This is a genomic window from Pedobacter sp. KBW01, from assembly GCF_003852395.1.
GTDB lineage: Bacteria > Bacteroidota > Bacteroidia > Sphingobacteriales > Sphingobacteriaceae > Pedobacter.
Genome location: NZ_QAJQ01000008.1, coordinates 1 through 115,343, shown reverse-complemented (window position 1 = coordinate 115,343; position 115,343 = coordinate 1). Strand labels below are relative to the sequence as shown.

97 protein-coding genes (1 of these 97 running past the window's edge) are annotated in these 115,343 nt (G+C 39.1%); 57 read left to right on the top strand and 40 right to left on the bottom strand.

All coding sequences use genetic code 11. From position 1 onward, the window contains the following. Together DBR40_RS09675 and DBR40_RS09670 are read left to right on the top strand one after the other, a co-directional pair. Positions 1–1,038, top strand: partial view of a DUF6850 family outer membrane beta-barrel protein gene (locus tag DBR40_RS09675; protein ID WP_124559548.1) — the 3' portion only. It extends 519 nt beyond the left edge of the window; only the last 1,038 of its 1,557 coding nucleotides appear in the window; its start codon lies off the left edge, out of view; its stop codon occupies positions 1,036–1,038. 4 nt (positions 1,039–1,042) lie between these two features. Continuing rightward, positions 1,043–2,182 carry a cytochrome-c peroxidase gene (locus DBR40_RS09670; RefSeq protein WP_124559547.1) on the top strand — a complete coding sequence of 380 codons (1,140 nt, stop codon included), beginning with the start codon at positions 1,043–1,045 and terminating at the stop codon, positions 2,180–2,182. Positions 2,183–2,341: 159 nt separating this feature from the next. Here DBR40_RS09670 and murI read toward each other — a convergent pair whose 3' ends face one another. From murI to ubiE, 13 genes are all read right to left on the bottom strand, one after another. Next, the gene (gene murI, locus DBR40_RS09665) at positions 2,342–3,160 is read right to left on the bottom strand and encodes a glutamate racemase (protein ID WP_124559546.1); all 819 of its coding nucleotides are present in this window, start codon (positions 3,158–3,160) and stop codon (positions 2,342–2,344) included. A gap of 379 nt (positions 3,161–3,539) precedes the next feature. After that, positions 3,540–4,118, bottom strand: a complete 579-nt coding sequence (locus DBR40_RS09660; RefSeq protein WP_124559545.1) for an OmpH family outer membrane protein — start codon at positions 4,116–4,118, stop codon at positions 3,540–3,542. 65 nt (positions 4,119–4,183) lie between these two features. Continuing rightward, a complete protein-coding gene (locus DBR40_RS09655) occupies positions 4,184–4,714 on the bottom strand; it encodes an OmpH family outer membrane protein (protein ID WP_124559544.1) in 531 nt (176 codons plus the stop codon). A 101-nt stretch (positions 4,715–4,815) separates the two neighbouring features. After that, positions 4,816–7,356, bottom strand: coding sequence for an outer membrane protein assembly factor BamA (gene bamA / locus DBR40_RS09650; protein ID WP_124559543.1), 2,541 nt, complete (start codon positions 7,354–7,356; stop codon positions 4,816–4,818). Positions 7,357–7,506: 150 nt separating this feature from the next. Next, the gene (locus DBR40_RS09645) at positions 7,507–8,247 is read right to left on the bottom strand and encodes an isoprenyl transferase (RefSeq protein WP_124559542.1); all 741 of its coding nucleotides are present in this window, start codon (positions 8,245–8,247) and stop codon (positions 7,507–7,509) included. A 19-nt stretch (positions 8,248–8,266) separates the two neighbouring features. Beyond that, positions 8,267–9,070 (bottom strand): DUF6089 family protein, encoded by an 804-nt coding sequence (locus DBR40_RS09640; protein ID WP_124559541.1) that lies wholly within the window; start codon positions 9,068–9,070, stop codon positions 8,267–8,269. A 2-nt stretch (positions 9,071–9,072) separates the two neighbouring features. Then, entirely contained in the window at positions 9,073–9,954 is an 882-nt protein-coding gene (locus tag DBR40_RS09635; RefSeq protein WP_124559540.1) for an NAD kinase, read from the bottom strand. Between the two features lie 9 nt (positions 9,955–9,963). Next, complete coding sequence (locus DBR40_RS09630; RefSeq protein ID WP_124559539.1) at positions 9,964–10,626, bottom strand: CBS domain-containing protein; 663 nt, start codon at positions 10,624–10,626, stop codon at positions 9,964–9,966. Next, on the bottom strand, positions 10,626–11,390 hold the full coding sequence (locus tag DBR40_RS09625; protein ID WP_124559538.1) for an alpha/beta fold hydrolase: 765 nt from the start codon (positions 11,388–11,390) through the stop codon (positions 10,626–10,628). The genes DBR40_RS09630 and DBR40_RS09625 overlap by 1 nt, the downstream gene beginning before the upstream one ends. 219 nt (positions 11,391–11,609) lie before the next feature. After that, positions 11,610–12,056 carry a GatB/YqeY domain-containing protein gene (locus DBR40_RS09620; RefSeq protein ID WP_124559537.1) on the bottom strand — a complete coding sequence of 149 codons (447 nt, stop codon included), beginning with the start codon at positions 12,054–12,056 and terminating at the stop codon, positions 11,610–11,612. Between the two features lie 129 nt (positions 12,057–12,185). Then, positions 12,186–12,944 (bottom strand): SDR family NAD(P)-dependent oxidoreductase, encoded by a 759-nt coding sequence (locus DBR40_RS09615; RefSeq protein WP_124559536.1) that lies wholly within the window; start codon positions 12,942–12,944, stop codon positions 12,186–12,188. A gap of 92 nt (positions 12,945–13,036) precedes the next feature. After that, a complete protein-coding gene (locus DBR40_RS09610; protein WP_124559535.1) occupies positions 13,037–13,834 on the bottom strand; it encodes an outer membrane beta-barrel protein in 798 nt (265 codons plus the stop codon). Then, entirely contained in the window at positions 13,831–14,562 is a 732-nt protein-coding gene (gene ubiE, locus DBR40_RS09605; protein ID WP_199748311.1) for a bifunctional demethylmenaquinone methyltransferase/2-methoxy-6-polyprenyl-1,4-benzoquinol methylase UbiE, read from the bottom strand. Before ubiE ends, DBR40_RS09610 begins: the two co-directional genes overlap by 4 nt. A gap of 153 nt (positions 14,563–14,715) precedes the next feature. Between ubiE and yihA the strand changes: the two genes are divergently transcribed. The 3 genes from yihA (at position 14,716) to DBR40_RS09590 (ending at position 18,104) form a co-directional block, all read left to right on the top strand. Then, positions 14,716–15,339, top strand: a complete 624-nt coding sequence (gene yihA, locus DBR40_RS09600; protein ID WP_124559534.1) for a ribosome biogenesis GTP-binding protein YihA/YsxC — start codon at positions 14,716–14,718, stop codon at positions 15,337–15,339. Between the two features lie 98 nt (positions 15,340–15,437). Further along, complete coding sequence (locus DBR40_RS09595) at positions 15,438–16,295, top strand: UbiA-like polyprenyltransferase (RefSeq protein ID WP_124559533.1); 858 nt, start codon at positions 15,438–15,440, stop codon at positions 16,293–16,295. 102 nt (positions 16,296–16,397) lie between these two features. Then, entirely contained in the window at positions 16,398–18,104 is a 1,707-nt protein-coding gene (locus tag DBR40_RS09590) for a M3 family oligoendopeptidase (protein ID WP_124559532.1), read from the top strand. A 117-nt stretch (positions 18,105–18,221) separates the two neighbouring features. On the opposite strand, the gene DBR40_RS09585 is transcribed toward DBR40_RS09590, so the two are convergent. Next, entirely contained in the window at positions 18,222–19,442 is a 1,221-nt protein-coding gene (locus DBR40_RS09585; RefSeq protein WP_124559531.1) for an MFS transporter, read from the bottom strand. A 290-nt stretch (positions 19,443–19,732) separates the two neighbouring features. On the opposite strand from DBR40_RS09585, the gene DBR40_RS09580 reads away from it, so the two are divergent. Further along, positions 19,733–21,682: an amino acid permease gene (locus tag DBR40_RS09580; RefSeq protein WP_124559530.1), complete on the top strand. Its 1,950-nt coding sequence runs from the start codon at positions 19,733–19,735 to the stop codon at positions 21,680–21,682. A gap of 696 nt (positions 21,683–22,378) precedes the next feature. On the opposite strand, the gene DBR40_RS09570 is transcribed toward DBR40_RS09580, so the two are convergent. After that, positions 22,379–24,337, bottom strand: a complete 1,959-nt coding sequence (locus DBR40_RS09570) for a KUP/HAK/KT family potassium transporter (protein WP_124559529.1) — start codon at positions 24,335–24,337, stop codon at positions 22,379–22,381. Positions 24,338–24,517: 180 nt separating this feature from the next. Between DBR40_RS09570 and DBR40_RS09565 the strand changes: the two genes are divergently transcribed. The 12 genes from DBR40_RS09565 to DBR40_RS09510 all read left to right on the top strand — a co-directional run bounded on the left by DBR40_RS09565 (position 24,518) and on the right by DBR40_RS09510 (position 35,481). Beyond that, on the top strand, positions 24,518–25,048 hold the full coding sequence (locus DBR40_RS09565) for a T9SS type A sorting domain-containing protein (RefSeq protein WP_233603842.1): 531 nt from the start codon (positions 24,518–24,520) through the stop codon (positions 25,046–25,048). A 79-nt stretch (positions 25,049–25,127) separates the two neighbouring features. After that, positions 25,128–25,739, top strand: coding sequence for a fumarylacetoacetate hydrolase family protein (locus DBR40_RS09560; RefSeq protein ID WP_124559528.1), 612 nt, complete (start codon positions 25,128–25,130; stop codon positions 25,737–25,739). A 3-nt stretch (positions 25,740–25,742) separates the two neighbouring features. Next, positions 25,743–27,470 carry a M23 family metallopeptidase gene (locus DBR40_RS09555; RefSeq protein ID WP_124559527.1) on the top strand — a complete coding sequence of 576 codons (1,728 nt, stop codon included), beginning with the start codon at positions 25,743–25,745 and terminating at the stop codon, positions 27,468–27,470. Between the two features lie 236 nt (positions 27,471–27,706). Further along, positions 27,707–28,171: a thioredoxin-dependent thiol peroxidase gene (bcp, locus tag DBR40_RS09550; RefSeq protein ID WP_124559526.1), complete on the top strand. Its 465-nt coding sequence runs from the start codon at positions 27,707–27,709 to the stop codon at positions 28,169–28,171. A 57-nt stretch (positions 28,172–28,228) separates the two neighbouring features. Then, complete coding sequence (locus DBR40_RS09545) at positions 28,229–29,074, top strand: transketolase (protein WP_124559525.1); 846 nt, start codon at positions 28,229–28,231, stop codon at positions 29,072–29,074. Positions 29,075–29,246: 172 nt separating this feature from the next. After that, positions 29,247–30,206 carry a transketolase family protein gene (locus DBR40_RS09540; RefSeq protein ID WP_056851843.1) on the top strand — a complete coding sequence of 320 codons (960 nt, stop codon included), beginning with the start codon at positions 29,247–29,249 and terminating at the stop codon, positions 30,204–30,206. An 87-nt stretch (positions 30,207–30,293) separates the two neighbouring features. Continuing rightward, entirely contained in the window at positions 30,294–30,854 is a 561-nt protein-coding gene (locus DBR40_RS09535; protein ID WP_124559524.1) for an RNA polymerase sigma factor, read from the top strand. Positions 30,855–30,887: 33 nt separating this feature from the next. Beyond that, the gene (locus DBR40_RS09530; RefSeq protein ID WP_124559523.1) at positions 30,888–31,535 is read left to right on the top strand and encodes a hypothetical protein; all 648 of its coding nucleotides are present in this window, start codon (positions 30,888–30,890) and stop codon (positions 31,533–31,535) included. A 6-nt stretch (positions 31,536–31,541) separates the two neighbouring features. Then, positions 31,542–31,982 (top strand): hypothetical protein, encoded by a 441-nt coding sequence (locus tag DBR40_RS09525; protein ID WP_124559522.1) that lies wholly within the window; start codon positions 31,542–31,544, stop codon positions 31,980–31,982. Positions 31,983–32,111: 129 nt separating this feature from the next. After that, on the top strand, positions 32,112–33,302 hold the full coding sequence (locus tag DBR40_RS09520; RefSeq protein ID WP_166207063.1) for an aspartate aminotransferase family protein: 1,191 nt from the start codon (positions 32,112–32,114) through the stop codon (positions 33,300–33,302). 110 nt (positions 33,303–33,412) lie between these two features. Further along, positions 33,413–34,090: a response regulator transcription factor gene (locus tag DBR40_RS09515; protein ID WP_124559521.1), complete on the top strand. Its 678-nt coding sequence runs from the start codon at positions 33,413–33,415 to the stop codon at positions 34,088–34,090. Between the two features lie 71 nt (positions 34,091–34,161). Then, positions 34,162–35,481: a sensor histidine kinase gene (locus DBR40_RS09510; protein WP_124559520.1), complete on the top strand. Its 1,320-nt coding sequence runs from the start codon at positions 34,162–34,164 to the stop codon at positions 35,479–35,481. Positions 35,482–35,575: 94 nt separating this feature from the next. On the opposite strand, the gene DBR40_RS09505 is transcribed toward DBR40_RS09510, so the two are convergent. The 3 genes from DBR40_RS09505 to panB form a co-directional block, all read right to left on the bottom strand. Then, on the bottom strand, positions 35,576–36,001 hold the full coding sequence (locus tag DBR40_RS09505; RefSeq protein WP_124559519.1) for a hypothetical protein: 426 nt from the start codon (positions 35,999–36,001) through the stop codon (positions 35,576–35,578). An 87-nt stretch (positions 36,002–36,088) separates the two neighbouring features. Then, a complete protein-coding gene (locus tag DBR40_RS09500; RefSeq protein ID WP_124559518.1) occupies positions 36,089–36,775 on the bottom strand; it encodes an RluA family pseudouridine synthase in 687 nt (228 codons plus the stop codon). 139 nt (positions 36,776–36,914) lie between these two features. Beyond that, complete coding sequence (gene panB, locus DBR40_RS09495; RefSeq protein WP_124559517.1) at positions 36,915–37,730, bottom strand: 3-methyl-2-oxobutanoate hydroxymethyltransferase; 816 nt, start codon at positions 37,728–37,730, stop codon at positions 36,915–36,917. 321 nt (positions 37,731–38,051) lie between these two features. Here panB and carA point away from each other — a divergent pair, with 321 nt between their 5' ends. From carA to DBR40_RS09475, 4 genes are all read left to right on the top strand, one after another. Next, entirely contained in the window at positions 38,052–39,164 is a 1,113-nt protein-coding gene (gene carA / locus DBR40_RS09490) for a glutamine-hydrolyzing carbamoyl-phosphate synthase small subunit (protein WP_124559516.1), read from the top strand. Positions 39,165–39,355: 191 nt separating this feature from the next. Next, entirely contained in the window at positions 39,356–40,120 is a 765-nt protein-coding gene (locus DBR40_RS09485) for an ABC transporter ATP-binding protein (protein WP_124559515.1), read from the top strand. 63 nt (positions 40,121–40,183) lie between these two features. Beyond that, positions 40,184–41,305, top strand: coding sequence for an ABC transporter permease (locus DBR40_RS09480; protein WP_124559514.1), 1,122 nt, complete (start codon positions 40,184–40,186; stop codon positions 41,303–41,305). A 112-nt stretch (positions 41,306–41,417) separates the two neighbouring features. Next, positions 41,418–42,098 carry an XAC2610-related protein gene (locus DBR40_RS09475; RefSeq protein ID WP_124559513.1) on the top strand — a complete coding sequence of 227 codons (681 nt, stop codon included), beginning with the start codon at positions 41,418–41,420 and terminating at the stop codon, positions 42,096–42,098. A 27-nt stretch (positions 42,099–42,125) separates the two neighbouring features. Here DBR40_RS09475 and DBR40_RS09470 read toward each other — a convergent pair whose 3' ends face one another. From DBR40_RS09470 to kbl, 4 genes are all read right to left on the bottom strand, one after another. Further along, on the bottom strand, positions 42,126–42,701 hold the full coding sequence (locus DBR40_RS09470) for a TetR/AcrR family transcriptional regulator (RefSeq protein WP_090501759.1): 576 nt from the start codon (positions 42,699–42,701) through the stop codon (positions 42,126–42,128). Position 42,702: 1 nt separating this feature from the next. Beyond that, a complete protein-coding gene (locus DBR40_RS09465) occupies positions 42,703–43,110 on the bottom strand; it encodes a hypothetical protein (RefSeq protein WP_124559512.1) in 408 nt (135 codons plus the stop codon). Between the two features lie 3 nt (positions 43,111–43,113). Further along, positions 43,114–44,154, bottom strand: a complete 1,041-nt coding sequence (gene pheS, locus DBR40_RS09460; RefSeq protein WP_124559511.1) for a phenylalanine--tRNA ligase subunit alpha — start codon at positions 44,152–44,154, stop codon at positions 43,114–43,116. Between the two features lie 146 nt (positions 44,155–44,300). After that, positions 44,301–45,488 (bottom strand): glycine C-acetyltransferase, encoded by a 1,188-nt coding sequence (kbl, locus tag DBR40_RS09455; protein ID WP_124559510.1) that lies wholly within the window; start codon positions 45,486–45,488, stop codon positions 44,301–44,303. 249 nt (positions 45,489–45,737) lie between these two features. Here kbl and DBR40_RS09450 point away from each other — a divergent pair, with 249 nt between their 5' ends. The 11 genes from DBR40_RS09450 (at position 45,738) to DBR40_RS09400 (ending at position 66,365) form a co-directional block, all read left to right on the top strand. Then, complete coding sequence (locus DBR40_RS09450) at positions 45,738–48,185, top strand: DUF5686 and carboxypeptidase regulatory-like domain-containing protein (RefSeq protein ID WP_124559509.1); 2,448 nt, start codon at positions 45,738–45,740, stop codon at positions 48,183–48,185. Positions 48,186–48,317: 132 nt separating this feature from the next. After that, on the top strand, positions 48,318–49,259 hold the full coding sequence (locus tag DBR40_RS09445; protein ID WP_124559508.1) for a rhodanese-related sulfurtransferase: 942 nt from the start codon (positions 48,318–48,320) through the stop codon (positions 49,257–49,259). Between the two features lie 147 nt (positions 49,260–49,406). Then, a complete protein-coding gene (locus DBR40_RS09440) occupies positions 49,407–52,289 on the top strand; it encodes a triple tyrosine motif-containing protein (protein ID WP_124559507.1) in 2,883 nt (960 codons plus the stop codon). A 372-nt stretch (positions 52,290–52,661) separates the two neighbouring features. Beyond that, positions 52,662–55,691, top strand: a complete 3,030-nt coding sequence (locus DBR40_RS09435; protein ID WP_124559506.1) for a SusC/RagA family TonB-linked outer membrane protein — start codon at positions 52,662–52,664, stop codon at positions 55,689–55,691. A gap of 11 nt (positions 55,692–55,702) precedes the next feature. Next, the gene (locus DBR40_RS09430; RefSeq protein WP_124559505.1) at positions 55,703–57,187 is read left to right on the top strand and encodes a RagB/SusD family nutrient uptake outer membrane protein; all 1,485 of its coding nucleotides are present in this window, start codon (positions 55,703–55,705) and stop codon (positions 57,185–57,187) included. 21 nt (positions 57,188–57,208) lie between these two features. Beyond that, positions 57,209–58,036 carry a LamG domain-containing protein gene (locus DBR40_RS09425; protein WP_124559504.1) on the top strand — a complete coding sequence of 276 codons (828 nt, stop codon included), beginning with the start codon at positions 57,209–57,211 and terminating at the stop codon, positions 58,034–58,036. Between the two features lie 69 nt (positions 58,037–58,105). Then, positions 58,106–59,773, top strand: a complete 1,668-nt coding sequence (locus DBR40_RS09420) for a glucoamylase family protein (RefSeq protein WP_124559503.1) — start codon at positions 58,106–58,108, stop codon at positions 59,771–59,773. A 12-nt stretch (positions 59,774–59,785) separates the two neighbouring features. After that, positions 59,786–61,150, top strand: coding sequence for a glucoamylase family protein (locus tag DBR40_RS09415; RefSeq protein WP_124559502.1), 1,365 nt, complete (start codon positions 59,786–59,788; stop codon positions 61,148–61,150). A 28-nt stretch (positions 61,151–61,178) separates the two neighbouring features. After that, on the top strand, positions 61,179–62,918 hold the full coding sequence (locus DBR40_RS09410) for a family 43 glycosylhydrolase (RefSeq protein WP_124559501.1): 1,740 nt from the start codon (positions 61,179–61,181) through the stop codon (positions 62,916–62,918). 201 nt (positions 62,919–63,119) lie between these two features. Further along, entirely contained in the window at positions 63,120–65,417 is a 2,298-nt protein-coding gene (bglX, locus tag DBR40_RS09405; protein WP_124559500.1) for a beta-glucosidase BglX, read from the top strand. A gap of 168 nt (positions 65,418–65,585) precedes the next feature. Then, the gene (locus tag DBR40_RS09400; protein ID WP_124559499.1) at positions 65,586–66,365 is read left to right on the top strand and encodes a prolyl oligopeptidase family serine peptidase; all 780 of its coding nucleotides are present in this window, start codon (positions 65,586–65,588) and stop codon (positions 66,363–66,365) included. A gap of 97 nt (positions 66,366–66,462) precedes the next feature. Here the strand turns inward: DBR40_RS09400 and DBR40_RS09395 are convergent, their stop codons facing one another. Both DBR40_RS09395 and DBR40_RS09390 read right to left on the bottom strand, forming a co-directional pair. Beyond that, complete coding sequence (locus DBR40_RS09395) at positions 66,463–67,191, bottom strand: YebC/PmpR family DNA-binding transcriptional regulator (protein WP_124559498.1); 729 nt, start codon at positions 67,189–67,191, stop codon at positions 66,463–66,465. A gap of 74 nt (positions 67,192–67,265) precedes the next feature. Next, positions 67,266–68,210 (bottom strand): NAD-dependent epimerase/dehydratase family protein, encoded by a 945-nt coding sequence (locus DBR40_RS09390; protein ID WP_124559497.1) that lies wholly within the window; start codon positions 68,208–68,210, stop codon positions 67,266–67,268. Positions 68,211–68,560: 350 nt separating this feature from the next. Between DBR40_RS09390 and DBR40_RS09385 the strand changes: the two genes are divergently transcribed. The 18 genes from DBR40_RS09385 to dacB all read left to right on the top strand — a co-directional run bounded on the left by DBR40_RS09385 (position 68,561) and on the right by dacB (position 89,341). Then, on the top strand, positions 68,561–69,121 hold the full coding sequence (locus DBR40_RS09385) for a sigma-70 family RNA polymerase sigma factor (RefSeq protein ID WP_124559496.1): 561 nt from the start codon (positions 68,561–68,563) through the stop codon (positions 69,119–69,121). 106 nt (positions 69,122–69,227) lie between these two features. Next, positions 69,228–70,250: a FecR family protein gene (locus DBR40_RS09380; protein ID WP_124559495.1), complete on the top strand. Its 1,023-nt coding sequence runs from the start codon at positions 69,228–69,230 to the stop codon at positions 70,248–70,250. Between the two features lie 193 nt (positions 70,251–70,443). After that, complete coding sequence (locus DBR40_RS09375; protein ID WP_124559494.1) at positions 70,444–73,374, top strand: TonB-dependent receptor; 2,931 nt, start codon at positions 70,444–70,446, stop codon at positions 73,372–73,374. A gap of 48 nt (positions 73,375–73,422) precedes the next feature. Further along, positions 73,423–74,328 (top strand): TIM barrel protein, encoded by a 906-nt coding sequence (locus DBR40_RS09370; protein WP_124559493.1) that lies wholly within the window; start codon positions 73,423–73,425, stop codon positions 74,326–74,328. Between the two features lie 281 nt (positions 74,329–74,609). Beyond that, positions 74,610–75,194, top strand: coding sequence for a gluconate 2-dehydrogenase subunit 3 family protein (locus tag DBR40_RS09365; protein WP_124559492.1), 585 nt, complete (start codon positions 74,610–74,612; stop codon positions 75,192–75,194). Positions 75,195–75,218: 24 nt separating this feature from the next. Then, entirely contained in the window at positions 75,219–76,919 is a 1,701-nt protein-coding gene (locus DBR40_RS09360) for a GMC oxidoreductase (protein ID WP_199748310.1), read from the top strand. Between the two features lie 82 nt (positions 76,920–77,001). Beyond that, positions 77,002–78,159, top strand: a complete 1,158-nt coding sequence (locus DBR40_RS09355; RefSeq protein ID WP_124559490.1) for a Gfo/Idh/MocA family protein — start codon at positions 77,002–77,004, stop codon at positions 78,157–78,159. 9 nt (positions 78,160–78,168) lie between these two features. Then, a complete protein-coding gene (locus tag DBR40_RS09350) occupies positions 78,169–79,221 on the top strand; it encodes a sugar phosphate isomerase/epimerase family protein (RefSeq protein WP_124559489.1) in 1,053 nt (350 codons plus the stop codon). Between the two features lie 91 nt (positions 79,222–79,312). Further along, positions 79,313–79,693 (top strand): c-type cytochrome, encoded by a 381-nt coding sequence (locus tag DBR40_RS09345; protein ID WP_124559488.1) that lies wholly within the window; start codon positions 79,313–79,315, stop codon positions 79,691–79,693. Positions 79,694–79,725: 32 nt separating this feature from the next. Then, positions 79,726–81,183, top strand: coding sequence for a Gfo/Idh/MocA family protein (locus DBR40_RS09340; protein WP_124559487.1), 1,458 nt, complete (start codon positions 79,726–79,728; stop codon positions 81,181–81,183). A 52-nt stretch (positions 81,184–81,235) separates the two neighbouring features. Next, positions 81,236–81,916, top strand: a complete 681-nt coding sequence (locus DBR40_RS09335; RefSeq protein WP_124559486.1) for a DUF1080 domain-containing protein — start codon at positions 81,236–81,238, stop codon at positions 81,914–81,916. Between the two features lie 153 nt (positions 81,917–82,069). Beyond that, the gene (locus DBR40_RS09330) at positions 82,070–83,311 is read left to right on the top strand and encodes a nucleoside permease (protein WP_124559485.1); all 1,242 of its coding nucleotides are present in this window, start codon (positions 82,070–82,072) and stop codon (positions 83,309–83,311) included. A gap of 1 nt (position 83,312) precedes the next feature. Further along, a complete protein-coding gene (locus DBR40_RS09325; protein WP_124559484.1) occupies positions 83,313–84,203 on the top strand; it encodes a hydroxypyruvate isomerase family protein in 891 nt (296 codons plus the stop codon). A 9-nt stretch (positions 84,204–84,212) separates the two neighbouring features. Then, positions 84,213–85,088: a sugar phosphate isomerase/epimerase family protein gene (locus tag DBR40_RS09320; protein ID WP_124559483.1), complete on the top strand. Its 876-nt coding sequence runs from the start codon at positions 84,213–84,215 to the stop codon at positions 85,086–85,088. A gap of 11 nt (positions 85,089–85,099) precedes the next feature. Beyond that, positions 85,100–85,969, top strand: a complete 870-nt coding sequence (locus DBR40_RS09315; RefSeq protein WP_124559482.1) for a sugar phosphate isomerase/epimerase family protein — start codon at positions 85,100–85,102, stop codon at positions 85,967–85,969. A 235-nt stretch (positions 85,970–86,204) separates the two neighbouring features. Further along, a complete protein-coding gene (locus tag DBR40_RS09310) occupies positions 86,205–87,194 on the top strand; it encodes an aspartate-semialdehyde dehydrogenase (protein ID WP_124559481.1) in 990 nt (329 codons plus the stop codon). A 39-nt stretch (positions 87,195–87,233) separates the two neighbouring features. After that, positions 87,234–87,851, top strand: a complete 618-nt coding sequence (locus DBR40_RS09305; protein ID WP_233603841.1) for a CDP-alcohol phosphatidyltransferase family protein — start codon at positions 87,234–87,236, stop codon at positions 87,849–87,851. 80 nt (positions 87,852–87,931) lie between these two features. Then, a complete protein-coding gene (gene dacB / locus DBR40_RS09300; RefSeq protein WP_124559480.1) occupies positions 87,932–89,341 on the top strand; it encodes a D-alanyl-D-alanine carboxypeptidase/D-alanyl-D-alanine-endopeptidase in 1,410 nt (469 codons plus the stop codon). A 117-nt stretch (positions 89,342–89,458) separates the two neighbouring features. Here dacB and DBR40_RS09295 read toward each other — a convergent pair whose 3' ends face one another. Both DBR40_RS09295 and DBR40_RS09290 read right to left on the bottom strand, forming a co-directional pair. Continuing rightward, entirely contained in the window at positions 89,459–90,589 is a 1,131-nt protein-coding gene (locus tag DBR40_RS09295; protein ID WP_124559479.1) for a hypothetical protein, read from the bottom strand. Beyond that, entirely contained in the window at positions 90,589–91,221 is a 633-nt protein-coding gene (locus DBR40_RS09290; RefSeq protein ID WP_124559478.1) for an ATP-binding cassette domain-containing protein, read from the bottom strand. Before DBR40_RS09290 ends, DBR40_RS09295 begins: the two co-directional genes overlap by 1 nt. Before the next feature lie 75 nt (positions 91,222–91,296). Between DBR40_RS09290 and DBR40_RS09285 the strand changes: the two genes are divergently transcribed. The 4 genes from DBR40_RS09285 (at position 91,297) to DBR40_RS09270 (ending at position 94,798) form a co-directional block, all read left to right on the top strand. After that, the gene (locus DBR40_RS09285) at positions 91,297–91,818 is read left to right on the top strand and encodes a GNAT family N-acetyltransferase (protein WP_124559477.1); all 522 of its coding nucleotides are present in this window, start codon (positions 91,297–91,299) and stop codon (positions 91,816–91,818) included. 62 nt (positions 91,819–91,880) lie between these two features. Next, a complete protein-coding gene (locus tag DBR40_RS09280; RefSeq protein WP_124559476.1) occupies positions 91,881–92,729 on the top strand; it encodes a DUF2911 domain-containing protein in 849 nt (282 codons plus the stop codon). A 282-nt stretch (positions 92,730–93,011) separates the two neighbouring features. Then, positions 93,012–94,307, top strand: coding sequence for a phosphopyruvate hydratase (gene eno / locus DBR40_RS09275; RefSeq protein ID WP_124559475.1), 1,296 nt, complete (start codon positions 93,012–93,014; stop codon positions 94,305–94,307). 191 nt (positions 94,308–94,498) lie between these two features. After that, positions 94,499–94,798, top strand: a complete 300-nt coding sequence (locus DBR40_RS09270; protein ID WP_025145767.1) for an FtsB family cell division protein — start codon at positions 94,499–94,501, stop codon at positions 94,796–94,798. A 138-nt stretch (positions 94,799–94,936) separates the two neighbouring features. Here DBR40_RS09270 and DBR40_RS09265 read toward each other — a convergent pair whose 3' ends face one another. Together DBR40_RS09265 and DBR40_RS09260 are read right to left on the bottom strand one after the other, a co-directional pair. Next, positions 94,937–95,557 (bottom strand): trimeric intracellular cation channel family protein, encoded by a 621-nt coding sequence (locus tag DBR40_RS09265; RefSeq protein WP_124559474.1) that lies wholly within the window; start codon positions 95,555–95,557, stop codon positions 94,937–94,939. Continuing rightward, positions 95,544–97,628, bottom strand: coding sequence for a hypothetical protein (locus DBR40_RS09260; protein WP_124559473.1), 2,085 nt, complete (start codon positions 97,626–97,628; stop codon positions 95,544–95,546). The genes DBR40_RS09265 and DBR40_RS09260 overlap by 14 nt, the downstream gene beginning before the upstream one ends. A 239-nt stretch (positions 97,629–97,867) precedes the next feature. On the opposite strand from DBR40_RS09260, the gene DBR40_RS09255 reads away from it, so the two are divergent. Next, complete coding sequence (locus DBR40_RS09255) at positions 97,868–98,617, top strand: murein L,D-transpeptidase family protein (RefSeq protein ID WP_124559472.1); 750 nt, start codon at positions 97,868–97,870, stop codon at positions 98,615–98,617. Between the two features lie 68 nt (positions 98,618–98,685). Here DBR40_RS09255 and fabG read toward each other — a convergent pair whose 3' ends face one another. The 12 genes from fabG to sucD form a co-directional block, all read right to left on the bottom strand. Further along, positions 98,686–99,429 (bottom strand): 3-oxoacyl-[acyl-carrier-protein] reductase, encoded by a 744-nt coding sequence (gene fabG, locus DBR40_RS09250; RefSeq protein WP_124559471.1) that lies wholly within the window; start codon positions 99,427–99,429, stop codon positions 98,686–98,688. Positions 99,430–99,517: 88 nt separating this feature from the next. After that, positions 99,518–100,594 carry an agmatine/peptidylarginine deiminase gene (locus tag DBR40_RS09245; protein WP_124559470.1) on the bottom strand — a complete coding sequence of 359 codons (1,077 nt, stop codon included), beginning with the start codon at positions 100,592–100,594 and terminating at the stop codon, positions 99,518–99,520. 159 nt (positions 100,595–100,753) lie between these two features. Then, a complete protein-coding gene (locus DBR40_RS09240; RefSeq protein ID WP_124559469.1) occupies positions 100,754–101,629 on the bottom strand; it encodes a carbon-nitrogen hydrolase in 876 nt (291 codons plus the stop codon). Positions 101,630–102,017: 388 nt separating this feature from the next. Beyond that, a complete protein-coding gene (locus tag DBR40_RS09235) occupies positions 102,018–103,982 on the bottom strand; it encodes an SPFH domain-containing protein (protein ID WP_124559468.1) in 1,965 nt (654 codons plus the stop codon). Between the two features lie 388 nt (positions 103,983–104,370). Continuing rightward, a complete protein-coding gene (locus tag DBR40_RS09230) occupies positions 104,371–104,592 on the bottom strand; it encodes a cysteine-rich CWC family protein (RefSeq protein WP_124559467.1) in 222 nt (73 codons plus the stop codon). Positions 104,593–104,764: 172 nt separating this feature from the next. Beyond that, the gene (locus DBR40_RS09225) at positions 104,765–106,144 is read right to left on the bottom strand and encodes a TlpA family protein disulfide reductase (protein ID WP_124559466.1); all 1,380 of its coding nucleotides are present in this window, start codon (positions 106,142–106,144) and stop codon (positions 104,765–104,767) included. Positions 106,145–106,383: 239 nt separating this feature from the next. Further along, positions 106,384–108,768, bottom strand: coding sequence for a ribonucleoside-diphosphate reductase subunit alpha (locus DBR40_RS09220; RefSeq protein ID WP_124559465.1), 2,385 nt, complete (start codon positions 108,766–108,768; stop codon positions 106,384–106,386). 162 nt (positions 108,769–108,930) lie between these two features. Next, entirely contained in the window at positions 108,931–109,902 is a 972-nt protein-coding gene (locus DBR40_RS09215) for a ribonucleoside-diphosphate reductase small subunit (RefSeq protein WP_124559464.1), read from the bottom strand. Positions 109,903–110,355: 453 nt separating this feature from the next. After that, a complete protein-coding gene (locus DBR40_RS09210) occupies positions 110,356–110,739 on the bottom strand; it encodes a septal ring lytic transglycosylase RlpA family protein (protein ID WP_124559463.1) in 384 nt (127 codons plus the stop codon). A 194-nt stretch (positions 110,740–110,933) separates the two neighbouring features. Next, complete coding sequence (locus tag DBR40_RS09205; RefSeq protein ID WP_124559462.1) at positions 110,934–112,490, bottom strand: arylsulfatase; 1,557 nt, start codon at positions 112,488–112,490, stop codon at positions 110,934–110,936. Positions 112,491–112,666: 176 nt separating this feature from the next. Continuing rightward, entirely contained in the window at positions 112,667–113,170 is a 504-nt protein-coding gene (locus DBR40_RS09200; RefSeq protein WP_124559461.1) for a methionine-R-sulfoxide reductase, read from the bottom strand. A gap of 312 nt (positions 113,171–113,482) precedes the next feature. Continuing rightward, the gene (sucD, locus tag DBR40_RS09195) at positions 113,483–114,355 is read right to left on the bottom strand and encodes a succinate--CoA ligase subunit alpha (RefSeq protein WP_039479954.1); all 873 of its coding nucleotides are present in this window, start codon (positions 114,353–114,355) and stop codon (positions 113,483–113,485) included. 525 nt (positions 114,356–114,880) lie between these two features. On the opposite strand from sucD, the gene DBR40_RS09190 reads away from it, so the two are divergent. Then, positions 114,881–115,303: a cupin domain-containing protein gene (locus DBR40_RS09190; RefSeq protein WP_124559460.1), complete on the top strand. Its 423-nt coding sequence runs from the start codon at positions 114,881–114,883 to the stop codon at positions 115,301–115,303. The last annotated feature ends 40 nt before the right edge of the window (positions 115,304–115,343 follow it).

The window sequence follows — 115,343 nt, the reverse complement described above, 5'->3', positions numbered from 1 at the left end:
GATCACTATTCTACTAACGATCCAAGAGGTGAAATAAATGATTATCAATTGAATTTAGTTAGTACACTTGGATATAATATCACCAAAAAATTAACAATTGGTACGGCTTATCGAATTGGATATGGTACCGAAAAAACTAATGTTGCTTATAAAAACAACAGTCTCAATCAAGGAAGGGTAAGTCCTGAATTCACTAATTATCTCATAAACGGATATGGAGAACCGGAAGAATCCAATACCAATAGAACGATTCAAAGCAATCAGACCAGAAGTGGTATAGATGCATACTTAACCTATGATTCAGAGAATATCGGTGATTTTAACTTTAGCTACCAAACCTCGAAAGAAAAGCAAAAATTTGATTACAGATCCAATAGCGGAATAACTAAATTCATAGATTTCAACTTAGTTAGTGAGAACTACCATCTTTTTTGGTTAAAACATTTGGCTTTAAATTCTCTAAGCGCGGATTTTAATTATCAAACTAATAAGGGGGATAACTACCTTAATAACTACCTGGCTAACAGCTACCTTTTTAGCAACAACATTATCTCTATAAAAGGTCGCTATACGCTAAAGAAAAATCAGTACACCCACAATTTCGGTTTAGGCCTAAGTAAATATGAAGAACGTAAACAAGATGGTGTTGCTGGTAACGATATCAGGTTTAACCAACTCAACTATTCATTAAGCTACGGCATAAACCACCAGAATAAAAACAACCACAACTGGGGAATTAGTGTAACCGGATTGTATAATCAATATCTTGACTCTGACTTTAATGTACTTTTGGCGAATGAAGGTGTATTCACCAGAAATGTAATTTATTACGATTACGCCTACAATACAAGCTCAAAGTTTGGGGCTAACCTTACAGGAGATTATAGCATACCCATGTTTAAGCAAATCCAGGCTGGAATTAAGGTTGGACTTAACTATTGGAGAAGAGATGACCTAAAGGATTTTGGGAGAGTATTAACAAGTGCGCCCGGCAAAGACCGTTTTTCTTCCAATATCAGCTTAAATCTTTATTTTTGATCCCATGAATAGAGTTTTTGCTGCGCTTACCATCGTTCTCACCGGATTAATCTTATTTTCTTTTCAATCGGCTAATTTTAATGACGATGATGAACTGAGTATTGATAGCCTGCGCAAAGTATATTCAAAACCAACCAGCCAGTGGCCAAAACCTACAGTTGATCAGGGTGCTATTTTTCAGGAGCTGGGCGAACTCCCTACCTCTCCTGTCGATTTAAAAAACGACTCGGTTAAAAGTGTGGTAGAGCTGGGTAAAATTTTATTTTTCGATCCACGTTTATCAGGTTCCAACCAGATTTCTTGCTCGAGCTGCCATGCGCCAGATTTACACTGGACAGATGGTCGCCAGGTATCAATTGGTCACGATCATTTAAGCAATATCCGCAATGCACCTTCTTTAGAGAATGTTTGGTTTTACAAACGCTTGTTCTGGGATGGCCGGGCCAACAGCCTCGAAGAGCAAGCCGGTAGTCCAGTGGCGGCACATAATGAGATGCACCAGGACATGAAAGCTTTACCCAAAAAACTAAGCAAGATTAAGGGATACCAACCTTACTTTACCGCTGCATTTGGCTCGAAAGAAATTACGAATAAACGCATTTTTGAAAGCCTAGCTACCTTTCAGCGCAGCATAGTAAGCAGAAGAACTCCTTTTGATCGTTTTCTGTCTAAGGATAAAAAAGCCTTAACCGATCAGCAATTGGTGGGTTTACACTTGTTCCGCACCAAGGCGCGCTGTATTAATTGCCACAACGGGCCATTCTTTACCGATAACGAATTCCACAATGATGGTTTAACTTATTATGGCCGTAAATATGAAGATTTGGGCTTGTATAACGTTACGAAAAAAGCCGAAGATGTAGGTAAATTTAAAACACCTGGTTTAAGGAATGTAATGAAAACCGCGCCATGGTTCCACAATGGTTTGTTTCCGGATATGGACGGAGTAATGAATATGTATAATGTAGGTATGCCAAACCAGCGCGTTAAACCCGAACAGGTTAATGATCCTTTATTACCAAAGAACGATAAGTTATTAAAAGGTTTAAAGTTAAGTATTGCCGAAAAAGATGCTGTAGTAGCCTTTTTAGAAGCCTTATCGTCGCCAACAGTATTGGTGAGGGTTGAAAATTTACCGCAGTAAGGTAGTTTCGAGTTGACAGTTTGGAGTCAGTTAAGTGGTTGAAAAAGACAGCCAATGTAAAGGACTGGTATTCAGTTGGCAATTGGCAGTTCTCAGTTAACCAATTCAAACAGTTAACCGATTAACCTTTGAAATTTCGTCCCCTGCTGATCCAATAAACTACATTTTATTCGATTTCAGTGCTTCGCCAAAAAATATAGAGGCATGTTCATCAAACGCTGCAGGATCGCCACTGGTATAAAAATGCCTTTCGCCTTGTCTACCTAGTTTTTCTTCGATTTCAGGGTGTCTTTTTAAATAATCTACCAAACTGGCAGCCACAATATCGCCCTGCGCCAAAACGTTCATATGAGCCGGAAGTACCGTTTTTAGTTTAGGCATTAATAAAGGATAGTGTGTACAGGCCAGCAGCACACAATCGATACCGGCCGATTGGCTAAGCAATTGATTACAATATTCCTGAATAAAAAAATCGGCCCCAGACTGCAGGTGTTCGTTGTTTTCGATGAGCGGCACCCACATTGGGCAGCTTTGCTGGTATACTTGTATATCGGGGAAAAATTTATTGATCTCTAGCAGATACGATTGCGAATTAACGGTTCCCCTGGTGCCCATTACACCTACCTGCTTGGTTGTTGTATACTGGTCGATTACCTCGGCTGTAGGCCTGATTACGCCTAGCACCCTCCTATCAGGATATTTGGCAGGCAAATCGCGTTGTTGAATGGTTCTAAGCGCTTTAGCTGAAGCCGTATTGCAGGCCAGGATTACCAAACGGCAACCTTTTGCAAAAAGCCACTCTACACACTCTAAAGTATATTTATAAATGGTATCAAAAGCATGGTCGCCATAGGGTGAACGGGCATTATCGCCTAAATAGATGTAGTTGTAATCGGGTAACTGATCGGCAATTGAACGGAATACCGTTAAACCTCCGTAACCTGAATCGAAAATACCTATTGGGGCGTTACCTTGCATACTTATTAAGGGTTAATTGTTTAAATCGGTTAATTGTGGTTTTTGTTGTAAAGGTAGTTTTAATTTGGAAGGGTGGACGTTTAAATGTTGGAAAGTTAAAATGTTGGAACGTTTTAATGTTCAGCTTTCCAGTCCTAAAACCTTCCTCAGTAATGTAATAGTAGTTAAGAAAGTCCTTCGCAGGCTCAGGATGATACGCTATTTAGTATGCATCCCCTCAAGAGTATTACCATCAAAATAATGAAGATAGTTGAGATGCTAGCATGACGGATACAGAAGTTTGGGAAATGAACTAAAACAAAAAAGCGAAACTAAGTTAAACTTAATTCCGCTTTATATTTTTGAACAGGAAAGGAGACTTTAGACTCCCGACTCTGGACTACTTTTTAGGTGCAGCTGGTTTTGCAGCAGTTGCTGTAATACCTAATTTAGTTTTAACTGCAGCTGTGATATCATCACCACCTTCCCAGAAAACTAAGTTATTACCACCTTGTCCGTTTGCGATGTCGAAAACATATGCTAAACCTTTTTCTTTAGCTACAGCTGAAATTGCAGTTGCAACTTTAGCCTGGATTGGCTGGAATAACTCACCTTGTTTAGTACCGATATCTTGTGAAGCTTTTGTACGTGCATCAGTGATACGTTTCTCTAAATCCTGCAATTCCTGACCAGCAACCTGTAATTCTTTACCTACAGCTTCTTTGTTAGCCTCGCTTAAAGTTTTTTCTTTGTCTTGTGCGTTTTTCAATTTTGTCTGATATTCTTTGATCATTGCATCAATATCAGCTTGCTTTTGTTTACCCAAGGTTTCTAAAGTTGTTTGAGCTGCTTTAGCATCAGGTAAATTTGCAAATACCTCTTCAGAATTAATGTGCCCTAATTTTTGTTGAGCATTTGCCATATTCGCTGTAAACAATAAACCTGCTGTTACAAAGAATACGTTAATTAACTTTCTCATCGTTCTATTTTACTTTTTTTATTTTTTCTAATTGTTTGTTCCTTAAAATCAAAGGGGCGAATATACTAATTATTTACAGTCCCCGGTTTGTAACCTAATTTTACAATTACATCATTACTTACGTCGTAACTGCTGCTTGCATAAATCATCATGGTTGCTTCACTGCTCTTATCAAAAATGAAATCCAGATACTTAGATTTTGCAATTTGTTTAATGGCATCTGCAACTTTATCCTGTATAGGCTTAATCAGTTTACTTCTGCTCTGAAAAAGATCTCCATCAGGGCCAAATTTAGAACGTTGAAATTCTTTAGCCTGTTTTTCTTTTTCAATAATTTCGTTCTCGCGGCGCTTACGCATATCGTCGGTTAATAAAACCTGATCTGCCTGGTAAGCTTTGTACATCCTGTCAATTTCTGAGAAGTTCTGATCTACCTGTTGTTGCCATTGTTTAGAAGCAACTTCTAACTGGCTTAAAGCGGATTTATATTCTGGTAAATGTTTTAAAATATACTCCGTGTCTACGTAAGCAAACTTCTGTGCAAAAGCACCGAAAGAAGTGCAAATTAAGAATGCGATAAAAAGATATTTCTTCATTTGTGTGTGTGTTTAATGATATCGTTAATAACCTAAGCTTTGTTTAAACTCAACTTGCAATGATTTATTGCATAATTAGTTAATTTTTTACTCTTTATCAATTAAAATCCACCTAATTGTTGTGCGATACTGAAGTGGAACTGTCCTTTGTTCGCATCAGGCAAGCCTGGGATAGCATCAAAACCATAACCATAATCAATACCCAGTAAACCAAATATTGGTAAAAAGATACGCGCACCTACACCTACTGATCTTCTGATGTTGAACGGATTAAAATCGCTAAACCTGTTCCAGGTATTACCACCCTCGGCAAAAGCTAAAACAAATGCTGTTGCCTGCTGACTTGCAATAACCGGGTAACGTGCCTCTAATACATATTTGGTATAAATCGGGCTACCTGATTGTTGTGCAATGCTCGGGTCAGATCCTACCGGAATAACGGTGTTGTTTGAATAACCACGCATCGCAATTAGCTCAGATCCCTGTAAGAAATCGAAACCTTGCATACCATCACCACCCAATTTAAAACGCTCGAATGCTGATTGACCAACGGCTTTGTTATACTGACCTAAGAAACCAAACTGCGCCTGTGCTTTGATAACCAAATTGCCTACTACGCGTTGGTACCATTGCGAATCGAATTTCCATTTGTGGTATTCGGTAAAGCGGTATTTTTCTTTATCAGATGCCGTAGCATAGTTGGTTTTGTTAAACAACGAATATGGTGGCGTAGCCTGAATAGTGAAACGCAGGAACGAACCTGATTTCGGGAAAATAGGCGAATCTCTTGAATCGCGGCTAATCTCTTGTGATAAGTTTAAGTTGTAAGAAGTACCGGTGCTGAACAAATAACCTGCATAGTTATTCAAAATGTATTGCTGCAAGTTAATGGCATGGCTTAACTGGAAATAGTTATCTGGCCAGTTTAATCTTCTACCCAAACTTACGGTTACACCATTTAAACGGATTTTCTGGAATGAAGCATTATCAGAACTTAAACCGTTTGATTGTAGTGAAGTAAATGCACTTACACCAAAACTTACTGGTTTCTCGCCACCAAACCAAGGTTGAGAGAAAGAGAAACTGTACGATTGGTAATATTTACCGTTGGTTTGTCCACGTAAGCTTAATTTTTGTCCATCCCCTTTTGGAAGTGGTTTATAAGCTTTTAGGTTAAACAGGTTACGTAAAGAGAAGTTATTAAAGGTTAAACCCAGGGTACCGATAATACGGCCACCACCAAAACCACCTGAAAGCTCAATCTGATCTGAAGGTTTTTCCTCAACTGCATATTCAATATCCACAGTACCATCGGCCGGATTAGGGCGCGGGGTTGGAACAGTTTTAGATTCATCGAAATTACCCAATTGACCAATCTCGCGGATGGTACGAATTAAATCGCTTTTGTTAAATTTTTGTCCCGGTTTGGTACGGATCTCGCGCAATACCACTTTATCGTTGGTAATGGTGTTACCTTTTAAAGTAATGCGGTTGTTGGTGTACTGCGGTCCTTCGTACATGCGAAGTTCTACATCTACCGTATCGCCACGAATGGTTTTAACCGGATCGATGTTGAAAGTTAAGTAACCGTTATCGGTATACAAACTATTGATATCGCCACCATTTTCGCCACCACCGTTTAATTTTTTGTTTAAACGCTCTTCGCTAAATACATCACCTCTTTCGATGGTTAATACTTTATTTAAAATACTATCGGGATAAATGGCATTACCTGCCCAGCTTACACTACCCACATAATATTTCTTTCCTTCGTAAAGATCCATGCGGATGTTAACCCTTTTTTTGTTGTACTGGTAAATGGTATCTTTTAACAACGTAGCGTCCAGATAGCCTTTTTCCTGCATTTTGCCAATCATTTTCACCTTGTTCTCTTCGTATTTCTCTTTTGAGAATTTTCCAGAGCCCCAGAAACGCCACCAGGCAAATTGCTTAGGGTTTTTAAGGTACTTTCTAAGCTTGGCAGATTTAAATTCTGTATTTCCGGTAAAATCGATATGCTGTACTTTTACGCGGTTACCTTTATCAATATAAGCCTCTAAAACTACACTGTTCTCTGCATTTGGATCTTTTCGGGTTTTATAATCAATGGTGGTAAAGAAAAAGCCTTTATCCAGCATGTATTTTTTTACAATGGCCGATGTGGTATTGTATAAGTTATCGTTTACAATTTTACCGGTTTTATCGTTAAGCTTTTCCTGAATGGCAGTTCTTTGCGATTTACTGATTCCTTTTAAATCGATAGAGCTTAAACGCGGGCGCTCTACCACTTCAATTTCAAAGTAAACTGAATCCTGAACAAACTTTTCGATGTTAAGTTTTACATCATCAAACAATCCCTGCGCCCAAAGCGTTTTAATCGCGTCAGACGTAGCCTCACCCGGAAGCACAATTTTATCCCCTTTGGTTAATTTAGAAAGAGTAATTAAAACTTCTTTATCTAAATATTGGGTTCCGGTCACAGTGGTACCACCAATGATATATTCTTTTGGACTAAAATAATCGAGATCTAAGCCACCAACCTTTAAAGAGGGGGTTGCCGGCGCCTGACCTTGTGGACGTATTTGAGCAAAGGCCGGAGCGGCTAAAACTAGTAGGATTAAAACTTGAAATATTCTTTTCATTAAAATAATTTGTTCAGTAATGGCCACGAAGGTAACAATGTTTTGTAAGCAAATATTTCTTTAAACCGTTACCCTGTTATGGTTTCATTTATCGTATAAAAGTGGTGCTAAGTTAGTTTAAACGCTTGTTAAAAAGTGTTAAAAGAAAAATTAGTTTAATTGCTCGCTAATTTTACCAAAACGGCGTTCGCGTTTTTGATAGTCTACAATGGCCTCGAAAAGATCCTCGCGCCTGAAATCCGGCCACAAAACATCAGTAAAATAAAACTCGGTGTAAGCCATCTGCCAAAGCAGATAATTGCTGATCCGGTGCTCGCCACTTGTTCTGATCATTAACTCCGGATCGGGTATATTTACTGTTGTTAATTTAGACGAAAACAGGTTTTCATCTATATCGGCTAAAGAAATGGTATCGTTTTTAACTTCAGCAGCAATTTTTTTGGCTGCTTCTAAAATCTCCCACTTGGCACTGTAGCTTAACGCCAATGTTAAGGTACATTTTTCGTTGTGGGCAGTTTTGTCCATGGCTTCTTTTAAATCGTTGATACAGGCTTGCGGTAACGATTCGATATTGCCAATGGCATTAAGCTTAATATTATTTTTATTAAGTGTTTCGGTTTCGTTGTTGATGGTCGAAATCAGAATCTGCATTAAAGCATCTACTTCTTCTTTGGGTCTGTTCCAGTTTTCGGTTGAAAAAGCATATAGTGTAAGGTATTCAATCCCCACCTCAACACAACCTTCTACAATATCTTTTACAGAAAGTACACCTTGCTCATGTCCGAAAACCCGCACTTTTCCCTGGCCTTTTGCCCATCTTCCATTGCCATCCATAATTACGGCAATGTGCTTTGGCAGGCGGCTATAGTCTATTTGTTCTTTAAATCCCATTAATTATGTCAAAATCAGCTTAAAAGGAATAGCATTTTGAGGATACAAAGGTAAAAGATATGCCAACACTAACAAATAGATAAGTGTCCCTTTTTCTAAAATCGCCTCTTTGGGTACCGGGATATCCGATTTGGTTGACAGAAGGATCAGATAAATTAACCTGGTTTTGGCCATTTCCTCTGATTACAGGGCTATCGGGATAGCGGCCGCTTACATCATCAATATAATCGGTAAATGGTGTACGATAGCCTATTTCGGTAAAAACACTCCAGGTATCTTTATAGTTGTACCTTAATCCCAATCCATACGGAATGGTTAAAGCTACATTGCTATAGCCATTTTCCTGACCTTCGGTAGCCAGCCTATCCAAGCGGTATTTTTCTCCATCAACTTTTACTGTTGGTTTAAACACCACAAAACCTGCACCTGTAAACAAATAAGGAGTAAACTGCCGCGTTCCGCCACCAATATTAAAATTAAAGAAGTTAAAGTCTACTATTCCGCTAAATTCATTTAAAGATGTTTTAAACTGCAGGTTTCTTTCCCTGAACTGGGCATTATTTGATTTGGAATCTTTAGCCTGAATCTGTCCGTAGGTGTAATTTAAACGAACCCCAAGATATTGGTTGAAATTTCGTTTAACGTAGGCCCCACCTGAAAAACCACTAATTTGTAAGGGATTGTTTTGATTGAGATCGCCCATGTAACCTGCACCACCTGCCATTAAACCCAACTCCCATGAAGGCTCTCCCTCTTGTGCACGAACAAGCTGCCCGCCCAAAAGAAATAAGAGGATGAGAAAGAGTGGTTTATTTGGCGTCATATCTAGTAGTTACGGGTATCGATTCCCCATAATAATTTATTCCTTAACGTGTTTAAATACGTTTCATTGTTAAGGCGGATAAGATTTACACAAAAATCGGCTTTTTTGATGGTAATTTTTACTGACCGCTCTACCGTTACGGTACGGCTATCGCAGGAAACCAGAAATTTCGATTCCCTGGCTTCGACCTCAAAAGAAAGCTTATTATCGTCTGGCACCACTACTGGCCTTACATTTAAATTGTGCGGCGCAATAGGTGTAACCACAAAATTTTCAGAATCGGGATAAATAATCGGGCCACCGCAGCTTAAAGAATATGCTGTAGAGCCTGTAGGCGTGGCAATAATTAATCCATCGGCCCAATACGAATTGATAAATTCATCATTCATAGAGGCATGAATAATCATCATGGCCGAATTATCACGGCGGTGAATGGTAATATCATTCAGGGCAAAGTTTTCTTCGCCAAACAAACCGTTTTCTGATTCTAAAGTAAGCAGTGATCGGGTATCTAAAGTATATTCTTTATTAATCAGGGCCTCCAGGGCATCACCTATCTCATTTTTATTGATACTGGCCAGAAACCCCAGACGACCAAAATTAATCCCGATTACAGGAATGCCCGAATTGCGGATCAGCGATAAAGTATCTAACAATGTACCATCGCCCCCAAGGCTCAGCAACACATCGGCCAGCTCTTTTAACTCGCTATGGTTATGAAAAACAACGGTATTAACAGGCAGTTTAATTTTGCCTTGAAGTGAAGTTTTGAATTTTGAATATAAAACGGGCTGGATATGGTGTTCGGCCAGATGATTAAAGACCTCCTGAACGTACGGCAAAACCGTATCGTTAAAATCTCTCCCGTAAATTGCAATCCTCATAAAGTAGGTTTATACATTTAAATAATTCATGAACGAATCGTAACGCTCCTGCGACCCATCATCAATCTGTGTGTTGTTGTACACTTCTTTTACCTGATAATCATATCTTTCGAAAGAAGCTACCAATGAAGTAATTTCAGTTTTATTTACTTTTAATGTTACTTCTAAACGTGTAGAATCTGCAAAAGAATTCACGTAAGAAGAAAGAATCTGTGCATTATCGGCTTCTACAATCTGCGAAATGTGCGCCAGCGAGTTATCACGGTTACTGATTTCGAGTACAATAATGCCACCAGGCTCGTTTACTGCATATTGTTGGGCTACCGCATCAACCATGTTGCTGATGGGAATTATGCCTGCGTAACTTTTCTGCCGGTCTAAAACCGGAACAGCCGTAAGTTTTAACTGGCTCAACAGCCTAATTACATCGTAAATATGCGCATCGCTAAGTACAAAAGCATTAAGCAGGTTTACAGACGAATCGTTTAAAAGGGTATCGTGATTATCGATGCTCAACAAATTATCTTCTGCTACCAGCCCCATAAAAGCAACTTCATTAACAACAGGCAAATGTTTTAGCTTAAAATCGTTCATCCGATCTAAAGCCTTTTGCACCGTGTCATCGCTTCTCAGTGTAGGTATAACATTCGATATGATTTCTTGAGCAAACATTATTTTAACAATATCCTGTCTAAAAATTTCTCTAAAAAAGCATTAAATATTCCGGGATGCTCCATCATAGGTGCATGACCGCATTTATCTACCCAGTTCAATTCAGAATTAGGCAGTAGTTCGTGAAATTCTTCGGCCACTTCTGGTGGCGTAACTTTATCGTTTTTTCCCCAGATTAACGAAACCGGGATGGTAATTTTCGACAATTCTTTGGCCATGTTATGGCGTATAGCCGATTTTGCCATGGTTAAGATACGGATTACTCTCGATCTATCGTTAACTGTTTTAAATACGTCATCAACCAGCTCTTTGGTTGCCGTAGCCGGATCGTAAAAAGTAAATTCTACTTTCTCTTTAATATAATCGTAGCTCTCTCTGCGTGGGAAAGAACCACCAAAAGCGTTTTCGTACAAACCAGAACTACCTGTTAAAACCAGGGCCTTAACAAACTCCTGATGGGCAACGGTAAATACCAAACCAACATGGCCACCAAGTGAGTTACCCACCAGCACCACCTGGTTTAAATTCTTAAATTTTAAAAACCGGTGCAGGTACCTCGACAATGCCTTTACACCAAGTGTTAAAATGGGTAAATCGTATATGGGCAAAATAGGGATCACTACATGATAGCGGTCTTTAAAATAATCCATAACCGGCCCCCAATTGCTCAATTCGCCCATTAGGCCATGCAGCAATACCAGCGTTTCGCCTTCTCCAGCTTCGATGTATTTAAATCCGTCTTCTTCTATTACCTGGTATGTCATATATATAAATAGGATGCTACTGTGCTACTAAGTTAGTAGAGTAAAATTAAATTTTTGCATTTCTTTGCCATTTTTCTGAAATAAAATCGAAAACGGTCTAAAAACTCGCCATAGTGCATTAAGAAGCGGGAATTAAACATCTTGGAACAGGTATCAAGTATTAAATACAAGATATACTTTTAACAAGCTTTCCGCTTTGGTCTTTCAGCTTCAATCTCCCTATGCTAGTTTCTCTTTAACAATTTCGGCAATTAATTTACCATCGGCTTTACCGGCCAGTTCTTTGTTCGCCATACCCATTACCTTGCCCATATCCTTAACCGATGTAGCGCCAGATTGTTTGATTACCGTTTCAATAATTGCCGCAACCTCTGCCCTATCCAATTGTTTTGGCAAGAACTGGTTAATTACTTCAATTTCTTCTTCCTCTACCTTATACAAGTCCTCACGGTTTTGCTGTTTATAAATATCAGCCGATTCGCGACGCTGTTTAATTAGTTTCTGAAGGATTTTAAGCTCAGTTTCTTCGGTAATTTCTTCTGCAGAACCTTTTTCGGTTTTTGCCAAAAGTAAAGCAGCCTTTATAGCCCTTAAACCTCTTAACTGCGCATTGTTTTTAGCCAACATGGCTTTTTTTATTTCCTGATCTATTGTTGTTGATACCATTATTGTTTAATTGTTTGAATTGGTTAACCGGTTAATTGTAAATACCGGTCGCCAATTATTATTTTCATTTTTTATTAATCGTTTAATCTTTCAATTAACCAATTTAAACAGTTTATACAGTTAACCTAACTAACCTCTATTTATAATCGTAGCTGTTGCCTGTACAGTTGGCATAATCAGCATATCGTTAATGTTTACGTGCTTAGGCCTGCTCACTACATACCATATCGCGTCTGCAATATCATCGGCAATTAACGGCTCCAGGTTTTCGTAAACCTTTTTTGCACGGTCTTCGTCACCTTTGAAACGTACCACCGAAAATTCGGTTTCTACCATACCCGGATTAATTTCGGTAACCTTAATGCCATGTGGCAATAGATCGATACGCATTCCTTTGCTCAGGGCATCAACCGCATGTTTGCTGGCACAATATACATTTCCATTTGGATAAACTTCTTTACCCGCAATAGAACCTATGTTAATAATGTGTCCTGATTGGTTCGGGATCATCCAGTTGGAAACAATTTTGGTTACATAAAGCAATCCCTTCACATTTGTATCGATCATCGTATCCCAATCGTCGGTATTGCCTCTATCAATCGGGTCTAATCCCTGGCTTAAACCTGCATTATTTACCAGCACATCTACCTTTTTCCATTCGGCTGGTAAAACCTCCAATGCAGTGGTTAAACATTCTTTGCTACGCACATCGGCAATCACCTGTTTAATTTCAATCGCATATTTATCTGCCAAATGATGGGCTATTTTGGCCAGTCTTTCTTCTCTGCGGGCCAAAAGTATTAAGTGGTATCCTTGTTGGGCAAATGTATGTGCGCAAGCTTCGCCAATACCAGAAGTTGCACCTGTAATTAATGCGATTTTAGACATATTTATGAATTTAAGTCACGGTAAACTTTACGGTTAAAAACCAGTTTAATCTACCTACGTAGACAAAGATAAGTTTTTTTGAATGTTAAAGACTACTGAAAAATCAAACTGAACGTGAATTGACGCAATTTCAACTTATCAATCGGATTAGCATAAGCTGTATCGTCATGCTTCAGTATATCGCTGGTAGAATACGACAGTTTAATTTCGGGCGACATTTTGAAATACTCAAAATAAAGGTCAAAACCGATTCCTGTTTCATATGAAAGATAATTCCGTTCGTTTTTGAGCAATTTGTTTACGGCAGTTTCACCTTCATCAAAAGTTTTCTTTTTGGAGGCAATATCAATCGAATACTTTGCTCCACCCAGCCAGTAAGCTCTGAAGTTATTTAAGCGGTTCGATTTGATTTTAATGCCTAGTGGAAATTCGAACATGGTGGCCTGCACTTTCTTATCAACCAGGGTTTGAAAATGTTTGGTTTGCCCGTTGCCCACATTAACCGGATCGGTAGGTACGTATTCGTAACTCACTACCCTATCGCTAAAAATCAGTGAAGGTGTAGAACGGATATCGAAATTTTCGGAAATATTCCTGTTCATTACAAAACCCAAACCAAAGCCTTGCGAGGGTTTACTCGAAATCGAATTTAACGAATTGGTTACCATGGTACCTGAAGCGGGATCGAAAGAAACGCCGTTGCTGTTGGGCATCTCGTAAAATGGCGCCCTCCAGTTCTGTTTTTTGAGGATTTTATATTCTGCCGAAATGTATTGAAAATTAAAACCAAAACTCCAGTCCTCATCATCTATACCACCACCCCAGTTTTGAGCAAGAGCGGCTGTAGAAATGCTAAAGAGTGAAAGAATGAGGCTTAATTTTTTTATCATTTAGTTCCGGTATATATCGAACTTATTCCAAACGTTAAACTTTTATGTTTGGTACTTTTAAAACCAATTTTTTGCATCAGCGCAATAAAATCTTCTCCATCGGGGAAAGCCGCTACCGATTCGGGCAAATATGTATAGGCCCTGTGATCTTTAGAAAATAGCTTACCGAAAAAAGGTGTTACCTGCTTAAAATAAAAACTGTAAAGCTGCTTAACCGGAAAAACCCTGGGTTTCGAAAATTCGAGTATCACCATTTTTCCGTTTGGTTTAAGCACCCGGTACATATCTGCCAAACCTTTTTCGAGGTTTTCGAAATTACGCACCCCATAAGCACAGGTAATGGCATCGAAGGTGTGATCTTCAAAATGCAAGCCTTCTGAATCGCCAACCTGAACCGAAAAAACTTCGTTCAAACTGCGTTCATTGATTTTCTTTTTGGCTACTTCGAGCATGCCTTCAGAAATATCTACACCGATTACCTTTTCGGGATGAAGCTTTTTAATGGCTTCAAAAGCAAAATCGCCGGTTCCGGTAGCTACATCAAGCATTGTTCTCGGGTGGATCGAAACGAGTTCTTTAATGGCCTTTTTGCGCCAAAGCACATCAATTCCCAGTGAAAGAAAATGGTTTAAAAAATCGTAAGTGCCCGAAATATTATTGAACATGGTTGCAACCTGTTCTTTTTTGGTTGCATCTGCTACCTGATATGGAGTGATATTCTGATTCATGATATGTGGCAAAGATAGATAAAAGAGTTTGCAGTTGGGAGTTTAGAGTTTGCAGTTTAGTGATTCCAATAAACTTTACGAAGCGTTGACCTCGGTAAATTCAAGCTCTCAACTCCAACCCCCCAACTCAAAACTAATTATTACCTTTGCACTATGGTTATCAAAACAGCAGCATTTATATGCAGCAACACCCAGGTTTCGGCTTTGCCGCCACCAACAATGCCCGAGTACGCTTTTATTGGCCGCTCTAATGTGGGTAAATCTTCTTTAATCAACATGTTGGTTAATCAACACGGATTGGCAAAAACCTCGCAACGTCCGGGAAAAACACAACTCATCAATCACTTTCTGATTAATGATGCCTGGTACATTGTCGATTTGCCGGGCTATGGCTATGCTAAAGTTTCGAAAACGAGTCGCGAAAAATGGGAAAAATTTATCCGCGCATACATTACCAAAAGAGAGAGCTTACAATGCGTTTTTGTTTTAATCGATAGCCGACTGGAGCCACAACAAATTGATATTGAATTTTGTTATTGGCTGGGCGAAAAACAAATTCCTTTTTCTTTAATATTTACCAAAGCAGATAAGCAGGGAATGACAACCACGCAAAAAAACGTGGCAGCCTTTAAGAAAAAGCTGGGTGAATTTTTTGAAGAGATTCCGGCAACATTTGTTACCTCGGCCGAAAAAGCCACAGGTAAAGATGAAGTGCTGAATTTCATCCATGAAGTAAATAAAGATTTTGTAGTACCTACAGATTATAAGCGGTTTTAAGGTTCAATAGCCCATTGGTCATTGGTTCATTAGTAATTGACAATCTGCCATTAACCATCGACTATTAACCAACAAGAACAGTAAACCATTACCAATAAATGAAAAAATACTTTTCACTCGTATTATTTGCACACTCGGTTTTTGCATTGCCCTTTGCCATGATCGGATTCTTTTTGGGGGTAACTACTACCGATAATCCATTTTCGTGGTACAAATTAATATTGGTTTTGCTGTGTATGGTTTTCGCACGCAACTCGGCCATGGCTTTTAACCGCTACCTTGACCGGAATATTGATGCCAAAAACCCACGTACTAAAATGCGTGATATACCTGCAGGGAAAGTTTCGGCGAATGAAGCGCTTACTTTTGTGATCATCAATTGTGTATTATTTGCCATTGCCACCTATTTTATTAATCCGCTTTGTTTTTATTTATCGCCGGTAGCACTATTTGTAGTATTATTTTATAGTTACACCAAAAGGTTTACAGCACTATGTCACCTGGTATTGGGACTTGGCCTATCGCTGGCGCCGATTGGGGCATATATTGCTGTAACCGGTCAGTTTGCTTTGGTACCAGTTTTATATTCATTAACGGTATTGTTCTGGGTAAGCGGTTTCGATATCATTTACGCCTTGCAGGACGAAGATTTCGACCGCGAAGAAAAATTACATTCCATTCCATCGGCTCTTGGCATAAAAAATGCGCTGAACGTTTCGGTTTTACTGCATGTATTTTCGGCAGCCTGTGTAATCTTGCCGGTATTCTTTACCGAATTTAGCTGGGTTTATTATGTAGGAATTATATTTTTCTGCTCTATGTTGATTTATCAGCACCTGCTTGTAAAACCAAACGATATCAGCAAAGTAAACCGCGCATTTCAAACCTTAAACGGCTATGCTTCGGTGGTATTTGCCATTTGTTTTTTAATAGACGCATATTTGAGACATAAATAGAAATGAGTGAAGGAGTGAATTTTGAATGATTGAATGCATTGTGTAACTAATCAAATTCATTCTGTCATTCAATAATTCTCCAATTCAATAATTAAACTAACCATGATCATCACCAAAAAACCAAGAACATATATTCCACAGGATTTAACCATTACCTGGGAAAGCTTAGCCCCTATTTTTGATGAATTGCAAGACCGCAGCATCACGAGCAACGCAGAATTAGAACAATGGCTAAAAGACCGTTCGGAGCTTGAAGCTGCTTTAGAGGAAGATTTTGCCTGGCGTTACATTAAAATGAGCTGCGATACGGCCAACGAAGAACTGGTTAAAAGCTTCCAATATTTCGCTACCGAAATTTCGCCAAAAATATCACCACTATCTAACGAACTAAACAAGAAATTTGTAGAAAGTCCTTTCATGGATGAATTGGACAAGGAAAAATATTTCGTTTATAACAGATCGGTTAAAAAGGCATTGGAACTTTTCCGCGAAGAGAACATCGAACTGTTTACCGAGCTGCAAGTTAAGCAACAGAAGTACCAGAGCATTACAGGTGCCATGAGCGTAGAAATTAATGGACAGGAATATACACTGGAGCAAGCTTCTATTTTGGTAAAGGATTTAAACCGCGAAGTGCGCGAAAATGCTTTCAGAACTATCCAGCAGCGTCGCCTTGTTGATAAAGACGATTTAAATATCCTGTTTGATGAATTGATCAGACTACGTAATCAGGTGGCTCTTAATGCAGGTTTTGAAAATTACCGCGATTACATGTTTCAGGCTTTAGGCCGTTTTGATTATACTCCACAAGATTGCTACGACTTTGCGAACGCCATTGAGAAAGAGATTGTCCCAATTTTGAAAGAACAGGCTGAGAAACGCAGGGAGGCACTGGGCTTAGATACTTTAAAACCATGGGATTTAGAGGTAAGTGTAAGTGGTAAGGCTGCATTAAAACCTTTCAACAACGGTGCTGAACTAATTGACAAAAGTATCGCCTGCTTTAATGCCATCGACCCTAAACTGGGCGAAAAACTGGCAACCATGAAAGCCAACAACCTTTTTGATGTAGAGAGCAGAAAAGGCAAAGCACCTGGTGGATACAACTATCCTTTGGCCGAGACCGGAGCACCGTTTATCTTCATGAATTCGGCCAACTCGCTCCGCGATTTAACCACGATGGTACATGAGGGAGGGCACGCTGTTCATACTTTCTTAACTGCCAATTTAGAATTGAACGATTTTAAACATTGTCCGTCGGAAGTGGCCGAACTGGCCTCAATGAGCATGGAATTAATTTCTATGGATAAATGGGATGTTTATTTCGACAACGAGGAAGATTTAATCCGCGCAAAAAAAGAACAGCTGGCCGATGTTTTAAAAACATTGCCATGGGTAGCGGTAATCGACCAGTTTCAACATTGGATTTACACCAACCCTAATCATACTGCTGCAGATCGCGAAGAAACCTTTAAACAGATTTATAACCGCTTTGGTGCGGGCTTTGCCAACTGGGATGACCTGGAACAACAATTCGGCAATATTTGGCAAAAACAACTGCATTTGTTCGAAGTTCCTTTTTACTATATTGAATATGCAATTGCCCAGTTAGGCGCCATTGCGGTTTGGAAAAACTATAAGGAAAACCCTGAAAAAGCATTAGACCAATACCTGGCTGCACTGACTTTGGGTTACACCAAACCGATGAACGAGATTTATGAAACCGCCGGAATTAAATTCGACTTTAGTGCCGAATATGTAAAAGAACTGGCCAGTTTTGTAAAAGGAGAACTGGAGAAACTGGGATAGGACAAGCTGGAAGGTTTAAAGAAGGAAAGCAGAAGGCTTTTCCACTCAAAAAACAAAAAAGTCGTAGCAAATGTTACGACTTTTTTGTTAGAGTTTAAATTTAAAAATTTAGTTGCCTTAATCCGCCACTTCTTTTTTTCTTACTTTCAAAATCATAAACATTACGATCAACGATATTACAATCATAATCAAATAGCTGTAGCTCAGATTGCGTTCATCCTTCGCCGGTACCAGACTCACCACTGCATAGCTCAAAAACGACACAATAACATAAGTAATTCCTCCTGTTAAACCACCAGCAATACCCGCATTTTTAGGGAATTTACTCAAACAGAAGGTAAAGTAGTTGTTAAAAGTAAAACCTGCCCCGATATGGATAATGAAGGCAAAAAAGATCAGCGAGTAAAGGTTACTGATAAAATTAAGGCTCAGCATCATTAATACCACAAATACCAGCTGCAAAACTGAATTAATGGCTAATCGCTTAAAAAACGGACGATTAATGGTAGCTTTCCCAATAAAACCACCAACCATCCAGGCAAAGCCCAATACCAATGAGCTATAGCCTGCAATTACAGGCGAAAGGTGCAAATGGTGCTCAATAATAAATGGCCCTGTCATGTTGTAAACCATTACCATGCAATAGGCTAGTCCAAGCATAACTATACCCAGTGTAAAACTGGTGGTTTTAATCATAGTGGCATAAATGTTGGCTATTTTCTTCAACTGGAAATCGGTAAAATGTTTCAAAGTTTCGCCACTAAACATAAACTCAAGCAGAGCAAAAACCAGGGCAAAACCACCCAGGAAATAGAAGTTAGACTCCCAGCCAAAAACTGTTTGCAGGTAGCCTCCAATAAAAGGCGCTACAATTGGTCCGGTTGACCAGATGATGGAAAACAAACTGAGGTAATGCTTAAGCTGTTCGCCTTCAAAAAGATCGACAAAATAAGCGCGCTTTGCAACCACTATCGCCCCAACGGTAAGCCCGTGTATAATCCGCATTAAATAAATTAAGTAGATGTTATGCGTATTGGCAATGATTAGACTAGCAGCCGCAAAAATCAACAGCGAATACAAACCGATTTTATAGCGGCCAAAGCTATCGAGCACACTGCCGATAAACAGTTGCGCAACACCATAACTAATCAGAAATATACTTAGCGTAAGCTGAACCTGAACGTTGCTCACCTGCATTTCACCAGCCATGGTTGGCAATGATGGAATGTAGATATCTGTAGCAAAACCCGACAAGGGAATCAGCGCAAAAGCCAGTATAGTGGCTATCCCCTGGTGGCGTTCTTTAATGTATTTAATGTCTAAAGTACCCGTGTTCATAAATATGAAAATTGTAGATGTTTATATTCCAATCAAACAAGATTTTACGTGTAAACATCCATCTTGAAGATTGGAGCAGGCAAAATTAACGCTTTTGCACTGCTTAAAACTATGCCAATCAAACAAAGGCTTATGATGAGCAAATAATTGAATTTTTTGACATTAATTTCATAAAACATCAGCATTCTAGTCGCTTTTTACTCTCCATTGGCGTGTAATGAAATTTATATCTTGCTTTAAACGTTTTTAGCCAAACTTTTTATAAGTTTGAAGAAACAATCAAACAACAAATGTTCGAAAAGCTATTCAGAAAGAAATCCATTTCCAAGATATTACAAGATGCGGCAAAAGGCTATGGCGACCACGAAAATACATTACATAAAACCCTCGGTGTACGCGATTTAACTGCCTTTGGCATTGCAGCTATTATTGGTGCTGGTATTTTTAGTACGATTGGCAAAGCCAGTGCAGACGGCGGTCCGGCGGTAATTTTTCTGTTTATTTTTACTGCAGTTGCCTGTAGTTTTGCAGCTTTTGCCTATGCCGAATTTGCATCAATGGTGCCGGTTTCGGGCAGTGCATACACCTACTCATACGTTGCTTTTGGTGAGCTGGTGGCCTGGATTATTGGCTGGTCGCTCATTATGGAATACTCCATCGGGAACATAACTGTAGCTATATCCTGGTCTGATTACTTTACAGGACTACTCTCTACTATAAAAATACCACCTTTAGGAATTAACGGCATCCACGTACCAGACTGGATGACTATGGATTACCTTAGTGCTTACAATGGTCATAAACACGCAGAAGCCCTATTGGCCGCAGGCAAAAATTTAGCTGATTTAGATTCGGCAACAGCGCTTGCCAATAATGCCTGGCTTACCGCGCCAAAAATTGGTGGTTTCCACCTGGTAGCCGATATCCCCGCTTTAGGCATTATCATTCTGATTACCTGGTTAATTTACCGCGGCATGAAAGAAAGCCGCAATGCGAGTAATGCCATGGTAGTAGTTAAACTAGCCGTAATTTTATTGGTACTGGCTGTAGGTATATTTTATGTTGATACCAAAAACTGGAATCCTTTTGCGCCAAATGGTGTTTCGGGAGTATTAAAAGGTGTTTCTGCTGTATTTTTTGCTTACATCGGCTTCGATGCCATTTCTACTACGGCTGAAGAATGCAAAAACCCACAACGTGATTTACCACGCGGTATGATGTGGGCCATTATTATCTGTACAATTCTTTACGTAGCCATAGCATTGGTTTTAACCGGTATTGTGAAGTCTGATACTTTGGCTGTAGGCGATCCGCTGGCTTTTGTTTTCGATCAGATCGATCTTAAATTAATGAGTGGCATTATTGCCGTTAGTGCTGTTTTTGCTATGGCCAGTGTACTTTTAGTGTTTCAAATGGGCCAGCCACGCATCTGGATGAGCATGAGCAGAGACGGGCTGTTACCGAAATCGTTTTCAAAAATTCACCCGAAATATAAAACACCTTCTTTTGCAACTATTGTGGTAGGTTTTGTAGTTGCTGTTCCATCGCTATTCATGAACCTCACCATTGTTACCGACCTTTGTTCTATCGGAACACTTTTCGCTTTCGTATTGGTTTGTGCAGGTGTTTTGGTGCTTCAAAACAGGCCTGATGTACAACGTGGAAAATTCAAGATTCCGTATGTAAACAGTAAATTCATTGTTCCGGTTATATTTATTGCGAGCATTGTCTTTGCCTTTACACAGTATGGAAAGGAAACCAAAGCTTTCTTTTTTAACTCTCCTAAAATTGTAGAAACGGTAAACTTTGTCACTTCTTTAAACAGCGAAGAGCTTAAAATTGTTAAGGAAGAAATTGTAAAAAATGCTGCGCCACAAATCATTCTGGCCGAGAAAGTGGATGCAGAATTTTACCTAAGCGCACTGCCTGGCGATCGTTATGAGCAGTTTATTGCGGCTTCGAAGGTTAGCATCGAAAAGAAATACGAAAGTGGCTGGAGCCTCTTTAAACACAAAATCCCAATGTGGATTTTTCTGATTATCTGCGTAGTTATCACCTTCTATTGCATTACTAAAAACCTTTCGCTAATTCCAGTATTAGGGTTAATTAGCTGCCTGTACATGATGTGCGAACTGGGTATTTCTAACTGGATTGGCTTTGGTATCTGGCTGGTTGTAGGCCTGGTTGTTTATTTTGCTTACGGATACAGGCATAGTAAGCTGGCACAGGCTGAGCGCTAAATATAATGAAGTACAATCCTTTAATACATCATCGGAGATCGATCAGATTAAAGGATTATGATTATTCAAAAGCTGGAGCTTATTTTTTTACCATTTGTTGCGAAGATCGGCTTTCCCACTTTAGTGAGGTCGTTAATGGTTAAATGGTTTTAAATCAATATGGAATCATTGCTTTTGAACAATGGCTGAAACTTGCGGATCGATTCTGTAATTTTCAATTGGATGTTTTTCAAATCATGCCGAATCACATGCATGCAATAATTGTATTGAACAATGTCGGGGTAACCGCAAGGGTTGCCCCGACAATTTCCGATATTATTGGCATATAAATCAATCGTTTCAAGCGCTTGCCTGCAATTATTCAAATCACAAAACAATAGGCAAGTTATGGCAACGGAATTATTACGAGCACATCATCCGCGATGAAAGAGCATATCAAAATATCTCAAATTATATCATCAACAATCCCATGAAGTGGGACAAAGATAAATTTCATCTTTAAACAAAAAATCCTCTTTCCGTAATAGAAAGAGGATTGTATTTATTTCTTCTTAACAAAAGCTAAAGTGGTTATTATTATCAAGCCTAAACCAGACGCCATCATGTAATTATTTGCATGATTGAGATGATATATTTTTGCTACAGGGCCTGCAATAAACAGAATTACAGCAAGCAGAATAATCAGCTTCCTGCCCATTAAACTGGTAATCTGTTAAGTTCAATATCATCCGGCGTAACAAAAATAAGTGGTACTTTCTCAACATCCACATAGCTGCTGTCCAAACCAAAACTGCGTTCTTCAGATAAACTTAGTTTTTTCAGGATGAAGTAGTAATCCATGATGGTACGTTCGTAGAAACTCAGTTTGGTAAATTTAGATAAGTGTTTTTCTAAAAGTACAAACCTAAAATCGCCGGCAATTTTATGCTTGTTTAACGAAGTGTACTGACTTGTAATATCAATTTCACCGTTTTTAACCAACTCTTCAACAACCTTACGGTAAAGCAGGTTTACACGTTGCTCAATCCTGAAACCTAGTTTGAAATCGATCCTGATCAACTTACCAGGAATCAGGAATTCTACCTTATAATCTAAAGTATAAGGCTCATCCATTACATCAACGTGCACCAGCCAATACACATCGGCACGTTTTGGCTCTTTCTGAATAATGGAATAAATAATTTTCGATTCAATCTCGGTTTTGAAATTGGCACTTGTTAAATAAACCAGCTGAGAAGAATATTTCGGCACAGATTCATCACTACTCAATTCGCTCAAAATCTGGTAGTAATCTTCAATTTCCACGTACTTAACAAAGCGGTTTTTGATTTTACGTGCCACAAACCAACTCCACATAATGGTAAACAGTAGCGAACCAATTAATACCGTTACCCAACCGCCATGCAAGAATTTAGTTAAATTACTAATCAGGAAAGTACCTTCAATAATTACATAAGTAAAGAAGAAAATAGCAATAAGGTATTTAGGAAAACGCCTGCTCCTTAAGTAAAAACTAACCAAAATGGTAGTCATTAACATGGCAATTGTAATAGACAAGCCGTAAGCAGCGTCCATTCTTTCTGATTTTTCGAACAGCAAAACAATACCGCAACAGCCAATCCACAGCATCCAGTTAATCGATGGAACATAAAGTTGTCCTTTAGAAACCGATGGGTAAATAATTTTGATTTTTGGCCAAAGGTTTAAACGAACCGCCTCAGATATCAAGGTAAATGAACCACTAATTAAAGCCTGACTGGCAATTACAGCAGCCATTGTTGCCAATATAACCATCGGGATCTGAACCTGATCGGGTACAATCTGGAAGAAAGGGTTCATTTTAGCTCCCGGAACATAAGTTGCACTATTGTGCAAAATCCAAACACCCTGCCCTAAATAGTTAAGAATAAGGGTTAATTTAACAAATATCCAGCTGATGCGGATGTTGTTTCTTCCGCAGTGGCCTAAGTCTGAATATAAGGCCTCGGCTCCCGTTGTACATAAAAACACACCCCCGAGAATTAAGAATGCCAGCTTATTGGTTACCAGCAAATGAATAGCATAGTATGGATTAAATGCCTTTAAAACGCTAAAATCCTTAACGATAAAAGATACACCTAAAACCCCTAATACCCCAAACCAAACAAACATTACCGGCCCGAATAATTTACCAACCAGGTTGGTACCGAACTGTTGAATAATGAAAAGCACAGTGAGGATAATTAATACAATCGGAATAACCTCTACGTCGAATTTCTTGGTTAAACCTTCAATTGCTGAAGTAACGGTAATACTCGGTGTGATAATACCATCGGCAAGCAAGGCACAACCACCCACAATAGCCGGAACAACCAACCATTTGGCTTTTTTACGCACCAGCGAGAACAAAGAAAAAATCCCCCCCTCACCTTTGTTATCGGCACGTAAGGTAATAATCACATACTTTACGGTGGTTTGTAGGGTTAGGGTCCAAATGATACAAGATAATACTCCGAGTACATTGGTAGGATTGATATCCTGTTTACCGCCTAGGATAATGGTAAAAATTGCATTTAAGGTATATAATGGTGATGTACCAATATCGCCGAATACAATTCCCAAACTAATTAGAACCCCACCAGCGGTTAACGCGTTGACATTTTTATGATTTGACACTTCGTTGATTATTTTAGTGCGGCAAAAGTAAACTAACTATAACAATTTAACAACCAAATTATTGTGTATTTTCAACACTATGAAATTTAAATATTATTGTTAAATTGTGTTAAATTATGGCTTTTAAACAAAATGTTTAATTTCTTTGTTTTAAATTAATACATTTGCATTACCAATTTGATGAAACTCTACACTAAGACAACGTTACTCACCAAACTAGCCTGCACATTGTGTATGGTTTTGTTGTGCAGCGTAAATTCTTGGTCGCAGCAGGCTGATAGTATTAAGATTAGCCTTAAAAACAGAACCAAAAAGGTAAGCAGAATTCCCGAAATTAAAGCTAATATTACCCCTTACAAACCGCTTTATCTGTCTATTGGTGGCAGTGGTTTATTTAACTCGTACTCTACTACTCCAAGATCTGCAACAGTTACACCCAAAGATAAGTTACTAACTATTGTAAAAATATACCCCAATCCAGTTGAAGATCAGTTAAATATTATCCTTTCTATTGGTAAAGACGGCACACAAACTACAATAAAAATTATCGATTTACTGGGGAACGAAGTAGCTACATTATCGAACGAGCGCTTAAATGCTGGTGAACAAACCAAAACCTTCACCATTCCAAGCAGGATAAATGCGGGCATCTACTTTTTAAGGGTTATTGCCGGAACAGAAAGCCAGGTAAAACGTATCTCAGTTTTATAGCTTCATTTTCTTTTCTATTTTTGAATTGACCTGGGTTTAACTCATGTCTATTTTCTTACACAATAAATTTTTAAAAAAAATGAAAATCATAGCCATTGGCCGTAACTATGCCGAACACGCCAAAGAACTGAATAATCCGGTTCCAACTACTCCGGTAATTTTTTTGAAGCCCGATACAGCAGTACTAAAAGATAACAAACCTTTTTACCTGCCCGATTTTTCTGATGATGTACATTACGAACTGGAAGTAGTTTTAAAAATCTGTAAGGAAGGAAAACACATTGCTGAAAAATTTGCAGCTAATTATTATGACGAAGTAGGCTTAGGTATTGATTTGACTGCCCGCGATATCCAAAGCAAACATAAAGAGAAAGGCCTACCCTGGGAGCTTGCCAAAGCATTTGACAACTCTGCTCCCATCAGCCTTTTCACACCTAAAAATGATTTCGAAGATCTTTACAATTTAAATTTTGAACTCAAAATAAACGGAGAAAGTCGCCAGGTTGGCCATACTAAAGATCTGCTCTTCTCGTTCGAGAAGATAATCAGCTTTGTTTCGCAATATATTACTTTAAAGAAAGGCGACTTAATTTTTACGGGTACACCAGCAGGTGTAGGCAAAATTAATAAAGGCGATAAGTTAGAAGCATGGCTGGAAGGCAAACAACTATTAAATTTTGATGTAAAGTAACGAATGACTAAAAATCCGATCCTCCAATTCAGTAAGCTTACACTTTTATTTTTATCAGCTTTTAATATAGCTCAGGCACAACAGATTTTCAGCACCAATAAATACCCTATTACCGATTTCAGGCAGCCTTTAGATATTACCCCTCCTGCCTTGGCGGGCTCATTCGGAGAAATTCGAGGGAACCATTTCCATTCTGGCATCGATTTCAGGACGAATCAGCGCGAAGGCTACCCCGTGTATGCTGTTGCTGATGGATACATTTCGCGACTAAGGGTGCAGAATAGTGGCTTTGGGCAAGCGCTTTACATTAATCATCCCAATGGTTTCACCACAGTTTACGGTCATTTACAACGCTTTGCACCTAAAATTGCAACGGTAGTTAAAAATCTGGAGTACGAAAAAAAGTCTTTCGAAATTGATGAGTTTCCCGATGCTACCTTAATTCCTGTGCATAAAGGTGAAGTTATTGCCTGGTCGGGCAACCGCGGAAGCTCTGGCGGTCCGCATTTACACTTCGAAATCAGGGATACTAAAACCGAAGAAACCATTAATCCCCAATTTTTTGGCATCATCATTCCCGATAACATTCCACCGGTTATCCATGGTCTTTATGTTTACCGCTTAAATGGAAAAGCTTTCAACGAATTTACACCCAAACAAGCAATCGGCATTACAGGTGCAAGCGGCGGGTATAAAACAACAGCTCCAGTCAGCTTAACTGGCGAAGTGGGCTTTGGCATTGTAGTTACCGACAGGCACAATGGTTTATCGGGCACCAATGGTGTTTATTCTATCCAGCTCGAGCTTGATGGCAAGAAAATCTATACTTCGGCATTAGAGCGTTTTGCTTTTGAAGACAGCAAGGCCATTAATTCACATATCGATTACCCAACATATATCAATACAAAAAGAAGCATTCAAAAAAGTTTTGTAGATCCGGGCAACCCATTAAAAATATACAGTAGTCTCGTAAATAGTGGCAGGATCAACTTTAACGACGGTGCTACACACCAGCTACGTTACATCATTACCGATTCGAAGGGAAATTCGTCTGTTTTACCTTTTACCGTTAACGCAGGCACTGCACCCGTATCTGCACCAACAGTCCCTTCAGGCATTATTTATCCTTACAACAAGGTAAACGAATTTAATAGTGAGGATATTAAGGTTGTTTTTCCGATGGGTACTTTATACAACGACCTTAATTTCAGTTATAAAAAGCTTCCTAAACCAGCTGGAAATGCCTGGTCTGCAGTACATCAAATCCATAACCGTTATACTCCGCTTCACATTGGTTTCGATTTATGGATCAAAGCAGATAACCTTCCCGAAAATTTAAGAAGTAAAGCCCTGATTGTAAACACAAATGGTTCATCGCAAGGCGGAAGTTTCGATAATGGTTTTGTTAAGGCTACTCCAAAAAACTTTGGCAGCTTTTACATCGCTACCGATACCATCGCACCGAGAATTGTACCTGTTAATATTGGAGAAGGCCGGAATATGGCGGGTTTATCGAAAATGACTTTTAAGATCAGTGATAATTTATCAGGCATTAAAAGTTTTAACGGCTACATAGATGGCAAATGGGTTTTAATGGAGTTTGATGCCAAAACGGCTACCCTATGGCACAGTTTCGACGAACGAACAAGTCCAGGCAAGCACAGCCTTGAACTGGTAGTAACTGATATGAAGGAAAATACCAGGCATTACAGCATTGGTTTTTCGAGGTAAGCCTGAAATAATCAAATCACAATAACGAATTATCAAACTCAGTACAAACCCGGTAATTGAACTTTGATAATTGGTTATTGGTCATTGTTTATTGGTATTTGGTTATTGATGTTTGGCCTTTGATTATTAATTAACCTAAAGTCATCTTTTAACATATATCGAACACTATAATGGCTTAAACTGTTTAACTTGCACATTCAATCATTTTACCAGTCAAAAATTCAATCATTTATAATATGGCAGAGTTAAAAGAAGGTGATCAGGCACCTGCAATTACATCGAAAGATCAAAACGGTATTGAGGTATCGTTAAATGATTACCAAGGAAAAACGGTGGTCCTCTATTTTTATCCGAAAGATGATACCCCGGGCTGTACCGCCGAAGCTTGTGATTTCAGAGACAACTACCAGGGCTTACAAGCTAAAGGTATTGTAGTTTTGGGCGTAAGTGTTGACGACGAAAAATCACACCAGAAATTTGTAACCAAACACAACCTACCTTTTACCCTATTGGCCGATACCGATCAGAAAATCGTAAATGACTATGGCGTTTGGGCCGAAAAAAACATGTATGGTAAAAAGTATATGGGTACCGTACGCACAACTTTTATTATTGATAGCGAAGGCAAAATTGCCCACATCATTAAAAAAGTAGACACTAAAAATTCAACACAACAAGTACTCGATTTAATCAATAACTAATTATGATATAGCAAGTAAAATATTAACTTTGCTATGTAACAACAACCTCTAATTTTAATGAAACATACAATTAAAGAGCTAGAAGATATTGCCTCTCAGATCAGACGAGATATCGTTAGAATGGTTCACGGATGTCAGTCTGGCCACCCTGGTGCCTCACTTGGATGCGCAGATTTTTTTACTGCTTTATACTTTGAAGTAATGAACCACAAAACCGACTTCACCATGGAAGGCGCAGGCGAAGATTTGTTTTTCTTATCTAACGGACACATTTCTCCGGTTTGGTATAGTACTTTGGCACATGCGGGCTATTTTGACAAAAGTGAATTGGCAACTTTCCGTAAGTTAGACTCTAGATTGCAAGGCCACCCTACTACGCACGAACATTTACCAGGAATCCGTATTGCTTCAGGTTCATTGGGCCAGGGCTTATCGGTTGCTATTGGAGCAGCCTTAGCCAAAAAATTAAATGGCGATAAATCTATCATCTTTGCACTATTGGGTGATGGAGAATTACAGGAAGGCCAAAACTGGGAAGCAGCCATGTTTGCCCCATTCAATAAAGTAGATCATTTAATTGCTTCTGTTGATTATAACGGTCAGCAAATTGATGGTCCTACAAATAAAGTACTTGCCTTAGATGATTTACAAGCTAAATTCGAAGCTTTCGGATGGCATGTAATCAATACCGATGGTAACGATATGCAGGCAATTGTTGAAGGTTTACATTATGCTAAAACCCTAACTGGTAAAGGCAAACCAATCTTAAATTTAATGAGTACGCAAATGGGTGCTGGCGTAGATTATATGATGGGTACGCATAAATGGCACGGTACAGCACCAAACGACGAACAATTGGCTGCTGCTTTAGCTCAATTACCAGAAACTTTAGGAGACTATTAAATTAGATTGGAGACAATAGATATGAGACTGGAGACGAATAGTCACCCAATCTCACTTCTAAAAAACAATGAAATCCTGATACTAAACTAGATTTGGGACAATAGATATGAGATTTGAGACAAATTGTCGCCGATCTCACTTCTAAAATCTCATATCTCATATCTAAAAAACAATGAAAAAATACACATATACAGAAAAAAAAGATACACGTTCGGGATTTGGCGCTGGCTTACATGAAGCCGGCAAGAAAAACGAAAATGTGGTTGCCTTATGTGCCGACTTAGTTGGATCGCTTAAAATGGATGCCTTTATTAAAGATTTCCCTGAGCGTTTTACACAGGTTGGTATTGCCGAAGCCAACATGATCGGTATTGCAGCCGGTATGACTATTGGTGGTAAAATTCCGTTCACCGGTACTTTTGCCAACTTTTCTACAGGTCGTGTTTACGATCAGATCCGTCAATCTGTTGCTTATTCAAATAAAAACGTAAAAATCTGTGCTTCACACGCAGGTTTAACCCTTGGCGAAGACGGCGCAACACACCAGATTTTAGAAGATATTGGTTTAATGAAAATGTTGCCGGGTATGGTCGTAATCAATCCTTGCGATTATAACCAAACCAAAGCTGCTACAATGGCCATTGCCGAATATGAAGGTCCTGTTTACCTGCGTTTCGGTCGTCCGGTAATCCCAGTATTTACAGATCCTGATCAGAAATTCGAGATTGGTAAAGCATGGATGGTTAACGAAGGTACCGATGTAACCATTATTGCAACCGGCCACATGGTTTGGAAAGCAATCGAAGCTGGCGAAAAACTAGCAGAACTGGGTATTGATGCGGAAATTATAAATATCCACACCATTAAACCTTTGGATGATGAAGCGATCTTAAAATCAGTGAAAAAAACTGGTTGTGTGGTAACATGTGAAGAGCATAACAAATTTGGCGGTTTAGGCGAAAGTGTTGCGCGTTTGTTAACCACCGAATTGCCAACTCCACAAGAGTTTGTAGCCACTAACGATACTTTCGGCGAAAGCGGAACGCCAGATCAATTAATGTCTAAATACGGATTAGATGCTGTGAACATTGTTGAAGCTGTGCAAAAAGTAATCGGCAGGAAAAAAGCTTAAAAACAAATAACTACAAGGGCACAGGGCATATCAGGTGTAATCTGGTGGGCTTGGTGCCTTTGTGGTAAATAAAGAAAAAATCCCTTGATGAGACAAGTTGAAGATTTAGAAATTCTTGAAATGTTTGCCGTCGAGAAGACCCGCAATGAAGCCTTTAACCTGCTTTTAAAAAAATATCAGCAAAAAATTTACTGGCACATTAGGAGATTGGTACTGAACCACGATGACTGCGATGACCTTTTGCAAGAAGTGTTTGTTAAAGTTTGGAAAAACCTTGAAAAATTTAGAAATGATTCGCAATTGTATACCTGGATTTACCGCATTGCAACAAACGAATCTATTACCTTTTTAAACAAACAGAAGCAGAAAAACAATACACCTTTAGATGAAGTTTCATCAGAGTTGGCCGATAATCTGGTTGCATCATCTTATTTTAATGGCGATAAACTTGAACTAAAACTGCAAAAAGCGATTCTTACTTTACCCGAGAAACAGCGGATCATTTTCAATATGAAATATTTTGATGATATGAAATACGAGGAAATTTCGGAAGTACTTGGTACCTCAGTTGGGGCTTTAAAAGCCTCGTTTCATATCGCGGCAAAAAAAATTGAGGCTTTTATAACAAATGATGAAATAGACTATTAAACCTTTTCACATTAATTGTATCATATATCTGTGATGAACGAGAATTTAGAAAACAACGATTGGATTAACGAAGCTCCTACCCTTGCGGCCATGGGGAAACGGAATCCTTTTGCTGTTCCGGATGGATATTTCGAAAGTGTTGAAGAGCAAGTTCTTACTGCTGTTTTTTTGGATGGGCTTAAGAAAAAAACAAACCACAATAGTTTTGATGTTCCGCAAAATTATTTTGAAGATTTAACGGAACGCATTGAAATGCGGATCAGCCTGTCGGAAATACCAAAAGCACAACCGTTTGCTGTACCAGAAAACTACTTTGATACTTTACAAAGCAGAATTAACAGTAAAATTGCGGCAGAAACACCTAAAAAGGTGGCTAAAATTGTTCCGCTGTGGAGAAGAAACATGGTTAAATATGCAAGCGCTGCATGTTTTGTATTAATGGCAACATTTGGCGCCTACTTTTACAAAAACAACCCATCGGTACCAGTCGCAAAAACACCACTAACCGACCTCGCTAATGACCAATTGCTTTATGATATTGATGAGAATACCATTATTGAACATTTAGAAGCCCAGAATACCACCTCATCTAAAACTCATGCTGCGTCAGATACAGAAATGGAAAACTATATCTTGAGTCATTTCTCATCAAATGATTTATCTCAGGAACTAAATAATTAATTAGAAATGAAGAATTTAATTTTTGTTGCTTTAATGTTTCTATTACCCACTGCCCTTTTGGCCCAAAGACCAAAAGTAGAAGAAATAGAATCGCTAAAAATAGCATATTTTACCCAAAAGCTGGATCTATCGCCTGAAGAAGCCAAGATCTTCTGGCCAATTTACAACGATATGCAAAGCGAACAAAATGCCTTGCGCAAAGAACGCATGCAAAAGATGATCTCCTTCAGAAAAGTAGACGAAATAGATAATTTAAGTGATGCGCAGGTACAAAGCTTAATCACAAGTGAATTCGATTTCAAACAAAGAGATCTTAATCTCGATAAAAAATATTACAACAAGCTTAAATCTTCGCTTCCTATTAAAGTAGTAGGTAAATTTTACAGGGCTCAGGAAGGATTTAAACGCGAATTGCTCAACAGATTTAGAGGTGGACAAAAGCCCTAGCAAAAAAGACTTACAGCGATGTAGGTCTTTTTTCGATTATAAGGTTACCATAGGCCGTAAGTATATTGGTTTTTATCATAAGATGTCGAACAAGGATAAGAATCTTGCTTAAATCCGTACTTTTGTGCTATGCTTACCCAACGTCAATTGTTTTTACAACACAATGCACAAACCTCTCCCGAACCTTTAATGCTCGAATTTGTAAGGGCAAAAGGAATTTACATTTACGATGCTCGAGACAAGAAACACATCGATCTGATTGCCGGTATCGGCGTAAGTAATGTTGGCCATTGCCATCCTGCTGTGGTTAAAGCTATTAAAGATCAGGCAGAAACTTATATGCATTTAATGGTTTACGGCGAATATGTGCAAAGCCCACAGGTGAATTTTGCGAAGGCATTGGCCGATATTTTACCAGAAAGCCTAAGTTGCACCTATTTTTTAAATTCAGGTACTGAAGCCGTTGAAGGTGCCATGAAACTGGCTAAACGTTATACCGGCCGAAAGGGCTTTATTGCCTGTAAAAATGCCTATCATGGCAGTACGCAGGGAGCTGAAAGTTTAATGGAAAGCAACTTCTATTCAGCTGGGTACGGCCCGTTCCTGCCTAACGTAAGTTTTATTGAACATAACCAAATTGCCGATCTGGCTAAAATAACCACCGATACTGCAGCTGTTTTTATAGAACCCATACAGGGTGAGGCAGGCATCCGTGTAGCTGACCTAAGCTATATGCAGGCCTTAAAAGCCAAATGCCAGGAAACCGGAACCCTACTCATTTTTGATGAAATACAATCAGGTTTCGGCCGAAGCGGCAAAATGTTTGCGTTTGAGCATTATAATGTAGTACCCGATGTATTGCTTTTGGCAAAAGGCATCGGTGGCGGCATGCCAATTGGGGCTTTCATAAGCTCACTTGAAATCATGTCGGTACTTTCGCATACCCCAATTTTAGGCCACATGACTACTTTCGGTGGTCATCCGGTTTGTTGTGCCGCAGGCCTGGCCACTTTACGAACGCTGATTGATGACCACATTGTAGCTGAAGTGGAAGAGAAAGGACAATTATTTAAACGATTAATTAAACATCCGGCCATTAAAGAAATACGTGGAAGAGGTTTAATGTTGGCGGTTGAGTTCGAAAATTTCGAAACCAATAAAAAAATAATTGATGCCTGTATTCTCGACGGCATCCTATCCGACTGGTTTTTACATTGCAGCAATTCGATGCGCATTGCTCCTCCTTTAATTATTACTACAGAAGAAATTGAAGAAGCTTGTGCCATCATATTAAAAAATATTAACTTAGTTGCAGGGTAATAGCGTAGTGCAAAGGGTAAAAGCATAGCGCTTTGACCTAAAAGACTAAAGAAAAACATTGATTATAGAAAAACACAACTAAAAATTGTAAACCGAAAACTGTAAACTGAATGAACGTACTCATAGTTGAAGATGAAAAGAGCCTTGCGCTTGAAATGGACGAATTTTTAAGTAAGGAGGGCTTTATTGTGGAGCATGCCTGGAAAAAATCATCGGCCGAAGAAAAAATCTTCGTAAACAATTACGATTTCATTTTATTAGATCTGGGTTTACCTGACGGCGATGGTTTTGAAGTACTGAAACAGCTTAAAGCAATAAAGGACCGTGATGATGCTGTAATTATTTTAACAGCCCGGAGTGCGGTAGATGACCGGATTAAGGGACTCGATGAAGGTGCCGACGATTATTTACCAAAGCCTTTTTCGCTAAATGAGCTTTTAGCGCGTATGCACGCCATTACCCGTCGCAAACACAAACTCGAGAAAAACGAAATCAATATCCATAACTTCTTACTCAACATCCAAAACAGAACGGTTTCTTTTGGCGAAGAGCGCTTAAACCTTACAAAAAAAGAATTCGAGATTTTTAACTACCTGGTATTGAATAAAAACCGTGTGGTATCGAGAATGAGCTTAACCGAACATGTTTGGGGAGATATTCTAGAGGTAAACTCCGATTCGAATTTTGTTGATGTACATGTTAAAAACTTAAGGAAAAAACTAGCTAATATCTCTCCCATTGACTGGTTCGAAACCGTAAGAAGTATTGGTTACAGGATAAATTGTTAACGAATATTAATCGAGAAACAATAACCAATGATCGGCACATTTTCCATCTTAAATAAAACATCATCCAGAAAATGAAGTTACAGGTTAAGTTTTCTTTATATAATGCGATCACCAAAATTGCCATTATTCTGGTTTTGGGAGCCATCATTTTATTTTCTCTGGATAGACTTGCTTACAATCAGTTTGATAATCGTCTGATTAAAAAGAAGAATAAAATAATTGAAAACCTTACCGACAATGAAATTGACAGCCTGCTAAACAAGGAACAGTCTTTTACCGATTACAATATATTAAAGGAGGAATTTATTGTTTTAACCGATATTCCGGATAACCAGACCGACTCGAGTGCCAAGGTTTTTACCGAAAAACGGGAAATTGAAGGTGACATTGAGGTTTACAGGATTTTAAATTATAAATTTTCTTATCATACCAACTGGTATAACCTCGAGATTGGAGAAACCATGACCGCGCTCCAATCGATTAAGAATTCTATCCGATTTTATATGTTGGTAGTACTGGTAGCTGCTTTATTAGTCACCTTGGTTGCCGATTATACCTTTTCGAATTTCCTGTTAAAACCATTTTATCTCATTATCGATAAAAAAATTAACCGGGTTGATGATCCTTCGCACTTTAATTACCAGAATATCCCCACCAATACCGACGATTTTAAAATTCTTGATAACAGTATAAACTCTTTAATGCGTAAAATAAATAACCTATTCGCATTAGAAAAGCAATTTATTGCCAATGTTTCGCACGAATTGCTTACACCTATCTCTATTTTAAGTACCCGTTTCGAGAATATGCTCAACACCCCCGGTATTCCGGTTGAGCATGAAAACAAAATATACGCTTCTTTAAAAACATTAAATCGTTTGAAGGTAATTATCAATAGCTTGCTTTTAATTTCGAAAGTAGAGAATAATCAATACCTGAAAACAGAAGAAATTAGCTTAAAACAAGAACTAGAAGATATCTACGAGGATCTGGAAGACCGGATTACGGATAAAAAAATTACTTTCAGGGTTAACCTGTTAAAAGATTTTCATTTTACCGGAAACAAAGCCCTGATACATACGCTCCTGGTAAACATCATTAACAATGCCATAAAATACAATGTTACCGGTGGCTCAATTGATATCTCCGATAAAATGGATCAGGAACACTATATCCTTACTATTGGCGATACCGGACAAGGCATGAGCCAGGCATTGGTAGAAGATGCTTTCGATCGTTTTAAAAGGGGGAACAGCGAAGAAAATGGATTCGGTTTAGGGCTGGCGATTGTTCAAAGTATTGCAAAATTTCATAAAATTGAAGTAGATATCCAATCAGAAGAACACAAGGGCACCCGCATTTCATTGTTTTTTGCACAGAAAATTAGTTGAAAGGCTGCACTATAAAGCCATAGATGGTAACTATTCCTTACAATTTAGCCGTAAACAAAAAGGTTGCCTATTGCAACCTTTTTAATCCTTTTAATTACTTTATAGCTTCCGTCGCCGCTTTCGACCATTCTTCGCTTAGCTTTAGCACATAGTCAGAATACTTTTGTATCTCGTCAGGCTTAAGCTTGCCGGCCCAGGTTGTTGCCTGGTTGGCCCAAACAGTATATTTTTCACTAATTGCTTTAATTTCGGCTGCATTTTTAGTCTTTAAAGCCGCTACATAATCATCTTTCAATTTAGCATATTCGGCCAAACCTTTGTTCACTTCTTCGCTCGAAAAAGATGGGACATTGGTTTTAACAACTTCAGTCGTTTTTGTAGTAACTTTTGTAGTCGTGTCTCCATTAGCAGAAACCATACTCGAATCTTTAGTAGTCTCTGTTTTTCGGGTATTTTCGCAGGAAACAAGCGTTATAGCGAATAAAGCAATCGCAGCAACGGCGCAGATGGTATTTTTCATTGTTTTTTGGTTTTTTATCTGATAGTGGTTAAAGATTGTGCCAAAAAATGCAATCCTTTCAAAACCAGGAAAAACCAAAACTAAATATTAAAGGTTTTCGAATCTTTCCCAAAAGCCATCAACCGGTAATTTGGCAAAAATATTTACGGGTTCTTTTTTAACCGGGTGAATAAACTGCAGGCGGCGTGCATGCAAACAAATACTTCCCTTTCTGCTTCCGCGCGGGTAACCATATTTATTATCGCCCATAATAGGACAACCCATTGAAGAAAGCTGTACTCTAATCTGGTGCGACCGTCCTGTTAAAGGATCAACTTCTAATAAATAATAATCGCCAACCTTAGCTTTTACTTTATAAGAAAGCTCAGCACGCTGACTGCCCGTAACTTCAGTATTGTAATAAGAAACCACATTTTTCTGCGGGTTTTTAACCAGCCAGTGAACCAGTGTAGCCGATTCTTTTTCAGGCTTGTTTTTAACTACAGCCCAATACGTTTTCTTTACTTCTCTATTCTTGAAAACGGCGTTCATCCGCTCTAGTGCCTTACTCGTTTTGGCAAAGAGGATAACTCCACTTACCGGCCTGTCTAAACGGTGCACTACACCTAAAAAAGCACCGTTTGGTTTGTTGTACTTTTTAGCAATATACTTTTTAACCTGCTCATCCAACGGTTCATCACCAGTTTCATCAACCTGCACAATATCCCCGCCCCTTTTATTAATGGCAATGAGGTGGTTATCTTCAAAAAGTATGTCGTTATCAGTAATGGGCATTATAAGGGTTAAGTGGTTAATTGTGCAAATCGGTTATTTCAATGGCCAAATTGTAAGATGGCTAAATTGTTAACTGCAAATTGTTAACTGAATACTATTTCAGAAGGGTTAATCGGCCAATTGATTCAAAGCTTCAGGCTTAATACTGTTCCTTCTCGCTTGGAAAATCGTTAGCTTTTACATCGCGAATGTAAGATTGTGCAGCACCCAGAATTTCGTCGTACAAATTAATATATTGGCGTAAAAAACGTGGTTTAAAACCCTTGGTTAATCCAATCATATCGTTTACAACCAGTACCTGCCCATCGCAATGCTGACCTGCACCGATACCAATAGTTGGAATATTCAGGCTTTCTGTTACTTCTTTACCCAGAGCAGCCGGAATTTTTTCTAAAACAATACCAAAACAACCTGCAGCTTGTAAGGCAAGGACATCAGTTTTAAGCTTGTTGGCTTCTTCTTCTTCTTTTGCGCGTACCGTATAAGTACCAAATTTATAAATAGACTGTGGCGTCAAACCTAAGTGCCCCATCACCGGGATTCCGGCAGTAATAATACGCTGCACTGATTCTATAATTTCTTCTCCACCTTCTAATTTAACACCGTGCGCACCCGACTCTTTCATAATCCTGATGGCCGAATTTAAGGCTTCCTTCGAATTTCCCTGGTAAGACCCAAAAGGCAAATCGACTACAACAAAAGCACGTTTAACAGCCCTGATAACTGAAGCTGCGTGGTAAATCATCTGGTCTAAAGTAATAGGCAAGGTAGTTTCATGCCCAGCCATTACATTAGAGGCCGAATCGCCTACCAGTAAAACGTCCAAACCTGCGTCATCCAAAATGGTTGCCATAGAATAATCGTAGGCCGTTAGCATAGATATTTTTTCACCACGTTGCTTCATTTCCTGTAGCGTATGTGTAGTGATCCGTTTAATTTCTTTATGTACCGACATGGAATTTGTTTTGTGTTGCCAAAAGTATTGTTTTTTCTTTAATTAAGCCGAAAAGACCAAAGCTAAAAGACTAAAGCTATCTCAGATAAAAATCATTTTTTATCTAAAGGGAGTTTCATTGCTTTCTGCTTTAGTCTTTTGCTGCTGACTTCAACGTTATTTTACTTTTCTCTTTAAATTATAAATCTAAAACCCTATCTTTGTACCCCGAAATGGAAGGGATATATTCATCTTTTTTTGCACCCCGCAAAAACAGCTTTAATGCTGAGAGAACCCCTTTTTCCAACTCTTTTTTAAATCAAAATCCATATTGTAATTACCATGACTAACTACACCAAGTTACCTGCGATTTTATTACTGGCCGATGGCACAGTTTTTTACGGCAAAGCGGCCGGAAAAATTGGCACCACTACGGGCGAAATTTGTTTTAATACCGGGATGACAGGTTACCAGGAAATTTTTACCGATCCAAGTTATTTTGGACAGATAATGGTTACTACCAATTCACATATTGGTAATTATGGTATCCATAAAGATGAAATCGAATCAGGTTCGATTAAAATTGCCGGTTTAGTTTGTAAAAATTATAACATTGTATATAGCCGTAAACAAGCTACAGAATCAATCCAGGATTATTTCCAGAATGACAATTTAGTTGCTATTTCGGATATCGATACCCGCGCATTGGTTCGCCATATCAGGGATAAAGGCGCAATGAATGCCATTATCTCTTCAGAAATCACAGATTTAGAAGAACTAAAGCAAAAACTGGCCGAAGTACCATCAATGGAAGGTTTAGAGCTTTCTTCTAAAGTGAGTACTACCGAGCCTTATTTTTACGGTAACCCTGAAGCAAGTTTAAAAGTTGCTGCTTTAGATTTAGGTATCAAGAAAAACATTTTGCGCAATTTCGAAAGCCGCGACATTTATGTTCAGGTTTTCCCGGCAAAAACTACATTTGCTGAAATGGAAAAGTTTAACCCTGATGGTTATTTCATTTCAAACGGTCCTGGCGATCCATCGGTTATGCCTTACGCTGTTGAAACCATTACTGCAATCTTAGCTGCCGATAAACCTCTTTTCGGCATCTGTTTAGGTCACCAGTTATTGGCAGAAGCCAATGGCATTGGTACCATGAAAATGTTTAACGGTCACCGTGGTTTAAACCACCCGGTTAAAAACATCATTAAAAACCACTGTGAAGTAACTTCTCAGAACCACGGTTTTGGCGTAGTACCAGAAGAAGTAATTAATTCTGATAAAGTTGAGGTTACACACGTAAACCTTAACGATAAATCGATTGAAGGTATCCGTGTTAAAGGTAAAAAAGCCTTTTCGGTTCAATACCACCCTGAATCTTCACCAGGCCCACATGATTCGCGTTACTTATTCGATGATTTTGTATCGGTAATCAAAGGCGAATTAACCTGGTAATTTAAGCTTAAAGTAAAAAGACTAAAATCGCATACCATAATCTGCGGATCTACGGCAAATTTCAGGCTGGAGATTCGCAGATTTGTTTTTTTAACCCATTTCGCCTGAACAAAACATCATTTTACCGACATTTTAAGTCATAACTGATAAAATTCATTTTCAATTCATTTAAAGCTCCTTACATTCGCAACATGGAAACACCCAAAGCTATTATCAGTGTCAAAAACCTGGTAAAAAAATATGATGATTTTGTGGCCGTTCAAGGTCTTAGTTTTGACGTTTACGAACATGAAATTTTTGGTTTACTTGGCCCAAATGGTGCCGGCAAAACCACTACCCTCGAAATTATCGAAACTTTAAGGGATAAAACATCGGGCGAAATTACTGTTGATGGCTTCTCTGTAGAGAAACAGGCGCAGGAAATAAAACAAATTATAGGTGTACAGCTACAGGCCGCAGGTTATTACCCTAACTTAAATCTTATTGAGCTGATTGAGCTTTTTGCGGGTTTATATGGCGCCAACATCAAGCCCATGGAAATGCTGGAAAAAGTAAACCTGCAGGATAAAGCTAAAGCCAAATACAAAGCACTTTCTGGAGGTCAGAAACAACGCTTTTCTATTGCTACCACACTTATTAACCAACCCAAAATTATCTTCCTCGACGAGCCTACTACCGGTTTAGATCCACAAGCCAGAAGAAACTTATGGGATCTGATTACTGAAATCCGCAATGCAGGCACAACAGTTGTAATTACCACACACTACATGGATGAGGCAGAACAACTTTGCGACCGTGTGGCCTTTGTAGAACGCGGCGAGATCATTGCGCTTGATACACCCGACAATCTGATCGATCAATTGGTAAACAGCGGTTTCGAACGCAAAAAAGAGGTAAAAAAAGCTAATCTGGAAGATGTTTTCATCAACTTGACAGGCAAAGAGTGGAGAGAGTAGTAATTACCCACCAGAGGAACTAAAATCTAAAACATAAGCCTGTCATTAAATAGCAGAATTAATATGCAAAAAGATATACAAGATCAAAATTCAAGGTCCCACACGGGGGCGAACGGTTACAGCAATACCACAGCAACCCTGGCTTTGGCAAAAGCGAGTTTCCGTTCTATTATGCGAAGCCCTTCGGCTGTGGTTTTCACGCTCGCCTTTCCCCTGATATTTATCCTGGTTTTCGGGTTTTTAGGCGGCGGCGGTACCCACATCGATGTTGGTATTACTCCGGGATCGGATATAAACAATCCGGTAATAGGCATGCTGGAGAAAACTGGCATGATCAGACTGGTTAAAGACAAACCAAAAGCGGAGTTCGATAAGCTGCTTGAAAAAGGAAATGTTGATGCCATGATTGATGTGCACCGGAAAGTAAATACAGCAGCCTATTCAGTAAATGTTGTTTACACTTCTGCGTCAAGAGATAAAGGCGGTATTTTAAAATCAGTACTGAACAATCTGTTTTACGATAAAACGTTAAAACCATCGGTTGCCGAAATACGCGAAAGCACCATTACCGGACGCGAATATAAAACGATAGACTTTATTCTGCCAGGCCAATTAGGCTTCTCATTATTAAGCACCGGTGTATTCGGAACAGCCTTTGTATTTTTAAGCCTGCGCCAAACTCTGGTCATTAAACGCTTTTTTGCTACGCCTGTAAAACGATCGAGCATTGTAATTGGCGAAGGTATTGCACGTATAGGTTTTGCATTGATTGGGGCCTTATTTATCATATTATTAGGCCATTTTTTCTTTGGCTTTACACTTATTCATGGCGCACTCACGGTCGTCAACATGTTGCTGCTGGCTACTTTAGGGGTAATTGTTTTTATGGGATTTGGCTTTATTATTTCGGGTATTGCCAAAAATGAAAGCATGATCCCTCCTATTTCAAATATTGTAACCCTTCCGCAATTCTTACTATCGGGAACTTTCTTTTCAATCGAGGCCTTCCCGAACTGGTTACAACCTATTAGCAGAGCGTTACCACTCACCTATTTAAACGATGCCATGCGTAAGGTAGCCTTTGAAGGGCTTGGCCTTTGGGATGTAAAATTTCAGATTATGATTCTCTTAATCTGGGGAATAGGTATTTATGCAGTTGCCGTTAAAGTATTCAAATGGGAATAATCAGAAAAAATTAACCTGGCGCCGGGCAACAGTTAGTTACCCACTATGAAGCGTTAACCTTTTTTAACCTTTTGCAAGAGAATATTAGGTTAATTTTATCGAAATTTTTTGAATGAAAAACTTAATATTCTCTTGTGCTTTTTTACTGATTGGGTACAGTTTACAGGCTCAGTTTAAATTTTTGGCCAATAACAGCTCAAATAACTTCAAAGCCAAAATTTTTGTAGAAAATTGCACCACAGGACATTGCAATGGAAAAGCTACCATTATTTTGTATGATAAGATTACGGACCAGGAAATGCAGACTTTTACTTCAAAAGACCTGGATTTTGGCTTGACTGAAATGCAAAACGCCCAACTGGGCTGGCTCGATCTTGGTAAATACCAAACCCCACTTATATTTGGCGATTTCAATTTTGACGGTACCGAAGATCTAGCAATCAGAAATGGCAACAACGGTGCTTACGCCAGTCCATCTTACGATATTTACATCTCAATTAACAATAAACTTGTGTTGAATGCAGCATTAACTAAACTAGCCAGCGAAAACCTTGGTTTGTTTGATGTTGACAAGAAAAACAAACAGCTTGCTATCCATCTGAAAAACGGTTGCTGCTTTGATAAAACCATCAACTACAAGTTTGATGTTAAGAAAGAACTTTATGAAGATTCTTCAGTTATTGAAGATTCGAGTATTGCAGATAATGTTACTGTAATTACCCAAAAACTGGTTGACGGCAAGATTAAAAAAACCGTGCAAAAATTTAAGTTTAAAGATTACTATAACCAATAAACATTTAATTTATGCACGGCTTAGGCACTAAAGCGCAGCCTTTACCAAGAATGGTAATATTTCTTTTTGAAAACTCACGAAATTCTTGCGCACATCCGAATCGCTAACCGAAGTAAAAGCGAACGAAAACACAATACTTTTACTTGCCTTAAGCAGAAAAGCCAATCCTTCGCGACGGGCGGGGTTGTTTTTAAAGTTATCTAACTGCAGATAGGCCGCTAGCAATAATGCTTCCAACTGATCTGACAAATGTTTTAAAAACTCCTGAGAGTTTGCATTTTCGCGCACAAAATCCCAACCGATAAATTCGTTACAGGCGGTAAAAGATAAACGGCTGGTTTTCATTACCAGTGCCTTTAAATGCTCTTCTTCGCTAGCGTAACTTACTTTGTTATTTAATATTTCGTAAAGGTTCTGGTCCAGATAATCCATCAGGATACTATCTAAAACCTGCTCTTTACTTTCAAAGTATTTATAAATGGTTGCTTTAGCAATACGTGCTTTTTTAGCAATTTCGTTTACACTGGTTTTATGATAACCGTATTTTCTGAAGAGTTCTTTGGCCGCCTTTTTTACTGTTTCTTTTATTTTTTCAGCTTCCATTCTAATTGCTTACGTGTATTAATGTATTGCCCTGTACTGAAACATTGTAGCTTTTTAAGCTTCTTTCGGCAGGGGCTTTTTGTGGGCTGCCATCATACAATGAAAATTTTGCTCCCGAACAGGCGTCAGTTGCAGTTACCCCACTATCATCAGGTGCTACCTTGCATATTTTCTCCGGATTCACCGTACTGCAACGATCAAAAGCGACATAGGTATTAAATGGTGTTTTAACCACAAGTAATCCGCCAACGCCATAGCCTGGTACAACCAAAACGTTATTAACAGCTTTAATGCTAAATTCAGTTAATGTTACATTGTAGTTTACCGGAACATCAGGAATGTAGCCTTCATCTTTACCACAACCCGCAGTAAAGATCAAGACAAACAATATGCTGTAGAGATACCTCATGTTTTAGATTAAAGCCGATTTAAACTGCTTTAAAAAGCGTGCATCGTTTTCTGAGAACAGGCGTAGATCTTTAATTACGTATTTCAGGTTGGCTATACGTTCTATACCCATTCCAAATGCAAATCCGCTATATTTTTTCGAATCGATGTCACAGTTTTCCAATACATTTGGATCTACCATACCACAACCCAAAATTTCTACCCAGCCACTATGTTTACAAAGCTGGCAACCCGAACCTTTACAAATGGTACAAGAAATATCCATCTCTGCAGAAGGTTCAGTAAAAGGAAAATACGACGGGCGGAAACGAACTTTAGTACCTTCGCCATACAACTCCTGCACAAAGTAAAACAAGGTTTGTTTTAAATCTGCAAATGAAACATTTTCATCTACATATAAACCTTCTATCTGGTGAAAAAAGCAGTGTGCCCTTGCCGAGATAGCTTCGTTACGATATACACGACCTGGCATAATAGCCCTGAATGGCGGCTGTCCCTGCTCCATCATCCGCACCTGTACAGAAGAGGTGTGCGTACGCAAGGCAATATCGCCTTTTTCGCCACCTTTTTTAATGAAGAAGGTATCCTGCATATCTCTTGCCGGGTGCTCTTCAGGGAAGTTAAGTGCCGAGAAGTTATGCCAGTCGTCTTCAATCTCCGGTCCTTCGGCTACAGTAAAGCCCAGTTTGGCAAAAATCTCAACAATCTCTCTACGCACAAGTGCCAGCGGGTGACGGGAACCAATCTCGAAACCTTCGCCGGGCAATGTCATATCGGGTTGTGTATGATCTGTTTGCTGATCAGAACTTTCTGTCGATTCTTTTAACACCTGGTATTTCGATTCGGCCAGTTGCTTAAATTCGTTCAGCACCTTACCTAGAGATCTTTTTTCTTCGACAGAAACTGTTTTAAATTCTTCGAAAATCTCTTTAATGATACCCTTGCTTCCTAAATATTTAATACGGAACTGCTCTAATTCATCTGCTTTTTCGGTTACAAAAGCATTGATTTTTTCGGTATATTGTGTTATTTTATCCTGTAACATGGCTTCAAATATACAGCAAATTATCTAATATTTTTAAGGTTACCGAGTTCAAATAATCAGTTTACAATAGCATTATAAAAGAAAATGAACCCGAAACAAAAAAAGCCGCAAGAAGCGGCTTTTGAATGATATAAAATTTAGGGCTATTAAATTACACCTAATTCTTTTCCTACTTTGGTAAAGGCCGCAATGGCTTTATCCAGGTGATGTTGCTCATGCCCTGCCGATAACTGCACCCTGATTCTTGCTTTACCCTGAGGTACAACAGGATAGAAGAATCCAATTACATAAATACCTTCGTTAAGCATCTTAGCCGCAAACTCCTGTGCAATTTTTGCATCATAAAGCATTACCGGAACAATTGGGTGGAAACCAGGCTTGATATCAAAACCTTCAGCCATCATTTTTTCGCGAAAATATTTAGTGTTTGATTCCAGCTTATCTCTTAAGGCAGTGGTTTCGCTCAACATATCAAGCACAGCAATAGATGCACCTGCAATAGCCGGAGCTAAAGTGTTAGAGAATAAATACGGACGTGAACGCTGACGCAGCATATCGATAATTTCTTTCTTACCTGAAGTAAAACCACCTGAAGCGCCACCTAATGCTTTACCTAATGTACCTGTAATGATATCAATACGGTCAATTACATCGAAATGTTCATGTGTTCCGCGACCATTTTTACCAATAAAGCCTGTACAGTGCGATTCATCAATCATAATTAATGCTTCGTATTTATCAGCCAGATCAGCAATTTTATCCAATGGCGCAACAGAACCATCCATAGAGAAAGCACCATCGGTAACAATAATGCGGTGTCTGCAATCTTTAGCTGCAATTAATTGTTTCTCCAGATCTTCCATATCTGCATTTTTATAACGGAAGCGTTGCGCTTTACACAAACGAACCCCATCAATAATTGAAGCATGGTTCAACTCATCCGAAATAATGGCATCTTCTGCATTGAACAAAGGCTCAAAAACCCCTCCATTGGCATCAAAGGCAGCAGCGTATAAAATGGTATCTTCAGTACCTAAGAATTTAGAAATTTTGGCTTCCAATTCTTTGTGCACATCCTGTGTTCCGCAGATGAAACGAACAGATGACATTCCATAGCCATGATCATCGATCGCTTTTTTAGCCGCTTCTATCACCTTTGGGTGTGATGAGAGCCCTAAATAGTTATTTGCACAAAAGTTTACTACCTCGGCTCCGCCACTTACCTGAATGTCGGCACCCTGAGGGGTAATTATGATCCGTTCGCGTTTAAATAATCCAGCGTTCTCAATTTCTTCTAGTTCTTTTTGAAGAACCGGTTGTAATGTTTTATACATGGCCTTTAATATGGTTGATTGTTGGCTCCAAAGTTATAAAAAAAAGCCTTACAGAACCAAAAAGGCAATTTTAATGGCTTTATTAAAGAGACAAACGTTTGATGTGGATTGAAACTAACACCGGGTGATATATTGTTTTATAAAAATTAGCGTTGTTATTATTTTTTTGCCAACTTAACAAACTTTAACACATGCCTGTATGTATAGTCTTAAAAGTTATTCGATATTTATAATTTACTAATCTAACTTATGATAAGAATTTGCGCGCTCCTGTTACTTTGTAGTCTTACCCATATTGCATTTGCTCAACAATTTACAGTAACCGGCACAGTTAAAGATAGCAACGGTCAGCCTGTTCCTTTTGCTTCGGTATATTTAAAAAACACTACTACCGGCACATCAGCCAATGTAGATGGCAAGTATTCGGTAAAATTAAAAAGCGGCCAGCAAACTTTGAGTTTTAGGGCTGTAGGCTACAAACAACAAGATCATATTATTAACCTTACCGATGATATTGCCCTAAATGTAACACTAAGTGCAGAAAGTTATACTTTAGAAAATGTAAATATCAGGGCAAATGCCGAAGATCCGGCTTATGCTATTATGAGGAAAGCAATTAAAGAACGAAAAACACATTTAAATGAAGTTAAAAGCTTTAGTTGTGATGTTTACATTAAAGGCGTTCAACGCTTAAAAGGCGCCCCTAAAAAGTTTTTCGGCCAGGATATACAGAAGGTTTTGGAGCTCGATACCAACCGCAAAGGGATTATCTATCTTTCAGAATCGCAGAGCAAATTCAATTTCAGCCGGCCGAACGATATTCACGAAGAAATGATTTCATCAAAAGTAGCCGGACGCAATAATGCTTTCAGTTTCAATAAGGCTTCTGATCTGATTATTAATTTTTACGACAATTACCTGCTGGAAAACAAATTAAGCGCTAGGGGCTTTATATCTCCAATTGCCGATAATGCCTTGTTCTATTACAAATACAAGTTACTTGGCGAAAGCACGGAAAATGGAGAGCTGATTCACAAGATACAAGTAATTCCACGCCGTGAAAACGACCCAGTATTCAGGGGCATAATTTACATTATAGATAATAGCTGGAGGATTTACAACACCGATCTTTTTCTGACCAAAAACGCAGGCATCAACTTTATCGATACACTAAACATCAGTCAACAGTTTACTAAAGTGAAAGAAGTATATATGCCAACCTCAATCAACTTTCAGTTTGCAGGTAATGTACTGGGGTTTAAAATTGCTGGTTATTATGTTGGTGTGTACAGCAATTACAATATCGATCCTAAATTTTCTAAAAACTTCTTCAGCGGCGAAATATTGAAGGTGACAGAAATGGTTAACAAAAAAGATTCAGCTTATTGGGTCAACAACAGGCCTATTCCCTTAACTGAAGACGAAAAGATAAATTATGTTAAAAAAGATAGTATAGCTAAGCTAAAGGAGTCGAAAAAATACCTCGATTCGTTAGAAAAAGACAATAATAAATTTGGCATTGTAAAACTGTTACTCCGGGGACATAGCATTAACGATCGTTACGATAAAGAATACTGGTATTTTGATCCAGTGCTTAGGGCATTTTTTTACAATACCGTAGAGGGTTTTACGATTAAATATGGTGTTACCTACCGTAAAACTTTCGAAAATAGAAGATCGTACTCCATCCGTCCGGAGTTGAGATATGGTTTTGCCAATAAGAAACTAACTGGAAGTTTAACCGGAAATTACTATTACAACCCGCTAAAAAGAGCCAGTGTTGGTGCATCATTTGGTAACGGTATTTTTGACCTGAACAACCTGGGCTCCATGACGGCCCTGGGTAATAGCATAAACTCGTTATTTTACGAAAAGAATTTCCCTAAATTTTATGAAAAAAGCTTTGCTAACATTAACACAACCAGAGAACTGGCTACAGGCTTACAAGGTAGTTTAGGCATCGATTATAGCCATAACAAAAACCTGACTAACAGTAGTAATTTTAAGTTTATTGATGCAAAGGATAGAGAATTTACCTCTAACAATCCGTTTAGCCCGACGGAAGAATTACCGCTTTTCCCTACCTATAATTCGTTTAGTGCTACTGCCAGTTTAACCTATACCATCGGGCAAAAATACATTAGCCGACCGGATGGCAAATTCTACACTGAATCGAAGTATCCCAGAATTACCGTTTTATATAAAAAAGGCTTTAACAATGTACTAAACAGCGATATAGATTACGACTTTGTAAAAGCAGAAGTTTATCAGGAGAGAATTGGTTTGGGTTTACTGGGATATACTTCATTTTTGGCGGGCGTTGGTAAGTTTATCAACAACAGTAAAATGTACTATCCCGATTTCAAACATTTTTCGGGAAACATCTCTACCATTTTTCCACCAAATTTCAGAAAGTTCCAATACCTGGATTTTTATCAGTTCAGTACCAACCAGCAATATTTTGAAGCGCATGTGGAGCATAATTTTGCGGGCTTTTTCATGAACAAAATCCCGTTGTTGCGTAAAGCAAAATTAGAGGAATTTATAGGTGGTGGCTATTTATCGTCGCCAGAAAAACGAAATTATAAAGAATTTTACTTCGGTATACAGCGCTTGGTTTTAAGGGCCAGTTATGGCTTTGCTTACGATGGGGGGCGCAAACTGACGCAAGGATTTAGGATTTCTTACGGACTTTAACATGAAAAATGTAAGATGGATGATGGAGTTTACCCGCTATCTTACATTTTCCTTTTTCCATTTTTACATCTTACATAATTCTCTTATCTTTGCACCGCTTTAAACGCCGTTTGCAACGGTATCAACAGCGTTATGAAAAAATATCAGACACTACTTTACTATTGCTATAGCTACATAGCAGAGGCAGAGCAATTTGCTGCCGATCACCTAAAATTTTGTAAATCACTAGGCCTGGTTGGCCGTATCATCGTTGCCGACGAAGGTTTAAATGGTACTGTTTCAGGTACTCCAGAAGCCTGTGAAGCTTACATGAAAGCCATTCACGCGGATGAAAGATTTGCCAAAACAGAATTTAAAGTAGACAATGTAGAAGAACTTTCGTTCTTAAAAATGCACTGCCGCTACAAATCGGAAATTGTACATTCTGGTTTAAGAGATACTTCGATTATCAATCCAAATGAAAAAACAGGTAAACACTTGGAACCGGTTGATTTCATGAAAATGAAGGATGACGAAGATGTAGTAATTTTGGATGTACGTTCTAATTATGAACATAACCTAGGCAAATTTAAAAATGCCGTAACCCTCGATATTGAGAACTTCCGCGATTTCCCTGAACAAATTAACCAGCTCGCCCAATATAAAGACAAGAAGATTTTAACCTATTGCACCGGTGGCATTAAATGCGAAAAAGCATCTGCCCTATTATTGCATCATGGTTTTAACGATGTGTACCAATTGCATGGTGGCATTATCAAATACGGCAAAGAAGCTGGTGGAAAAGATTTTGAAGGCAAGTGTTACGTTTTCGATAACAGGATTGCGGTTGATGTAAACCAGGTTAACCCAACGGTGGTTTCTGTTTGCTATAATTGTGGTGTTACTACCCCTAAAATGATCAACTGTGCTAATCCGGAGTGCAATGAACACGTAACCCAATGCGATGCATGTGGCGAACAGCTTCAAGGCTGCTGCTCGGAAGCCTGCACCACGAATCCACGTAAGCGCCCTTATGATGGAACTGGTTATTATGTAAAAGTACCGCAGCCGGTTGGAAAACTTAGTTTAGCTTAAACTTACTCCTAACTTATTTATATAAAGCAGATGCAATATGAAACTTCATACTGTGTCTGCTTTTTTGTTTCGGTTGATCAACAAGTTAGTCAATTATCATTTTTTTATTTAATTTGTGTTTTAATCAGCATCCTAATTTAGCATTACATGCAAAAACTTCTATGTTTTCTTTTATTGCTTGTCGTTTGTACTTCTACCCATATTTTTGCTGCTGATATTAAAAGCATTGGTGTACCGTACATAGAAAATTATCCAAAATCAGTTTATTCATCAGGTAACCAGAACTGGAGCATAGCAAAAGACAAAAATGGTGTAATGTACTTTGGTAATGCCGAGGGTTTATTAACTTTCGATGGCCGTTACTGGCAGAAATACAGAATGCCAAACCGCCAGATTGTTAGAGCCGTTGCTACTGATAACCAGGGTAGAATATACACAGGCAGCTTTGGAGAGTTTGGCTTCTGGGCTATCAAAAACAACAAATTAAGCTATAATTCACTTACCAATCTCCTCCCAAAAGGTATAAAAATAGATGATGAAGTTTGGAAAATCTATATAGATCGCGACCGGGTAATTTTTCAATCTTTTTCAAAAATCTTCATCTACAAAAACAATAAAATCGAAGTGGTAAAGTCGCCTTCTTCTTTTTTGTTCTTGCATAAAGTTAATCAACGGTATTTTATAGAGGTGCTGGAGCAAGGCCTGTTCGAGCTTATTGGCAATAAACTGGTACACCTGCCGCAGAGTGAGCAAATGGGCAAAGAAGGAATTCTCTCCATTTTACCTTATAAAAACAACGGACTGATTATTGGCACCAGTAAAAATGGGCTTTTTACTTACGATGGCAACAATTTCACCCCTTTAAACACCCCGGCAAACAATTACCTAAAAACCTATCAGTTAAATAATGGTGTAAGTTTATTGGGCAAATATTATGCTTACGGCACCATTTTAAACGGTTTAATCATTATCGATGAAAATGGCAGGGTTGTGCAACGCATTAATAAATCGAGCGGATTGCAAAACAATACCATATTAAGTTTATACGCAGATAATGAGCAAAACCTCTGGACAGGTTTGGATAACGGAATCGACCGTATTGAACTCAATTCTCCCCTTTATTTTTACTTTGATAAAACAGGTCAGTTTGGTACCGTATACTCCAGTATCATTTTTAACAATAAAATTTATCTCGGCACCAATCAGGGCCTATTTTACAGCGAGTGGTCGCCGTATAATCTCCTCCCCTTCAATTTTCGTTTAATACCGAATTCGCAAGGACAGGTTTGGGAATTGGCCATTATCGATAATGAGTTAATTTGTGGCCATAACAGCGGTACCTTTAAGGTTTTGGGCGATCAAATAGAATGGATATCAAGATCATCGGGTGGCTGGACCATTAAAAAACTAAATTCTAACCCAAATTACCTGGTTCAGGGTACTTATACAGGCTTATCTCTCTTTACCAAATCACCAGGTGCAGGATTGAGGTTCGCAACAAAAATAGCAGGATTTGGAGCTCCTTCGAGATATGTTGAGCAAGACAACAGAGGCGACATTTGGGTGGGCCATGCTTACAAGGGCTTATTTAAATTAAGCCTTAGCCCCGATTATACCAGGGTAACGAGCACCAAATATTTTGACGAGAAAAATGGCTTACCAGGCAATTACAACATCAATATTTTCAATCTGGAGAATAAGATTGTCTTTTCATCTGATGCTGGTTTTTACACCTACGATGAGTTAAGTAATAAATTCACCAAATACGAGGTACTCAATAAAAACCTGGGCTCTTTCGAAACCTCGAATAAAATTATCCCAGCCGGAAGTAAAAAATATTGGTTCATCAATCACGGTAAAACCGCTTTGGTTAATTTTAGCGAACCTGGCAAGATAGAAATAGATTCGAACCAATTTAGCATTTTGGATGGCCGGATGGTGCAGTACTATGAAAATATTAGCCGCATAAGTGATTCAATTTATCTCATTAGTGTTGATGATGGGTTTGTGATTTATAATCCAACGGCTGAGCTAAACATCCAGAAACAAAAACTACCAGCCGTGTTGATCAGGCGGATTGAAGATATTACCGATAAATTTTCGCTGATTAGCGAAACTGGCAATGGCGAGGAGCCTACTGAGATTCAGAACAGCAGAAACAATATCCGCATTTCTTATACACTACCTTATTACAGGCAGGCCAAAGTGAAATATCAGTTTTACCTGGAAGGTTATTCGAGAACTTGGTTTGACTGGACTTACGCTACCCAAAAAGATTTTACCAACCTAAGTGCTGGTACCTATACTTTTAAAGTAAGGGCAAAAATTGATGACAGCACAGTAAGTGCCGAAACAGTTTATACATTCACCATCCTACGCCCGTGGTATTTGAATAATTGGGCTATATTATTTTACACCATTTTATTTGTGGTGGTTTTAATTTTGGGCAAAAAGATATATGAAAGGAAACTGCAGCGCGACAGTCAAAAAATTACCAACCGTTTAAAGGCAGAGCAACAGGAAAGATTAAGACAGGAAGCCGAAATTAGCGAAAAGCAAATCATTAAGCTCCAAACAGAAAAACTTCAGGCCGAGCTCGCTTCGAAAAACAGGGAACTGGCCAATTCTGCTATGACCCTGGTGTATAAGAATGAGCTGCTTCAAAAACTGGCAGATGATATAACCAAGCTTAAAGATGAAAACGGGAAGAAACTTTCTGATGAGCAAACCCGCAAAATACAGAAAGTAATTAACGACGGTATGAACGACGAGCGCGACTGGCACCTGTTCGAAAACAGCTTTAATGAAGCACACGAAAGTTTCTTTAAAAAGTTAAAGGCGCAACATCCTGATCTCGTACCTAACGATTTAAAGCTCTGCGCTTATTTAAGGATGAACATGAGCAGTAAAGAAATGTCGTCCTTACTGAACATCAGTTTAAGAGGTGTAGAGATCCGCAGGTACCGCCTGCGCAAAAAACTAGAAGTACCGCACGATAAAAATTTAACCGAGTTTTTAATGGAGCTTTAGGCTTTCGCATTCCTGAATTTTTCATTTTAATTCATTGTAAGATCAGTCGCCCCCTGGTACGGAAACGTTTGCGTAAAAAACGGTTTTTATCACTTTTTTGAAGTTTTGCCCTCACCAGGCACTACATCATTACCTCTCATAGCACTTTTTAAAGCCCCACAAAACACTTGGTGTGTTTTATACACTTACCCAAGTGTTAATGTTTTGTTAAAATTCAAAAAAACTGCGTTTTTGACCCAAAATCGCATTTGGTTTATTTAGGTGTGAAACCTTACAGCTGCTGTTGATGTATTAATGTAGAGGTAAAAACACTTGCACATCCACAAAAACAACCCCACATTTAACTAACAATTAAACTAAATTTTAATAAGCATGAAAAGAATCTTTACAAGAATTTCTGTTCTGGCCGTATTTTGTTTACTCGCAATTAACGTAGCATTTGCGCAAAACATTACTGTGAAAGGTAAGGTAATTGATGGCGGCGATAAAACTCCATTGCCGGGCGTATCTATTTTAATTAAAGGCACACAAAACGGTACACAGACAGATGTAAACGGCAACTACTCCATTAGTGTGCCGGGCAACGCCACTCTGGTATTTAACTTTGTTGGCTATACAGCACAAGAGCAGGCTGTAAATAACCAAACTACAATCAATGTATCCTTAGCTTCATCAACACAACAATTAGAGCAGGTTGTGGTTGTTGGTTATGGTACGCAGAGAAAAATTGATGTTACCGGATCGGTAGCTTCAGTTAAAGGCGAAGACATTTCAAAACAAGCGTCTGTTAATGCAGTAAGCGCATTACAAGGTAAGGTAGCAGGTGTTAATATTACCAACTCTGGTACGCCAGGTTCAACACCTCAAATCACAATCCGCGGTACAGGTACTATTTTTGGAGCCTTAGGTGTTTTATATGTAGTTGACGGAGTATGGTACGATGATATCAGTTTCTTAAACCCAGCTGATATTGCTGACATGAGTATCTTAAAAGATGCATCATCCCAATCAATTTATGGTATCCGTGCAGCTAATGGTGTTATCCTGGTAACCACAAACAAAGGTAAAACCGGTAATCCTGTAATTAACTACAACGGTTCAGTTGGATACAAAAAAGTAACCAACCAAATTGAAATGGCTAACGCTACAGAATATGCAACGATTATCAACGAATTATCGGCATCAAACTCCGCTCAGGCATTGTTTGCGAACCCAGCCAGCTATGGTGAAGGGACTAACTGGTATAATCAGGCCTTTAGAAATGCCCTGCAAACCAATCATCAAATTTCTATAAATGGTGGCACAGAGAAAACAACTTATAATTTTTCACTAGGTTATACAAATGAAGATGGTATTGTTAAAACCCAAAACTGGAAACGTTATACTGCTAAATTTTCAAATGATTTTCAAGTGTTGAAATCGTTAAAATTAGGTTATTCTATCTCAGGTACGTCAATTAACTCCAATGACATAAATGGTGGTATTTTCCGTCAGTTATATGCTGCTGGCCCGGTTGTTCCGGTTTACTACGCAGATGGAACTTATGGCGATGCAAATGATTTCAGCTTAGGTGGTGGTAATAACTTCAACCCTCAGGTAACCTTAGATTTCTTTAACCAAAAATCTAAAAACTACCGCATAAACGGTAATGTTTATGCAGAATTAACTTTTGCCAAAAATTTTACTTTTAGAACAAGTGCAGGTGGCGACTTCGGACAAAATGAAGTAAGAGGCTATACCCCTTCTTATCAGGCAACCCAGGGTCAAAGAAATGATATCAGTAAGTTAATTGTTAACAGAGATGAAAACAGAAACTGGATTCTTGAAAACACTTTAACCTATAAAAACACATTTGGTGATCATAATTTAACTTTATTGGCTGGTACAACAGCTCAAAGAAGAAAGAATTATTATATCAACTCCAGTGCATTAAATGTTCCATATTCAAGTGATGGCGATTTATATCTGGCTTTAGGTACAGCCTCGAATCGTGAGGTAATTGATGGAGGTAGTTTATCAACTTACCTATCTTACTTCGGTAGAGCAAATTATTCATTCAAAAACAAATATTTATTGAACGCTACATTACGTGCCGATGCTGCCTCGCAATTTTTTGGTGGTGGCGATCTTTGGGGTTACTTCCCTGCAGTTGGTGCTGGCTGGGTTATTTCCAATGAAGATTTCATGAAAGACCAAAATGTAGTGAATAACTTAAAATTAAAAGGATCGTGGGGTAAAGTAGGTAATGCTGGAGTTCCATTAAATCCAACTACTTTAACAGTAACGCAAAGTGCTGGTTATGTAGCTATTTTTAATGGCGTAGCGTATACTGGAGCAAGCGTTGCTTCGTTAGTACCTTCATTCTTAAATTGGGAACGTACAACAGGTACCGATATCGGTATTGAAGCCGCATTCCTTAAAAATCGACTGAATATTGAAGCTAGTTATTACAATAAGAAAACCGAACAGGCAATTTTCGAAATCCCGATCTTAAGCTCAATTGGTACTTCCTCAAGTAGAATGATTGGTAACCAGGCCGATTTACAGAACCGTGGTTTTGAGTTTTTAGCAACCTGGAGAGATCAACCGAAAGATGATTTTAGCTATTCCATTAGTGCAAACATAGGAATTAACAATAACAAAGTGTTATCGGTAATTACCGGTTTAAATCCAATTTACAATGGTGGGCAAGGTATTGCTAATGGTGCTTTGGCCACACGTACCGTTCAAGGAGGTCCAATCGGATCATTCTTTGGTTATCAGGTTGCCGGCATTTTCCAAACTCCAGCGGAAGTTGCAGCCTCTGCACAAAATACTTCTGCTAAACCTGGAGATTTTAGATATATAGATCAAAATGGTGATGGTGTTATTGATGGAAAAGATCGTGTTGTATTAGGAAATCCAAATCCTAAATACAGTTACGGTATCAATACAACTTTCGCTTACAAAGGATGGGATTTGTCATTCGATATTCAAGGTGTGGCAGATGTTGATGTTTACAATGCCAACATTGCCTATCGTTTCGGTAATGAGAACTTCAGCAAAGATTTTTACGATAACAGATGGCATGGTGCTGGTACCTCTAACACTTACCCTTCAGCGAACGTTGGTTCAACAACCAATGCAGCTCCAAACTCTTTCTATGTTGAAGATGGTTCATATATCCGTCTAAGAACAATTCAGTTAGGTTATGCACTCCCTGCAAGCTTAATGAGCAAATGGACAATGAAAAAAGTAAGGGTATTCCTTGATGCACAAAATGCAATCAACCTATTCGGTTATAAAGGTTTTACACCAGAAATTGGTTACGATGCTGGTTCAGGCCCTATCTCAAGAGGTATTGATGCCAGTGTGTATCCGCTTTCTGCTATTTATAGATTAGGTCTTCAAGTGCAATTCTAATACATACGACGATGAAATTAAATCATAAAAAAACATATATTCAAAAGTTTGGATTTATAGCTTTATGCGCAAGTACATTAGTGATACCCGCGTGTAAAAAGGATTTCCTGAATGTAGATCCTCAGGCCAAACAACCAGCGGTAACATTCTGGAAAACCCAGGATGATGCCACAAAAGCAGTTAACGCTATCTATGCCAATTTAAGAACCTGGGGAAATACAGCTTTCCCGGCTTTAGCAGTGGAAAGTATCCCTGGCGATGACGCCGAAAAAGGAAGTTCTGCAAATGACGCCAGTTATTTAAACAATTTTGATAACTATACAGCTTCTTCAACAGAAGGCCAGTTCGGCGGTTTTTGGGAAGCTCAGTATCAAAATATCAACTTGTGTAACCAGGTATTAGATAATATTCCGGCTATTAGCATGGATGCCAGCCTAAAGTCGCGCTACATTGCTGAAGCAAAATTTGTTCGTGCCTATTCTTATTTCAGATTAGTGCGTGCATTTGGTGATGTTCCTTTACGTTTAAACATACCAAAGGATGCCTCAGAATTTAACACTCCAAGAACACCAAAAGCTCAGGTTTATGCTGCAATTGAGAAAGATTTAGATGATGCTGCTGCAGTATTGCCTCAAACATACCCTGCTGCTGATTTAGGTAGAGCAACAAAAGGTGCAGCATTAGGTTTACATGCCAAAGTTGCGATGTATTTAGGCAAATGGGATGCTGTTCTTTCTTACACCAACACGGTTATGACTTTAGGTTACGATTTATATCCTAACTTCCAGGAAGGATTCCGTACCACCCGCGAAAATAACATCGAATCTGTATTTGAAATTCAATGCGAACTATTGCTAAACAATAAGGATGCTTCTAACTCTCAATACAGTCAGGTTCAGGGTGTTCGTGGTTCAGTGGCAGGCTGGGGCTTTAATGTGCCAACTGCTGCACTAGCTGCTGCCTTTGAGACAGGCGATGTAAGAAGAAATGGAACAATTATCTTCAGAGGAGAAACTACTCCACAAGGCGATGCAATTGCAGCAACAGGCGATAACCCAATGTATAATGAGAAATCTTATGTTCCATTTAGCTTAATTGTTTCTGGCTACACCGAAGGTTCTCAACAAAATGTACGTGTACTTCGTTTTGCCGACGTTTTATTAATGAATGCTGAGGCTGCTAACGAGCTAGGCAATACTACATTGGCTAAAACATCTTTAAACAAAGTTCGCGCTCGTGCCCGTGGCGGTGTTGCCGGTGTTTTACCTGATGTTACAACCAATGACAAAGATGCATTACGTCAGGCCATCTGGAAAGAAAGACAAGTAGAATTAGCTATGGAATCTGATCGTTATTTTGATGTAATTCGTCAGGGTCGTGGTACTGCTGTTTTCGGTGCTAAAGGCTGGAAAGCCGGTAAAAACGAAGTTTGGCCAATACCTTCTACCGAGATCGATAAAAGTGCAGGTACTTTAACACAAAATCCAGGTTATTAATCGCTTTTAAATTTTACAAAAATGAAAACAAAATATTTTTTATTGATGGCGACAGTAACACTGGGGTTATCATCCTGCCAAAAAGAATTTGATCCGGCCAGTTATGCCCCACCACTAAACATTGGCGGCTACACCAGCTCAAAGCAAATTGCTACCAGCAGCTTAGTAGCCTACTGGGCTTTTGATGGCAGCTATACCGATAGTATTTCTAATACTGTTGGTGTTAACACCGGAACCTCTTTTGCAAAAGGAATTAAAGGACAAGGCTTACAGGGGGCTTTAAATGGTTATGTGGTATCTAATACCCCAGCAGCGGTTCAAAGCTTAAAAAGTTTTACACTTTCCCTTTGGGAGAAAATGCCTTTAAACGATAAAGGGATTGTTGGTTTGGTAGATGTAGCTAAATCTTCTGATTTTTGGGGTAACCTTACATTTTTCTTTGAAAATGGCGGTGACGCTACCACTGGAAAATTAGTTGCAAGAACTTATACTGGTGTTGTTAACAACGGAGGTGATAATTTCTTAAAACTAACAGATCCATGGAACAAATGGAATCAAATTGTATACTCGTACGATGCTGCGACATCTACATTTAAAGTTTACTTCAATGGATCTAAAATTGGCGAAAAAACGGTAGCTAACTTAGGTCAATTAACTTTCCAGGATGCTGGTAAAATGGTTTTTGGAACGGTTCAATTCCAAACTACGCCAAGTTTAACTACATCAACTGGTAAGCAAGATTGGGCTAGTTATCTGGTTGGTCAATTAGATGAAGTTCGCATTTACAATAAAGCTTTAACAGCAGATGAAATCAGTGCTCTTGCAAAGCTTGAAGGTAGAGGAAAATAAAAATCCTACCTCAAAATAGGCACAATTTAAGGGGCTGCCAAATGGTAGCCCTTTTTAAAATCTCCCGAAATGAAAAAAAACTATTTCTTTATTCTAATCCTTTCTGTTTTTTTCTTTGCTTGCAAAAAAGGCGGCACCAACGATCCCGTAATAGATCCGGTTGCACCTCCATCAACTTATTCTTTTGCCGATTTAAAAGTAAACGGCACTTACAGCGGCTTTACCTATTATGGTTTAAACAATACGCCTGTTGTTAAAATTACCTTCTCTTCTGCTATCAACCTATCTTCTGTTAGTGGAAACATTACCTTAACCGATGCAGCCGGAAACACCGCAGCATTTACCCCAACCTTAGAAAATAACGATAATACCGTTGTAATTACCTCTTCGACATTGCAACCTATTACAAAATATATTTTAAACATTAATACTGGCTTGTTATCAAAAAGCGGAAACAAATTGCAATCGGCAATTACAGTAACCCTGATTACCGCAGTTGACGATACCGACAAATTTGCCCGCGTTACAGATGATGAACTACTTACCCTTGTTCAAAAACAAACCTTTAAATATTTCTGGGATTTTGGCCACCCAACCAGTGGTTTGGCCCGGGAGCGCAATACTTCCGGCAATACGGTTACTTCAGGTGGTTCGGGCTTTGGTATTATGGCTCTGATTACCGGGATTAGCCGTAATTTTATTAGCAGAGCAGATGGATTGGCAAGGATACAAAAAATAGTATCTTTCTTAAAAACCGCCGATCGCTTTCATGGCGCCTATCCACACTGGCTGGATGGAAATACCGGAAAAGTAATTCCATTTAGCGTTAAAGACAATGGTGGCGATTTAGTAGAAACTTCTTTCCTAATGGCAGGTTTAATTACCGCCCGACAATATTTTAACGGAATTGACGCAGCAGAGACTACTTTAAGAGCCGATATTAATTCCATCTACAATGGTGTAGAATGGAGCTGGTACCGGAAAGACAACGGCAATACCTTATACTGGCATTGGAGCCCCAATTATAACTGGGATATGAATTTACCCATTAAAGGATGGAACGAGTGTTTAATTACTTACGTGATGGCCGCAGCCTCTCCTACTTTTGCTATTCCTAAAACTGTTTACGATACCGGATGGGCACAAAATGGAGCCATGAAAAACGGCAGTAGCTACTATGGGGTTCAACTCCCGCTAGGAACAGCGAACGGTGGTCCGCTATTTTTTGCGCACTATTCTTTTATGGGCATTAATCCAACCGGTTTAACAGATGCCTACGCCAATTACGAAACGCAAACTAAAGCACATGCTTTAATCAATTACAATTATTGCAAAGCCAATCCACAGGGTAATTATGGTTACAGCGAAAACTGCTGGGGTTTAACAGCCAGCGATATTCAAAGTGGATATACTGCAAGTTCGCCAACCAACGATGTTGGAACCATAGCGCCTACAGCAGCACTCGCTTCTATGGCTTACACTCCCACCGAATCGATGCAGGCACTAAGGTATTTTTATTACAAGCTGGGCAATAAAACCTGGGGCGATTATGGCTTTTACGATGCTTTTTCATTAAAAGACCAATGGTTTGCCACCTCAACCCTGGCGATAGATCAGGGACCTATAGTGGTTATGATCGAAAATTACAGAACAAAACTAATCTGGAACTTATTTATGAGTGCCCCGGAAGTAAAAGCAGGAATGAAAAATCTTGGTTTTAGCAGTCCAAACCTTTAACAACACACACAAATGAAACTCAAATTTCAACATTTATTAATACTTACACTTTTTACCCTTTCGGCTTGTGCTCAGGACAAAAAGCAAGGTTACAATCCTGATCTTAGCATTAAGAAAAACCTTTCAGATGAACAATTACTAGATCTGGTACAAAAACAAACCTTCCAGTATTTCTGGGATGGTGCCGAACCTACTTCAGGTGCCGGCCGCGAGCGCTATCATGTAGATAATGTGTATCCCGAAAACGATAAAAGTACTGTTGCAACAGGCGCTACAGGCTTTGGCTTAATGGCTATTTTAAGTGGTATCGACAGGAGTTATGTGACCAAAAAAGACGGTCTAAACAGATTAAATAAAATACTCGATTTCCTGGCTAAGGCCGATCGCTTTCATGGTGCCTGGTCGCACTGGATTTATGGCGAAACCGGTAAAGTACGTCCTTTCGGACGCAAAGATAATGGTGGCGACCTGGTAGAAACTTCCTTTGTTGCGCAAGCCTTAATTTGTATCGATGCTTATTATAAAAATGGTACACCAGCTGAAAAAGCTTTAGCTAAAAAAGCTGACGAACTTTGGAAAGGAATTGATTTTAACTGGTACCGCAAAGGAGGTCAGAATGTATTGTACTGGCACTGGTCTCCCGAATACCAATGGGAAATGAACTTTCCGGTAAAAGGCTATAACGAATGTTTAATTATGTACGTTTTAGCTGCATCCTCCCCTACCCATACCGTCCCTACCGAAGTTTACCATCAGGGTTGGGCCAGAAATGGAGAAATTAAAGTCAATTATGAAGTTTACGGCCATCCTTTCACACTTGACTATCAAGGCCAGAAAAACTTGGTTGGTCCCTTATTCTGGGCACATTATTCTTATTTAGGTTTAAACCCCAAAGGATTAAAAGACCGTTATGCCAATTACTGGGAGAATAATGTAAACCATACGCTGGCCATTCACGATTACTGCGTAGCTAACCCAAAAGGTTTTAAAGGCTATGGCCAAAACAACTGGGGGTTAACAGCCAGTTATTCTGTTAAAGGCTATGCTGCACATAATCCACAAGAAGATTTTGGGGTAATTTCTCCTACAGCTGCCATTTCATCAATACCCTATACACCAAAAGAATCGATGAAGGTGATCAGACACCTTTACGAAGATTTAGGTACCAAAGTTTGGGGCAAGTACGGTTTTTATGATGCTTTTTCTGAAACGGACAACTGGTACCCGCAACGCTATTTAGGAATAGATCAGGGCCCGATGGTGGTCATGATCGAAAATTACAGGTCAGGACTGCTTTGGAAGTTATTTATGAGCAATACCGATGTACAAAAAGGTTTAACAAAACTTGGATTTGAAAGTCCGGAATTGAAGAAATAAGCCGGCAGTTAAAATTTTAGCATATTAAATGAAAAATATTCTATTCATCATATTAATCAGCCTCACAATCGGGTCGAAAGCACAGCAGAAAACCTATTGCAACCCGATTAATGTAGACTATGGTTATACCCCTTTCGAGTCTTTTACCGAGTGGGGCAGGCATCGTGCCACGGCCGATCCGGTTATTGTTAACTACAAAGGCGATTTTTACTTGTTTAGCACCAACCAATGGGGTTACTGGCATAGCCCTGATATGCTAAACTGGAAATTTGAAGAACGAAAGTTTCTGCGCCCATGGAATAAAACCAAAGATGAACTCTGCGCACCCGGAGTAGGCATCGTTGGCGATACCATGGTGGTTTTTGGCAGTACTTACACCAAAAATTTCACCCTATGGGGCAGTACCGATCCCAAAGGAAACAAATGGTTTCCTTTGGTTGATTCGTTAGAAATTGGTGGCTGGGACCCGGCATTTTTTACTGATGATGATGGTAAATTTTACATGTACAACGGCAGCAGCAACAACTACCCGATGTATGGAGTAGAATTAGACCGCAAAACATTTAAGCCTAAAGGAACCCGCACCCCAATGTACCTGCTGCAAAGCTGGCGTTATGGCTGGCAACGTTTTGGAGAATATATGGACGATACTTTTCTCGATCCTTTTGCAGAAGGTGCCTGGATGACCAAACACAATGGTAAATACTATTTTCAGTATGGTGCCCCCGGAACCGAGTTTAGCGGCTATTCAGACGGAGTTGTAGTGGGCAGTAAACCACTTTTTGATGGTATTCAGGCTACACCTCAATCCGATCCACTGAGTTATAAGGGCGGTGGTTTTTCACGCGGTGCTGGCCATGGGGCAACTTTTCAGGATAACAACACAAACTACTGGCACATTTCTACCAGCATTATATGCGTTAAAAACACCTGGGAACGCCGGATGGGCATTTGGCCTACGGGTTTTGATCAGGATGATGTAATGTGGACCAATACCGCATTTGGCGATTATCCGCTCTATCTGCCTTCCGAAAGAAAAGAAAATGGCCCTGCAGGCCCAGGCTGGATGCTTATCAACTATAAAAAACCAGTTACGGTTTCATCAACATTGGGTGCTTTTCAGGCCAATAATGCCGTTGATGAAAGTATTAAGACCTATTGGAGTGCTAAAACAGCAAATAATGGCGAATGGATCCAGACAGATTTGGGCAGTTTAGCTACGGTAAATGCCATCCAAATCAATTATGCCGATCAGGATGCTGAGTTTATAGGTAAGCAGACCGGTATTTTTCACCAGTACAAAATCCTTTCATCTGTTGATGGCAAAAAATGGAGTGTTTTGGTTGATAAAAGCCAGAATAAAACCGATGTGCCACATGATTATATCGAGCTCCCCAAAGCGGTTAGAACGAGGTTCATTAAAATGGTTAATATCCACATGCCTACCGGAAAATTTGCCATTAGTGGCCTGCGTGTTTTTGGTAATGGCAATGGCGAAAAACCAACACAGATAAAAAACCTGATTGTGTTGCGCACCGAAAAAGATAAACGCAGTGCCTACATCAAGTGGCAACCGGTTAATAATGCCTTTGCCTATAACCTGTATTACGGTACAGCACCCGATAAACTTTACAACTGCATCATGATACACGATTTTAACGAATACTGGTTTAAAGCGATGGATAGCCAAAAAGCTTACTATTTCGCTATCGAAGCCATAAATGAAAATGGCGTTTCGGCAAAAACTGCAGTGAAGAAAGTAGATTAAAAATATAGCTCGCGCTTGTTTATAACGAGCGTTAGAGCAGTTAAAATGAAAATACGATAGAATCGTAAAGCTATCCTGGCACGCGTTGGAAACGAGTGCCAGCTAGCAAAATGCTCGCGCTCGTTTGTAACGAGCGTGGAAATAGTAAATCGTTTATAACGATTAAAACACAATAAGGAAAAAGAATAAAATACACATACAATGAATAGAGCGAAAATCCTGGTTGTTTTTTTTACAGCCCTCGTACTGAACGCATCTGCGCAGACCAAAAAACCGGTTTCGGCCGAAGAAGCAAAGATGAATACCTTCATCAACAACCTCATGGCTAAAATGACGGTTGAGGAGAAAATTGGCCAGCTGAATTTGCCAAGTTCTGGTGATATTACCACCGGACAAGCCAATAGCAGCGATATTGGTAAAAAAATCAGAGATGGCCAGGTTGGTGGTTTGTTCAATATTAAGGGGGTTGAGAAAATCAAGGCAGTACAAAAGGTTGCCGTGGAAAACAGCAGGATGAAAATCCCTTTGTTGTTTGGCATGGATGTAATCCATGGCTATAACACTGTTTTCCCGATCCCACTGGGTATGAGTGCCACTTGGAACATGGATGCGGTACAAAAATCAGCACGTGTGGCGGCCATTGAAGCTAGTGCAAGCGGTATCAACTGGACCTTCTCTCCTATGGTCGATATTTCGCGTGACCCGCGTTGGGGAAGGATTTCTGAAGGCAATGGAGAAGACCCTTACCTGGGTTCTCAAATTGCAAAAGCCATGGTAAAAGGTTACCAGGGTAAATTGCAGGCCAATAACGAAATTCTGGCTTGTGTAAAACACTATGCCCTTTATGGAGCAGCCGAAGCCGGAAGAGATTACAATACCACCGATATGAGTAAGGTAAAAATGTACAATGAATACCTTCCACCTTACAAAGCAGCCGTTGATGCAGGTGCAGCCAGTATTATGGCTTCTTTTAACGAGGTCGACGGAATTCCGGCTACAGGCAGTAAATGGTTAATGACCGAGGTTTTACGCAACCAGTGGGGCTTTAAAGGCTTTGTGGTGACAGATTATACCGGCATTCCGGAAATGATTGCACACGGCATGGGCGATTTACAAACTGTTTCTGCTTTAGCTTTAAATGCTGGAATAGATATGGACATGGTTGGAGAAGGTTTTTTAGGTACCTTAAAAAAATCGCTTGCAGAAAAGAAAGTTAGCATTGATCAGATTAACAGGGCTTGCCGATTAATCCTTCAGGCAAAATACAAACTAGGCTTATTTGCTGATCCTTATAAATTCTGCGATGCACAAAGAGCAGAAAAAGAAGTTTTCAATCCCGAAAACAGAAGCATTGCGCGCCAGATTGCAGCAGAAAGCTTTGTGCTGCTAAAAAACAAAAACAACGTATTACCACTAAAAAAATCGGGCACCATTGGCCTAATTGGCCCATTGGCCGATAATACTGCAAATATGTATGGTACCTGGAGTGTTGCAGCCTTATTTGACAAATCGGTAACGGTATTGCAGGGTTTAAAAAATGCTTTAGGCAACAATGCCAAAATATTAACTGCCCGTGGATCAAATTTCCTTGCCGATTCTGCTTTAGAGCACCGTTATGTAAACATCCACAACCCTACCTACAAGCACGATTCGCGCACAGAAGCAGATATGATTCAGGAAGCTTTAGAGGTTGCAAAAAAATCGGATGTGATTGTAGCTACCATGGGCGAAAGTTCTGAATTTACAGGGGAGAGCAGCAGTGTTACCGATATCCAGATTCCTGAAACACAAAAAAATCTGTTAAAAGCTTTAGCTAAAACAGGCAAACCAGTGATTTTGGTTTTGTTTACTGGCCGTCCATTGGCATTAAAGTGGGAGGAAGAAAATATACCGGCCATTTTAAATGTTTGGTTTCCGGGTAGTGAAGCTGGCAGTGCTATTGCAGATGTACTTTTTGGTGATGTGAACCCTTCGGGTAAATTAAGTGCTACTTTCCCTCAAAATGTTGGTCAGGTACCACTTTATTATGCGCACAAAAATACTGGCCGTCCTTTGGCCGAAGGTAAATGGTTCGAAAAGTTCCGTTCTAATTATTTAGACGTGAGCAATGATCCCTTATATCCGTTCGGTTTCGGTTTAAGTTATACCACATTTAATTACAGCGATATTAAATTAAGCTCAAATACTTTAACCAAAGGCAAATCCATCAACGCATCTGTTACCTTAAGTAATACGGGCAAATACGATGGTCAGGAGGTAGTACAACTGTATATCCGCGATTTAGTGGGCAGCATTACGCGTCCGGTAAAAGAACTAAAAGGTTTCCAGAAAGTAAGTTTAAAGGCTGGTGAAAGCAAAACCATCACTTTCAACCTTACCGAAAACGACCTTAAATTCTACAACTCAGATTTAAAGTTTGTAGCAGAGCCTGGCGATTTTAAAGTATTCATTGGCACCAACTCACGCGATGTAAAAGAAGCATCTTTTGCACTGAAATAAAGACAATTAGGTTTGGTTGTTAACCCTGTGCTATTGTAAAGTAGCCAGGGTTTTCTATTTTTGTTAAATGAAGCCACTGTAATTTATCAAAACACAAGTGGAAATAACATACCGTGATGCCTGTCTGCTGCAGGCGGGGATTTATCACAATTAAAATAAATTAAACAGATGAAAAAGATTTTTCTCACTATCAGTATTCTTTTTTCTGTACTCTTTTTAAACGCTCAGGATTTTAAAAAATACGACAGGGGAAGTTTTATCAAAGGCAAGGATTCTATTTATTATAGGGTGCTTTTTCCGGAGAACTTTAACCCTGAGGAAAAATATCCCTTAGTTGTTTTCCTGCATGGTAGTGGCGAAAGGGGTAACGATAATGCCAGTCAGCTGGTACACGGGGGCAAACTTTTTTTGAAAAACGATGTCCGCAAAAACTTTCCTGCTATTGTGGTATTCCCGCAATGCCCGGCAAATGATTTTTGGGCCAACATCAATTTAGATAACGATGCCAATGGCAAACGAAAATTAAGCTTTGTTGAAGGAGGTAAGCCAACCAAAATTATGCACGCATTGCAGGGTATGATTAAAGATTTCCTGAAAAAGCCTTACGTAAGCCGCGAACAGGTTTATGTTGGTGGCCTCTCCATGGGTGGAATGGGAACTTACGAGCTGTTAAGAAGAGAGCGTCGCAAATTTGCCGCAGCCATTGCCATTTGTGGTGGCGACAATACCAATAACATTAAAAAATACAAGAAAACGCCACTATGGATTTTCCATGGTGCAAAAGACGATATTGTAGATCCGGCACTATCCATCGCTATTGCCGAACGTTTAAAAACAGTTGGCGACGAGGTTAAGTTTTCGCTTTATCCAAATGCTAACCACAACAGCTGGGACAGTGCATTTGCGGAACCCGAGTTATTGCCCTGGTTGTTTTCGCATAAGAAATAGTTTATCAGACCTTACAGGTTTTAAAAAACTGTAAGGTCTAAATGAAAAAGGTCCCAATGTTAACATCGGGACCTTTTATATAAAATATCAAATGATATTACTCAGCCATATTGTGGTAAACCGCCTGCACATCATCATCCTCTTCCAGTTTATCAATCAGTTTTAAAACATCGGCAGCCTGCTCTTCTGTAACCTCGTGATGCGATAAAGCAATACGCTCCAGTTTAGAGCTTTTTAATTCAATACCTTTTTCTTCCAGTGCTTTTTGTAAAGAGCCAAAGTTTTCGAATGCTCCCTGTGCAACAGCGATATCATTTCCTTCCTCATCGGCTTCTACATATAGTTCTTCCAAACCTGCATCAATCAATTCAAACTCTAGTTCTTCCAGATCTAAACCATCGGCAGGCACAAAGCGAAAAATAGATTTGCGGTTAAAAACAAAGTCTAAAGAACCTGTTTTACCTAAAGTTCCATTGGTTTTGTTAAAGTAACTGCGCACGTTGGCTACAGTACGGTTGGTATTATCGGTTGCTGTTTCAATTAAAACTGCTACTCCGTGAGGTGCATAGCCTTCGTAAACAATTTCTTCGTAATTGGCCAGCGATTTATCAGATGCACGCTTAATAGCTGCCTCCACCCTATCTTTAGGCATGTTTACTGCTTTAGCATTTTGCATTGCAGTACGTAAACGCGAGTTGGTTTCAGGGTGAGGCCCCGATTCCTTAACCGCCATTACAATATCTTTACCAATACGCGTAAACTGAACCGCCATTTTGGCCCAACGCTTAAATTTTCTTTCTTTTCTAAATTCGAATGCTCTTCCCATTGCTTAAGTATTGAGATATCAGATTTGAGATGTGAGACCTTAGGCCTTCAACCTTCCAACCCTCTACCTTTATATTATTTTTTTAAATTCTTTAACATGTCAATTGTCAGTCTCGATAAATCGAACTCTGGTTTCCAGCCCCAATCTTTTGCAGCATAGTTATCATCAATAGAACGTGGCCAGCTATTGGCAATCTGTTGACGTGGATCGTTATCGGTGTAAGATAATGTAAAATCCGGAATATGCTTTCTGATTTCGGCAGCTAAAACCTCTGGTGTAAAACTAACGCCCGCAAAATTATAACTACTACGCACCGAAATCTGATCAGCAGGTGCGTCCATCAATTCGATTGTACCACGGATGGCATCATCCATATACATCATCGGCAGTTCGGTTTCGGCATTTAAGAAACTCTGGTAACCGCCTTTTTTAAGTGCATCGTGGAAAATGTGAATGGCATAATCGGTAGTTCCACCTCCTGGTGCCGCTTTCCAGCTAATTAACCCCGGATAACGGATACTACGAACATCCAATCCATATTTCTGGTTATAGTACTCGCACCAGCGTTCGCCCGCTAGTTTACTTATACCGTAAACCGTATTCGGGTCCATTACACAATATTGCGAGGTATGATCTTTAGGCGAATTTGGTCCAAACACAGCAATTGAGCTTGGCCAGTACACTTTTGCCGTTTTATATTCAAGTGCTAAATCTAATACATTTAGCAAACCGTTCATATTTAAATCCCAGGCTAATTTAGGATTTTGCTCACCTGTTGCAGATAATAATGCTGCCAACAGATAAACCTGGGTTGGCCTGTACTTGTGAAAAATGCCTTTAATCATTTCTTTATCAAGCACATTTACAAATTCGAATGGCGCAGAATTTTTGATGTCATAATCTGGCCTACGGATATCGCATGCAACTACGTTATCATCGCCATATATCTTACGCAAAGTGGTAACCAATTCAGTACCAATCTGCCCGTTAGAGCCTAAAACAACAATTTTTTCTTGCATATTTTTCTTGAGATTGAGCAAAGGTAAAAAAATGAGATAAAAGGAGATAAATTATTTATACTTAGTAGATAAGTTGGTTAATTGTTTAAACTGGTTAATTGTTAACTGCAAACTGCTTAACTGGATCAGGTTAACAGTTTAAATTGTATAAATTAGTTAATTGTAAGTTGCAAACTGTTAATTGCGAATTGCTAACTGTTAACTGCAAACTGCTTATCTGGACTGATAAACATTCAAACCTTTCAACTTTAAAACATTCCAACAATAAAGTATTCCAATCTTAAAACATTCCAACTTTAAAACTTAAAATTTATACATTTACTATAATTAGCGTACAACCAAATAAACCAATGACTCCTTTTGAGCCTGAAAATTCTGATGATCTACTTAACCGTCTAAAATTGGGCGACAAGCAGGCTTACGAAAGAGTTTATTTCACTTACAGTAAAGAATTATTACTGGCAGCCTATAAAAAAACAGGTGATAAGGTAATTGCCGAAGAGCTGGTTCAAAACATTTTTATTTCGCTTTGGGAAAAACGAGAGGAAGCCAAAATCAATAACCTGCAGGCGTATTTGTTCGGAGCTTTAAAACTAAGTGTGATTAACCACATCAGAAGTTTGGTTATGGAAAATAAGTATGTGCAATACCAAAGCCTTACCTATACCGAAGATCATCAGGATACCGCTAATTTGGTCGACCTTCACGACCTTTCGGCCATTATCGAACAAGGTATCAATTCGCTCCCCGAAAAAACACAGGAAGTTTTCAGGCTCAGCCGCTACCAGCATCAATCTACCAAAGATATTTCTACTGGTTTAAACATCTCAGAAAAAGCTGTAGAATACCACATTACCCGCTCAATTAAAAGAATAAAAGAATACATCAAAAACTTTTATATCTTTTTATAACTGATTAACAGATAATTACAATTTATTTCATCTTTTTTCTCTTCCAGCTTTAGGGCTTCGCCTCCTTTGTGTTACTTGTATAGTATAAAGCCAAATATTCTTTCTTATGGATCAGAAATCATTCTACGATTTATTAAGCCGTTACGAAAACGGAAATTGTACCGAAGCCGAAAAGCTTTGGATTGATAAATGGTACCATAACATCAATAACAAGAATTTTAAAGATTTGTCTTCAACTGCACTCGATGAAATGCAGGCGAACACCTGGCTCAACATCAACAACATTGAGCAGCAACCAAAAACAACCTTAAAAATTAAAAAGCTATGGCCAAAGCTGGCTATTGCCGCATCAATAGCCATTGCCTTTTTAATTGGAGGTTTATATTTTGCCCGTTACAATCCTGCTGAGCAAGCATTCATTAGCGAAAACAGCGAATTGAACTTAGTCAGCAAAACCAATGATACTGATCGTCCCATCATTATATCGCTTAGCGATTCAAGTACAGTAACACTTAAACCGCAGGCCAATATTCTTTATCCAAAGGTTTTTGCTGCCGGTAAAAGAACGGTTTATTTAAAAGGAACCGCTTTCTTTTCGGTAAGCAAAAACCCTAACAGACCTTTTTATGTGTACAATCAAAAACTGGTTGTGCGTGTGCTGGGTACCAGCTTTTGGGTAAAATCATCGACGGATAAAATGCCTGCCCAGGTTGCGGTAAGAACCGGAAAAGTTCAGGTTCAGGAAAACGCAAAAAGTTCTCTTTTTGGTTTCACCGCACAAAAACTGGCTAAGCCGATTTTACTTACACCCAACCAGAAAGGAATTTTTGCCGATCATAATTTAAAGAAAACCTTAGTAAGTAAACCTATTCCTTTGGCCGAGGCCTACAATGTGCCTACAAGTTTGAGTTATAACTTTAAAGAAGAAAGTGTTAAAGATATTTTCAAAACCTTATCTGAGGCTTACGGAATTGACATAAAATCTGATAACGAGCAGATTTCCAATTACACTTTTACAGGAGATTTAAGTAAAAAAGGGCTTTATGAGCAGCTCGACCTTATTTGCGGAACCATATCAAGCAAATATTATATCCAGGGAACCAGTATAGTGGTTTCGAATAAAAACTAACCAAAATATAAAAACGATGAACAAGAACCACAACACCAACAGCCCGTAACCGCGGCCCGATTTTCCATAATATTTTTCTAAAAAACAAAGCCGACAATGTGGGGCATTGCCGGCGAGCTAAATACAAAGAAATGTATTCATGGTATTCCTATGTCCAATAAATCCAATCATTTAATGAACAATAACCAAATTTATGAAAAAAAATCAACTTATTTCGCTGGCGATATATGCAATGAGAGTTTCGATTTACCAAATACTTGCAATAGTAATTTTTACCTGTGCTGCATTCGCTAAAAATGTAGGCGCCCAGGAATTCCTGAATAAACCTATTTCGATCAAAGCCGATCAAACAGATATTAAAACCATTATCGAAAAAACCGAGTTGCTTGCAAATGTAAAGTTTGTGTACAGCCCTCAATTAATCAACTCTGACAGGAAAATTTCTGTCAACGTAGTTAACCAAAAACTTAAGTACTTTCTTGAGAATTCGCTAAAACGTTATGACGTGGGATATAGGATAGTTAAAGATCAGATTCTGCTCTATTCTATTCCCGCCAATAACAACCTGGCATTATTAAAGGCTTTTGAAGGTATAGTTACCGGTAAAGTTACCGACAGCAAAGGTAACGCCATCCCTGGAGTATCGGTTACCGTAAAAGGGAAAAGCATTGGTACCACAACTGATGAGAATGGTGCTTTTGCATTAAAAGGCCTCACCGTTGATAGCCGCGTACTGGTGGTACGATATGTAGGTTATATATCTAAAGAAGTAAACCTATCTGCAGGCAATGCCGATGAAAACCTGAACATCAGTTTATCAGAAGATAACCTGCAGTTGGAAAGTGTGATGGTAACTGGCGGTAACCCGAAGAAAAAACTGGAAAGTAGCGTGGCCCTTACTTCAGTAAGCAATAAGGATATTACCAACAGGGCACCTTTAAACAGTACTGATTTGTTAAAAGCAATACCGGGTTTAACAGTAGAAAGTACAGGTGGCGATGGTCCGGGCAACGTTTGGGTAAGGGGGTTTCCACAGCAAGGCGGTTATATTTTCCTGGGCATTCAGGAAGATGGACTACCCCTTTTGCCAACAGGCTTCAACACCAACCCATCTGTAGATCAATATTATAAAACAGATTTAACCATTCAGAATATCGAAGCGGTAAGAGGTGGTAATGCTTCTATTATTCAGGCCAATACCCCAGGCGCAGTGGTTAACAACCTCAGCTACGTTGGTGCCGATAAACAATATGGCCAGTTTAAATTCACCACAGGGTTTTCGCAGGGTTTATATCGCTTTGATGGAAATACAGGGGGAAAAATAAACGACCAGATTAAATACAGCATCGGTGGTTTTTACCGTACCGATAATGGCGTAGTAGATCAGGGTTTTAATCCGGCCAACCAGGGTGGGCAAATTAAAGGCAACATGACTTTTAATTTTAAAAACCATAAAGGCTTTATCCGTGTGTATGGTAAATACCTGAACGATAAAGTTCAGTTTTTGTTAACCAGTTACTACCCTTACGATGGTACTGGCAAACCAACTACTTACCGCGATTACGATATGGCTTCACAATCTATCGTTCCACTTCAAACCGAATGGAGTTACAATGATCCGGCAACCGGCAATCACAATTTTAGTTTGACAGATGGTATCCATACCAAATTAGGATCAGTTGGTTTTCAGTTCAATTACCTGACAGATGGGGGCTGGCAGATTGTTAACAATTTCCGTTACCAAAATACCCATACCAATTCTACTTATACCGTTCCGGCCGGAATTGCAGCAAGAACTGCAACAACCCCCTATTATTATCCGGGTGGTACCGTGGCACCATTTGTTACCGGCGATTATGTAATTACTTCATCGGCCAATGGTCAAATCAATAGTGATGTGCAGATTGTAAATTACTTGGATCTAAAGAAAACTATTAAAAACCATAGTTTAGGTATAGGTGCAGGTATTCATCAGTATAACCGCGATGATTTGCGCTATGCTTTCCGCTCGTTCTCAGAATTTAAAGAGCATCCGAGCATCTTATTACAATCGCCAACTGCTGGTGAACGAACAATCCAAACCAAAAACACTTTTATTGGCGATACCAGAACATTATCTGCCTATGTTAGTGATGAGATTAAAATTTCGGAGCAGTGGCGTTTAGATATCGGTGCAAGGATCGATAACCAGAACGTAAAAGGCGACAGACCATATTATGCTTTAAATGCAAACGGTACGGTAAACACAACTGCAGCCGCCACCGCAACAATATTAGGCTATACCGCTTACGATGAAACCTTAACCAACTGGTCGGCCTCTTTGGGTGCAAACTATAAAATAAACAATACCGCAAGTATTTTTGCAAGAGCTACAAAAGCTTATAATGCGCCTAACATTGGCGATTATAATGCAGCAGCCTATAATGCGGCGAATATCAAAAAACGCCCTGTTTATTTAGGCGAAGTTGGTTTTAAATATGCCAAAAACAACCTGGCTATTTTTGCTTCAGGAAGTTACTCGGCCATTAAAAATGTATCTTTAACCATCAATGTGCCAACAACAGCAGCAGGTACCCAGGCTTTAGTGGCTTTTGGCTCTACCCGTACCTGGAGTGCCGAATATGAAGTATCATACAAAATTGCCAAACCATTAAGCTTACGCTTAACCGGAACACTACAGGATTCTAAATACACTGATTACGAAGCATCAACCAAAGGAAATGCAGCGGTACTGGCCGAATTCGGAGATCGTGTTTACAGTTTTACCGGTAAAAGAACCGAACGTGTTCCGGTTTTAAATACTGAGCTTGGCGCCAATTACGATTATAAAAACTTTAACTTATATGTAGCTGCAAATTATGTAGGCAGTCGTTTCACCTCGCCAAGCGATAGCTACAGGCTACCTGCCTATGTGGTAATGAAAGCAGGCGCAGGTTATAATTTCACTAAAAAGATTTCAGTAAGATTTTGGGCAGACAACTTGTTAAATGCAAAAGTGCTGACAGAGGGCGATGTTCGCGGAGACCAATTCAGAGATTTCTCGACCGTAACCCCTGGCACATTAATGATTGGCAGAACATTACTTCAACGTACTTTCTGGGGATCATTGGCTTATTCATTCTAACAAATAAAACCGGAGTTTACGCTCCGGTTTTTTTAATTCTAATACATCATGACAACAAGAAGATCATTTTTACAAAAGGTAAGTTTAGCTGGTGCAGCAGCCTTTTTAAGTCCATCAATTATTACATCGGCTTTAGCCCAACCCACAAAACTTTCGAAAATCGGCATCGGCCTGTTTACCTTACGTGAACAGTTAACTGCCGACGTTAAAGCAACAATAGCACAAGTAGCTCGCATCGGTTATAATCAGGTAGAAACTTATTATGGCTATCCCGGCAAATATGAAGTAAAAGGCTTTTGGGGTTTAGAAGCCAGAGATTTTAATGAACTACTAAAAGCCAATGGACTCACATCGCCAAGCGGGCATTACAATGTAACCGAATTTCTTTCTACCAGCGACGACAAAGTATTAAAATCGCACATCGAAATCGCAGCGACAGTTGGCCAGAAATATTTTGTTATCCCTGCCTTACCAACAGATATCAGGGCAAATGGTACATTAGATGATTACAAGCGTATGGCAGCAAAGTTTAACCAGGCTGCAGAGCTTTGCCAAAAATCGGGTTTAAAATTAGCCTACCACAACCACAACTTCGAGTTTAAAGATCAGGGAAATGGTCTTACAGGCTATGATATTTTATTAAATGAAACTGAAGCCAAACTTGTAGGTTTCGAGCTCGATATCTTCTGGGCAGTTAACGCAGGCTTGAACCCTGTTGATATGTTTAAGAAAAATCCAGGCCGTTATAAAATGTTTCATGTTAAGGATATGGACAAAGAAGATAAGGCCGTATTTACCGAAGTAGGCTCGGGCAGAATAGATTTTAAACCCATTTTTACAGCTTCAAAACTGGCCGGTGTAGATTATATTTTCACAGAACAAGACCTGATTAAAAAGCCGCCTTTTGAAAGTATTACAGAAAGCTACAATTACATTAAAAAGAACCTGCTTTAAACCCAAAATTTCTGCCGAAATAAAGGCTGTTAACGATTTACTGGTAAATAAGACATTCAATCACACTAAATGTACTTTTTACACCAAGTAAATTAAGCACAAAAACAGGCTTTAATTAGCATTAAACAAACAAAATCCATCTTATTTAGAATAATTATTCGGAGTAACAATAGCGTTGCGTATCAATAATTTAACGGTGTAACCTTAACGTTTCCATTATATTTTTTCTAATATTACTCATTCAACACATAACATAACCAATATATAAAACCATAAATACGATGCATAGAAGAGAAGCACTCAAAAACGTTGCATTTTTGCTGGGAGGAGCAATCTCAGCAAGTACAATGGGCGTTTTATTTGAAAGTTTTACGCTCCCGGAAAACGAAAAAAACTTCGTACAGTATTCTATTGAGGATGAGAAGATTTTTGCTGAATTTGCTGATATCATTGTTCCAACTACCCAGTCATCTGCCGGTGCCAAAGCTGCCGGATTAGGTAAATTTATACCAATGATGATGAAAGACTGTTATCCTGCTGCCATGCAAACTTCATTCGCAAATGGATTTAAAGCCCTTCAGGCTAAATCGATGAAAGATTTCGGAAAAAGTTACATCACCTTAACCCTTGCCGACCGCAAAAAGTTAATGACCGATTTAAGAACCATCGCCATTGCACAGAAAGAAACTAAATCAGAGGAGAACAAAGATTTAGCTTATTTCTTCATTACCGCACGCGATTTAACTTTGCTAGGTTATTACTCATCCGAAATTGGTTGCACCAAAGCAAGGGCTTACGTTCTTGTTCCAGGCCGTTATGATGGCAATACTACCTTAAAGCCTGGCCAAAAATCGTGGGCTACCTAACATCAACTACAACGACAAAACATCATGAATTTAAATACAAATTTAAAAGCAGAAAATACTTACGATGCTATTGTTATAGGATCGGGGATTAGTGGCGGCTGGGCTGCAAAAGAACTTACCGAAAAAGGCTTACGCGTTTTAATGCTCGAAAGAGGGATGAACATTGAGCACATCACGGGTTACGAAACCGCAATGAAAAATCCATGGGATTTTAAACATGCTGGTAAATTAACTGAAGAGCAAAAACGTACCCACCCGGTACAAAAAAGAGATTACCCTTATCAGGAAGCGAACGAAAAATGGTGGGTAAACGATTTGGAATGCCCTTATACAGAAGATAAACGTTTCGATTGGTACCGTGGTTTCCATGTGGGCGGTAAATCGCTAATGTGGGGCCGTCAGAGTTACCGTTTAAGCGATCATAACTTCGAAGATAACGCAAGGGATGGTCACGGAAGTGACTGGCCGGTTCGTTATGCCGAGCTTTCGCCATGGTACGATTATGCCGAGCGTTTTGCAGGCATCAGTGGTTCTAACGAAAACTGGCCTACCTGTCCAGATGGGCAGTTTTTACCACCAATGGATTTAAACATTGTAGAAAAATCGGTAAAAGCACGTATAGAAGAGCACTATAAAAGAGAGCGGATTATGATGATTGGCCGTGTGGCTAACCTTACCGTTCCGCATAAAGGCCGTGGCAATTGCCAGTACAGAAATTTATGCAGCCGCGGTTGTCCGTTTGGTGCATATTTCAGTACGCAATCTTCTACCCTGCCTGCTGCTATGGCTACTAAACGTTTAACGTTAAGACCATACTCTATTGTAAACCACATTATTTACGACAAAGACACCAAAAAAGCTAAAGGTGTAATGGTTATTGATGCACAAACCAACAAAACAATGGAGTTTTATGCCAAAATTGTTTTTGTTAATGGTTCTACTTTAGGTTCTACTTTTATCTTGTTAAACTCTACTTCTGAGGCGCATCCAAATGGTTTGGGTAATGGCAGCGGTCAGTTAGGGCACAACTTAATGGATCACCACTTCCGTTGTGGTGCATCCGGCGAAGCTGAAGGTTTCGACGATAAATACACCTATGGCCGTCGTGCAAACGGTATTTATATCCCAAGGTATCAAAACATCGGAAACGATAAACGCGATTATTTACGTGGTTTCGGTTATCAGGGTGGTGCAAGTAGAAGTAACTGGCAAAATGATGTAGCCGAGTTATCGTTCGGTGCAGACCTGAAAGAAAAAATGACCAAACCAGGCAAATGGAGCATGGGCTTGGGCGGTTTCGGAGAGATGTTGCCATATTACGAAAACAAGGTTTACATTGATAAAACCAAAAAAGATAAATGGGGACAGCCGGTATTGGCCATTGATTGCGAATACAAGGAAAACGAGAAAAAAATGCGTACGGACATGATGAACGATGCTGCTGAAATGTTAGAAAAAGCAGGCATGAAAAACATCAAAACCTACGATAATGGTTGCTATCCTGGTATGGCCATTCACGAAATGGGTACAGCCAGAATGGGTAACGATCCAAAAACATCGGTGCTTAACAAATGGAACCAGATGCATGAGGTGAATAACGTTTTCGTAACCGATGGATCATGTATGCCATCTATCGCATGTCAAAACCCATCATTAACATTTATGGCGCTAACCGCGCGTGCTGCAGATTACGCAGTAAAAGAATTAAAGAAAAAGAATATCTAGAAAGGTTTAAGGTGAAAGGTTTAAGGTATAAGGTTAATATCCCTATACCCTAAGCCATTTACCCTATGCCCTATACCTCAACATGAAAAGAAAATTAAGAATGGGCATGATAGGCGGTGGAAAAGACGCCTTTATTGGTGCCGTACACCGTTTGGCCGCTAATATGGATGGCCTGATTGAATTATCTGCAGGAGCGCTTAGCATAAACCCCGAAATCGGTTACGAATCAGGAAAAATCCTTTTTCTTCCTGATAACCGCATTTACACCAGTTATGAAGAGATGCTGACAAAAGAAAGCGAATTGCCAGCTGATGAAAGAATTGACTTTGTAACTATTGTTACCCCAAATTTTGCCCACTTTGCACCAGCAATGATGGCACTGGATAAAGGTTTCAATGTGGTAATAGAAAAACCAATGACTTTAACTCTAGATGAAGCTAAACAACTGCAGGCTAAAGTAGAGGAAACAGGCCTAACCCTTTGTTTAACCCACACCTACTCGGGCTACCCAATGGTTAAGCAAGCCAGGCAAATGGTAAGCGAAGGCGAACTGGGTGCTATCCGCAAAATTGTAGTAGAATATCCTCAAGGCTGGTTAAGTACACTTTCTGAGCGCGAAGGCAATGCACAGGCAGCTTGGCGTACTGACCCATCTAAAACCGGGAAAAGCGGTTGCATGGGCGATATTGGTACACATGCAGCGCATCTTGCTGAATACATTTCAGGATTAAAAATCTCTAAAATTTGTGCCGATTTAAACATTGTTGTCCCAGGAAGAGCTATTGATGATGACGGTAACGTATTGTTAAAATTCGATAATGGAGCTAACGGCGTATTAGTAGCTTCGCAAATTGCCGCTGGCGAAGAAAATGCATTAAAAATTAGGGTTTATGGCGAAAAAGGTGGTTTAGAGTGGCACCAGATGGAACCAAATACCTTAATTGTAAGATGGTTAAACGCACCTGCCCAGATTTACAGAACGGGTAATGGCTATATGGGTAGTTTTGCAAAACACAATACCCGCACACCAGGTGGTCACCCTGAAGGTTATTTAGAAGCATTTGCCAACATTTATAAAAACTTTGCACTTACTGTAGATGCAAAATTAAATAACGAGCAACCTACGGCTGAAATGCTTGATTTCCCAGGTACCGCAGATGGTATCAGAGGAATGGCATTTATCGAAAATGTTGTGGCATCAGCCCAATCAGATCAAAAATGGTTAGACTATAAACTATAACAATTCGGCATGACAACGATAAAAGGACCCGCTGTATTTTTAGCGCAGTTTATAAGCGATGAAGCACCGTTTAATACCCTTGATAACATTTGCAAATGGGCTGCTGACTTGGGATTTAAAGGTATCCAGATGCCAACACTGGATGCCCGTTTTATTGATCTTAAACAAGCAGCTGAAAGCAAAACCTATGCTGATGAATTAAAAGGCAAAATTGCAACCTACGGCTTAGAGATAACCGAACTATCTACACACTTACAAGGCCAGTTGGTTGCAGTGCACCCTGCTTACGATGACTTGTTTGATGCCTTTGCACCAAAAGAAGTACACAAAAACCCAAAAGCGAGAACTGAATGGGCCGTACAACAGATGAAATATGCGGCAAAAGCATCACAAAACCTGGGCTTAAATGCCCATGCTACCTTTAGTGGTTCGCTATTGTGGCAATATTTTCACCCCTGGCCACAACGCCCTGCAGGTTTGGTAGAAGAAGGCTTTGCCGAACTGGCCAAACGCTGGACACCAATTTTGAACGAATTTGACCAGTGTGGTGTAGATGTATGCTACGAAATTCATCCTGGCGAAGATTTATTTGACGGAGAAACTTACGAAATGTTCCTTGCAGCAGTAAATAATCACCCTAGGGCATGCTTATTGTATGATCCATCACACTTTGTTTTACAGCAGTTAGATTACATTCAGTACATTGATTTTTACCACGAAAGAATTAAAGCCTTTCATGTTAAGGATGCAGAATTTAACCCAACAGGTAAACAAGGTACTTTTGGCGGTTACCAAAGCTGGGCAAATCGTGCTGGCCGTTACCGCTCTCCTGGTGATGGACAGGTAGATTTTAAAACCATTTTCAGTAAACTGGCACAATACGATTTTAAAGGTTGGGCCGTTATGGAGTGGGAATGCTGCATTAAAAACCAGCAGGATGGTGCACGCGAAGGTGCCGATTTTATTAAAAAGAACATTATCAGCGTAACCGATAAAGCATTTGATGATTTTGCTGCATCAGGGAGTGATAGTGCTTTCAATAAAAAAATATTAGGACTATAACTGTAACAACATGCAATGAAACCTGCATAGGCAAAACAAATTAATATTACCGCTTATGCCAGCTCGAATAAGAATAAAAACAAAACACACAATGAAAAAAACATTTTTAATTTTAGGCGCTGTAGTCATTTTTATGGCGTCTTTCACGAAAGCAGATTTAGCGAAAGAGAAAAGTGCAATCGCAACAGCAACCATGGCCAACAGTGCCTTTCAATCACATCCAGGTGAAAAACTAATTAATAAATCTGACTGTTTGGGTTGCCACAACAAAACCAATAAAATTATCGGTCCAGCTTATATTGAGGTTGCAAAAAAATACCCGGCTACCGAGAAAAACATTAACATGTTAGCCGATAAAATTATTAAAGGTGGTACCGGAGTTTGGGGCAACATGCCAATGACTGCACATGCTACTCTTAAAAAAGAAGATGCAAAATTAATGGTAAAATATATTTTGTCCCTGAAAAAATAATTTAACCTCATCAGCAAATCGATTTACCTCATATGAAAACAGAGCAAGAAAATAAAACCACGAGTAACCGTCGTGATTTTATTAAAACAACAGCAATCGCTGCCGCTGCATTTATGATCGTTCCGCGCCACGTTTTGGGCGGTCCGGGTTATTTGGCACCAAGCGACCGCTTATTGGTTGCCGGTATCGGTGTTGGCGGAAAAGGCCAAAGCGATTTAGATATGTTTTACAAAAGCGGAAAAGCAGATATTGCCTTTCTATGTGATGTAGACGATCGCCGGGCCGCCAACAGTGTAAAAGCTTTTCCTAAAGCCAAATACTATAAAGACTGGCGCGAAATGCTGGATAAGGAGCATAAAAACTTCGATGCTGTCTCTGTTTCCACTCCCGATCATAACCATGCTATCCAGGCTTTGGCAGCCATGCAACTGGGTAAACATGTGTATGTTCAAAAACCATTAACACACGATATTTACGAGGCCCGCATTTTAACTGCAGCTGCGAAAAAATATCAGGTGGTTACACAAATGGGTAATCAAGGTGCATCAAACGATGGGCCGCGCCAAATGAAAGAATGGTACGAAGCTGGTTTAATTGGCGATGTACATACCGTTTACGCATGGACAAACCGTCCGGTGTGGCCTCAGGGTATTCCGTGGCCAAGCCAAAAGGCCGAAATTCCGAAAGAATTAGATTGGAATTTATGGCTGGGAACTGCCCCTGAAAAAGATTTTGTTGATAAACTGGTTCCTTTTAACTGGCGTGGCTGGTGGGATTACGGAACAGGTGCATTGGGCGATATGGGTTGTCACTTAATCGAAGCTCCTTTTAGTGTATTAAATTTAAAATATGCCAAAGAAGTTGAGGCTAGTGTAGGCTCTGTATATGTGGATGAATTTAAACGCGGTTATTTCCCTGAGAGTTGTCCTCCATCAAGCCATGTTACCTTAAAATTCCCAAAAACAAATAAAACCAAAGGCGATGTAACCTTACATTGGATGGATGGTGGTATTCAGCCAGAGCGTCCTGAAGAATTAGAAGCAAACGAAACTTTTGGCGACGGTGGTAACGGTACTTTATTTATCGGTACCAAAGGTAAAATGATGTCTGAAACTTACAGTGCCAACCCTAAGTTATTGCCTTTAAGCAGAAATAACGACATTAAGGTTAAGCCTAAATATGCGCGTGTGCCCGATGGCGCCAATGGCCACTATAAACAATGGGTAGAAGCAGCAATTGCAGGTTATGGTAAGCAAGAAGTAAGCTCTCCTTTCGAAATTGCCGGTCCGTTAACCGAAGCTTTATTAATGGCCAATCTGGCAATCAGAAGCTTCGATATTCAGAAAACCGTAAATGGTAAGGTTACTTACCCGGGCAGATACACCAAAATGCTTTGGGATAACGACAACATGAAGGTAACCAACTTTGATGAAGCCAACCAGTTCGTAAAACGCGAATATCGCAAGGGCTGGAATAATTTAACACTTTAATAATCACAAACCTCATAGGCTTTCTAAACCTATGAGGTTTAATAAAAAAAATATGAAAAAAATAATCTTTTCTGCTTGTATCTTATTGGCAGTTACACAAATATCAAAAGCTCAAAAAGGCTTTAAACCGTTGTTTGATGGTAAAACTACAACCGGCTGGCACACCTATAACAAAACTACTGTAGGCAGCGCCTGGCAGGTACAAGACGGTGCACTGCATTTAGATTTAGCAACCAAAGGAAAAGATGGTGGCGGCGATTTAGTTACCGATAAAGAATATGGCGATTACCATTTAAAATATGAGTGGAAAGTTGCACCAAAAGCAAACAGCGGACTTATCTTTTATGTACACGAGGAGCCTAAATACCATGCAACCTATTCAACAGGTTTAGAAATGCAGGTAATTGATAACGACGGCCACCCTGATGGTAAAATTACCAAACACCGTGCAGGTGATTTGTACGATCTGGTAAAAAGTTCTTCAGAGCCAGTAAAAGCTGTTGGCGAATGGAATAAAGCTGAAATTATTAGTAAAAAAGGTAAATTAACCTTAATATTAAACGGTGTTGAAGTGGTAAAAACTACCCTTTGGGATGATAGCTGGAAAAACCTTGTAGCAGGCAGTAAATTTGCTACATGGGAAAACTGGGGTACTTTCAAAACCGGTAAAATTGCATTGCAAGATCATGGCGATGAAGTTTGGTACAAAAACATCTCTATAAAAGAACTTTAAATAAGGAAAATGTAAGAGGGAAAATGTATGATGTGAATTATACATTTTCCCTCTTAACAAATCCAGTTCAAATATTATAAACAGTAAGATGTGTTTTAGGAAACCTTTCCATTATCCATCTTACCTTAACCATTTTACACAATTACTGACCAAATGAATAACACTACTCGCTTTAAACTCTCTGCCATGATGTTCCTGGAATTTTTTATCTGGGGCGCCTGGTTTGTTACCCTGGGTACTTTCTTAGGAAATAATTTAAAAGCTTCAGGTGCCGAAACCGGAGCTGTATTTTCTACTCAATCATGGGGCGCTATTATTGCCCCTTTCATTGTTGGTTTAATTGCCGACAGATATTTTAACGCCGAGCGCATTTTAGGTGTTTTACACATTGTTGGCGCCATATTAATGTATCAGATGTACAACGCAACCGATGTAAGCGTGTTCTATCCTTACGTTTTGGGTTACATGATCCTTTTCATGCCTACTCTTGCCCTAGTAAACTCTGTTTCTTTTAATCAAATGAACGATCCTGAGAAAGAATTTTCTTCTATCCGTATCTGGGGTACCATTGGTTGGATTGCAGCGGGCTTATTAATCAGTTACTTTTTCCACTGGGATTCAAAAGAAGGTACCGAAGCAGGTTTGTTGAAAAACACTTTCCTTATGGCAGGTATTGTTTCTTTAGTATTAGGATTATTCAGTTTCACTTTACCTAAAACGCCACCTAAGGTTTCATCTGATGAAAAAATTACCATTTCTGATGTATTGGGTCTTGATGCCTTAAAACTATTAAAAGACAGAAACTTCCTGATTTTCTTTATCTCCTCTATATTAATCTGTATTCCACTGGCATTTTATTACCAGAATGCAAACCCGTTCCTTTCTAATATCGGAGTTGATAATCCAACTGGTAAAATGACTATTGGTCAGGCTTCAGAAGTACTCTTCCTATTATTTATACCTGTATTTTTTAAACGTTTCGGTTTTAAAATGACCATCTTGGTAGGCATGCTGGCCTGGGCAGTACGTTATGCCCTGTTTGCATATGGAAACGCCGGCGAACTAAGCTTCATGTTAATTTTAGGTATTGCCTTACACGGGGTATGCTACGATTTCTTCTTTGTTTCTGGCCAGATTTATACCAACTCTAAAGCGGGTGAAAGATTTAAAAGCTCTGCTCAGGGCTTAATTACTTTGGCGACTTACGGTGTGGGTATGTTGATTGGTTTTGCAGTTGCCGGAAAAATATCTGATGCCTATAAAGCAGTAGATGGTACTATGGACTGGAAAATGATCTGGATTATCCCTGCTGGTATCGCCTTGGTTGTATTTTTGCTTTTCGCATTAATATTTAACGATAAAACCAAATCAGAAGTAGAAGCTAAAACTGTTTAATATGGCCTCAAACATAAATAGGAGAAATGCATTAAAGAATATCGTTGCAGGTACTGCTGCAATAGGTGTTTCTTCAGGACTATCAGCCCTTGCAATGGATAAATCAGAATCAAAAGAGCCGTTTAGGCTAAAAGGAAATATTAACCATGCGGTATGTCGCTGGTGTTTTAGTAGCTTCGATGTAGAAGCACTTTGCATCGAAGCAAAAAAAATTGGCATTAAAGGGATTGACTTAGTTGGTCCGAAAGACTGGCCTACCTTAAAAAAGCACGGTTTAGAATCGACAATGTGCAACGGTGCCGAAATTAACCTTGTTGACGGTTTCAACGATGAAAAATTTCACGAAAAGCTCATCAAAAACTATACTGAAATGATTCCTCTTGTAGCGGCAGCCGGTTACAAAAACCTGATTTGCTTTAGTGGTAACCGCCGTGGCAAAGACGATGAAACCGGATGGAACAATTGTGTAAAAGGCCTTAAACAGTTAATCCCTTTGGCAGAAAAACACAATGTTGTACTGGTAATGGAGCTTTTAAACAGCAAATTAAACCATAAAGATTACCAATGTGATAGAACCTCGTGGGGTGCTGAACTTTGCAAACGTCTAGGTTCAGAAAACTTCAAATTGCTTTACGATATTTATCACATGCAGATTGATGAAGGCGATGTAATCAGAAACATCAGGGATTATCACCAGTACATTGCGCATTATCATACCGCAGGTGTTCCGGGCCGTAATGAAATAGATGATACCCAGGAATTGTATTACCCTGCCATTATGAAAGCCATTGCCGAAACCGGCTTTAAAGGTTTCGTTGCACAAGAATTTATACCTAAACAAGCAGATAAAATGGCTTCATTGAAAAAGGCTGTTGCTATCTGCGATATTTAATCTTACGTTATGATATCAAGAAGAAATTTTATAATAAACAGCAGCATGGCTGCAGCCGCAGCACTTTTGGTTCCATCATTCGTTTTTGCTGCTGCCGATAAAAGAGCGGTTGGCTTGCAGCTGTACTCTTTAAGAGATGAATTACCAAAAGATGTAAAAGGAACAATCGCAAAAATTGCAAAAGCTGGCTTCAAAGAAGTAGAAACCTATGGTTTTTCTATCAAAGATCAGTTTTGGGGTTTAACACCTGCACAATTTAAAAAACTGCTTGATGATAATGGATTAAAAGCTCCTAGTGGTCATTATGGTTTAGGCAGTTATTTAAACGATGGCAACACCACCGAGTTAAAAGCAGCCATTGCAGCAGCTAAAGTACTTAAAAGCGAGTATGTAACCATTCCCTGGTTAGATTCGGGTATCAGAAAAAATGCCGAAGATTACAAGAAAATTGCGGCAAGAATAAACGAAGCAGGTAAAATGTGTAAAGCAGCCGGTATCCGTTTGGCTTACCATAACCACAATTTCGAATTTGAGAAAATTGGTGATACTACTGGTTACGAAATTTTATTAAAAGGTACCGATAAAAAATTAGTCGATTTCGAACTTGATTTGTATTGGGTGGTACGCTCAGGAAACGATCCTATAAAATTGTTTAAAGAAAACCCAGGTCGTTTTACCATGTGGCATGTTAAAGATATGGATAAAGCCAACCCGGCCCTAAATGCTGAGGTAGGTACTGGTGCCATTAATTTTAAACCGATTTTTGCCCAGGCAAAACTTTCGGGCATGAAACATTTCTTTGTAGAGCACGAAACCAATTACAAACCAAACCCAATGGCCTCTGTTGCAGCTAGCTGCGCTTATATTAAAAAGGAAATTATTTAATCTTTTAAGAGATGAATTCAAGAAGAACATTCTTAAAACAAGCAGGATTAGCTGCCGGAGCAGCATTACTGATCCCCTCTTTCGCATTCGATAAACCGAAGAAAAATATTGGTTTACAACTTTATACCTTGCGCGATGAATTACCAAAAGATGTAAAAGGTGTTATCGAAAAGGTAGCACAAGCCGGATACAAAGAAGTAGAAACCTATGGTTTCTCTAACGGTAAATTCTGGGGTTTAACACCAAAAGAATTTAAAGCCCTGTTAGATGCAAACGGCTTAAAAGCACCAAGCGGCCACTACGGTATGGACGATTTTGTAAGAACCGGAAAAACCGACAAATTAAAAGCCGATATCGAATCATCGGCAGCTATTGGTGGTAAATATTTTACCATCGCAGGGGCACATGTTGATACCAGCAAAGGCGCAGACGGTTTCAAAAAAACTGCCGAAAACTTTAACAAGGTTGCCGAAATTGCCAAAGCATCTGGCTTAAAATTTGCCTACCACAACCACAATTTCGAATTTAAAAAAATAGGCGACATTACCGGTTATGATGTTTATTTAAGCGAAACCGACAAAAACCTGGTTAATTTCGAAATGGATTTGTACTGGGTAGTACGCTCGGGTAACGATCCCCTGGCTTTGTTTAAAAAATATCCTGGCCGTTTCCCAATGTGGCACGTAAAAGATATGGATAAAACCAAACGAGAGTGGAATACCGAAGTTGGAAATGGTTCAATTGATTTTAAAACCATCTTTGCCCAAGCCAAACTTTCGGGTATGCAGCATTTCTTTGTTGAGCACGAAACCAATTACAAACCCGATCCAATCGGTTCTATCAAAACAAGTTGCGATTATATAAAAGCAAATTTGGTATAGTTTACTAAAACCCCGCAGATCTAAAACCTGCGGGGTTTTCTTTTCTCTGTGGAGTCCTAAGAAACGGTCTTCTGCATTTAATTATATTTTCTTCAAAAAATCACATTACTTATTGAAAAAATAATATTTCTGCCATTAAAAGCAAATTAAATTGGTAACAATAGGGATATAAGCTTAATTTTTAGCATATTTGGGCTTACATCAAATGTTTAATAAAATATAATTAAAATTTAAAATGAAAGTAGCAGTAGTAGGTGCCACCGGTTTGGTAGGCACTGTCATGTTAAAAGTATTGGAGGAAAGAAATTTCCCTTTAACAGAGTTAATTCCCGTAGCATCTGAGAAGAGTGTTGGTAAGGAAATTACTTTTAAGGGTAAGAAGTTCCCAATTGTTAGCATGGATACCGCTATTGGCATGAAACCAGATATCGCTTTATTTTCTGCTGGCGGAAGCACCTCTTTAGAGCATGCACCACGCTTTAAAGAAGCCGGAACTACAGTAATCGATAACTCTTCTGCATGGAGAATGGACCCAACCATTAAATTGGTAGTGCCAGAGGTTAATGCCCACGAGCTTTCTATCGATAATAAAATTATTGCCAACCCTAACTGTTCTACCATTCAAATGGTAGTGGTTTTAAAACCTTTGCACGATAAATATAAAATCAAACGTGTAGTGGTTTCAACTTACCAATCGGTTACCGGAACTGGCGTAAAAGCTGTAGAGCAGTTAATGAACGAACGTAAAGGCGTTGATGGCCCTAAAGCTTATCCATACGAAATCGATTTAAACGTACTTCCTCATATTGATGTTTTCACTGAAAACGGATATACCAAAGAAGAAATTAAAATGATTAAGGAAACGAACAAAATCATGAGCGACGACAGCATTAAAGTTACCGCTACAACCGTTCGTATCCCAGTAATGGGAGGTCACTCAGAATCGGTAAATATCGAGTTCGAAAACGATTTCGATTTAGCTGAAGTACGCAGTATTTTAGAAAAAGCGCCAGGTGTAATCGTTGTAGATGACGTGGCGAATTTAAAATACCCGATGCCAAAAGATGCACACGAAAAAGATGAGGTTTTTGTCGGCCGTATCCGCAGAGATGAATCGGCTCCTAAAGCGTTAAACCTTTGGATTGTTGCTGATAACCTGCGCAAAGGTGCTGCAACCAATGCAGTTCAAATTGCCGAATACCTGATTCAAAAAGAATTGGTTTAATCAATATTACAGGCCCCGATCAACAATCGGGGCTTTTTTATGCTCGCTCCATTCATGAAAAATATTCCCATTGCCTTAATTTACTCGCGGCTGCTAATTGGTTTTACAATTGTTTTACTCAGTATTTTTCAGGTAACCCACTACACCGTTCTAGCCATCATATTATTATCAGTTGGTTTGCTCACCGATGTTTTTGATGGAATTATTGCACGCAAACTGAATATATCTACCGAAAAATTAAGGCGCCTGGATTCCAGCATCGATCAGATATTTTTTATTTCAGTTGCCGTAGCCACCTACATTCAATGCCCCGTTTTTTTCAAATCCAACCTGGCAAAACTGATCGTTCTAGGTGCTTTTGAGCTTTCAACCTATGTATTAAGCTATATCAAATTCAAAAAAGAAATTGCTACACACTCTATTGGCGCTAAAATCTGGACATTAATCCTATTTGCTACACTGGTCGAAATAATGGTCCATTGTGAGCCTATTGTGCTATTTGAGCTTTGCCTATGGATTGGACTGGCCACAAGATTAGAAATACTGGCAATTGTGTTTACCCTTAAAAAATGGATCAACGATGTACCCACTATTTATCATGCGGTAAAACTCAGACAAGGGAAAGAAATTAAACGCAATAAGTTATTCAACGGATAATATTTGTAAAGATGTTATCATAACAACACTCACTTTTTAATTAGTTTTATCTTTGGCAACCTCCAACAGATAAAACACCTATGCGATTAAGAATATTTTCACTACTCCTTATACTTTTTACCACAAATCTTGTCATTGCACAAAACAGGATTCAAAACCTCGAAAAAGCTTTCAACAACCTGTTAAATGATGAGCAGGCTAAACATGCTCTATTATCACTTTGTGTTTTGGATGCCAATACAGGAAAAACGCTATTTGCAAGGAATGAGCAGATTGGCTTGGCCACTGCCTCAACACTAAAAACCATTACTGCAGCCACAGCTTTCAGCATTTTAGGGAAAGATTTTCAGTTTCAAACTACACTGGCTTACACTGGTACCATTACAGCCGATGGGACATTAAAAGGAAACCTGATCATTATCGGCAGTGGTGACCCAACTTTGGGTTCGTGGCGCTACCAGAATAAAGAAAACGCCGTATTAAGCCAATGGGTTTCGGCCATAAAATCGACTGGCATTAAAAAAATTGAAGGTGCCGTAATTGGTGATGATCGTATTTTTGGCACACAAACTACTCCTGAAGGCTGGGTTTGGCAAGATATAGGCAACTACTACGGCGCAGGCACTTCGGGCCTGGCCTGGCGCGAGAATCAGTTCGATATCCATCTTAAACCCGGCAGCGGCACAACCGAAGAAGTAAAAATTGTAAAAACTGTTCCAGCTACTCCTTATGTTCAAATTGTAAATGAGTTGAAAACGGGTCCCTCTGGTACAGGTGACAGAAGTTACGCTTTCCTGCCCCCGTACGGCAATGTAGCCTACCTCCGTGGCAGCTGGGGAATGGGAATTGGTAAAACTGGTATTTCCGTGGCATTACCCGATCCTGCTTTTGATTGCGCTTACCGTTTGCAAGACACGCTAAAAAGGCTCGGCATAAGCACCGATCAGCAAGCTACCACAACCCGCTTAATGGTCTTAAACAAGCAGTCCATTCCGTCAGTAAAGCAAAAAATAAGCACTGTCAGCTCTCCTACCCTGAGCGAAATTACTTACTGGTTTTTAAAGAAAAGCATTAACCTGTACGGCGAAAGTTTATTAAAAACCATTGCCTTAAAATCAGGGAAAGAAGCCAGCACCGCTAAAGGAGCCGAAGCCGAAATAGCTTTTTGGGTTAATAAAGGCATCGAAAAGTCGGCGCTTAACATTATTGATGGCAGCGGACTTTCGCCAGGCGACAGGATTACCACTGCAGCCATGGCAAATGTTTTGTTCCAGGCACAAAAAGAAAGTTGGTTTGCCGATTATTACAAAGCTTTTCCTGAATATAACGGCATGAAAATTAAAAGTGGTACAATAAACGATGTTTCGGCATTTGCTGGTTACCATACCGATGCGGCCGGAAATAAATATATTGTTGTAATCAACATCAATAATTATAGTGGAAGCGGCATTAATAAAAAGTTATTCAAGGTGTTAGATGAATTGAAATAAGTTACTGTTTACGATTTAAATAAAAGTGCAGTCGTCACATCCCGATAGATCTCTCCGTACCGCTGAGCAATTAGGTGGTTCTCGACTGCATTGCACCCCGCTCAAAATGAATATTTTTTAAATACCTAGACAATTGTCATTCAAGTAATTTTTACGAAATATCACCCAGGCTGCAATAATATTTAAAGGGATTAATACTAAGCCTAAACCAAAAATGATAAATACATAAAAAAGCATAAACAGGCAGAAAATACCTGTTAAAAATCTTTTAACCCGTATCCTATCCGCTAAAAGTAAACTTCTAAATAAAAGAATAGCCGAAAAAGCAAACAAGATTAGTTTGAGTGAAGTTAACGACCCAAACCGGGTAAACATCCAACAAATTTCGGGCAATAATAAAACGAGATAGTTTAAGCAGAAGCCCAAAAACACCTTTACCCTACTAAAAGGAAAATTCGGAAGAAAGGATAAATAGCGGCAATTAAAAATTTTCTCCTGATAAATGAGTACACCATGAGCTATAACAATGCAGGAGGTAATGAGCATCAGTAATTTGAAATTATCTTCCAGATCAGAAAAAAGGATAAAAACACTCGAAATCAAAATCCAAGAGAGTATTTTGGTTAGTACGTAAGCTAGCTTTGATCGGTTAAAAACCTGAAAAGTATATAATAAAAACACAGGTTTATTCCATTTCCGACTTATCCTGATCAACCAATTGGGTTTATTAGCTTCGAGTAAACGGTTACTTTCTTTTAAGCACACATAAGCAGCGCCCAAAACCAAGAGCAACTGAAAGACTAAGATCCCAATAGAAATAAGATAATAACCAAACACCAACCCAATAACGATGGCATACAAAGTATAACACAATATTGGTATAAAAATACTCGCCTGTACTACGCACCAGGCAATAAATTGGTGTTTTTTTGAACATGAAGTAAAACTATAATACAAAAATTCCTGCTGAGGCAGAGCAAGCTGACTAAACACATATTTTAAGCTTTTATAGGCATAAATTGAGCTTGCAATAATGTAAAAAGCCATGATTAATGGATTACTTACCAAACTAATAGTAAAGAAAAACTGCCAGAAATCAATCTGATCCAGCATAACAGTCCCTAAGGTATTTATGAACAAACAGTAACTGATCACCATTACGAAAACAAATACCAGCATACCTGCATGGGTACGGTAAAACCCATCTACAAATATTTTTCTTACAGCAAGGTTCGAAGACAGAAACATTAAAAGTTCAAGGTTAATTTTTTATTCTCAATACTAATCTGTTTAAGTCCGGGCAATTTTAAATTATCAAATGGTTGATGTGACGACAAGAGAAAACTGATCCTCTCTTTCTCATGTTTTTCTTTTATCCAACGGTATAATACTTCAAGGGATTCTGTATCTATCGTATTTAAAGGTTCGTCCAGCAAAATCAATTTTGGTTTCCCAAGAAAAGCCAGCACAAGCGAAAGCTTTTTGAGCATACCACTAGAATAGGAACCTAATGGATTATTGATATATTCAGTCATTCCTATTTCCGCAACCAGGATCTCCGCATGATCAACAGCGGCGCCTTTTGCTTTTGCAAAAAGATTGATCATCTCTGCTCCACTTAAAAATTCTGGGAACAATGGCTCTGCGGCAGCAAAATTCACCAATTTCCTATACGGAACACCATGATTTTTTAAATAGACGGGACCTACTGCAATGTCCCCCTTAAAAGATAATATTCCTGCAATTGCCTTCAACAAGGTACTTTTTCCGGTGCCATTGCTTCCTTTTATCCAAAAAATGCCTTCTGGAATCTTAATATTATCTATCTTTAAAACAAGACTATCGAAATAAGACTTTTCAAATTGATTGAAATGTAACATAAAACCATTTTATTTCTGACTTTAGTTTTCTTGAAAAGTTACAAACAGATCATAGCTTGATAAAACAGTACATGAATGCAACTAATTTTACGCCCTTACCAACCCTCTGATGTTGAAAGCCTGGTTAAGCACGCCAATAACTTTAACATTTCGAAATACTTAACCAATAAATTCCCCTTTCCTTATGAGAAAAAGGATGGAGAGGCTTTTATTCAACTGGCATTAAGTCATAATCCTTTACAAATTAAAGCCATTGTTGTTAACGGAGAAGTAATCGGATCAATAGGTGTGCACCAACTGACTGATCTTTACAGTAAAAGTGCAGAAATGGGCTATTGGATTGCAGAACCCTACTGGGGAAAAGGGATTATGCCAATTGCTGTAAAAGAAATGCTGAAATACGGCTTTACTACCTTTGATATCAACCGGATTTTCGCCCGCACTTCCCACACCAACCTGGCTTCGCAACAGGTACTGAAAAAAGCAGGTTTTATTTTTGAAGCAGAGTTGAAATCAACCATTTTTAAATACGGAGAATATTTCGATGAACGAATTTTTGGTTTTCGCAAACAACAGCTTACTGCGCCAAACTATTAAAAGATTTTGCCAAAAACCAAAGCTTAATGTGTAAATTAGCATAAACCAAAAACAACAAAACCATGAAATTATTTAAAAAATCTATAGCACTGTTTATTGTGCTATTGGGCGCAGCAAATTTAGCAGACGCACAAGGTTTAAAAATACCTCAACCCAGTAGCGGACAAACCATTACCCAGGATTTTGGATTGGGTAAAATAACTTTAACCTATTCACGTCCGGACGTAAAAGGGCGTAAAATTTTTGGCGGTATGGAACCATTAGGCGTAGTTTGGCGTACAGGAGCCAACTCGGCTACCCGGATTAAATTTACGGAAGATGTTAAAATTGAAGGCAAAGATTTACCTGCAGGCGAATATGGTCTTTTTAGTATCCCAGGTGAAAAAGAATGGACAGTTATTTTCAATAAAATAGCCGACCAGTGGGGTGCATACACATATAAAGAAAGTGATGATATTTTACGCGTAACAGTAAAAACAATTGCGTTAAAAGATAAAGTTGAAACGCTTACCATGCAATTTAGCGATGTTACAGAAACTGCTGCCAAATTAAATTTAATGTGGGAGAAAAGTGCTTTTACAGTCAATATGACAACTAGCATTGACGAAAAGGTAATGGCCAATATTGCCGAGGCCATGAAAGGCGAAAAGAAACCCTATTTTGCTGCCGCACAATACTACTACCAAAATGGTAAAGATTTAAAAACAGCTTTAGAATGGATGACAGAAGCAGAAAAATCTGATATGAAGGCGCCATGGTTTAAACTGTGGAAAGGCCGTATCCAATTAAAAATGGGCGATAAAGCTGGTGCAACGGCTAGCGCACAACAAGGCATTGAAGCTGCAAAAGCACAAAATATTGATGAATATGTGCGTTTAAACACTGAATTATTAGGTCAGGCAAAAAAATAAAAAGTCGTCGTTTCGACCGCAGTGGAGAAATCTATGAGTGCCATATCATGGTCTTAGATTTCTCCATTTTATTATATTTTGGTTGAGACGAGACATCAATTGGATATAAATAATGTCCAATATTAACTTAAAATTAACCACTCATTAATTTGAACAACTCCCCTAACATTAACGCTCAAAACGCTTTATTTATTTAAAAATTATACTAACTTTGATGTTGCGCTTAGTAATTGTACTTTGTACACTAAGCAGGTTAAGAAATCAACAAAAAATTAAAATAAAATGAGCATAATTGTTAATGTCCATGCGAGACAAATCCTCGATTCAAGAGGAAATCCAACAGTAGAAGTAGAAGTTGCAACGGAAGCAGGTGCATTTGGCCGTGCTGCAGTACCAAGTGGTGCATCAACCGGACAATATGAAGCTGTTGAATTACGCGATGGAGATAAATCTACATATTTAGGTAAAGGCGTTTTAAAAGCAGTTGAAAATGTAAATACTAAAATTGCTGATGCATTAAGAGGTATTGATGTTTTTGAACAAAACACAATTGACAAACTTATGTTAGACCTTGATGGTACCGAAAACAAAGGTAACTTAGGTGCTAATGCTATTTTAGGTGTTTCTTTAGCTGTAGCCAAAGCTGCTGCTGATGAAATTGGCCAACCTTTATACCGTTATATTGGCGGTGTAAATGCAAACACTTTACCTATCCCGATGATGAACATCATCAATGGCGGTTCTCACTCTGATGCCCCTATTGCATTCCAGGAATTTATGATTATGCCAGTTGGCGCACCTTCTTTCTCTGAAGCATTACGTTGGGGAACTGAAGTTTTCCATAGCTTGAAAAAAATTCTTCACGATAGAGGTTTATCTACAGCTGTAGGTGATGAAGGTGGTTTTGCACCAACTTTCGATGGTACTGAAGATGCAATTGAAACGGTATTAAAAGCAATTGAAACTGCAGGTTACAAACCAGGTTCGCAAATTTGTTTAGCTTTAGATTGTGCTTCATCTGAGTTCTACAAAGATGGTAAATACGATTATACTAAATTTGAAGGTGCTACAGGTGTAATTCGTACCAGCGAAGAGCAGGCACAATACTTAGCAGATTTATCAGCTAAATATCCAATCATCTCTATTGAAGATGGTATGGACGAAAACGACTGGACTGGCTGGAAAAGCTTAACTGATAAAGTTGGCGACCGTGTCCAATTGGTTGGTGACGATTTATTTGTAACTAACGTAACCCGTTTACAACGTGGTATCGACGAAGATACTGCTAACTCTATCTTGGTAAAAGTTAACCAAATTGGTTCTTTAACCGAAACTATCAATGCAGTAACTTTAGCACAAAACAGTGGTTATACTTCGGTAATGAGTCACCGTTCTGGCGAAACTGAAGATGTTACCATTGCTGATTTAGCTGTTGCATTAAACTGCGGACAGATCAAAACCGGTTCGGCTTCACGTTCGGACAGGATTGCAAAATACAATCAATTATTACGTATTGAAGAAGAATTGGGCGAAAACGCACGTTTCATCGGTTCAAAATTCAAATACGCTAAAAAATAATCCATTATCCATTGAGGCGGGTTTAAACCATCCGCAATGATGCAATAATGTTAACAAGTTGAAAAACTTATTTGTGAAACATCCGGAGATTTTAAATCTTCGGATGTTTTTATTTTAATACTATATTTGTTGTGCAAACCTTACAGGTTTTTGAAACCTGCAAGGTTTAAATAACGGCTTTTGAGAAAATTATGAAACGTTTAATAGACCTTTTCCGCAATAAATATTTCCTTGCAACGGTTGCTTTTGCTATGTGGATGCTGTTTTTCGATAAAAACGATATGATGTCGCAGTACGAGTACCGCAGCCAGGCCAATAAATTGCAGGAAGAAAAAGAGTATTTCGAGAAAGAAACCGCCCAGGTTAAAAAGGATTTAAACGAGCTAAATACCAATTTAAATACCGCCGAAAAATTTGCCCGCGAAAAATACTTCATGAAGAAAGACAATGAAGATGTTTTTGTGATTATTCAGGAAGAAAAGAAGGACTAGTTAGCAGTTTTCAATTCTCACTTCACAGTTGGCAATTTGTGGTTAACAATTTAACCATCCAGCAATTAGAACAATTCAATCAGCAGGTTGAATATGCAGTTAACCAGTTTAAACAATTTATACAGTCAACCTTTCTATCTAATACTCAAACTTAGGCAAAGAAAGCTTAAACCTTACTGCTACTATACGCAAAATAAAAATGAAAGCCACAACAGAAAGCTTTGCTACCACACTCTCTACATTTAATTGCACCAGTAAAAAGTAAAGCAAACCGCCAAATATGCAAGCCGTAGCATAAATTTCTCGTCTGAATACTAATGGTATGGTATTAAGAAGCGTATCTCTGATAATACCGCCGAAACAACCGGTAATCGTACCTAATGCAATGCAAATACCTGGATTTAAACCAAAAGCAATACCTTTTAGTAAACCAACCATTGTAAATAGCCCAAGACCTAAACTATCAAACAAAAACAATGTAATTTTCATTTTCTGCACATGGGTTTTAAAAAACATGGTAGCCAGTGCTGTAAATAAAATAATCAGACAAGTTTGCATATCGCGCATCCATGCAACAGGTGTATCGCCTATTAATAAATCGCGAACAGTACCACCACCAATTGCCGTAACAAATGCTATAATGAGCACCCCGAACGGATCCAGCTTGCGTTGCATAGCAGTAAAAGTACCTGATATTGCGAAGGCAATGGTTCCCAGCACCTCAATAATTTCGGAAGTAGAAATGTTATAGTTCTCCATTGCGTTTACGTAAAAACCATTCGGTACCAAACAAAATCAAAATCAGGCCGAACAGCCATTTCATGTTAATCAGTTCATCGTATTTGCGGTCTTCGTAGCTAATCGTTTTTATATTTTCGTTTTTAAGAATTTCATCGGCTATTTTCAGCAGATTGGCAGGCATAAAAAGCTTTCCGTTGCTTTGCTTAGCAATGGTATTCAATAGCTGGTGATTGGCAGTTGTTTGCTGATATTCGGCAATTAACGCATTGATGTAAAAACTACCGACAGCATTGAATTTCTTTCCGCCTAATGTTGTATTGGCTACATACGAATAGTTTCCTGCGGGCATGGGACCAGCATCGAGCTGATAGGCATTTTCAGTTTTAGAAAAGGTATAATTGAAAACCTTACCAGTTTCATTTTTAACCTGCAAATTCACTTCAGGCTCATTTACGGCCTGATAACTGTCGTTATAAAGTGTGGCATTAAACTGTATGTTCTCATTTTCATCATATGCAGCTTTAGATGTAAACACTTTAAACCTTCGTTTATCATCTTTAACCGAAAGGTATTGAACGGTTTTGGAGATCAGATCATTTAAAACCGACTGCGGGGCTTCATTTTCGGCCTCCGAAAGTTTCCAGCGCCATAAGCCCTCTCCCATCAAATACCCGGCTTTTAATCCGTTTTCGTTCGTAAAAAACAATAAGGGCTGCTGCGTGCTTACTTTACCAATCCGCTGGTTAAAAACAGCTGTGGCACCTGCATTAACAGTTAGCCGGCCAAATGGGCTAAGCAATGGATCGAAAGTAGAGAATTGTTTCTGATCGGCCGCTGTTAGGTTAAAACTTGTAAAACCATTGGCAAAATCGGGATAAACTTCTTGTACCGAACCATTGGCCGAGCCCAGGTTAACCTGACTTTGAAGCTGGTTAAATGCAGTTATATTACTCTGTCCACCTAAAATATACAAAATGGGTTTCTTAACCAATTTGAGCTTTTGTAAGAAGCTGGCAGATAAGTTCTGTAGATCGGGTAATTGATACAGTACAATTAAATCGAATTTAGAAGGGTCTGTAGCGCTTAAATCATCGGCAAGCACCAGTTTAGCCTCATAGTGTTTGTTAAGTGAAATAGCCTCCTTTAAAACACCAAGATCGGGATGTGGGGCAGCAGCAGCCAATAATACTTTTTGCCTTCCATCGATAACCTCCACATAAAAGCTCTGGCTGTTATTACGGATGGTCATTTCGTTAGGTAAGCTACCCAGCTGCACGGTATATTTTTGCACACCTATTTTACCTGCATGCAATTTAACCGGAATTGTTTTCACAAAGGAATTTCCGCTGATAGCGATGTTTTGCTGTTCAATTTTACTCCCATTCTGAGCTACCGTTAGGCTGGTATTTTCGCCATTGCTCTGAAAAGCCTGCACCTGAACTTCAACCGTAAAATCATCATCCAGGTACACTATATTATTGTAGTTCACATTTGAGATCAACACGTCGCGTTTCGGAACACTATCGCCCAGTGCAACCGTATAAACCGGCGCATTAATTTGGTTAATGCTATACAGTGGATTGCCACCGTGGTTAAAAATACCATCTGTAGCCAAAATAACAGCACCTATGTTCCTGTTGGTATATTCGTCTTGTACCTTACGAAAAAACGCTGCAGCATCGGTTAATTTGCCCTGATTTTTGAAATCTAAACCATCTGCAACCTGATCTGAAAAGTGATAGCTTTTTACTTCATACTTATCAGATAGTTTATCCTGCAGTGCTTTCAGGTTTTGCTCATACTGTTTTTCATCAAAACCTGCAGCTTTAACCTGCCTTACCGAAAGCGAATTATCTTGCCCGATAATGATTACGGGTTTATCGAGCGTATAATTCAAGGTTTTAATTAGTGGGGCAAACAAAAGCCAGGCAATAGCTGTAACCACCAAAATCCTTAATACCGTGAGGGTGTATTGAAGCTTTTTATCCAGGTTTTTATTGTTTCTATACAGTAACCAGGCATATAATATACCCAGCGCCAAACAACCGAGAAAGGACAAAACAGAAGTACCTGAAAAAAAGCTATTCATATTGCATAAAGATGGTAAATTTGGTTAAATTTTCAAGGCCAATTAACAGCAAAGTGCCCAAAGAATTTACGTAAGGTTAAGATCGTAAATTTGTTTACCATAGAGAACACTAAGATTTGCACCGGAGAGCACAGCGTTTAAAGTATATAATTAAGTCATTCTGTGATCTCCGTACCAAGCAACAAAAAAACGCTATGGCCTCTGTGGTTAAATACCTATTTTTAACCAAATCAATCTTTATGAAATTAATCTGTTTAATGTTTTTGCTATCTCTAAGCCTTATGGTTAATGCCCAAAACAATTTTAAAGCAACACAAATTAAATTTGAAAGAGTAGAAAAAGCGTATAATGAAAAATGGGAAACATTGAAAAAATTTGTTCGCGCTGATGGTTATGGTGACCAATTTTCGATGGTAATTAACGCCTACAAAAGTGAAGGTAAATTAGAAGTTTGGCTAAAGGCTAATACCGATAAAGGCTATAAATTATTCCGTACGTACGATTTTTGCGCGCATTCGGGTACACTTGGCCCAAAAGTAATTGAGGGAGACGGGCAAACCCCTGAAGGATTTTATTACATCAATGTTTTCAACCCAATGAGCAATTTTCACTTGTCATTAGGCGTAAATTATCCAAATAGTGTTGATAAATTAAGAACAGGCAAAGACCGTAAAACAGGCGGCGATATCTACATCCACGGCAATTGCGTAACTGTTGGTTGCATTCCTTTAACAGACGAAAAGATTAAAGAAGTTTACGTTTTGGGAGTGGAGGCGCGCAATGCCGGACAAGAAAAAATCCCTGTGAACATCTATCCTTTCAAAATGACCGACGCGAATATGAAAAAGTACATTGTCCAGTTCCCTACGCAGGCAAACTTTTGGAAATCATTACAGGTGGGGTATTTAGCTTTTGAGAAGAATAAATACCTTGCGGAGATTAAGGAAGTTAAAGGACAATACCTAGTAACGAAAGAAGTCAAGTTTTAAAAAACTTGACTTCTTTAATGTTTTTATGCGACTGGAAGAAACCTTCCACCTTATACCTTCAATCTCTCTTAAAGCATCCCTCCGCAAACCGATAAAGTTTGTCCGGTTACGTAAGCGCTCATATCTGAAGCTAAAAACACGCAAACATTGGCAATATCTTCAGTTTCACCTGCACGTTTTAAAGGAATATCTTTTTCCCAGCCTTCAACCACTTTAGGATCTAAAACCTCAGTCATTTCGGTACGGATAAAACCCGGAGCAACCACGTTGGCGCGGATATTTCTAGAGCCTAACTCCTTAGCTACTGATTTGGTAAAGCCAATGATACCAGCTTTAGATGCCGCATAATTAGCCTGACCAGCATTACCTGTTACACCAACAACTGAACTCATGTTAATGAAAACACCTTTACGCGCTTTCATCATCACTTTAGAAGCTGCTTTAGTTACATTGAAGATCGATTTTAAGTTGATGTTGATTACATCATCCCAGTTCTCTTCACTCATACGCATTAACAAGCCATCTTTGGTAATACCCGCATTGTTTACTACAATATCAATTGTACCAAATTCTGCCACGATATCATTGATCAACTGCTCAGCCTCATCAAATTTAGATGCATCAGAGCGGTAACCTTTAACTTTAGTGCCAAAGCTTTGCAATTCCTGCTCCAAAGCCTGTCCTTTTTCTACTGACGATAAATAGGTGAATGCTACATTAGCACCTTGCTCTGCAAATTTCTCCGCTATTTTACGGCCAATTCCTTTTGATGCGCCGGTAATTAATGCTGTTTTTCCTTCTAGTAATTTCATTATGAAATATTGTAAAGTTGAAATGTTTTAATGTTGTAAAGTTAATACTAATAAGTTAATACGGAAGTGCAGGCTGAAAACCCCGAACTTATACAGCTGGCTCTTGCTGGCTCAGGCAATGAAAACTACCCAAACCCCAGATAATATCTACCGAATTGATACCAATTACCTTACGATCTGGAAAACAGCCCTGAATAATACCCAAAGCCTTTTGGTCATTCACATCGTCAAAAACCGGAACAATTACCGCCGCATTGGCAATGTAAAAGTTTGCATAAGATGCTGGTAAGCGGGTATCGTCATAAATTACTGGTGACGGCATTGGCAATTCAACAATGTTTAACGCACGACCATCTTTCAGTTTCATTGCTTTTAAAGCTTCCAGGTTTTCCTGTAACAGCACGTAGTTTTCATCAAGTGGATTACTTTCTACAACGGTTAAAACGGTATCTTCGTTTACGAAACGGGTAATATCATCAATGTGGCCATCGGTATCATCGCCCACAATACCATCTCCTAACCATAACACCTGCTCCTGACCATAATATTCCAACAAATATTGTTCTATCTGCTCTTTTGTTAGGTGGGGATTGCGGTTTTTGTTGAGCAGGCAAGCTGTAGTGGTTAAAACTGTACCTGCACCATTAAATTCTACCGAGCCACCTTCCATTACAATATCTGGAAGAAATAATGGCAGCTCAAAATATTTCGCAATTTTAGTGGGTACCACATCATCTTGATCAAACGGTGGATATTTACCGCCCCAGGCATTGTAACCCCAATCTACTACAGCCTTTTCATTTGCTTTTAACACAAATGCAGGGCCATGATCGCGGCACCAGGCATCGTTGGTTTCGTTAAAATAAAATTCTATCTGTGTTAAATCGGCATCTACTTTTTTAAGTTCTGCAATTGCAAAAGCTTTCATTTCTTCATCTTTTACATTGATCCGAACCTTTTCGCCTTCGGCAACAGCTTTAATAAACTGGCAGTAAGGCGCATAAATGGTTTCGATTTTTCCGGGCCATGAAGCCTCTTTATGCGGCCAGCTTAACCAGGTAGCCTCATGCTTAGCCCATTCGGCAGGGAATGAATAACCTTGCTGCTTGGGAGAATAATCGAATTGATTAATATTTAGTTCTTTTCTTGGCGGAAAATTTGACATTCGTTTAGTCTTATAATTTAAAGGTGTCACATTGGATGGTCGTCATCTTGACTGGAACGCAGTGGAATGGAGAGATCTCTGATAGATTTCTCGGCTGCGTTGCACTTCGCTCTAAATGACGATTTCCTAGCTTTAAGCTTTGGTCTTTAACCTTTAAGCCTAGTCGCCGTCAATATATCTTTTAGTAATCGGCTGATACGAATCGATTCTTCTGTCTCTTAAAAAAGGCCAGTGTTTACGGAAGAAATCAGATTCCGATAAATCCAGTTCTACTACTTCTGTTTCTTCTAAATCGTGAGAACATAAATAGAGCAGTTTACCCTGCGCGTTTGTAGCAAAACTACCTCCCCAGAATTTCATTGCACCATCTTGCTCAAAACCTACACGGTTTACACTTACTACCGGAACACCATTGGCCACTGCGTGCGAGCGCTGAATGGTTTGCCATGCATTGTATTGGTCCTGATTGGTTTCTTCATCCTGATCGGTAGCCCAGCCAATTGCGGTTGGATAGAACATGATATCTGCTCCCATTAACGCAGTGATGCGCGATGCTTCAGGATACCATTGATCCCAACAAATCAAAATACCGATTTTAGCAAATTTGGTTTCGAAAACCTTGTAGCCTAAATCACCTGGTGTAAAATAAAATTTCTCGTAAAAAGCAGGATCGTCAGGAATATGCATTTTTCGATATTTACCCAAATATGAGCCATCGGCATCTAAAACAGCAGTAGTGTTGTGGTACAAGCCTTCAGCACGTTTTTCGAACAGGGAAGCAATAATTACCACACCCAGTTCTTTGGCAACTACCTGCAAGGCATCAGTCGATGGACCAGGAATAGCCTCTGCCAGATCAAAATTGTCATAGTCTTCAACATCGCAGAAATACAACGAAGTGAAAAGCTCCTGCAAACACACAATTTGTGCACCTTTTGCGGCGGCTTCCCTTACTTTTGTAATCGCTTTATCTAAATTTTCCTGCTTATCTTTAGTACAGGTCATCTGCACCAGGCCAACTTTTACCTTCTTCATTTTTTAAAATTATTGGATGAGAGAATGAGAGAATGAATGCTTTGCATTATCCATTCAACCATTCAAAATTCTATCATTCTAAATCGGCTGCAAAGTTACTAAAAAGGTTTAAGGTATAAAGGTAGCGGGTGTAAGGTTTGTATAAAAATTTGAGAAAAGCAAAGGTTGTATTGGAATAATTGTTAGTTGACTATTAGTGATAGATTAAATAAAAAGTGTCGTCATCTCGAGCGGAGTGCAACGCAGCCGAGAGATCTATCCAAGTAGATTTCTCCGTTCTGCTGCGCTTCAGTTGAAATGACGATGACTTAGGGGAGAGGTTGCAAACGATAATAAAACAAAAAGTCCCAACTTGTGTCGGGACTTTTCATTCTATTTTAAAACCAAATTAAGGATTAATGTTATCCCTTTTAGGTTTAGTTTTGGTTTCCACAATTTCTGCTACGGCAACCACTTCCTTACGTTTTTCCGGATCCATTAACTCCATCAGTTTAAGTCCCAGCAAGCCATCCATGGCCGAACCACCGGCATTTGCATTTCCACCAATTAATACATCAGGGATCAGTTTTACATTACCTTTTGATAACTCTTCGGTAATTTTATAACGGGTGAAATTTTCACCTCCCAGAGCCTTAACCGCAAGCTCGTAAGCCTCTGCTGTAGATTTACCCACTGCTAAAATTTTACCTGCTTCGGCGCTACCTGTTAACGAAATCTGCTCTGCCTCGGCCGATGCACGTAACTTAATCGCTTCCGAATCAGCCTGTGCCCTAGCTTTTGTGGCCTCAGCTTCGGCGTGCGCACGCATTTTGGTAGCCTCGGCCTCTGCACCAACAGCCAGTTTTACCCCTGCTGCATCACCTTCCGATTTTTTAACCGTAGCACTTGCGGTTCGTTCGGCAATTTCAACGCTTTGTTGTGCTTTCACAATATCCTTCTGCATATCGGCAATAGCAGTTTCTTTTTCCATCCCCTGACGCGTTTCCTGTGCCTGCTTTTGCGTTTCGTAAGTTACCTTCTGCTCTTCGGCTATTTTACGGTCGGTTAAGGTTTTCATTAACGATTCTGGTGGCACAATATCACCAATCAAAGTATCAACCGCATTCACATTATACTCATCAAGCACCTTGCGGATATGTTCTTTTGCCGATTCCTGACGTTCTTTACGGGTACTCAGGAACGCAATTACATCGCTGCCCTGAGCCGAGTTGCGGAAATAGTTACCAATAGTTGGCTCTAATACCTGCGAAACCAGGTTAACCATGTTACCAAAACGGGCAATTACTTTTGGCGCTTCTGTTGTAGGAACGTGAATGATTTGCGCCACATCCAGATTAAAAGGGAAACCATCTCTCGAACGCACTGTTATAGTTGATAAATTTTTATCCAGGTTATGCGCCTCGCTGCGTGCCGATGCCCAGTTTAACACCAAATTGGTTGTGGGTACCAGCTCTACCTTCATAATGTATTTATTAATCGGGTATTTACCGGGACCAAGCGGCTCTAACCAAACCCCTTTCGATCCCTTGCCCACAATATTCCCGTGTTTAAAATCGGCTCCGGTTAAATCATTGCCATCAGTACCAATAAACGAAATAACTACTCCAACATAACCTATGGCAATTTCAGTCATCGGGATTTCTTCCAGCTGGATGGCCCATGGATTGAGGTTATAAGAACCTGCCAAAATTACCTGCGGCTGTAAACCACGATTACCGCCTTGTTTAATAAAGGCATCAAAATCCTGGAAGTTATTGTGTCCTTCTACCAGTTTACCTGCAATCTGGTTGGCTTCGATCGGTAAACCATCCAGGGTTGTTACAATGCCTACCATACTTTCCTGAATGCGGATCATATCGGTAACCGAAACCTGAAACAACATGGTATTGATACGGTACGAACCAGAAGTGATATAGGACGTTTGCCTACCTCGCTGCCCGCCGTTTTCGAGAAACTTAACCGCATCCTGAAAGTTATCAGACTCTACTTTCTGCCCCAAAATATTCCCTGTTGGGATCTCTGCCCCATCTTTGGCCATAATGAGGCCGATTTTACCTTCGGGAATAACGGTAAATTGCTCCATGGTTACGCTGTATTGCCAAAACCACATCCCGAAATATAATCCCGGCGCCAGGGTTTTTCCCTGAAAACCAGCTTCGCCTTTAATGGCGATAATGCGCCCGTCGGGCAGCTCCCGATCCGATCCGAAGAGCACAAATTTTTTGGTAATTAATCCAATCTTGTCTTCGGGTACGATGACCATCCCGAATAGGAAACGTAAAATATATTTGTATAAAACTAAGCACAACAGTGCCACTAAAACCCACCAGTAATTTGAAATGAGCGATTCCATAATTTATATGATTTTTATTGTTTTTAAGCCTAATAAACCATTTATTAAGCATGCTATTGACAACAAATTATGTACATTGTTACCAGATTTAACACTTATTTTTAAGAAATTTTTAATTGCTTTTAAGGCCTGAAAGAAGCCTTCAGTAACGCGATCTCAGAAGTACAAACTGCAGATGACATTTTTAGGATTCTTGCATCTGAATGTTTATAAACGATTAAAAACAGGCATTTTTGTTTTACTGAATATTCGCGAAAATTTTAATTGTACTATTTACAATTAATAAAGCACAGCCGTCCTTTTTTTGACCTATCTGAATTGACCAGATTGGAGTACACCCATATTAGATTTGTTTACTTTTTCTACGAAGGGCAGGAAAGCAATAAGATTAAGCGCCTATTTCTTCACGGTATTCCTGTTGTAATTCAAACAGGCATTTGGCACATAAACAACCATCATACAGCTCAGAAATATGCTGCACTTCGTTTATACTGAGTTGTACTACGCTACACTGACATTTGGTGTAAGCATTGGCCTTGCACTCAATAGCCGATCCGCATCTTTCACAAGAAATGATTTCGTGTTTGGCGCTATGGATGTGTGCAGACATTTTTAAGGTTTCATTGTTTGCTAGTTCATTTGTTCAGTAGTCATTACTGTATGGCAATTGAGTACTAATGAACCAATTCCTAATGAATTATTGAACTAAAAGCAAAAGTAAGGACAAAAAATAAGGTTTTGAGCTTTTACCCAAAACCTTACGTTACAATTGCTTTTAAATTTTATTTTGCTGCAAGCTTATCTAGCTCTTCATAGACCTCGCCAGGCCTATTTGCATTTTTATTGATTAACGTACCATCTTTTCCAATGATCACGTAACGGGGAACGCCTCTTATTTCAAACAAATCATTAGCTTCTGAGATCTGGTCTGGGGTTAACAAATAATGCTCCCCCTCAATTTTAAGTTCTTGTTGAGCAGCCAACCATTTATCTTGAACATCCTTATAGCCAAAATAGACAAATACGATATCTCTTCCTTTTAGTTTCTCCCTCAACCTGGCTGCGTTAGGCATCTCCGCACGACAAGGAGCACACCAACTTCCCCAAAAGTCCAAATAGATTAGCTTGCCTTTATATTTATTCAAAATCTGGTTTAAGCTACTGGCCTGGCTAATGTTTTCTTTTATTCTATTGCTCATTTGGCCTAATTGGGCATTTCTGGAATCTATAACTAACTTTAATAGTTCTTTGTCTTTTACACAGGCATTAAACTGATTAAAAATCGCATTGTATGAACTATCATTTCTCAATGTCGCAAAGCTTACCATTATGCGTGTAAGCGCAACTGATCTGGTTACTTCATTAAAGTCCGTTTCATTTACAAAGGCTATAAATTTGATCCCATCAATAGGATAGCTTAGCCCATTAAATTCGTAATGCATGTAATACGCTAAAAGATAATTGTATTCGATACAATTTTTGGCTGCATAATCGTCATTACCCAATTGTGCAGTAATGAGTTTAAATGCTGTGGGGTCTGTTATTTGCCTTTTTCCCCTTACCCATTCTATAGCATTATTATAAGGACTATATTTATAAGTTGCTTTCAGCCAATGGTAATAATCATTTGTTAGTTTGAAAGATTTCATATATTCTCCCAACATCTTTAAGTCATATCGAGACACCTCTTCCTGTAACTTTATATACTCCAAGACATCTAGTTTAGCTGTTCTAGCTGCGTAAGTTTCTGATGGATACTTTTCTCGGTTCTTTTTAAGATAATAACCAAAATAATTGAAATTGGCTGCATGAGGTCCTGTTGCTGTCGTGCCCATCATTAAGCCATCCTCTTTGGCATCTATTAAAATGTTTACATTTTCATTCGGGATAAGTACGAATACATCATAACGGTCGCTGCCGATTTCTACCAACCATTTTGAGATCGTTTCAACAGGCAAAACAATATCGAATTTACCTTGACCATTTAATTTTGCCTTGTATCTTTTATCTGATCTGATACCTGTTATTATTGAAGCATCGTGGCGCATAAAGGTAATGGTACTTTCTTTTGAGTTAATTACCGTACCCGTTAGTCTTAGGTCTTGTGAAAAGGCTGGTTTTATAAAAAAAAATAAGCAAATAATCGTGAGGTATTTCTTCATAGCGTTGTAATTTGCAACAAGGTAAGTAATACCAGAAAGGTGATAAAATGATTTAACAAGGCTTAACAACTTTAACTTTTCTTAACAAAAAAGGTTCTGAACTTTCGTTCAAAACCTTTTTTGTAATTATATCTTAAAGATCACTTCAGCTCTCACTAATCCGACCTCAGCAATGACGAACAAGATTAGCAAGCTTTTTGCTTTAGTCTTTCTGCTTTTGCTTTTAAAGACCCTCTGCCTTAACCTGAACAGCTAATGCAACCTTCTTCCATCGAACAAACTGGTCCATCGATGATTTCTTCTGCAACCTGATCTTGTGTCATTTCAGCAGGAATAACCGCTTCAATTGCTTTACCGCCCTGATTCTCCACTGTGAATTTAACAGCTTGCGAAGCAGCCTGAGTACGTAGATAGTACATACCGGTTTTCAAACCTTTCTCCCATGCATAGAAGTGCATTGAAGTTAATTTTGAAGTGTTCGGTGCGTTTACGAACAGGTTTAACGATTGCGACTGACAGATATAGGCACCGCGATCGGCAGCCATATCGATGATGTTACGCATCTTAATTTCCCAAACAGTTTTGTATAGATCTTTAATGTAATCAGGAATTTCTGCAATTGCCTGGATTGAACCGTTGGCCAATATGATTTTGTTTTTCATATCGTTGTTCCATAAGCCCAAGGCTACTAAATCTTTCAATAAGTGTTTATTTACTACCACAAACTCTCCACTCAATACACGACGGGTGTAAATGTTTGAAGTGTAAGGCTCGAAACACTCGTTGTTACCTAAAATCTGCGAAGTAGATGCAGTTGGCATTGGTGCAACCAATAAAGAGTTGTACACACCATCCTTAACTACTTTTTTGCGCAATGCATCCCAATTCCAACGGCCGCTATCTGGTGTTACATTCCACAAATCGAACTGGAATTTACCTTTTGACAATGGTGAACCTTTAAATGTTTGGTAAGGACCATGTTTTACAGCTAAATCGTGTGAAGCCGTCATCGAAGCAAAATAAATCGTTTCGAAGATATCTTTATTTAAACGTTTGGCCTCATCACTTTCGAAAGGTAAACGCAATAAGATAAAGGCATCAGCTAATCCTTGTACACCTAAACCAACGGGACGATGGCGCATGTTAGAGTTTTCAGCTTCCTGAACTGGGTAATAGTTATGATCGATGATCTTGTTCAGGTTTAAAGTAGCCTGATAAGTTACATCGTATAATTTTTGGTGATCGAAAGCACCGTTAATTACGAAACGAGGTAATGCCAGTGAAGCTAAGTTACAAACTGCAACTTCATCTTTAGAGGTATACTCGATAATTTCGGTACACAGGTTAGAACTCTTAATGGTACCTAAATTTTGCTGGTTGGATTTGCTGTTCGCTGCATCTTTAAACAACATGTAAGGTGTACCAGTTTCAATCTGCGAATCTAAAATAGCAAACCAAAGCTCTTGTGCCTTAACCGTTTTACGGCCACGGCCTTCTGCTTCGTATTTAGCATATAAATCTTCAAATTCTTTACCGAAACAATCTGCTAAACCTGGTGCTTCGTGCGGACAGAACAAGGTCCAATCGCCATTATCTTTAACACGTTGCATAAACAAATCGTTGATCCAAAGTGCATAGAATAAATCGCGCGCACGCATTTCTTCTTTACCATGGTTTTTACGCAAATCTAAAAATTCGAAAACATCAGCATGCCAAGGCTCTAAATAGATTGCGAAAGCTCCTTTACGTTTACCTCCACCCTGATCTACATAACGGGCAGTATCGTTAAATACGCGTAACATTGGGATAATACCGTTACTTGTACCGTTGGTACCGCCAATATATGAACCAGTTGCACGGATGTTGTGAATACTTAAACCAATACCGCCAGCGCTTTGCGAAATCTTAGCAGTTTGTTTTAAAGTATCGTAAATACCTTCAATACTGTCATCCTGCATGGTTAGCAAGAAACATGACGACATTTGAGGTTTTGGTGTAGCCGCATTGAATAAGGTTGGTGTAGCATGTGTAAACCAACGCTCGCTCATTAAGTTATAGGTTTTAATTGCGCTTTCGATATCTTCTTTGTGGATACCAACAGAAACACGCATGAACAAATGCTGAGGGCGCTCAACAATCTGACCGTTAACTTTTAAAAGGTAAGATTTTTCTAAAGTTTTAAAACCGAAATAATCGAAACCGAAATCGCGGTCGTAAATGATAGAACTATCTAAAATATCCTTGTTTTTTTCAATAATCTCATAAACATCATCAGCGATAAGAGGTGCCTCTTTCTGCGCTTTCGGGTCGAAATATTCGTACAACATTTTCATCGTACCCGAGAATGATTTAGTAGTGTTTTTATGCAGGTTAGAAACCGCGATACGCGAGGCTAACAAAGCATAGTCAGGGTGTTTGGTAGTTAACGATGCGGCTGTCTCTGCAGCAAGGTTATCCAACTCCGAGGTAGTTACCCCATCGTATAAGCCTTCGATTACCTTTTTGGCAACATCGATCGGATCTACAAGATCTGAATTTAAACCATAGCAAAGTTTTTGAATACGTGCTGTGATTTTGTCAAATTGCACCGGCTCTTTCCGGCCATCTCTTTTTAGTACGAACATATTTTATGAGATTTAAGTTTTGTTACTGAGTGAATGAGTGAGTTTCGAATGAGAGAATATTAATTACCCCTCCTTACTCCTACCACAATTCATTATTTTATTTATTTCAATTGATGGACGGAGCATTCACCCATTCCATCATTCTCTAATTCAAAATTCTACCTAGAAGTCTTCATCTAAAGAAAACGCCTGGGCTTTGTTATCGGCAGAGGTTAATACACCACTTTTCTGATAATCGCCAACACGTTTTTCGAAGAAGTTGGTTTTACCCTGAAGCGAAATCATTTCCATAAAATCGAAAGGATTGGTTGCATTGTATATTTTTTTGTAACCTAATTCCTGTAACCACCTATCGGCCACAAACTCAATGTACTGGCTCATTAATTTTGCATTCATACCAATTAAGGCAACCGGCAATGCATCGGTAATGAATTCTTTTTCAATTTCTACTGCATCACTGATAATAGAGTGAACTTGTTCTTCGCTCAACTTATTGCTCAACATGCTGTACAACAAGCAGGCAAATTCGCAGTGAGAACCTTCATCTCTCGAGATCAGCTCGTTACTAAAGGTCAAGCCTGGCATTAAACCACGTTTCTTTAACCAGAAAATAGAACAAAAACTTCCGCTGAAGAAAATACCTTCAACCGCAGCAAAAGCCACTAAACGTTCGGCAAAAGTTCCGTTTTCAATCCAGCGTAATGCCCATTCAGCCTTTCTTTTTACAGCCGGAACGGTATCGATAGCATGGAATAAACGATCTTTTTCTTCCGGATCCTTAATATATGTATCAATTAACAGCGCATAGGTTTCGGCATGAATGTTTTCCATCATAATCTGGAAACCATAAAAGCAACGTGCTTCGGGCAATTGAACCTCGCTCATGAAGTTTACCGCAAGGTTTTCGTTTACAATACCATCACTAGCAGAAAAGAAAGCAAGAATATGAGAAATGAAATGTCTTTCGCCATCATTTAAATTATCCCAGTGTTTCTGGTCGTCAGAAAGATCAATCTCTTCTGCTGTCCAAAAACTAGCTTCGGTCTTTTTATACATTTCCCAGATTGCCGGATACTTAATTGGCAAAAGCACAAATCTGTCTTTGTTTTCTTGTAGTAATAATTCCTGTTCCATACGCTGATGTTTTTAAATCTAATTTTTAACAGAGCCGACAAAGGCACGCATCCATCAATTTTATATGATGATTGTAATGTCTTTTATCAAAACGCTGTAGTGAAAGTGCTAACCCTATTACCTGGCAACAACTTGGTTTTTAGTTCGGAAAATTTAAAATTGCAATCTGAGAGATATACGCATAAATTACTAAAAACTAAGCTTTTATATTTGTTTTCAAGTGCAAGAAGTTAAAGAACTTTGTTATAACAAATATATATACGGTGGCCCTTTTTAGTGAACCAAAGTTGTTAACACCCTGCCCTGATGCTGGGGAAAAACGATCAGCCTAATATCATTTTCAAGCCAAAAAAAAGCTAATTGTTTCTTTTAAAGGGTTTAACAAACAAAAAAGAGTGTTAATAACTTAAATTTGAGGGGTGTTTTAAGCTCAAAATAGAGCTAAAAAGAGTACTACTCAACAGTATAACTGAGGTTAACTTTAGCAATGCCTTTACGGTAGATACCAATCTGTTTAGCAGCGCGTTCTGACAAATCTATAGCCAATCTTTTAGAGAAAGGACCACGATCATTTACCTTTACAATTACCGATTTTCCGTTAACGGGGTTGGTTACGGTAACCAGTGTACCAAATGGGAGAGTACGATGTGCGGCAGTGAGTTTTTTTGATCTATAGCGGGCTCCGCTCGTGGTGCGGTGGCCTTCAAATTTTCTGTGGTAATAAGTGGCGAGAACTGTTTTTTTAGTACTGTCCGTTTCATTTACTGATGACGCGGAATCTTGTGCATTACTGTGTAAAAACAAGAACAAACTACTTAATAACAGAAGATACTTCATAGGCTAAAATTCTTTATCGAGCCCGCAAATATAAGCATTTAGTTTAAAATGAAGCTGTTAATTGGCTTTTCACCTGTAAACGATGAGCTGTTAACCGAAATACCAGACCAGGATTACAGGTGCGAAATCGCGGCCTAACATTGCGCTAAGTACGATTTTGGGCTGTTGAAAAAAACCTGGTCTGGTGCGGTAATTTATTTCATTTCGCGCTCTAAAACCGGAATTAAAAAGCGTGATAAGGCCGGAGTACGGTGTTCCTGCTTACTGATTTTAATCATTTTTTCGACAATATCCGGATGTTTTGCAGCCAGGTCATTTTCTTCTTTGACATCGTTCTCCAGATTGTACAAAGCCCACTTCGCATTGCCTTTGAGCATATTTAAACGCAGCCCTTTCCAGTTGCCCAAACGGATAGCTTGCTGGCCACCATATTCAGGATATTCGAAATACAAATACGGATGGATGTTTTTCTGCTGCTGTCCCAATAAAGTTGGCAAAATGCTGATCCCGTCGACATCCTTTGGCGTGTTTAAACCAAGTAGATCGCAAAAGGTAGGCATCATATCCATGGTAGAGGCAATCAGATTGCTTGTACTGCCTTGTTTTACCTTACCTGGCCATGAAACTATAAAAGGTTCGCGGATGCCACCTTCGTGCACAAAACCTTTACCCCAGCCAAAATTGCCATTAAATGGTCCGGCACTATTAAAAAAGGCTGGATCTACACCCGCATTAAATGCTACACCGTTATCGGCCGAAAATAAAATGATGGTATTATCGTACACGCCTTTCGCTTTCAATTCATTAATTAATTCACCTACCTGTCTATCCAGCAAAGTTATCATCGCTGCGTAGGTAGCACGGGGATAGCGGCATGGAAAATAAGAGCCATCGCCCAAAAATGGTTTTTCATCGCCAAATTTCTGATGGTAATAAGCTACCAGATCTTTTGGAGCCTGTAATGAAACGTGTGGCAATGGTGTTGGGTAATATAGGAAAAACGGCTTGGCGGCGTTTTTATCGATAAATTTTAAAGCTGCTTTGATCAAAAAATCAGGTGCATAATCTTTCTGCGCATATTTTTCATAATTTTTCTCGTCCAAACTGTCCAGTTCTTTAGGGAAAGTCACTGTAGGTGCCTGTATTTTATTGTCTAAAGGTACCCTGTTTTCGTTTTCCCACAGGTGACCGCTGTAATAAGTATGATCTTGCCGCTGGCAGATATAGCCATAAAAATAATCGAAGCCTTGTTTTGTAGGGAAACCTGTGGTAAACGGAGCGCCTAACCCCCATTTACCCACCATGCCTGTGGTGTAACCAGCGCCTTTTAGCATTTCAGCTAGTGTAACAGTCGAATCGGGTATCGGGTACTGCCCTTCGAGGTAAGGGTTTTCTTCCATGGCCTTAAAATCCCATACCGGCCCACGCTCGCCCCACTCGTGGTTGCCACGGATAAAAGCTTTTCCGGAGTTTTGCCCCGTCATTAAAATATAACGTGATGGCGCACATACCGGATAGGCATAATGCTGGGTAAACTTCATGCCACGTTTGGCTAAAGCATCCAGATTGGGGGTTTCGATTTTGTCCTGCCCGTAACACCCCAACTCACCGTAGCCCATATCATCGGCCAGGATATAAACGATATTTGGTTTTGCCGCTTTTGGTTGAGTAGTTTTTTTAACTGCTTTTTGGGCAAATGCCGAACAAAAGACAAATAAGACAAGGGTTAACAGTAAAATTTGGCGTTTCATTAATCCTGATTTTTTGGTTTGCATTGGTTAGTACCACTAAAATAAGGCATTAAAAAAACTTCTGTATGCTTAAAAACGGGCGCAAACGATTGACCATTTGAATTATTACAAAACGCCATAAAAAAAGGTGTACAGCTCATTGCCGTACACCTCTACCTAACCCTACTATACCCACCTTATTTCTTATCGGGCACAAAATTCATGGAAATCGAGTTTACACAATGACGGGTGTCTTTATTGGTAAAGCCTTCTCCCAAAAATACGTGACCTAAGTGTGCGCCACAATTGGCACAAACAATTTCTGTACGCGATCCATCTGCATCAGGAATGCGTTTTACAGCACCTTTAATTTCATCGTCGAATGCTGGCCAACCGCAGTGCGCATCGAACTTGCTTTCTGAGCGATACAAGGCCGCATTGCAGCGTTTGCAGGTATAGGTTCCTTTATCTGTGGTATGCTCGTATTTGCCTGTTCCCGGATATTCAGTGCCTTTATTTACAATCACTCTTTCTTCTTCGGGTGTTAATGGATTCCAGTTCATTTTTTTCTTGGGTATAATTTGTTCTGTTTCCTTTGCCTGTTTTGCTTCTTTCTTATCCTGTTTTTGTGCACAGGCCGAAAGCCCTGTAATCAAAACAACAGCCGAAACTAAAAATAGTTTATTTAACATCGTTCTCATGTTACAATATACGTTAAAGCTATAGGTTTTGGTTTGCTGTTTCAACTGTTTGTATTAGTGTTTACTTCACCCTGACAAAGCTTGTGGTGACATGTCTACTTACATTATTAACCACCTAAGACACCTAAGTGCATCTGAGTGTTAACAAAAAACGCTACGCTCTTCGTGCCTCTCTTTGTACGCTCAGTAATTATACAATCTCAAACCTAAAACTTTGTGTGCTTTGCGCTCTTTGCTGTTAAAACCAGACAATAAACAAAAAGCGCTCCGAACCTAATCGAAACGCTTTTCTTTATATAAATTTTAAAAATCTTACTTCGCTAATTCTTCTGCCATTGCAGCACCGATTTCAGCAGGACTTTCTACTACACGGATACCACACTCAGCCATAATTTTCATTTTAGCAGCAGCAGTATCATCAGCACCGCCAACAATAGCACCAGCGTGCCCCATTCTACGTCCCGGAGGCGCAGTTTGACCAGCGATGAAACCAACAACAGGTTTAGTACCGTGTTCTTTGATCCAGCGTGCAGCCTCTGCTTCCATTCCACCACCAATTTCACCAATCATGATGATACCGTGTGTTTCAGGGTCGTTCATTAATAATTTAACAGCTTCAACAGTTGGCGTTCCGATAATTGGGTCGCCACCAATACCAATAGCTGTAGTAATACCTAAACCAGCTTTTACAACCTGATCTACGGCTTCGTAAGTTAAAGTTCCAGATTTAGAAACCACACCTACATTACCTTTTTTGAAGATAAAACCTGGCATGATACCAATTTTAGCCTCATCAGCAGTGATAATACCAGGGCAGTTAGGGCCAATCAAAGTAACATCACGATCAGCAATATATTCTTTTACCTGAATCATATCCTTAGTTGGGATACCCTCAGTAATACAAACAATTACTTTAATACCACCTTCGGCAGCTTCCATAATCGCATCAGCAGCAAAAGCCGGTGGTACGAAAATGATCGATACATTTGCTCCCGTCTTATCAACGGCATCTTTAACAGTATTAAAAACAGGCTTATCTAAATGTAATTGCCCACCTTTGCCAGGCGTTACACCACCAACTACGTTTGTACCATACGCCAACATCTGTTCTGCGTGGTAAGTTCCTTCGTTTCCGGTAAAACCCTGAACGATAACCTTAGAATCTTTATTTACTAAAACGCTCATGTATCAATTTTTTTTGTGCAAAGCTAATATTATTGAGTGGAAAGTCAAACCGAAAAGCATATTATTTGCCCCGTTTTTTCAGGAAAATGTAAGGAATTGGTTTATGGCTTCCAAACGCCTGCTATATGTTTTATCCCTGTATATAGCCTGTACTGTTTTTATCGAATTTAGGTACAAAGGATAAATGTCTTTTTGATGCGCTATAAGGAACAAGTCTTTCGGTTGTAAGCCCGACAAGAACAGGCAGCCTCCGGTTTATGCTATCGGAGCTACAGTGGATGGCAGGGCTAAAGGCTTCTTGGAACTACAAATCGCTCATTTCCAAATAAAAAAATATTTCTTTGATTAGGAAATGAACAGTTCATTTCTTTTGGAGGGCTTCAGTCTCGCTCTCCATTCTTTCCGATGAAAAATCGGAACCACTTAGATCGGGTTTAGTAACAAAGTTTAGATGCTTTTGGCAACATCAATGCAAAACACCTAAATTTACGTTTAAAGCTTAAAGCAGATATAAAAACGAACCAAATGAGCAACCATGCATTAGCATTACTATTTTTTACTTTCTTTATTTCTACTGCTGCTAAGGCCCAAACAGCCGATACCACTAAGTATATTTTGCAAAACGATGTTGAAGTAGCCAAAACTGAACCTGGCACACACAATGGAGGTGGCGAAACCATCGGTTTTAATTTCTTCGCACAGGCTAAAAACCTCAAAACCATTTTCAGAAAGCGTATTTTAAAACCGGGCTCTTCCATCGGTTACCACCTGCAAAAAGAAGATGAAATTTATTATGTCATTAGCGGTAAGGGTAAAATGAAAATGAATGGTAAGGTTTTCTCTGTTAAACCAGGTGATGCCATTTTAACAAGGCCGGGCAGCTCGCATGGTATTGAGCCTGATGCGGGTAATGATCTGGTTATTCTGATTGCATATGAGAAGAAATGATATTCTTAAGTCGGAATTACAAATTAGGAGTGTTCGAAAC

Bases quoted from the DNA above. Each gene is read 5' to 3' on its own strand.
- DBR40_RS09625 (WP_124559538.1), bottom strand. From the start codon at position 11,390: ATGACATACCAGGTAATAGAAGAAGACGGATTTAAATACATCGAAGCT.
- DBR40_RS09525 (WP_124559522.1), top strand. From the start codon at position 31,542: ATGAAGAATTTAATTTTTGTTGCTTTAATGTTTCTATTACCCACTGCC.
- DBR40_RS09335 (WP_124559486.1), top strand. From the start codon at position 81,236: ATGAAAAAAATAATCTTTTCTGCTTGTATCTTATTGGCAGTTACACAA.
- dacB (WP_124559480.1), top strand. From the start codon at position 87,932: ATGCGATTAAGAATATTTTCACTACTCCTTATACTTTTTACCACAAAT.
- DBR40_RS09245 (WP_124559470.1), bottom strand. From the start codon at position 100,594: ATGTCAAATTTTCCGCCAAGAAAAGAACTAAATATTAATCAATTCGAT.
- ubiE (WP_199748311.1), bottom strand. From the start codon at position 14,562: ATGAATCAGAATATCACTCCATATCAGGTAGCAGATGCAACCAAAAAA.
- DBR40_RS09380 (WP_124559495.1), top strand. From the start codon at position 69,228: ATGGATCAGAAATCATTCTACGATTTATTAAGCCGTTACGAAAACGGA.
- DBR40_RS09435 (WP_124559506.1), top strand. From the start codon at position 52,662: ATGAAAAGAATCTTTACAAGAATTTCTGTTCTGGCCGTATTTTGTTTA.
- DBR40_RS09385 (WP_124559496.1), top strand. From the start codon at position 68,561: ATGACTCCTTTTGAGCCTGAAAATTCTGATGATCTACTTAACCGTCTA.
- DBR40_RS09475 (WP_124559513.1), top strand. From the start codon at position 41,418: ATGAAAAACTTAATATTCTCTTGTGCTTTTTTACTGATTGGGTACAGT.
- DBR40_RS09610 (WP_124559535.1), bottom strand. From the start codon at position 13,834: ATGATAAAAAAATTAAGCCTCATTCTTTCACTCTTTAGCATTTCTACA.
- DBR40_RS09280 (WP_124559476.1), top strand. From the start codon at position 91,881: ATGAAATTATTTAAAAAATCTATAGCACTGTTTATTGTGCTATTGGGC.
- DBR40_RS09220 (WP_124559465.1), bottom strand. From the start codon at position 108,768: ATGTTCGTACTAAAAAGAGATGGCCGGAAAGAGCCGGTGCAATTTGAC.
- bglX (WP_124559500.1), top strand. From the start codon at position 63,120: ATGAATAGAGCGAAAATCCTGGTTGTTTTTTTTACAGCCCTCGTACTG.
- DBR40_RS09530 (WP_124559523.1), top strand. From the start codon at position 30,888: ATGAACGAGAATTTAGAAAACAACGATTGGATTAACGAAGCTCCTACC.
- DBR40_RS09260 (WP_124559473.1), bottom strand. From the start codon at position 97,628: ATGAATAGCTTTTTTTCAGGTACTTCTGTTTTGTCCTTTCTCGGTTGT.
- DBR40_RS09660 (WP_124559545.1), bottom strand. From the start codon at position 4,118: ATGAGAAAGTTAATTAACGTATTCTTTGTAACAGCAGGTTTATTGTTT.
- DBR40_RS09390 (WP_124559497.1), bottom strand. From the start codon at position 68,210: ATGCAAGAAAAAATTGTTGTTTTAGGCTCTAACGGGCAGATTGGTACT.
- DBR40_RS09330 (WP_124559485.1), top strand. From the start codon at position 82,070: ATGAATAACACTACTCGCTTTAAACTCTCTGCCATGATGTTCCTGGAA.
- DBR40_RS09215 (WP_124559464.1), bottom strand. From the start codon at position 109,902: ATGGAACAGGAATTATTACTACAAGAAAACAAAGACAGATTTGTGCTT.
- DBR40_RS09370 (WP_124559493.1), top strand. From the start codon at position 73,423: ATGACAACAAGAAGATCATTTTTACAAAAGGTAAGTTTAGCTGGTGCA.
- DBR40_RS09515 (WP_124559521.1), top strand. From the start codon at position 33,413: ATGAACGTACTCATAGTTGAAGATGAAAAGAGCCTTGCGCTTGAAATG.
- DBR40_RS09615 (WP_124559536.1), bottom strand. From the start codon at position 12,944: ATGTCTAAAATCGCATTAATTACAGGTGCAACTTCTGGTATTGGCGAA.
- DBR40_RS09375 (WP_124559494.1), top strand. From the start codon at position 70,444: ATGAAAAAAAATCAACTTATTTCGCTGGCGATATATGCAATGAGAGTT.
- DBR40_RS09365 (WP_124559492.1), top strand. From the start codon at position 74,610: ATGCATAGAAGAGAAGCACTCAAAAACGTTGCATTTTTGCTGGGAGGA.
- DBR40_RS09520 (WP_166207063.1), top strand. From the start codon at position 32,112: ATGCTTACCCAACGTCAATTGTTTTTACAACACAATGCACAAACCTCT.
- DBR40_RS09555 (WP_124559527.1), top strand. From the start codon at position 25,743: ATGACTAAAAATCCGATCCTCCAATTCAGTAAGCTTACACTTTTATTT.
- DBR40_RS09310 (WP_124559481.1), top strand. From the start codon at position 86,205: ATGAAAGTAGCAGTAGTAGGTGCCACCGGTTTGGTAGGCACTGTCATG.
- DBR40_RS09580 (WP_124559530.1), top strand. From the start codon at position 19,733: ATGTTCGAAAAGCTATTCAGAAAGAAATCCATTTCCAAGATATTACAA.
- DBR40_RS09510 (WP_124559520.1), top strand. From the start codon at position 34,162: ATGAAGTTACAGGTTAAGTTTTCTTTATATAATGCGATCACCAAAATT.
- DBR40_RS09440 (WP_124559507.1), top strand. From the start codon at position 49,407: ATGCAAAAACTTCTATGTTTTCTTTTATTGCTTGTCGTTTGTACTTCT.
- DBR40_RS09425 (WP_124559504.1), top strand. From the start codon at position 57,209: ATGAAAACAAAATATTTTTTATTGATGGCGACAGTAACACTGGGGTTA.
- DBR40_RS09210 (WP_124559463.1), bottom strand. From the start codon at position 110,739: ATGAAGTATCTTCTGTTATTAAGTAGTTTGTTCTTGTTTTTACACAGT.
- DBR40_RS09225 (WP_124559466.1), bottom strand. From the start codon at position 106,144: ATGAAGAAATACCTCACGATTATTTGCTTATTTTTTTTTATAAAACCA.
- DBR40_RS09255 (WP_124559472.1), top strand. From the start codon at position 97,868: ATGAAATTAATCTGTTTAATGTTTTTGCTATCTCTAAGCCTTATGGTT.
- DBR40_RS09640 (WP_124559541.1), bottom strand. From the start codon at position 9,070: ATGACGCCAAATAAACCACTCTTTCTCATCCTCTTATTTCTTTTGGGC.
- DBR40_RS09635 (WP_124559540.1), bottom strand. From the start codon at position 9,954: ATGAGGATTGCAATTTACGGGAGAGATTTTAACGATACGGTTTTGCCG.
- yihA (WP_124559534.1), top strand. From the start codon at position 14,716: ATGGTTATCAAAACAGCAGCATTTATATGCAGCAACACCCAGGTTTCG.
- DBR40_RS09305 (WP_233603841.1), top strand. From the start codon at position 87,234: ATGCTCGCTCCATTCATGAAAAATATTCCCATTGCCTTAATTTACTCG.
- DBR40_RS09485 (WP_124559515.1), top strand. From the start codon at position 39,356: ATGGAAACACCCAAAGCTATTATCAGTGTCAAAAACCTGGTAAAAAAA.
- DBR40_RS09450 (WP_124559509.1), top strand. From the start codon at position 45,738: ATGATAAGAATTTGCGCGCTCCTGTTACTTTGTAGTCTTACCCATATT.
- DBR40_RS09285 (WP_124559477.1), top strand. From the start codon at position 91,297: ATGCAACTAATTTTACGCCCTTACCAACCCTCTGATGTTGAAAGCCTG.
- DBR40_RS09200 (WP_124559461.1), bottom strand. From the start codon at position 113,170: ATGAGAACGATGTTAAATAAACTATTTTTAGTTTCGGCTGTTGTTTTG.
- DBR40_RS09410 (WP_124559501.1), top strand. From the start codon at position 61,179: ATGAAAAATATTCTATTCATCATATTAATCAGCCTCACAATCGGGTCG.
- DBR40_RS09205 (WP_124559462.1), bottom strand. From the start codon at position 112,490: ATGAAACGCCAAATTTTACTGTTAACCCTTGTCTTATTTGTCTTTTGT.
- DBR40_RS09295 (WP_124559479.1), bottom strand. From the start codon at position 90,589: ATGTTTCTGTCTTCGAACCTTGCTGTAAGAAAAATATTTGTAGATGGG.
- DBR40_RS09315 (WP_124559482.1), top strand. From the start codon at position 85,100: ATGAATTCAAGAAGAACATTCTTAAAACAAGCAGGATTAGCTGCCGGA.
- DBR40_RS09630 (WP_124559539.1), bottom strand. From the start codon at position 10,626: ATGTTTGCTCAAGAAATCATATCGAATGTTATACCTACACTGAGAAGC.
- DBR40_RS09500 (WP_124559518.1), bottom strand. From the start codon at position 36,775: ATGCCCATTACTGATAACGACATACTTTTTGAAGATAACCACCTCATT.
- carA (WP_124559516.1), top strand. From the start codon at position 38,052: ATGACTAACTACACCAAGTTACCTGCGATTTTATTACTGGCCGATGGC.
- DBR40_RS09350 (WP_124559489.1), top strand. From the start codon at position 78,169: ATGACAACGATAAAAGGACCCGCTGTATTTTTAGCGCAGTTTATAAGC.
- DBR40_RS09395 (WP_124559498.1), bottom strand. From the start codon at position 67,191: ATGGGAAGAGCATTCGAATTTAGAAAAGAAAGAAAATTTAAGCGTTGG.
- bamA (WP_124559543.1), bottom strand. From the start codon at position 7,356: ATGAAAAGAATATTTCAAGTTTTAATCCTACTAGTTTTAGCCGCTCCG.
- DBR40_RS09355 (WP_124559490.1), top strand. From the start codon at position 77,002: ATGAAAAGAAAATTAAGAATGGGCATGATAGGCGGTGGAAAAGACGCC.
- DBR40_RS09360 (WP_199748310.1), top strand. From the start codon at position 75,219: ATGAATTTAAATACAAATTTAAAAGCAGAAAATACTTACGATGCTATT.
- DBR40_RS09445 (WP_124559508.1), top strand. From the start codon at position 48,318: ATGAAAAAATATCAGACACTACTTTACTATTGCTATAGCTACATAGCA.
- DBR40_RS09595 (WP_124559533.1), top strand. From the start codon at position 15,438: ATGAAAAAATACTTTTCACTCGTATTATTTGCACACTCGGTTTTTGCA.
- DBR40_RS09505 (WP_124559519.1), bottom strand. From the start codon at position 36,001: ATGAAAAATACCATCTGCGCCGTTGCTGCGATTGCTTTATTCGCTATA.
- kbl (WP_124559510.1), bottom strand. From the start codon at position 45,488: ATGTATAAAACATTACAACCGGTTCTTCAAAAAGAACTAGAAGAAATT.
- DBR40_RS09345 (WP_124559488.1), top strand. From the start codon at position 79,313: ATGAAAAAAACATTTTTAATTTTAGGCGCTGTAGTCATTTTTATGGCG.
- DBR40_RS09240 (WP_124559469.1), bottom strand. From the start codon at position 101,629: ATGAAGAAGGTAAAAGTTGGCCTGGTGCAGATGACCTGTACTAAAGAT.
- DBR40_RS09645 (WP_124559542.1), bottom strand. From the start codon at position 8,247: ATGGGATTTAAAGAACAAATAGACTATAGCCGCCTGCCAAAGCACATT.
- DBR40_RS09400 (WP_124559499.1), top strand. From the start codon at position 65,586: ATGAAAAAGATTTTTCTCACTATCAGTATTCTTTTTTCTGTACTCTTT.
- DBR40_RS09415 (WP_124559502.1), top strand. From the start codon at position 59,786: ATGAAACTCAAATTTCAACATTTATTAATACTTACACTTTTTACCCTT.
- DBR40_RS09470 (WP_090501759.1), bottom strand. From the start codon at position 42,701: ATGGAAGCTGAAAAAATAAAAGAAACAGTAAAAAAGGCGGCCAAAGAA.
- DBR40_RS09430 (WP_124559505.1), top strand. From the start codon at position 55,703: ATGAAATTAAATCATAAAAAAACATATATTCAAAAGTTTGGATTTATA.
- DBR40_RS09270 (WP_025145767.1), top strand. From the start codon at position 94,499: ATGAAACGTTTAATAGACCTTTTCCGCAATAAATATTTCCTTGCAACG.
- DBR40_RS09655 (WP_124559544.1), bottom strand. From the start codon at position 4,714: ATGAAGAAATATCTTTTTATCGCATTCTTAATTTGCACTTCTTTCGGT.
- murI (WP_124559546.1), bottom strand. From the start codon at position 3,160: ATGCAAGGTAACGCCCCAATAGGTATTTTCGATTCAGGTTACGGAGGT.
- DBR40_RS09590 (WP_124559532.1), top strand. From the start codon at position 16,398: ATGATCATCACCAAAAAACCAAGAACATATATTCCACAGGATTTAACC.
- DBR40_RS09535 (WP_124559524.1), top strand. From the start codon at position 30,294: ATGAGACAAGTTGAAGATTTAGAAATTCTTGAAATGTTTGCCGTCGAG.
- DBR40_RS09190 (WP_124559460.1), top strand. From the start codon at position 114,881: ATGAGCAACCATGCATTAGCATTACTATTTTTTACTTTCTTTATTTCT.
- DBR40_RS09540 (WP_056851843.1), top strand. From the start codon at position 29,247: ATGAAAAAATACACATATACAGAAAAAAAAGATACACGTTCGGGATTT.
- eno (WP_124559475.1), top strand. From the start codon at position 93,012: ATGAGCATAATTGTTAATGTCCATGCGAGACAAATCCTCGATTCAAGA.
- DBR40_RS09265 (WP_124559474.1), bottom strand. From the start codon at position 95,557: ATGGAGAACTATAACATTTCTACTTCCGAAATTATTGAGGTGCTGGGA.
- DBR40_RS09340 (WP_124559487.1), top strand. From the start codon at position 79,726: ATGAAAACAGAGCAAGAAAATAAAACCACGAGTAACCGTCGTGATTTT.
- DBR40_RS09235 (WP_124559468.1), bottom strand. From the start codon at position 103,982: ATGGAATCGCTCATTTCAAATTACTGGTGGGTTTTAGTGGCACTGTTG.
- DBR40_RS09230 (WP_124559467.1), bottom strand. From the start codon at position 104,592: ATGTCTGCACACATCCATAGCGCCAAACACGAAATCATTTCTTGTGAA.
- DBR40_RS09465 (WP_124559512.1), bottom strand. From the start codon at position 43,110: ATGAGGTATCTCTACAGCATATTGTTTGTCTTGATCTTTACTGCGGGT.
- DBR40_RS09620 (WP_124559537.1), bottom strand. From the start codon at position 12,056: ATGGTATCAACAACAATAGATCAGGAAATAAAAAAAGCCATGTTGGCT.
- DBR40_RS09545 (WP_124559525.1), top strand. From the start codon at position 28,229: ATGAAACATACAATTAAAGAGCTAGAAGATATTGCCTCTCAGATCAGA.
- DBR40_RS09290 (WP_124559478.1), bottom strand. From the start codon at position 91,221: ATGTTACATTTCAATCAATTTGAAAAGTCTTATTTCGATAGTCTTGTT.
- DBR40_RS09325 (WP_124559484.1), top strand. From the start codon at position 83,313: ATGGCCTCAAACATAAATAGGAGAAATGCATTAAAGAATATCGTTGCA.
- sucD (WP_039479954.1), bottom strand. From the start codon at position 114,355: ATGAGCGTTTTAGTAAATAAAGATTCTAAGGTTATCGTTCAGGGTTTT.
- DBR40_RS09480 (WP_124559514.1), top strand. From the start codon at position 40,184: ATGCAAAAAGATATACAAGATCAAAATTCAAGGTCCCACACGGGGGCG.
- fabG (WP_124559471.1), bottom strand. From the start codon at position 99,429: ATGAAATTACTAGAAGGAAAAACAGCATTAATTACCGGCGCATCAAAA.
- bcp (WP_124559526.1), top strand. From the start codon at position 27,707: ATGGCAGAGTTAAAAGAAGGTGATCAGGCACCTGCAATTACATCGAAA.
- panB (WP_124559517.1), bottom strand. From the start codon at position 37,730: ATGTCGGTACATAAAGAAATTAAACGGATCACTACACATACGCTACAG.
- DBR40_RS09560 (WP_124559528.1), top strand. From the start codon at position 25,128: ATGAAAATCATAGCCATTGGCCGTAACTATGCCGAACACGCCAAAGAA.
- DBR40_RS09585 (WP_124559531.1), bottom strand. From the start codon at position 19,442: ATGAACACGGGTACTTTAGACATTAAATACATTAAAGAACGCCACCAG.
- DBR40_RS09420 (WP_124559503.1), top strand. From the start codon at position 58,106: ATGAAAAAAAACTATTTCTTTATTCTAATCCTTTCTGTTTTTTTCTTT.
- DBR40_RS09320 (WP_124559483.1), top strand. From the start codon at position 84,213: ATGATATCAAGAAGAAATTTTATAATAAACAGCAGCATGGCTGCAGCC.
- DBR40_RS09670 (WP_124559547.1), top strand. From the start codon at position 1,043: ATGAATAGAGTTTTTGCTGCGCTTACCATCGTTCTCACCGGATTAATC.
- pheS (WP_124559511.1), bottom strand. From the start codon at position 44,154: ATGTTACAGGATAAAATAACACAATATACCGAAAAAATCAATGCTTTT.
- DBR40_RS09565 (WP_233603842.1), top strand. From the start codon at position 24,518: ATGAAACTCTACACTAAGACAACGTTACTCACCAAACTAGCCTGCACA.